General features: G+C 46.3%; 80 protein-coding genes and 1 pseudogene. 68 read left to right on the top strand and 13 right to left on the bottom strand.

Annotated features, from left to right (window positions below; all coding sequences use genetic code 11):
* Positions 1-22: 22 nt before the first annotated feature.
* The gene (locus H065_RS0122310) at positions 23-1228 is read right to left on the bottom strand and encodes an MFS transporter (RefSeq protein WP_017815322.1); all 1206 of its coding nucleotides are present in this window, start codon (positions 1226-1228) and stop codon (positions 23-25) included.
* Positions 1229-1329: 101 nt separating this feature from the next.
* Between H065_RS0122310 and H065_RS0122305 the strand changes: the two genes are divergently transcribed.
* Positions 1330-1872, top strand: coding sequence for an RNA 2'-phosphotransferase (locus H065_RS0122305; protein ID WP_017815321.1), 543 nt, complete (start codon positions 1330-1332; stop codon positions 1870-1872).
* A gap of 97 nt (positions 1873-1969) precedes the next feature.
* On the opposite strand, the gene H065_RS0122300 is transcribed toward H065_RS0122305, so the two are convergent.
* From H065_RS0122300 to hxlA, 3 genes are all read right to left on the bottom strand, one after another.
* Positions 1970-2989: an LLM class flavin-dependent oxidoreductase gene (locus tag H065_RS0122300; protein ID WP_017815320.1), complete on the bottom strand. Its 1020-nt coding sequence runs from the start codon at positions 2987-2989 to the stop codon at positions 1970-1972.
* 349 nt (positions 2990-3338) lie between these two features.
* Positions 3339-3911 (bottom strand): 6-phospho-3-hexuloisomerase, encoded by a 573-nt coding sequence (hxlB, locus tag H065_RS0122295; protein ID WP_017815319.1) that lies wholly within the window; start codon positions 3909-3911, stop codon positions 3339-3341.
* Positions 3912-3915: 4 nt separating this feature from the next.
* A complete protein-coding gene (hxlA, locus tag H065_RS0122290; RefSeq protein WP_017815318.1) occupies positions 3916-4548 on the bottom strand; it encodes a 3-hexulose-6-phosphate synthase in 633 nt (210 codons plus the stop codon).
* A 274-nt stretch (positions 4549-4822) separates the two neighbouring features.
* Here hxlA and hxlR point away from each other — a divergent pair, with 274 nt between their 5' ends.
* Together hxlR and H065_RS0122280 are read left to right on the top strand one after the other, a co-directional pair.
* Positions 4823-5182: a transcriptional activator HxlR gene (gene hxlR, locus H065_RS0122285; protein WP_017815317.1), complete on the top strand. Its 360-nt coding sequence runs from the start codon at positions 4823-4825 to the stop codon at positions 5180-5182.
* A gap of 93 nt (positions 5183-5275) precedes the next feature.
* Positions 5276-5929 carry an SDR family oxidoreductase gene (locus H065_RS0122280; protein ID WP_017815316.1) on the top strand — a complete coding sequence of 218 codons (654 nt, stop codon included), beginning with the start codon at positions 5276-5278 and terminating at the stop codon, positions 5927-5929.
* A 96-nt stretch (positions 5930-6025) separates the two neighbouring features.
* Here H065_RS0122280 and H065_RS0122275 read toward each other — a convergent pair whose 3' ends face one another.
* Together H065_RS0122275 and msrA are read right to left on the bottom strand one after the other, a co-directional pair.
* Positions 6026-6211: a DUF2188 domain-containing protein gene (locus H065_RS0122275; protein WP_017815315.1), complete on the bottom strand. Its 186-nt coding sequence runs from the start codon at positions 6209-6211 to the stop codon at positions 6026-6028.
* Positions 6212-6649: 438 nt separating this feature from the next.
* Positions 6650-7609, bottom strand: a complete 960-nt coding sequence (msrA, locus tag H065_RS0122270; protein WP_017815314.1) for a peptide-methionine (S)-S-oxide reductase MsrA — start codon at positions 7607-7609, stop codon at positions 6650-6652.
* A gap of 491 nt (positions 7610-8100) precedes the next feature.
* On the opposite strand from msrA, the gene H065_RS0122265 reads away from it, so the two are divergent.
* The 4 genes from H065_RS0122265 (at position 8101) to H065_RS0122250 (ending at position 11197) form a co-directional block, all read left to right on the top strand.
* Positions 8101-8793: a TerC family protein gene (locus H065_RS0122265; RefSeq protein ID WP_017815313.1), complete on the top strand. Its 693-nt coding sequence runs from the start codon at positions 8101-8103 to the stop codon at positions 8791-8793.
* A 333-nt stretch (positions 8794-9126) separates the two neighbouring features.
* Positions 9127-10080, top strand: coding sequence for a Gfo/Idh/MocA family protein (locus H065_RS0122260; RefSeq protein ID WP_017815312.1), 954 nt, complete (start codon positions 9127-9129; stop codon positions 10078-10080).
* A gap of 74 nt (positions 10081-10154) precedes the next feature.
* Entirely contained in the window at positions 10155-10508 is a 354-nt protein-coding gene (gene yxiS, locus H065_RS0122255) for a protein YxiS (RefSeq protein WP_017815311.1), read from the top strand.
* Positions 10509-10933: 425 nt separating this feature from the next.
* Complete coding sequence (locus H065_RS0122250; protein WP_017815310.1) at positions 10934-11197, top strand: AbrB/MazE/SpoVT family DNA-binding domain-containing protein; 264 nt, start codon at positions 10934-10936, stop codon at positions 11195-11197.
* A 120-nt stretch (positions 11198-11317) separates the two neighbouring features.
* Here H065_RS0122250 and H065_RS0122245 read toward each other — a convergent pair whose 3' ends face one another.
* A complete protein-coding gene (locus H065_RS0122245) occupies positions 11318-12142 on the bottom strand; it encodes an AraC family transcriptional regulator (RefSeq protein WP_017815309.1) in 825 nt (274 codons plus the stop codon).
* 218 nt (positions 12143-12360) lie between these two features.
* Here H065_RS0122245 and H065_RS0122240 point away from each other — a divergent pair, with 218 nt between their 5' ends.
* From H065_RS0122240 to H065_RS0122210, 7 genes are all read left to right on the top strand, one after another.
* Positions 12361-13443, top strand: a complete 1083-nt coding sequence (locus tag H065_RS0122240; RefSeq protein WP_017815308.1) for a Gfo/Idh/MocA family protein — start codon at positions 12361-12363, stop codon at positions 13441-13443.
* 127 nt (positions 13444-13570) lie between these two features.
* Positions 13571-14338 carry a sugar phosphate isomerase/epimerase family protein gene (locus H065_RS0122235; protein WP_017815307.1) on the top strand — a complete coding sequence of 256 codons (768 nt, stop codon included), beginning with the start codon at positions 13571-13573 and terminating at the stop codon, positions 14336-14338.
* Positions 14331-15419, top strand: a complete 1089-nt coding sequence (locus H065_RS0122230) for a Gfo/Idh/MocA family protein (protein WP_017815306.1) — start codon at positions 14331-14333, stop codon at positions 15417-15419. Before H065_RS0122235 ends, H065_RS0122230 begins: the two co-directional genes overlap by 8 nt.
* A gap of 179 nt (positions 15420-15598) precedes the next feature.
* Entirely contained in the window at positions 15599-16567 is a 969-nt protein-coding gene (locus tag H065_RS0122225; protein ID WP_017815305.1) for a sugar phosphate isomerase/epimerase family protein, read from the top strand.
* Between the two features lie 21 nt (positions 16568-16588).
* Positions 16589-17320: a ThuA domain-containing protein gene (locus tag H065_RS0122220; protein WP_017815304.1), complete on the top strand. Its 732-nt coding sequence runs from the start codon at positions 16589-16591 to the stop codon at positions 17318-17320.
* Positions 17321-17673: 353 nt separating this feature from the next.
* The gene (locus tag H065_RS0122215) at positions 17674-18372 is read left to right on the top strand and encodes a uracil-DNA glycosylase (protein WP_017815303.1); all 699 of its coding nucleotides are present in this window, start codon (positions 17674-17676) and stop codon (positions 18370-18372) included.
* A 146-nt stretch (positions 18373-18518) separates the two neighbouring features.
* Entirely contained in the window at positions 18519-18836 is a 318-nt protein-coding gene (locus tag H065_RS0122210) for a winged helix-turn-helix transcriptional regulator (protein ID WP_017815302.1), read from the top strand.
* 148 nt (positions 18837-18984) lie between these two features.
* Here H065_RS0122210 and H065_RS0122205 read toward each other — a convergent pair whose 3' ends face one another.
* The gene (locus H065_RS0122205) at positions 18985-19713 is read right to left on the bottom strand and encodes a Crp/Fnr family transcriptional regulator (protein ID WP_017815301.1); all 729 of its coding nucleotides are present in this window, start codon (positions 19711-19713) and stop codon (positions 18985-18987) included.
* A gap of 333 nt (positions 19714-20046) precedes the next feature.
* On the opposite strand from H065_RS0122205, the gene adhE reads away from it, so the two are divergent.
* The 10 genes and pseudogenes from adhE to H065_RS0122150 all read left to right on the top strand — a co-directional run bounded on the left by adhE (position 20047) and on the right by H065_RS0122150 (position 37633).
* Positions 20047-22659, top strand: coding sequence for a bifunctional acetaldehyde-CoA/alcohol dehydrogenase (gene adhE / locus H065_RS0122200; protein WP_017815300.1), 2613 nt, complete (start codon positions 20047-20049; stop codon positions 22657-22659).
* A gap of 1170 nt (positions 22660-23829) precedes the next feature.
* The gene (pflB, locus tag H065_RS0122195) at positions 23830-26097 is read left to right on the top strand and encodes a formate C-acetyltransferase (protein WP_017815299.1); all 2268 of its coding nucleotides are present in this window, start codon (positions 23830-23832) and stop codon (positions 26095-26097) included.
* A gap of 308 nt (positions 26098-26405) precedes the next feature.
* Positions 26406-27143, top strand: coding sequence for a pyruvate formate-lyase-activating protein (gene pflA / locus H065_RS0122190; RefSeq protein ID WP_026136392.1), 738 nt, complete (start codon positions 26406-26408; stop codon positions 27141-27143).
* Between the two features lie 305 nt (positions 27144-27448).
* Positions 27449-29071 (top strand): glycoside hydrolase family 3 N-terminal domain-containing protein, encoded by a 1623-nt coding sequence (locus tag H065_RS0122180; RefSeq protein WP_017815296.1) that lies wholly within the window; start codon positions 27449-27451, stop codon positions 29069-29071.
* A gap of 251 nt (positions 29072-29322) precedes the next feature.
* Positions 29323-31557 (top strand): stalk domain-containing protein, encoded by a 2235-nt coding sequence (locus H065_RS0122175; RefSeq protein ID WP_017815295.1) that lies wholly within the window; start codon positions 29323-29325, stop codon positions 31555-31557.
* Positions 31558-31847: 290 nt separating this feature from the next.
* Positions 31848-32279, top strand: a pseudogene (locus H065_RS26620) (Fur family transcriptional regulator); the annotation flags it as partial.
* A 110-nt stretch (positions 32280-32389) separates the two neighbouring features.
* Positions 32390-32710, top strand: coding sequence for a membrane protein insertion efficiency factor YidD (gene yidD, locus H065_RS0122165; RefSeq protein WP_017815293.1), 321 nt, complete (start codon positions 32390-32392; stop codon positions 32708-32710).
* Positions 32711-33140: 430 nt separating this feature from the next.
* Positions 33141-35174: a methionine--tRNA ligase gene (gene metG / locus H065_RS0122160; protein WP_017815292.1), complete on the top strand. Its 2034-nt coding sequence runs from the start codon at positions 33141-33143 to the stop codon at positions 35172-35174.
* 220 nt (positions 35175-35394) lie between these two features.
* Positions 35395-35820 (top strand): transcriptional regulator MntR, encoded by a 426-nt coding sequence (gene mntR, locus H065_RS0122155; protein ID WP_017815291.1) that lies wholly within the window; start codon positions 35395-35397, stop codon positions 35818-35820.
* A gap of 181 nt (positions 35821-36001) precedes the next feature.
* Entirely contained in the window at positions 36002-37633 is a 1632-nt protein-coding gene (locus H065_RS0122150; protein ID WP_017815290.1) for a family 10 glycosylhydrolase, read from the top strand.
* Between the two features lie 150 nt (positions 37634-37783).
* Here the strand turns inward: H065_RS0122150 and H065_RS0122145 are convergent, their stop codons facing one another.
* On the bottom strand, positions 37784-38179 hold the full coding sequence (locus tag H065_RS0122145; protein ID WP_152425972.1) for a hypothetical protein: 396 nt from the start codon (positions 38177-38179) through the stop codon (positions 37784-37786).
* Positions 38180-38184: 5 nt separating this feature from the next.
* On the bottom strand, positions 38185-39177 hold the full coding sequence (locus tag H065_RS0122140) for a DUF1385 domain-containing protein (RefSeq protein WP_017815288.1): 993 nt from the start codon (positions 39175-39177) through the stop codon (positions 38185-38187).
* 277 nt (positions 39178-39454) lie between these two features.
* On the opposite strand from H065_RS0122140, the gene H065_RS0122130 reads away from it, so the two are divergent.
* From H065_RS0122130 to H065_RS28385, 20 genes are all read left to right on the top strand, one after another.
* The gene (locus tag H065_RS0122130) at positions 39455-40531 is read left to right on the top strand and encodes a M24 family metallopeptidase (protein ID WP_017815287.1); all 1077 of its coding nucleotides are present in this window, start codon (positions 39455-39457) and stop codon (positions 40529-40531) included.
* A 295-nt stretch (positions 40532-40826) separates the two neighbouring features.
* Entirely contained in the window at positions 40827-41384 is a 558-nt protein-coding gene (gene efp, locus H065_RS0122125) for an elongation factor P (protein ID WP_017815286.1), read from the top strand.
* Positions 41385-41638: 254 nt separating this feature from the next.
* Entirely contained in the window at positions 41639-42892 is a 1254-nt protein-coding gene (locus H065_RS0122120) for an aspartate kinase (RefSeq protein WP_026136390.1), read from the top strand.
* Positions 42893-43076: 184 nt separating this feature from the next.
* Positions 43077-43559 carry an acetyl-CoA carboxylase biotin carboxyl carrier protein gene (accB, locus tag H065_RS0122115; protein ID WP_017815284.1) on the top strand — a complete coding sequence of 161 codons (483 nt, stop codon included), beginning with the start codon at positions 43077-43079 and terminating at the stop codon, positions 43557-43559.
* Positions 43560-43600: 41 nt separating this feature from the next.
* On the top strand, positions 43601-44944 hold the full coding sequence (accC, locus tag H065_RS0122110) for an acetyl-CoA carboxylase biotin carboxylase subunit (protein ID WP_017815283.1): 1344 nt from the start codon (positions 43601-43603) through the stop codon (positions 44942-44944).
* A gap of 62 nt (positions 44945-45006) precedes the next feature.
* A complete protein-coding gene (locus H065_RS0122105; protein WP_017815282.1) occupies positions 45007-45414 on the top strand; it encodes an Asp23/Gls24 family envelope stress response protein in 408 nt (135 codons plus the stop codon).
* An 82-nt stretch (positions 45415-45496) separates the two neighbouring features.
* Entirely contained in the window at positions 45497-46036 is a 540-nt protein-coding gene (amaP, locus tag H065_RS0122100) for an alkaline shock response membrane anchor protein AmaP (protein ID WP_017815281.1), read from the top strand.
* Positions 46037-46051: 15 nt separating this feature from the next.
* A complete protein-coding gene (locus tag H065_RS0122095; RefSeq protein ID WP_017815280.1) occupies positions 46052-46285 on the top strand; it encodes a DUF2273 domain-containing protein in 234 nt (77 codons plus the stop codon).
* A 264-nt stretch (positions 46286-46549) separates the two neighbouring features.
* A complete protein-coding gene (nusB, locus tag H065_RS0122090) occupies positions 46550-47002 on the top strand; it encodes a transcription antitermination factor NusB (protein WP_017815279.1) in 453 nt (150 codons plus the stop codon).
* 132 nt (positions 47003-47134) lie between these two features.
* The gene (folD, locus tag H065_RS0122085; protein WP_017815278.1) at positions 47135-47992 is read left to right on the top strand and encodes a bifunctional methylenetetrahydrofolate dehydrogenase/methenyltetrahydrofolate cyclohydrolase FolD; all 858 of its coding nucleotides are present in this window, start codon (positions 47135-47137) and stop codon (positions 47990-47992) included.
* A gap of 13 nt (positions 47993-48005) precedes the next feature.
* Positions 48006-49391, top strand: coding sequence for an exodeoxyribonuclease VII large subunit (gene xseA, locus H065_RS0122080; protein WP_017815277.1), 1386 nt, complete (start codon positions 48006-48008; stop codon positions 49389-49391).
* Positions 49360-49620, top strand: coding sequence for an exodeoxyribonuclease VII small subunit (xseB, locus tag H065_RS0122075; protein WP_017815276.1), 261 nt, complete (start codon positions 49360-49362; stop codon positions 49618-49620). The genes xseA and xseB overlap by 32 nt, the downstream gene beginning before the upstream one ends.
* A gap of 43 nt (positions 49621-49663) precedes the next feature.
* Positions 49664-50515, top strand: coding sequence for a polyprenyl synthetase family protein (locus H065_RS0122070; protein WP_193746798.1), 852 nt, complete (start codon positions 49664-49666; stop codon positions 50513-50515).
* Between the two features lie 187 nt (positions 50516-50702).
* Positions 50703-52604 carry a 1-deoxy-D-xylulose-5-phosphate synthase gene (gene dxs / locus H065_RS26615; RefSeq protein ID WP_036630601.1) on the top strand — a complete coding sequence of 634 codons (1902 nt, stop codon included), beginning with the start codon at positions 50703-50705 and terminating at the stop codon, positions 52602-52604.
* 334 nt (positions 52605-52938) lie between these two features.
* Positions 52939-53799: a TlyA family RNA methyltransferase gene (locus tag H065_RS0122060; protein ID WP_017815273.1), complete on the top strand. Its 861-nt coding sequence runs from the start codon at positions 52939-52941 to the stop codon at positions 53797-53799.
* Positions 53800-54296: 497 nt separating this feature from the next.
* Positions 54297-54746, top strand: coding sequence for a transcriptional regulator AhrC/ArgR (ahrC, locus tag H065_RS0122055; RefSeq protein WP_017815272.1), 450 nt, complete (start codon positions 54297-54299; stop codon positions 54744-54746).
* 121 nt (positions 54747-54867) lie between these two features.
* Positions 54868-56607, top strand: a complete 1740-nt coding sequence (gene recN / locus H065_RS0122050) for a DNA repair protein RecN (RefSeq protein WP_017815271.1) — start codon at positions 54868-54870, stop codon at positions 56605-56607.
* Positions 56608-56945: 338 nt separating this feature from the next.
* Entirely contained in the window at positions 56946-57770 is an 825-nt protein-coding gene (gene spo0A, locus H065_RS0122045) for a sporulation transcription factor Spo0A (protein WP_017815270.1), read from the top strand.
* Positions 57771-58193: 423 nt separating this feature from the next.
* A complete protein-coding gene (locus H065_RS0122040) occupies positions 58194-59021 on the top strand; it encodes a pentapeptide repeat-containing protein (RefSeq protein WP_238558016.1) in 828 nt (275 codons plus the stop codon).
* Between the two features lie 700 nt (positions 59022-59721).
* Positions 59722-60195 (top strand): hypothetical protein, encoded by a 474-nt coding sequence (locus tag H065_RS28385; protein ID WP_017815267.1) that lies wholly within the window; start codon positions 59722-59724, stop codon positions 60193-60195.
* On the opposite strand, the gene H065_RS0122020 is transcribed toward H065_RS28385, so the two are convergent.
* Together H065_RS0122020 and H065_RS0122015 are read right to left on the bottom strand one after the other, a co-directional pair.
* A complete protein-coding gene (locus H065_RS0122020) occupies positions 60149-61015 on the bottom strand; it encodes an AraC family transcriptional regulator (protein WP_017815266.1) in 867 nt (288 codons plus the stop codon). The two genes, H065_RS28385 and H065_RS0122020, sit on opposite strands and share 47 nt — an antisense overlap.
* 346 nt (positions 61016-61361) lie before the next feature.
* A complete protein-coding gene (locus H065_RS0122015) occupies positions 61362-61829 on the bottom strand; it encodes a hypothetical protein (RefSeq protein WP_152425971.1) in 468 nt (155 codons plus the stop codon).
* Positions 61830-62617: 788 nt separating this feature from the next.
* Between H065_RS0122015 and H065_RS26605 the strand changes: the two genes are divergently transcribed.
* The 17 genes from H065_RS26605 (at position 62618) to lipB (ending at position 82397) form a co-directional block, all read left to right on the top strand.
* Complete coding sequence (locus tag H065_RS26605) at positions 62618-63082, top strand: hypothetical protein (RefSeq protein WP_017815264.1); 465 nt, start codon at positions 62618-62620, stop codon at positions 63080-63082.
* Positions 63083-63447: 365 nt separating this feature from the next.
* Complete coding sequence (locus H065_RS0122005) at positions 63448-63933, top strand: hypothetical protein (protein ID WP_017815263.1); 486 nt, start codon at positions 63448-63450, stop codon at positions 63931-63933.
* A 359-nt stretch (positions 63934-64292) separates the two neighbouring features.
* Positions 64293-64832 (top strand): VanZ family protein, encoded by a 540-nt coding sequence (locus H065_RS0122000; protein WP_017815262.1) that lies wholly within the window; start codon positions 64293-64295, stop codon positions 64830-64832.
* A gap of 172 nt (positions 64833-65004) precedes the next feature.
* Complete coding sequence (locus tag H065_RS27230; RefSeq protein ID WP_017815261.1) at positions 65005-67611, top strand: heparinase II/III family protein; 2607 nt, start codon at positions 65005-65007, stop codon at positions 67609-67611.
* A gap of 298 nt (positions 67612-67909) precedes the next feature.
* On the top strand, positions 67910-68848 hold the full coding sequence (locus H065_RS0121990) for a carbohydrate ABC transporter permease (RefSeq protein ID WP_017815260.1): 939 nt from the start codon (positions 67910-67912) through the stop codon (positions 68846-68848).
* A 27-nt stretch (positions 68849-68875) separates the two neighbouring features.
* Positions 68876-69760 (top strand): carbohydrate ABC transporter permease, encoded by an 885-nt coding sequence (locus H065_RS0121985; protein WP_017815259.1) that lies wholly within the window; start codon positions 68876-68878, stop codon positions 69758-69760.
* A gap of 59 nt (positions 69761-69819) precedes the next feature.
* Entirely contained in the window at positions 69820-71127 is a 1308-nt protein-coding gene (locus H065_RS0121980; protein ID WP_017815258.1) for an ABC transporter substrate-binding protein, read from the top strand.
* 68 nt (positions 71128-71195) lie between these two features.
* Entirely contained in the window at positions 71196-73097 is a 1902-nt protein-coding gene (locus H065_RS0121975; protein WP_017815257.1) for a cache domain-containing sensor histidine kinase, read from the top strand.
* A gap of 102 nt (positions 73098-73199) precedes the next feature.
* A complete protein-coding gene (locus tag H065_RS0121970; protein ID WP_017815256.1) occupies positions 73200-74342 on the top strand; it encodes a response regulator in 1143 nt (380 codons plus the stop codon).
* A gap of 48 nt (positions 74343-74390) precedes the next feature.
* Complete coding sequence (locus H065_RS0121965) at positions 74391-74810, top strand: helix-turn-helix transcriptional regulator (protein ID WP_017815255.1); 420 nt, start codon at positions 74391-74393, stop codon at positions 74808-74810.
* A gap of 246 nt (positions 74811-75056) precedes the next feature.
* Positions 75057-75272, top strand: coding sequence for a hypothetical protein (locus tag H065_RS26595; protein WP_017815253.1), 216 nt, complete (start codon positions 75057-75059; stop codon positions 75270-75272).
* Between the two features lie 142 nt (positions 75273-75414).
* Complete coding sequence (locus tag H065_RS0121950) at positions 75415-76206, top strand: class I SAM-dependent methyltransferase (protein ID WP_017815252.1); 792 nt, start codon at positions 75415-75417, stop codon at positions 76204-76206.
* A 49-nt stretch (positions 76207-76255) separates the two neighbouring features.
* Entirely contained in the window at positions 76256-77674 is a 1419-nt protein-coding gene (gene lpdA, locus H065_RS0121945; protein WP_017815251.1) for a dihydrolipoyl dehydrogenase, read from the top strand.
* A 345-nt stretch (positions 77675-78019) separates the two neighbouring features.
* Positions 78020-79048 carry a thiamine pyrophosphate-dependent dehydrogenase E1 component subunit alpha gene (locus H065_RS0121940; protein ID WP_017815250.1) on the top strand — a complete coding sequence of 343 codons (1029 nt, stop codon included), beginning with the start codon at positions 78020-78022 and terminating at the stop codon, positions 79046-79048.
* On the top strand, positions 79048-80031 hold the full coding sequence (locus tag H065_RS0121935) for an alpha-ketoacid dehydrogenase subunit beta (protein ID WP_017815249.1): 984 nt from the start codon (positions 79048-79050) through the stop codon (positions 80029-80031). The genes H065_RS0121940 and H065_RS0121935 overlap by 1 nt, the downstream gene beginning before the upstream one ends.
* Before the next feature lie 83 nt (positions 80032-80114).
* Entirely contained in the window at positions 80115-81494 is a 1380-nt protein-coding gene (locus H065_RS0121930) for a dihydrolipoamide acetyltransferase family protein (protein ID WP_017815248.1), read from the top strand.
* Positions 81495-81686: 192 nt separating this feature from the next.
* Entirely contained in the window at positions 81687-82397 is a 711-nt protein-coding gene (lipB, locus tag H065_RS0121925) for a lipoyl(octanoyl) transferase LipB (RefSeq protein ID WP_017815247.1), read from the top strand.
* Here the strand turns inward: lipB and prli42 are convergent.
* A complete protein-coding gene (prli42, locus tag H065_RS27515) occupies positions 82374-82469 on the bottom strand; it encodes a stressosome-associated protein Prli42 (protein WP_017815246.1) in 96 nt (31 codons plus the stop codon). The two genes, lipB and prli42, sit on opposite strands and share 24 nt — an antisense overlap.
* Positions 82470-82635: 166 nt before the next feature.
* Here prli42 and H065_RS0121915 point away from each other — a divergent pair, with 166 nt between their 5' ends.
* The 7 genes from H065_RS0121915 to H065_RS0121885 all read left to right on the top strand — a co-directional run bounded on the left by H065_RS0121915 (position 82636) and on the right by H065_RS0121885 (position 89705).
* Positions 82636-83763, top strand: a complete 1128-nt coding sequence (locus H065_RS0121915; protein ID WP_017815245.1) for a M20/M25/M40 family metallo-hydrolase — start codon at positions 82636-82638, stop codon at positions 83761-83763.
* A 320-nt stretch (positions 83764-84083) separates the two neighbouring features.
* Positions 84084-84650, top strand: a complete 567-nt coding sequence (locus H065_RS0121910) for an NUDIX domain-containing protein (RefSeq protein ID WP_017815244.1) — start codon at positions 84084-84086, stop codon at positions 84648-84650.
* Entirely contained in the window at positions 84647-85831 is a 1185-nt protein-coding gene (locus tag H065_RS0121905; protein WP_017815243.1) for an endonuclease Q family protein, read from the top strand. Before H065_RS0121910 ends, H065_RS0121905 begins: the two co-directional genes overlap by 4 nt.
* A gap of 280 nt (positions 85832-86111) precedes the next feature.
* Positions 86112-86585, top strand: coding sequence for a ferric iron uptake transcriptional regulator (gene fur, locus H065_RS0121900; RefSeq protein WP_017815242.1), 474 nt, complete (start codon positions 86112-86114; stop codon positions 86583-86585).
* 134 nt (positions 86586-86719) lie between these two features.
* Positions 86720-87619, top strand: coding sequence for a site-specific tyrosine recombinase XerD (gene xerD / locus H065_RS0121895; RefSeq protein WP_017815241.1), 900 nt, complete (start codon positions 86720-86722; stop codon positions 87617-87619).
* A gap of 28 nt (positions 87620-87647) precedes the next feature.
* On the top strand, positions 87648-88841 hold the full coding sequence (gene deoB / locus H065_RS0121890; protein ID WP_017815240.1) for a phosphopentomutase: 1194 nt from the start codon (positions 87648-87650) through the stop codon (positions 88839-88841).
* Between the two features lie 39 nt (positions 88842-88880).
* Positions 88881-89705, top strand: coding sequence for a purine-nucleoside phosphorylase (locus tag H065_RS0121885; protein WP_017815239.1), 825 nt, complete (start codon positions 88881-88883; stop codon positions 89703-89705).
* Positions 89706-89828: the final 123 nt, after the last annotated feature.

Genomic DNA, 89828 nt, shown 5'->3' with positions numbered 1-89828 from the left:
CCTTTACAAAGGGTACAGTTTACTATGCCGAATGTCTTTTCTTTTTTTCAACCATATAGTAACTGAGTATAGCTCCACACATTCCGACAGCAGCAATGATACCACCAACCAGTGGAACATAGACGAGTCCTGCATGGGTAATAACAACACCACCCAGAAAAGCACCTGTCGCATTACCCAGATTCAGTGCGGAGTGGCTCGAGGTAGCAGCAAGCCGGGGAGCTTCATGAGCCAGATTCATAATACGCAGCTGTATACCTGGCATAATACCAAAAGCAGCTGCCCCCCATAAAAAGATAAATACAAGAGCAAGCCATGGAAGATGCAGCACACCCGATAGAATCATCAGCATCAAAGCCAAAATGGCAAAAATGGTAATAATGGAAGGCATCAGCTTCCAGTCAGCCAGCCTGCCGCCAACGATATTGCCAAGCGTTACACCGATTCCGTACATAACAAGTATCCAGGTAACACTGCTTTCCTGGAAGCCCGATACATCTGTAAGCATTGGAGTAATATAGGTAAATACCGTAAACATACTGCAGCAGCCAAATGCGCCGGTCAGCAGAATGAGCAGCACCTGAGGCTGCAGCAGACTCCGTACTTCTTTGGACAGACTCGGTTGTGCCGTCTGTTCAATACGCGGAATCAGGAACAGAATCCCTACCAGTGAAATAACGCCCATTACAGTAATTGCGCCAAAGGAAGCACGCCAGCCCAGATGCTGACCAATCAGTGTACCAAACGGAACACCGATAATATTGGCAATCGTCAGCCCGGCGAGCACCATCGAGACCGCTCCTGCCCGTTTGTCCGGTCGTACAAGGCGAGCTGCTATCAGTGATCCCGTACCGAGAAACGTACCATGAGCCAAAGCGGTAACCAGTCGTGATCCCATTAACAGACCATAACTTGGGGCAAGAGCAGCGACCAGATTACCAACAATAAAGATAGCCATGAGCAGACAAAGCAGCTGCTTTTGAGCAATGCGATTGGTAGCAATGGTGAGGATGGGAGCGCCTACGGCTACGCCGAGTGCATAACCGGTAATCAGTTGTCCTGCCTGTGGGATGGTTACGCCCAGATCATTGGCGACATTAGGAAGTAGCCCCATAATAACAAATTCAGTCATTCCGATTGCGAATGCGCCTGCGGTCAGGCAGAATAGCGCAGCGGGGAAACGATCATTTTGTGGAGTCGTTTGTTGCGGTGATACTGTATTTTGCATGATTTCTCTCCTATTTCAAAAAATATCTATATGTATGATATATTCATACTAACATTTCAAATTGCAAATGAACATGATTTGCCCGGAAAGGAGCAGGAACAATGTTGGAACTACAGCAGGAAAAACAGCTCAGCAAATGGATCAGCCTGATTCTGCGGCACTCGCCGGAACAGTACGGAATTGTACTGGATGAAGATGCCGCCTGTCCAATTAATGAACTGGTACAAGTGATCTGTCAGGAGCGCAAATGGAGCTTTGTCACCGATGAGCATATTCGTTATGTGGTGGCCCGTTCGGACAAGCAGCGCTTCGAGATTATGGGTGACCGGATTCGCGCACGATATGGACATAGCCGCCCGGCTATTCATTATGAAGCTTCTGTACCGCCTGATGTGCTGTATCATGGTACGTCGATACAAGCATGGACGATTATTGAAAAAGAAGGACTGCGTCCAATGGGTAGAAGATATGTACATTTATCCGAGAAGACCGACTTCGCCGAATTGGCCGGAAAACGAAAAGGCAAGCTGGTTCTGCTGAAAATCAATACGGCAGCAGCGGTAGATCATATTATGTTTTATAATGCAGGTCATGGGGTCTGGCTGTGTGATCACATACCAGCAGAATGTATCAGTATGTTATAAAAAGAAAAGCAGCGCTGGATCAATCAGCGTCTGCTTTTTTTTATGGATACTCCTGTATGGATAGCACAAATTGTCAATCAGAGTAGATGCTGCCGGATTAGTTTTGACCCAATTGAAAAGCTTCAGCCAGCAGACGATAAGAGCGAATACGTGCTTCATTATCATGAATAGCCGATACGATCAGCAGCTCATCTGTCTGATAATCAGCAGCAAAACGAAGCAGTTTCTCGCGAACCTGATCTGGTGTACCCACTACGCGGAAGCGGCGGGTATCTTCGATATGTGATTTTTCGGTACGGGTGTACGGATATTCTGCTGCCGTCTTGGCAGAAGGCAGATAGGGCATAGGACGATTCTCGCGCAGCATCAGGAAGTAAAGATCATTACTGCGCATATGATACTCGGCTTCTTCTTCAGTATCTGCACAAGAGACGGTAATCGCTGCCAGTGACTTGGGCGCGGAAGCCATAACAGACGGCTGGAAATTCTCTTTGTAATGTGCAACGGCTTCTTCACCGCCAGCCGTACCAAAAAACTGGGCAAATGCATAGGAAGCACCGGTCATCGCTGCCAATTCTGCTGTACCGCCACTTGATCCAAGCAACCACAGTTCCGGAATCGTGGAAATACTCGGTTCAGCAATCAATCCGGCAAAACGGTGATCCGAAGGTGTAGCATCATTCAGATAACCGATTAGATCGACAATCTGCTGTGGATAACGGTCTGAGCTGTGCATAGAAGGGAATTTGCCTTCCTGCAGCGCACGTGTAGCAAGCGGCATACCGCCGGGTGCGCGTCCAACACCCAGATCGATCCGATTAGGATAGAGTGCTTCGAGCAGACGGAAATTCTCGGCGACTTTGTAGGCGCTGTAATGAGGCAGCATAATCCCCCCGGAGCCGACACGAATACGCTTGGTCTGGGAAGCCACATGAGCGATCATAATCTCCGGACTGGAATGAGCCAGGCTGGGAGAAGCATGATGCTCCGACATCCAGAAACGGGAATACCCCAATTCATCTGCCGCCTGGGCAAGTTGGAGTGTATTGGAAAGGGCATTGGTAGCGTTATGTCCTTCATTAATATGAGACTGGTCAAGCACGCCTAACTTCAACATGAATGTTCACCTCGATTTGTATTTGGACCATGCTACTGGAATGGAAATTCTAATAAAAGACAGCCAGCAGCATGGTTGCGAGCAGGTCATATGATTACATCAAACTCGATGTTTCGTAACTTTTTAATACTATGTTACTTTAATAGCGTAACTAATAGTATAGTGCATTTAAATGAAAAATACAAAGTGTGTCTCTAATTATTATTTGTCGATGATATGATTCTGAAGCTTGTCCTCTATACCGAATAGATTATAAAAAAAGCCAGCTATCCCATTCAGCGGGAAGCTGGCTTTTTTATCTATCTTTCTGGATAAAGACCATTTAGAACAAAATATCTGTACAGATAATCTATTCCAGATTGGCGTGGTTGGTAAACATCGCTGCCGAGTCACCGCCACGTTTTTCCATCAGACGCAGCATAATACCATCGAACAACAACAGTACAGTCTGCTCAAACAGCGACCCCATCGGCTGCACTGTCTCATAACTTCCCTGATCCGCCGGATCTTTGGGGGAGCCAGGTACCTGTACAACCAGATCAGCCAATTTACCGATCGAGGAATCGGGGAAAATAGTAACTGCAGCGAGCTGCACATTTTCTTTGCCGGCTTTTTGAGCCATAATATGAAGTCCCTGTGTCTCACCCGAACCGGAAGCGATGATCAATAGATCACCTTTACCTGCTCGCGGAGTCACGGTCTCGCCAACTACATAAGCATCGAGTCCCAGCTGCATGAGACGCATCGCCAGAGCTTTGGCCATCAAGCCTGAACGTCCGGCACCTGCAGTGAATATTTTGCGGGCATTCAGAATCTGCTCTGTCAGCTGTTCCACCTGATCGGCCGGAATGGCTGACAGTGTACCCTGCAGCTCCTGAATAATCCGTTCAAAATGCCCGGAAATGCCAGTCAGTGTACTCATCTAATTACGCCTGAGCGATCAGTTCGCGGATCTGGGAAGCTGCTGCCGCTTTGTCATCCTGGCTGGTGATGCCACCGCCAACGATAACCAGATCAGGGTTGGCTTTGATTACTTCCGGCATAGTTGCCAGTTTGATACCGCCAGCTACTGCTGTTTTTGCTGTTTTAACAACGCTTTTGATTGTTGCCAGATCTTCGAAAGGATTCTGTCCGGCAGCTTGACCATCATAGCCAGTGTGTACGCAGATATAGTCTACGCCCAGCTCGTCCAGTTCTTTGGCACGACTAGCGATATCTTTAACGTTGATCATATCAACCAGTACTTTACGTCCCTGTTTTTTGGCTTCATCTACACAGCCTTTGATTGTCAGGTCGTTACTTGCGCCCAGTACAGTAATAATGTCAGCACCAGCTTCAGATGCTTTCATGATTTCATAACCACCGGCATCCATGATTTTCAGGTCAGCCAGTACTTTCAGATTAGGGAAAGCTTCTTTCATAGCTTTGACTGCATGCAGTCCTTCGTTAATAACGATTGGTGTACCGATTTCTACGATATCGATAAAAGGTTCCACTTCCTTAACAAGTGCGATACCTTCCGGGATATTTACAAGATCCAAAGCGAGTTGAAGTTCCATAAGATCAAATTCCTCCTGTAAGATGCCATATTGGCATGAATTAGTATAGTAGTGCGATGCGAACAATAGGAATTAAATGCAGAGCACACTTGTGTGATTTTCTGTCTGTACCTGTTGCGTTCGCTGTAGTGCTAGTATAAAGTAAAATACATGACTTTTGTAAGTACGCACTTTTTTTTTACATAGTGTCTAAAAGTATACTATGGAGAATGAAAGCAGTTGGAACGATATAAAGAGTAGCTGTATATCCCAGAATCCATGGAGGAATGAATAAATGCGTGAGCGTATTTTTAACTGTGAAAAAGAACTGACCTTATCGGTCATTGGCGGCAAATGGAAAATGCTGATTCTGTGGCATCTTGGCAAAACAGGAACCAAACGTTTTGGTGAATTGAAGTCGCTCATACCTGGTATTACTCAGCGGATGCTGGTCAGCCAGCTGCGTGAACTGGAAGAAGATCTGATCGTTCACCGTGAAGTCTATCCGGTTGTGCCTCCCAAAGTAGAATATTCCCTGACCGAAGTTGGAGAGAGCCTGATGCCGATTCTGGATGCGATGTACAATTGGGGCAAAAACTATATGGAAGTAGCTGAAATTGCACCGGTAGAGATCAAACCGGTATCCTGGAATTAAACGGAAAATAGACCGAATTACAAATAAAAGTGTAAGAACCCCTTGTTTACGGTTATAGATACAGAGAGCCAGATGAACAAGGAGGATACTATAATGAATATTGCAGTTATCGGAGCTAATGGACAGATCGGCAAAATCCTAACACAAAAGCTGGTTGATACCGGTGAACATCAGGTCACGGCAGTGATCCGCAAGCCGGAACAGGCAGCTACATTTGAACAAATGGGTGCCAAAACCGCGATTGGCAATCTGGAAGGCACTGTAGATGAACTGGCGAAGGTTATTAATGGCGCAGATGCCGTTGTATTTGCTGCCGGGTCAGGTGGCAGCACCGGAGATGACAAGACATTGCTGATTGATCTGGATGGAGCAGTGAAAAGTATGGAAGCTGCTGAGCAGTCAGGCACCAAACGCTTTGTACTCATCAGCGCAATGTTCGCTTATGATCGCAGCAAATGGTCAGAATCGATCAAGCCATACTATGTTGCCAAGCATTATGCTGATCGGATGCTGGAAGCCAGTTCGCTGGATTACACGATTATCCGTCCAGGTGGCCTGTTGAATGATCCGGGTACCGGTCAGATCGAAATCGGGGAGCAGCTGAGCGAAGGCGGCAGTATTCCACGTGAAGATGTGGCAGAAGTTATAGCTCATGTACTGGATCAACAGCATACGTATCGCAAAGGGTATGATGTTATTTCAGGCAAGCAGTCTATTGCTCAGGCTGTACAATCGCTAGCCAACTAATGACTGAATATCATAGATGCTTGACGATATAAGGTATACAGAATGATTAGCAAAAAACCGGGTGCTCCAGGCACCCGGTTTTTTGCTATGATTTTATTATTTGTTTTTCCCTTCAGGATGGTTGGCATCCCATTCTTCTGCTTTGGATGTACCGATTGCGATTGCACGTCCTTCATCATATCCTTCATCCAGCAACGCATTAGCAATCTCGACGGCTTTCTCACGTACACGTTCATCCAGATTTTTCATAGAGGTAGGGTAATCTTTTTTGGTCCATGGCATAAGTATCGCTCCTTTGATAGATCATGATAGGGTAACTCGTACAGATGATCTGTAGGCACACTTTGTCGCAGGTCTCTGTATACCATGTACCCTTACAGACCGAGCGGCGAAACGTAGATTGGCTCTGGGCCATAGATGTCTGCAAAGTGGAGAATGTTCAAAGTTCAAACGAAAGATGCAATCCCGGAAATGCATTAAGGAATCAAAGCGATCGTGAACAGACAGTATATGAAACAACCATAAGTAGAGTATCCCTACACAAAAAAAGAACCACTCCTGCCGTATAAGGTGAAGGAGTGGTTCCTGTAGTCACATTAGTAATATCAAGTAATTTCTACATAATATCTGAATATACAATGAAGCCGTGTTACTCTGAGCCTTGCTTTATATGATCATGTAAACAATCATTTATCATCTGCAAGGTATCGGCCAGCACTGTTACTGGAACAGTACGTTGTACTCGCCATAACCTTCTTCTTCCAGCTGCTCTCTCGGTACAAAGCGCAGAGCCGCTGAGTTAATGCAGTAGCGCAGTCCATTTGGACCCGGCCCGTCATCGAAAACATGACCGAGATGGGAGTCGGCTTCACGGCTGCGTACTTCGGTACGAACCATAAAGTGACTGGCGTCCATATTTTCTTTTACGTGATAATCGCGGATCGGACGGGTGAAGCTTGGCCAGCCGCAGCCGGAATCGTATTTGTCTGTCGAACTGAACAGCGGCTCACCGGATACGATATCCACGTAGATACCATCTCCATGATGATCCCAGAATTCATTATGAAAAGCAGGCTCGGTACCATTTTGCTGGGTAACCTTGTACTGCATCTCGCTCAGACGATTTTTGAGATCGGATTTGTCAATCCGGTTGGACCAGTGTTGCTCAATAAAAGCATCCCGTCCGGAACCTTTACGGTAACGTTTGTAATGACCGGTATTCTTCTTGTGATAATCCTGATGGTAAGTCTCGGCTTCATAAAAAGTCTGCGCAGGTGTAATCTCGGTTACGATCGGCTTGTCAAAGCGGCCGCTGGCCTGCAGTTCCTGCTTGGATGCTTCAGCCAGTTCACGCTGATGCTCATTATGATAGAAAATGCCCGTGCGATACGAAGAACCGCGGTCGTAGAATTGTCCACCTGCATCTGTTGGGTCAATTTGCTGCCAGAACAGTTCCAGTAGTTTCTCGTATGGGAAAATAGCCGGATCAAACACGATCTGTACAGCTTCTGCATGACCGGTTGTTTCTTTGCATACTTCTTCATAGGTCGGGTTCTCGGTATGTCCACCTGTATAACCGGAACGAATACTAATGATACCTGGCAATTCTTCAAAAGGAGTTACCATGCACCAGAAACATCCACCTGCAAAAGTTGCTTTTTCGTATTGGGATTCACTCATTATATGATTCACTCCATTCTTGAGAGATAGGTAAAAATAAGATGGTTTGACGTATAAAATTTAATTTGTGAATGGTTCAATAAAATTTTATACAATTATAATTATAAACCATTTACTATAATAAAACCAAAAATCACTTACTTTAAATCAAAATGATCAAAATTAATAATATGGTAGAACATATATATTCAATATCGTTATAGCCAATATGATGACATTGTTGTATAATCATGTTATTGTTCTGAGATAGTTTCCAAAGGGGAGTAGCTTCCTACGATAAAGCCGTCATTACGGGATTAAGTCCCCGGCTTTATTGGCAGCAGATTATAACGCTGTTAGCGAGACCTTTGCCTAATTATGTAATTGGGTGAGGTCTTTTTTGATGCTTGCATCGCCATCACCCAATTACGGTGGTGGCGTTTTTTGATGTCTGGAATCTGCCTTAAGACTTTAATTCCGGCTGAAGCCGAAAGCAAAAGGGGATTGAATGTATGGAGTTATTTACAGTGGAGTTCTGGATAGCCCTGGCGTCGATTATTATGATTGACCTTGTACTCGCTGGTGACAATGCAATTGTTATCGGGATGGCTGCTCGTAATATTCCCAAGGAAAATCAGAAAAAGGTAATTATCTGGGGAACGGTCGGCGCGTTTGTTATTCGGGCAATTGCCACCTTGCTGGTTGTGTATTTGCTGAATATTACCGGTCTACGTCTGATTGGTGGGCTCGCATTGGTGTACATCGCCTACAAACTGCTGGTCGAGGAGAAAGAAGAAGATAATATCTCGGCGAGCAGCCAGATGTGGGCGGCAATCCGTACTATTATTATCGCAGATGCTATGATGGGACTGGATAATGTATTGGCAGTTGCCGGTGCAGCACATGGCGACTTCCCACTGGTAGTTGTAGGTTTGGCGATCTCTATTCCGATTATGGTCTGGTGCAGTACGTTGATCCTCAAGCTGATTGAGCGTTTTCCATGGATCATTGCGCTCGGATCTGCTATTCTGGCCTGGACGGCAGCCAAAATGATTATCGAAGAACCGCTGATCAAGGCATATTTTGAAAATGGCTTTATCAAATACGGATTTGAACTGATTGTTATTGTTCTGGTTGTTCTGATCGGGCTTAAAGTTAAGAAAAAAAATGCCGATGCCAAAGCAGCCAAAGAAATTACTTTGTAAGTAGCGTTTACGGTTTTGATCTCATTATAATTTACAATAAAGAGTTGGTTAAACAAGTCGCTGATTGAATGATACTGATTTTGATGATTTATTGCCTTCGAGTACTGTACCATCCAGTATTGGCACATAGATCAGAAAAGATCCTGTCTTTATTCAGCGGCTTTTTGCTGCGCGATTTTATTTGTGTACTATTTGTATATCAAAAATAGGAATGAACTTAAACAGCAGAGACTGGCACGCTTCCTGCATCTTATGTTTATATAGAAGAGAAGACTCGGCAGTATACACGTTAATATGGATACCTCATTTCAGATAGAAGGAGAATGTACCCTAATGATAAGTGAAAGCCAAGTAGAACATCGTCAACGAGTGGCTCTGATCGGAATCGGTGGAATTGCGCAAAAAGTATATCTCCCGCTATTATCCAGTCATCCACAGGTAGAACTGGTCGGTGTAGTCAGTCGTTCGGAAGCTACCGTGCATCAGACCATGCAGACCTATCGTCTGGCAAAAGGAAGTATTCGCTCAGAAGATATTGCAGATTGGGATGTAGATGCAGTATTCGTACATAGCCCGACACCAACGCATTATGATATCGTTACCAAATGTCTGGAGCAGGGACTGCCGGTCTATGTAGACAAGCCTTTGTCTTATTCAATGGAAGAATCACGCCGAATGGCCGCATTAGCAGAGGAACGTGGATTGCTGCTGGCAGTCGGCTTCAATCGCAGGTTTGCTCCACTGTATACCCAAGCACGATCCTGGCTTGAGGCAGCAGGGGGCTGGGAACTCTGTGAATCTGTCAAACATCGTACCTCCATGCAGAACTCTTCTGCACGCGAGACAGTATATGATGATCTGATTCATATGCTGGATCTGCTGCTGTGGCTGGGTAACGATGATTATGAGTTGCTGTCGAATCAGCTAAATCAGCAGGGAAATGGCGCAATGCTGCATGCATCCGGTATGCTCTCTCTCGGCGCTCAGCGTTATGCAAGTTACAGCATGGCACGCAGCGCCGGAACCGATTTGGAGAAATTATCGCTGCATGGCAGTGGACGTTCGGCAGAAGTAATCAATATGGAGAGCCTTTATCTATATGAAAAAGGTCAATTGCCGCAGTCCGGTAGTTTTGGGAGTTGGGATACCATTTTGCAGCGGCGTGGTTTTGCAGGTGTAGTAGACCATTTCCTGAATCATCTTCAGACTCCCGGGGATTGCAGTATTCGGGCGGATCAGGTGCTGAAGACACATATGCTGGCTCAGCAGTTGACAGCCGGATTATAATATTCAAGTTAGGATAGACTGGATAAGCTGAATAAATATTATCTACAGCATTATTAAGTGAAGGAGGTACTTCAATGGATGATTATGAATTTATGACGCGGGAAGAGCAAATGAAGAAGCGTGAAGAGCAGGTGCTGGAGAGTTATCGTCAGGATGAAGACATGATGATTCTTGTATTCACCCAGTGGTGTGTAAATAATGGATTTGATGCCAAAGATCTGTACCAGCGCGCGTATCCGGATCAAGTGGATAATCCGCGTCTGGAACAGGGGATTCGGCTGACCGTACCCAAAGAAGAAGCAGGCGATATTCCAAATGACACCCTATTTGGTGTGTTATCTGTATACGGCAATGAGGATTTGGCTTTTGTGATTAGCGAGGCACTCGAAGATCAGGAAGCTATCCGCAGAAGACAAAACGAAGAGTAGATGTTTTTTTAACACTGTTATATAGCAGCTTTTGTTAATTGAAGATGATACGATTTCGTTTTGACAAAAAATCATGCACCGTGCGTATTCTTGATAGCTGTATAATAAATATTCATACAATCAGAATAACCCGGCGAGTCGATTCACATCGTGAACATGGCTGCTGGGATTTTTTGTATATCCACTGAATACAGAAGACATAAATAACCACAAATTTCGGAAATGCATAAATTCAAGCTTTGTACACTATACTTTTATCATGATTGGATATCCATACTAATTTATTTAAAAATTTATTATTTAAAAAATTATATATAATTGCGAATAACAACTTGGCAACCGATTAGGGATGTGGTTTAATGATAAATATTACGAATAAAAAAATGTAGATAAATGTAGAATGTTGATATTGGAGGAGAAACAAGATGATGAAAGCTACCGGTATTGTAAGAAAAGTGGATGAATTGGGAAGAGTGGTTATTCCGATCGAATTGCGTCGTATTATGAATATTGATGTAAAAGATGGATTGGAGATTTTTGTGGATAGTGACCGTATTATTTTGAGAAAATACGAGCCTTCCTGCATTTTTACAGGAGAAACCGAAGATCTGGTGTATTTCAAAGGCAAACTGATCAGCCGTAATATTATTAATGAACTGACCGAACTGCATGCTGCCAAAAAGAACTAAGTTAAAAAACCATACGTTTTGATATCGGATAGCATAGATGTCATCTATATAATAAAGAGGGGCTGCAGCTGGCAGCCCTTTTTTTAATTTAATAAGCATATAGGGGATTCATGTGTATGTTTACGTAATGTGCTCCCGTTTGGAAATGCGGAATTCCTTGGGTGACATTCCAAATTTGGAACGGAATACACGGTGAAAATAAGTATAGTTGGCGAATCCTGACGATTCTGCTACTTCTTCGAGTGGCATAGGGCTAAACATGATGCGCTCCTGAGCCATATTTAGCCTGACTTCCAGCGCGTACTGCATGATCGTCGTATCAAAAGCTTCTTTGAACAGATGGACGGCTCTCGACACACTGATACCAATATGCAGCGCAATATCCTCTAATTTAAAGGTAGACGAGGCATTTTCTTCAATGTAATTTTTGATCTGATATGCCAGATAAGTTTTGGGTCCGCCAGTAGGTTGCTCTGATAAATAGCGGTCTACAGACATGCAAAGAATTTTCATATAATGAGAGAGAATCTCGGGATACGGATTGTCCATCCGTCGTTTCTCCATAGAAATCTGGCGCATCAGATCCATAATATTATCCGTCAGCGGAATCTTGACTCGTGCAGGACGCTTGCGCTGCTGCCACCATTCATCTGCCCATTCTCCGCCGAAAAAGATATGGTAATCGCCACTTTCTACAATTGATTTGCCTGTAGAAGCGGGTGTGTAATCAATTCGCAGTTCATAAGGCTGATCTGGAGCATAGATATGAAGATCGCCTACTTCTACATTTACCAGTTGACCATTTTGACGCAGTTGGCAGCTGCCTTCGGTTTGAAAGCGAAACAGATAGTTCTGTATTCCCTGAGGCTCGTGCATATGAAAAGGTTTCCGGTGAAAGGAATATCCGGCTGTGAATACTTTACATTCTTTTCCATGTCCATCCATTAAATGATCCTCATTTCAGCAACAAATTTAAATTTTGACCAAATAGTTCATGTTTCGATCATATTATTCATTTTAATTGATGCCGTTTAGTAATACTATGGTAACGAGCTTAAAAACACCATCTTTTCGATGTGATACACAAACGGACAATGGTATGGATAAGTCCAAGTATACATAAGGGTTTATCATACATTGCGCAAAACAGAGGAGGATTACCTGTGAAGCGAATGAAAGCCGGATTAGTCGGATGCGGTAACATAAGTGCTATTTATTTCAAAAATCTCAAATCCAGTCCGGTTGTCGAAATTGTGGCATGCGCTGACATGGTGATTGAAAAAGCCAAAGAGCGGGCTGAAGAGTTTGGTATTGTAAACGTCTTCACTCCAGAAGAATTGATGCAGCAGGAAGATATCGAATTGATTATTAACCTGACCATTCCTGCAGCACATGCGAGTGTAAATCAGGCAGCGCTGGCTGCAGGCAAGCATGTATATGCCGAGAAACCATTCGCTGTATCGCTTGACGATGGGCGGCGTACACTGGAGAAAGCCAAGGAAGCAGGCAAGCGGGTGGGCAGTGCACCGGATACTTTTCTTGGAGCCGGTATTGAGACTGCACGTCATGCAATTGAAAGTGGTCTGATCGGACGTCCGATTGCAGCTTCTGCCTTTATGATGGGAGCAGGCCCGGAATCATGGCACCCGGACCCGGAATTCTTTTACGCCCAGGGTGGCGGACCGATGTTCGACATGGGACCTTATTATTTGACAGCGCTCGCAAGCCTGCTTGGTTCAATGACAAGAGTTAGCTCTTCTGCGGGAATTCAGATGCCGGATCGTGTCGTACACAGCGGGCCAAAAGCGGGTACACCGATTCGTGTACAGACGCCAACACATCTGGCAGGAACCGTTGATTTTGAAAATGGTGCAATTGCTACGATGGTAACAAGTTTTGATATTCCAGGAGGCTCGCAGCTGCCGCGTATGGAGATTTATGGTACCGCGGGAACACTGGATATTCCGGATCCCAACTTTTTTGATGGAGATGTTCGTCTGAGACGAGCAGGTTCGGACGAATACGAAACGTTGCCGCCGGTATTTGAACCGGTCAATAATGATCGTGGTAAAGGGGTTAATGAGATGGTACAGGCGATTCAAGAGAATCGTCCGCATCGTGCGAGCGGTGAACTGGCCTATCATGTACTTGAAGTGATGCATGCCTTCCAGCGTTCTTCTCTTGAAGGCAAACATGTAATCATTCAGAGTCGTGCAGGTTATCGTCAGGGTAGCAGCGATCAGTAAGTTACTGCTGCACATTCATTGATCACCAGGCTTGAAGGTTACGAATACGATTTATAACGACAACCAGATATCACATCATTAGCTGTAATTTATGAGTACAAACTACCCTACAGGAGTGATTGAAGCTATGTTAAAAGTCGGATTGCAATTATACACAGTACGCGAAGATCTGGAACGCGATTTTGAAGGAACTATTGAAAAAGTAGCTGCTCTGGGCTATCAGGGTGTAGAATTTGCTGGATACTATGGCAGAACAGCAGAACAGGTCAAAGCACTGCTGGACAAACACAATCTGGAAGTTGTAGGTGCGCATACGCCGTACGTGGATTTGCTGGAAGATGCACAGTCCCTGATTGATTTTAACAAAGCTATCGGAAATCGTTATATTATTGTTCCTTATCTGGCAGAGGAGCAGCGTAGCAACTGGCCGGAGATTTTCGAAAATCTGCGTAAACTGGGTGAAATTTGCAATAAAAATGATGTGGTATTGCTGTATCACAATCATGATTTTGAATTTACTGAAAAAATTGGCGGACGTACCGTACTTGATGCCATGTACGAAGAGATTCCTGCCGACCTGATTCAGGTAGAGCTGGACAGTGCATGGGTAGAATACAGCGGTCATGACGCGGTTGAATATATTAATAAATATGCGGGTAGACTGCCGATCGTGCACTGGAAAGACTTCAAGCGTACCGATGATGGTATCCAAATGATGGAACTGGGTGAAGGCGAAGCGCCTGTAGCACGTATTGGAGATGCAGCAGATAAAGCAGGAGCAGAATGGATCGTAGTGGAGCAGGATAACAGCCTGCAGGCACCTATGCAAAGTATTGAACAAAGCATGAACTGGGTGAAAAGCTATGGCGCCAAGGGAGGCGTCGTGAATGTCTGATCGTGCACTCAATATTGGTATTATCGGCTGCGGAGGGATTGCCCAGAACAAGCATCTGCCGAGCCTGTCCAAGCAGCCACTGGCTAGAATCGTTGCCTTCTGTGACATTGTGGAAGAACGTGCTTCGGAAGCAGCCGAGCAGTACGGTAGCGAAAATGCCAAAGTATATACTGATTACAAGCAGCTTTTGGAAGATGAGAGTATCGATGTTATTCATGTCTGCACACCCAATGATTCTCATGCGGTGATTACAGTAGATGCACTCGAAGCCGGCAAGCATGTGATGTGCGAGAAACCGATGGCCAAGTCAACGGCTGAAGCTCGCACCATGATAGAAGCCGCAGAGCGTACAGGCAAGAAATTGTCCATCGCCTATCAGAATCGTTTCCGTGATGATACTCTTTATCTCAAACAAATGGTCGAGCAAGGTGATCTGGGCGATGTGTATTATGGTAAAGCACTCGCACTTCGCCGCCGTGCAGTTCCTACATGGGGAGTATTCCTTGATGAGGAAAAACAAGGCGGAGGACCACTCATCGATATCGGTACTCATGCACTGGATATGACACTGTGGCTGATGGATAACTACAAACCCAAAAGTGTAATGGGATCAACATTCCATAAGCTGGGTTCCCGTCAAAACGCTGCCAATGCTTTTGGTCCATGGGACCCCGAGCAGTTCAAAGTAGAAGATTCGGCTTTTGGATTTATTACTATGGAAAATGGAGCGGTTATTTCTCTGGAATCCAGTTGGGCAATCAATCTGCGCAAGTTCGCCGAAGCACAGAGCATACTGTGTGGTACGGAGGGCGGAGCCGATATGACAGATGGACTACATATCAACGGCGAGAAAAATAGCCGGCTGTATGACAGCAAAATTGATATGGGCTCCGGCGGAGTAGCTTTTTATTCCGGGGGTTCCGAAAACGAATCAGACCGTGAAGCGAGAATGTGGCTGGAAGCTATTGTAGAAGACAAGGAGCCTCTGGTAAAACCGGAACAGGCTCTGGTCGTGACACAGATTCTCGAAGCGATCTATGAATCGGCTCGTACGGGCAAAGCCGTTTATCTGGAATCCTGAATATAGCAGGAAATATGGATGTTCTAGCCATTTAGGGTAAATTTTATTTAAAAACTTCGCCAAAAAGCAAACTTTTCACCTTTACTTTACGTATTAATAGATATAGAATCTTCGCGGCAGCAAATATTGCATTATATTCACCTTACCACTAAAAACAGTTGAACCAGGAGGATGAACGAATGAAATTAGGCGTATTTATGGTATTGCTTAACAATATGGGCTTCGAGGAGGCGCTGGACTATGTAGCTGCAAAAGGTGTCAAGGCAGTCGAGATCGGTACCGGTGGTAATCCGGGTAACGTACACTGCAACACCGATGAGCTGCTGGCTGATAATGGCAAGCTCAAAGCATTCAAACAGGCGATTGATTCGCGCGGTCTGATCATTAGCGCACTGAGCTGTCATGATAATCCGCTTCATCCGCAAAAAGCGATTGCCAAAGAAGCACATGATTCTTTCATCAAATCCGTACAATTGGCCGAGAAGCTGGAAGTACCGGTCGTTAATACATTTTCCGGATGTCCGGGTGAGAGTGATGATGCCAAATATCCCAACTGGCCTGTAGCACCATGGCCAAATGATTACCGTGAACTGCTGGATTGGCAGTGGAACGAGAAAATTATTCCTTACTGGACAGAGACAGGCAAGTTCGCTGAACAGCACAACGTCAAAGTCGGTCTGGAACTGCATGGTGGATTCTCCGTTCATACACCGGGTACGCTGCTGCGTCTGCGAGAAGCAGCTGGTGAAGTGATTGGAGCCAACCTTGACCCGAGTCATATGTGGTGGCAAGGCATCGATCCGGTAGCCGCAATAAAAATTTTGGGGAAAAATGGCGCAATTCATCACTTTCATGCTAAAGATACGCTTACAGATACCGATAATATGAATATGAACGGTGTAACGGACATGCACTCCTACGCTGAGATGCAAGATCGTGCATGGCAATTCCGCACCGTAGGTTATGGCCACGATGTAAAAACGTGGGCTGATATCGTCAGTGCATTAAGATTAGTTGGATATGACTACGTCGTTAGTATAGAGCATGAAGACGGACTGATGTCCGTAAATGAGGGTTTCACTAAAGCCGTCCATAACTTGCAGCAGGTGATGATCGAAGAAGAACTTGGCGAGATGTGGTGGGTCTAACAACAGGGAGGCAATAATAGTATGATTAACGTAACAGTCTGGAATGAGTTTGTACATGAGCAAATCCGCGACGACGTCAAAGCTGTATACCCGGATGGAATTCACAAAGTACTTGCAGACGGATTGACCAAAGAAGGGTTCGCCTGCCGCACAGCAACACTGGATCAGGATGAGCATGGTCTGACAGAATCCGTTCTGAACTCTACCGATGTTATGCTGTGGTGGGGACACACTGCACACGACCTCGTTGATGATGATATTGCTGAAGCCGTTGTAAGACGTGTTCAGGAAGGCATGGGATTGATCGTGCTGCACTCCGGACACTTCTCCAAACCGTTCAAGCAATTGATGGGTACCAGCTGCGATCTGAAATGGCGTGTCGCAGACGAACAGGAAATTCTGTGGTGTGTTAACCCGAATCATCCGATCTCGCAGGGTGTCAATCCATCGATCACACTGGATAAAGAGGAAATGTACGGCGAGTTCTTCGATGTACCGGCTCCGGATGAGCTGGTATACCTGAGTAACTTTGAAGGTGGCGAAGTATTCCGCAGCGGTTGTACCTACCGTCGTGGTCATGGTAAAATCTTCTACTTCCGCCCAGGCCATGAGACGTATCCTACGTACTACAACCAGGATATTATGCATATCATCTCCAATGCAGTACGCTGGGCACAACCAGCAGAAAATGCCCGTCCTGCATTTGGACGGACTGAGCCAAAACGTACGATCGGTGGTAAAGTACTGGTATAAGTATTTCATAACTATCCAGCCAAAGCATTTTCAGCATAATAGACAGGCTGAATACGTTCTTCGGTCAACCGAAGAGATTTAATCATACTCCAGCAACCTTGTTGATTGTATCCCATTGTACACGATTGCCGGTAAGCCTTGCTTGTATGTTGAAATTCAAACCATAGCAATAACACAGAGTACGTCCGCAGAAGAATAGCGGACGTACTTTTTGCGTAAGCAGATTGCAAAAAATTGGGTAAATAAAATATGTATACAAATTAGCCTTTAACTTGTTAGACGCGATGTTCAACGAAAAAGATTTTTTGCAAAGTGAAATATTATACAAATTATCCGGTAAATGGGGTGTGGATATGTTAAATCACAATGAGTCAGACACGCATATCGGACCTGCACCGCTATCTCCGGAACTGGTTCATGCCTGCCTGGAGAGAGTCAAAGATCTGAGATTGGAAGGATTCCTGACCGGATTTGGTAAATGGCCTGGCAGATTGATGATGGTAGGAGAAGCACCGGGAGCGACAGAAGTGCAGAATGGACGACCTTTTTCCGGTCAGGCAGGCAAGGTGCTGGATGGTTATCTCGATGCACTGGAGATTACAAGAGACGATTTGTACATTACCAGTTCGGTACGCAGCCGTCCGTATAAGGATAAACCCGTCAAAGGAAATCCAGATCGTCTCAGCCGTTCCAATCGAACACCGACCCGGGCAGAAGTACTGGCCTTTGCTCCAATTCTTGATCAGGAAATTACTATTGTACAGCCGGAGATTCTGATTACACTGGGAAATATTGGTCTGCAGCGGCTGCTGGGAGATGGATATACCATTACTGCTGTACATGGACAGCCGATTTACAGCAAGATTCAGCAAGTGGAAAGAGATTATCCCGAGAAAGGATATTTTTGGTCCGAACAAGAATATTGTATTTTTCCTATGTATCATCCGGCGGCTGTGCTGTATAATAGATCATTGACCGATGTTATTGACGGTGATCTCAAGCAGCTGCGTGAACTGATTAGTCAAAAATCGCAGATAGCTGAACATCAGTGATGATCATAATGTTTTCGTTTTCTTATTAGGTAAAATGTGTTAAAATATATATGCTAACTAATTGTAAGCTTACATCGAATTTATATATATACAAAGCTTACGACAACCCATTATTGTGCTATGGACGGATGAAGAGGTGAAAAGACATGGAACAGCATCAATTGGGATTATGCCCTCGCTTTGAGACCGCTTTTTCTTTTCTCGGAAAAAGATGGAATGGTCTGATTATTCAGTCTCTGATGAGCGGACCAAAACGTTTTAAGGATATCTCGAATCTTATTCCGATGATGAGCGATAAAATGCTTTCGGAGCGAATGAAGGATCTGGAGGGAAGCGGTATTTTGACTCGCCAGGTATATCCGGAGACACCGGTACGAATTGAGTATGAACTGACTGACAAAGGTCGGGCGCTTCAACCCGTTATGGAACAAATCCAGAATTGGGCAGAGCAGTGGGTGGATTAATACTTTACACCTCCATCCGGGCCGGCAGACGCTGTCTCAATTAAAAAGCTTTCCGCTTGGTATTTATCAGCGGAAAGCTTTTTTGCATGTACCTTGTTATATAGTTATTCGCGCAATTGGTCAACGCCGGGGAGAGAAGTCGGCGTAATCAGATCCGGCATATTTCTCGTGGGCAGAGTTCACAGTGACATACTTCCTGCAGAGCTTCCATATCATGAATAATGATCATGCCATGCTCATATTCAATCACGTCTTTTTTGCGCAGATCACTGAGCATACGGTTAACACTTTCACGCGTAGCACCGATCATATTGGATAGATCCGTATGGGTGATTTTTTTGTTGATCAGGATCGATCCGTCTTCATTGTAATCTTCGCCGTACGTATTGCTGAGACGAATCAGAGTCGAGCAGAGGGCCCCTGGTTTGCCATACAGCATAAGGTCACGGACTTTGGTCTGGGTTAGGCGATGATGCGTACCCATCCATTTCATAAAGTCGATAGCAAAGTCACAGTGCTGGCAGATAATCATCTCCAGATCTTTATGTTCGATAACTGCCACTTCTGTATCTTCAAGTGTCTCTGCTGTGAATCCGAGCCGCGTACCGGAGAACGGATCAGCCTGTCCGATCATGTCACCAGACTGATACATATATAGAATAAGTTCTTTACCTTCATCGGTTGATTTGGTCAATTTCACACGTCCACTTTTGATAAAGTAGAGCTTGTCGGACAGATCGCCTTCCCAAAATAGGTGCGACCCCGAAGGAATGCTGCGCTCTGTCGCATAAGCCAGCATACGCTCCATATTAATATCCGAAAAACACGATGTGTTTCCTTCGACGTTGTTGTTCATGATCTCTGCAAATTTATTCATGTTCGTCCTCCCCTTCATCTCCCAATTATACGCGAAAATAATCGGATTGCATCATGTTTTAAGGAAAAATTTACTAAATTAAATTGAATTTATATTCCTTTAAATTAATGCTTCTAATAGTATGGTCATCATTGTTTTTAAATTTAAACTTTGTGATTATTTTCACTTATATTATAACGCGAGTTAGTTCAAAATGCAAAAAGAAAAAAGAAGATGATTAAGTTTTTAAAAATAAAAATTGATTGTGAAAAAAATCACATTATGATTTATATCTCTATGCTATGATCAGTGCGTAGACAGAAAGCACCACACATTCTGAGGAGGATGAGAGAAATGGCTGTTAAAAATGATGCCACTCGCACCGTAGAAGTTACTGCACAGGAAGAAATTCAAAAAATGATCGACAAAGCAAACAAAGCACAAGCCGCATTTATGAAAATGAATCAGGAACAAATTGATGAAGTTGTACAGGCCATGGCACTTGCCGGACTGGACAAGCACATGTATCTCGCCAAGCTGGCTGTTGAAGAAACAGGCAGAGGGGTATATGAAGACAAAATCACCAAAAACATCTTTGCGACTGAATATATATATCACAGCATCAAAAACGAAAAAACAGTTGGTATCATTGAAGACAATGCATACGACAACTTCCAGAAAATCGCTGAACCGGTTGGCACAATCATGGGGATCACTCCGGTAACCAACCCGACATCAACTACAATGTTCAAAGCGTTGATCGCTATCAAGACACGTAACCCAATTATCTTCGGTTTCCACCCATCTGCACAACAATGCAGTAAGGAAGCTGCAAGAATCCTGCTCGAAGCAGCTGTCAAACATGGTGCTCCTGCAGATTGTATCCAGTGGATCGATAATCCTTCCATGGATAAAACGAATGCATTGATGAATCATCCTGATGTAGCATTGATTCTGGCTACTGGCGGTGGCGCAATGGTCAAAGCAGCTTATAGCTGCGGTAAACCGGCGCTGGGCGTAGGTCCTGGTAACGTACCTGCCTTTATCGAGAAAAGTGCGGATCTCAAACAGGCTGTAACCGACCTGATCCTGTCCAAATCGTTTGATAATGGTATGATCTGCGCATCCGAACAAGCTGTTATCATCGAAGAGCCCGTATTCGAGCAAGTGAAAAAACTGATGATCGACAATGGCTGCTATTTCCTTAATAAAGAAGAAGTTGGCAAACTGACTGCAGGTGCTATGAATGTAGAGAAATGTGCAGTCAACCCGGCAATCGTCGGTCAACCAGCAACCAAAATCGCTGAAATGAGCGGTATCACTGTTCCGGCAGGAACCAAAATCCTGGTTGCCGAACTGGAAGGCGTAGGCACCAAATATCCATTGTCCGCTGAAAAATTAAGTCCTGTACTGGCTTGTTATAAAGTGAAAAATGCAGAGCAAGGTATCGAGCGTGCTGCACAAGTTGTTGAATTCGGCGGTATGGGTCACTCTTCGGCGATCCATTCCAACAATGATGAAGTCATCCAGAAATTCGCAGATCGTCTGCAAACCGGACGTATCATCGTGAATTCTCCTTCGACACATGGCGCTATTGGCGACATTTACAATACGAACCTGCCTTCCCTGACATTGGGCTGCGGATCGTATGGACGTAACTCGACATCTTCCAATGTAACAGCAGTCAATCTGATTAACGTGAAAAGGGTGGCGCGTCGTACCGTGAATATGCAATGGTTCAAGATTCCTTCCAAAGTATACTTTGAAAAAGGTTCGACTCAATATCTGGCTAAAATGCCAAACATCAGCCGTGTTATCATCGTTACTGACCCAATGATGGTACAACTGGGATATGTAGAAAAAGTAGAGCACTATCTGCGTCAACGTCAGACACCGGTAGCAATCGAAGTATTCTCCGACGTAGAGCCGGATCCATCGACGACTACAGTAGAACGCGGTCGCCAAATGATGGAACGCTTCCAGCCTGACTGCATTATCGCACTGGGCGGCGGATCACCAATGGATGCTGCCAAAGGTATGTGGCTGTTCTATGAATACCCTGATGTAGAATTCGATAACCTGAAACAAAAATTCATGGATATCCGCAAACGGATCTACAAATATCCACATCTGGGACAAAAAGCGCAATTTGTTGCTATCCCTACCACTTCGGGTACAGGTTCGGAAGTAACATCGTTCGCGGTTATTACAGACAAAGAAAAAGGCAACACCAAATATCCTCTGGCAGACTATGAACTGACTCCAGACGTAGCGATTGTAGACCCTGAGTTCGTCTACTCCCTGCCACGTGTAGCTGTAGCAGATACCGGTATGGACGTACTGACTCATGCGATTGAAGCGTATGTATCGAATATGGCTAACGACTACACTGATGGTCTGGCGATCAAAGCGATCCAACTGGTATTCCAATACTTGGAGCAATCCGCACTGCAAGGCGACAAACTGGCTCGTGAGAAAATGCATAATGCTTCGACAATCGCCGGTATGGCCTTTGCAAATGCCTTCCTGGGTATTAACCACAGCTTGGCGCACAAATGGGGCGGACAATATCATACTGCACACGGACGTACCAACGCGATCCTGATGCCGCATGTTATTCGCTACAATGCGAAAAAACCAACCAAATTCGCATCGTTCCCTAAATACTCGCACTTCATCGCTGACGAACGTTACGCTGAAATTGCCCGTATCCTGGGACTGCCAGCACGTACTACCGAAGAAGGTGTAACCAGCCTGATCAATGCTATCCGTGATCTGAACCGCAAACTGGGTATCCCTGAATCGTTCGAAGCATTGGGCTTTGATGCCAAAGACTTCGAAGCACATGTCGATTACCTGGCTGATCGCGCATTTGAAGATCAATGTACAACTGCCAATCCTAAAATGCCGCTGGTGACCGAACTGGCTGATGTATACCGCAACGCTTTCTACGGCAAATTTGAGTAAGACCATAGACCAACGCAAGTTGCTTATAAATAGCAGCAAGCCGCTTATAATTGTATAACGTAGTTTATTGATAATCGGGATTGCTTCCACTTAGCTGCTGTACGCAGAGGGTGGGAGCAATTCTTTTATTATTTCGTCTAGTCGCATATCATTGGGCTGCAACTGCAACTGCAACTGCAACTTTTAATGTTGAACTTATAAATAAATGAATGGATGGGTCTGGTTAATGGGAAGGGGAGGTAGCAAGCGCTCCGGTAAGGGAATTCTCCTTCCGGCCTCCGGTTAAGAATGGATATGTCTGAATCACCGCTTGCAGCGGTACATATCCATTCTTAAATATCGGCTTGAAGGAGAATTCCCTTATCTTCGCTGCGAGTAGTCTAGTTTATGAATAGCTGAATTCATTTGCAGCAGTATATGCATTTTCGTGTTGATTAATTCATACCAGAGAGGGGATGATAGATGGAAATTTAGCATGATGAAAATAAAATGATGTCGCACCGTGCACCTTCTAATGATGCAATAAGCACGGAACGGAAGAAAGGAAATAAGAGCAGTGACGACGTTTAAGCCTGAAGATTCACCTTTTTTCTAACATTTCAGAATCTCCAGGCTTAACAGGAGGAGCAGCTCTTGTTCCTTTCTAGAGTGGTGAATGAGTGCTGCATGAATAGCGAATCAGTAATGAATAATCATTTTAACAAATTGTCTTATCATAAATTAAGCGTTCCAGCCACATTTCTGCAGAGGACAAATCTGTAAAGTATTCATTCCAAAGCAATGGTGCAGCCATAACTCTATCGCTAATTTTCTTCAAAGTGATGTATTATCATTTTGAACACTTCAAACTTGCAGCAACTGTATCTCTATTTCGATACCCGCTGTACTGCTGGTTGGCTGGAGTGGGCAATAAAATGGTGTTCTATAATCTAGAACTTCAGCTGCAGCGTACTAATCTGTTATATATTTAAAATTATGCTGTACCAGTGACAGAAAGTGATAAAAATCATATTTTGTCTCTTTTTTTGTGATATATGTCACATACTCAAACGGGTCTGTCCGTCATAATAAAGACATAGCCGGAGCACACAGTAGCCGGTCCAATGTTTAGTCAAGGTACAGCTACAATATCATTTGTGATTAAATTCACAAATTATGGAGGGATTATCAATGTCGGTAATCGAGAGAAATGTAATGGACCAGTCACAACAGGATGCATGGAGAGGTTTTAACAAAGGGAAATGGACCAACCATGTTGATACTAAAAACTTTATTGATGAGAATATCAATCCTTACCTTGGAAATGAATCATTCCTGGCAGGACCTACTCAAAATACAAATGATCTATGGAAAATCGTATCCCAGCTCTCCAAAGAAGAACGTGAAAGAGGCGGCGTATGGGACGTTGATGTCAACACACCAGGTTCGATCACATCCCATGGTCCTGGTTACTTGGACAAAGAAAAAGAACAAATCGTCGGTGTACAGACAGATGAGCCTTTCAAACGTTCTATTCAACCTTACGGTGGTATTCGGATGGTTATCGATGCTTGTAAAGCTTACGGCTTTGAAGTTCCACAATCCATCGTCGATACATTCACCAATATTCGCAAAACACATAACCAGGGTGTATTCGATGCTTACACTGCAGAGATTCGTGCAGCCCGCAAATCGGGTATCGTAACGGGTCTGCCAGATGCTTATGGCCGCGGTCGTATCATTGGTGACTATCGCCGGGTAGCATTGTACGGTGTGGACTTCCTGATGAAACAAAAACAACAAGAACATGATCAAACTATTGGCGAAGGCATGGATGAAGCAACGATCCGCTTGCGTGAAGAAATCAGCGAGCAGTATCGTGCACTGAATGAACTGAAACAAATGGCAGCAGCTCACGGTATGGACATTTCCAAACCAGCTCAAAATGCCAAAGAAGCTTTCCAATGGCTGTACTTCGGTTACCTCGCTGCTGTCAAAGAACAAAATGGTGCGGCAATGTCTCTTGGACGCGTATCTTCGTTCCTGGATATTTACATCCAGCGTGATCTGCAAGAAGGCACATTAAATGAAGAAACCGCTCAGGAACTGGTTGACCATTTCGTAATGAAACTGCGTATCGTCAAATTCCTGCGTACTCCGGATTACAATGATCTGTTCAGTGGTGATCCAACATGGGTAACCGAGTCGATCGGTGGTATGGCAGTTGATGGTACAACAAGAGTAACGAAGAGCAGCTTCCGCTTCCTGCATACCCTCTACAATCTGGGACCTGCACCGGAACCGAACCTGACTGTTCTCTGGTCCGAAAAACTGCCAGAAGGCTTCAAAAAATATTGTGCCAAAGTATCGATCGAAACCAGCTCCATCCAGTATGAAAATGATGATCTGATGCGTCCAATCTATGGCGATGACTATGGTATTGCTTGCTGCGTATCCGCAATGCGTATCGGTAAACAAATGCAGTTCTTCGGCGCTCGTGCCAACCTGGCCAAAACGCTGCTGTACGCAATCAACGGTGGTAAAGACGAGAAATCCGGCGCTCAAGTAGGCCCTGAATTCCCGGCAATCACTTCCGAATATCTGGACTATGATGAAGTGATCGCACGCTACAAACCAATGATGCAGTGGCTGTCCAAAGTGTACATGGATGCACTGAACATCATTCACTACATGCATGACAAATACAGCTACGAACGTATCGAAATGGCACTGCACGATCGTGATATCCTGCGTACCATGGCTTGCGGTATTGCCGGTCTGTCAGTAGCAGCCGATTCACTGAGTGCTATCAAATATGCCAAAGTTAAACCTATTCGTAACGAACAGGGCATTGCAATAGATTTCGAAATCGAAGGCGAATTCCCTTGCTATGGTAACAATGATGATCGTGTTGACCAGATTGCTGTTGAACTCGTTGAAACATTCATGGGTATGATTCGTCAGCACAAAACGTATCGTGAAGCTGTACCTACTCAATCCGTACTGACCATTACTTCTAACGTTGTATACGGCAAGAAAACAGGTACTACACCAGATGGACGTAAAGCAGGCGAACCATTCGCACCAGGTGCCAACCCAATGCACGGACGTGACAAAAAAGGTGCCTTGGCATCTCTGAGCTCTGTTGCCAAACTGCCATACGAACACAGCTTGGATGGTATTTCCAATACCTTCTCGATCGTGCCAAAAGCACTGGGTAAAGAAGAAGAAATCCGCAAATCTAACCTGGTTGCCATGCTGGATGGATACTTCGGCAGCGATGCGCATCACCTGAACGTCAACGTCTTTGATCGTGAACAGCTGATCGACGCTATGGATCATCCAGAAAACTATCCACAGCTGACAATCCGCGTATCGGGTTACGCTGTTAACTTTATCAAATTGACACGTGAACAACAGCTGGACGTTATCAACCGTACGTTCCACAACGCAATGTAATAAACCGTACAAAATGTAATAAAAAGCATAAACAACTTATCAATAAATTACCGCACCAATGCTTGCCAACTGCAATCTTTTAGAAATTGGCGTTTCTCCCGACATAGAGCGGAGAGTAAATGGAATTGCTCAGACGCCGCCTTTGTGCCAGGATATCGACTGCTTCAGCAGTCATTCCAGATATCCTGACACAACAAGCGGCAGAAGAGCAATCCATTTACTCGAAGCGGTGTCACTCTAGAAACCTCGCTAATTCCTACCTGAATCTGCTTGGCAAATCACACCACAAGGAAAGGGGCTGAATGATCATGGTAACAGGCCGTGTTCACTCGCTGGAAACATTCGGTACTGTCGATGGTCCAGGTATTCGTTTCGTATTATTTATGCAGGGGTGTCTGATGCAATGCCAGTATTGTCATAATCCCGATACCTGGAATCTGGACGGAGGCAAGGTAATGCAGCTGGAAGAAGTGCTGGCTGAGATTGAACCTTACCTCAATTATTACCGCAGTTCTGGCGGTGGACTAACCGTATCGGGCGGTGAACCGACTCTTCAGGCTCCTTTTGTCAAAGCATTGTTCAAAGCGGTAAAAGAACGCTGGAATCTGCATACTACCCTGGATAGTAACGGATACAATGATGGGGAAAAGATTCATGAATTGTTGGACGTGACCGATCTGGTTATGCTGGATCTGAAACATATCAATAATGAAAAGCACAAAAAGCTGACAGGAGTATCCAATGAGCGTACGCTGAAACTGGCACAGTGGTTATCGGATCATGACCGCAAAATGTGGATACGCCATGTGTTTGTACCCGGCATTCATGATGCTGAAGAAGATCTGATTGCGCTGGGCGAATTTATCGGTACCCTAAAAGGTGTAGAAAAATTCGAAATCCTTCCTTATCACCAGATGGGCATTTACAAATGGCAGTCGCTGGGCCGCATCTATCCGCTGGATGGCGTGCCTTCACCGACTGATGAAGAAGTGGAACGTGCCTATCGCCTGATCGAACAAGGTCGCCGCCAGGTAACCTGCGTATAACTTTGTAATTCTCCGATATATGCACAAGATACAGGCACTGTACATGCCGCTGCAATATGGACGTTTTATTGTAAATGATTGGGTCAGAATGCATTCGGGGGGATGCAGGATGAAAATCATAACAGGCATGTGCCGGAAAGAGCTTTTCTGTCCTTTGGGATAGAGAGGTTTTTTCTTGTCTATATCCAATGGAAATACATGATCATTACAGGGGTCAAGCAGGATAAAGAGAGCTTCTTGTTGTCCTCAGAACATGATCGTATACTGAAGGAGCATAACCAGTCCATGATACAGGGAGGATATACATGAATATGTTTCAGTTATCGGATCTGACGCTTGATCAGAAAATCGGACAGTTATTTATAGGTGGTTTCCATGATATTGTGCCGGACGAACAGGTGAAAATATTAATTGAACAGTATGCTATAGGCGGAGTAATCTATTTTCGCCGTAATATAGGTACACCGCAGCAAATTATTCAGTTATCTACCGACCTTCAGCAGATGGCTGCCTCTAGCGAGCTGCCTCCTTTATTCATTTCGATTGATCAGGAGGGTGGCATGGTCAGCCGAATCGATCGGGAAGAGCTTAGTCTCATTCCGGGCAATATGTCGCTTGGCGCAGCAGATCATCCGGAACTGACGGGGCAAGTGGCTGCTATCAGTGCGCGTGAGCTTCGCATGCTGGGGATTAATCTCAATCTCGCTCCCTGTATCGATGTAAATAATAATCCCCGTAATCCGGTTATTGGTGTACGATCTTATTCGGAAAAGCCAGACAAAGTCGCAGAGCATGGAGCGGCAGCTATTACAGCTATGCAGGCAGAACAGGTTGCTGCAACGGCCAAACATTTTCCTGGACATGGCGATACCGATACAGACTCCCATTATGGGCTGGCTTCTGTGCCTTATGACAGGAGCAGGCTGGAGAGTGTAGAACTGCTTCCTTTTCAGCGTGCTATTGAAGCTGGAGTAGATTTGATCATGTCTGCTCATGTTATCTTCCCGGCGTTCGAACCGGAACAGATCCCAGCGACTTTATCCCCGTCAGTATTGACCGGACTACTACGTGAGCAGATGGGGTTCCAGGGGCTGATTATTACCGACTGTTTGGAAATGCATGCTATTGCCAAGCATTTTCCTATTCCTGAAGCAGCAGTGCGATCCCTGCAGGCAGGTGCCGATCTCCTGTTAGTTAGTCATACACTGACCGATCAGGTGGCTGCTATTGAAGCGGTTCGTGCAGCGGTAGCCGAAGGGAGACTGACCGAAGAACGCATTGATGAGTCCGTTCAGCGAATTTTATCACTTAAGGCAAGAAGGGAAATGAATCAGCCTATTCGGAAAGATGCTGACCAGGCAATTCGCCTGCATACCTCTGAATCGGAAAAGGTGCTTCGTGAAGCTTCCTTACGCAGTATCACCGTTGTCAAAGATAATGGACAGCTGCCGCTGTCGATCAAGCAGCAGGGTCTGGTCATTTGGCTACAGGTGACCCGGGAGACCGAAGTGGATGAACCTGCTGGTCATCAGACAAGTCTGGCTGAGGCACTTCGTGCATACCATATAGTGACAGATGAGATGGTTGTAGATGCCGAACTGGAAAATGCGCAGATTGAACAGGTGATGCGTCGTGCACAGACAGCAGACTTTATCCTGATGGCAACCTATACGTCAGCCGGTGAGCTTCCGGCAGGGCAAGCCCGACTTACTGCGGCACTTGCAGCATTACCCGATCTTCCGGTCATCGTAATATCGGTACGCAATCCATACGATATGAATCACCTGCCCGAAGTGGATACGTATATCTGTTGTTATGAAAATCGTAAATACACCATCGAAGCACTCGCAGCTGTTTTAACAGGAAACCAGCCTTCCACTGGCAAACTGCCAGTCAGCCTGAATGAATATTATCCTGCCGAAGTATAAACAAGTCATCGTGCTTAACATAAATAGTACAGTTGGATGGGGATATACATTCCCATCCATTTTGACTAATACTTGTCGTAGCTGTCAGCCTATTTGTGTCTAAAATGTGAATGGCGAAAAAAGCGGCAAGCTTTCCTCAAGAACAGAGAAACTTTTTACAAAGTGCTGCGTCTTAATAATGTGTCATTTCGGGGGGATTCTATTTTTATAGATTTAAATTACAGTAGATTGCTACAAGAAGGAGTCGAATAATGAAATTCAAGAAGAGTTTTCTAGTGGCTGTACTCGCCTCTACACAAATCGTTGCTGCATTCCCTGCCAGTCAGGCATTTGCGGCAGAAGGCGATACAGACACGGGTATTGTACAGGACGTGTACGATAATGCCCCAAATACCTATACCGTTCCATCCATCAATCCTACTACAGATACTACCGGGACTGATGATCAGACAGGAGTAGACGACGGCACTACAGATGAGGCTACTTCACCTGCAGATCCAGCGACTACACCAGCTGTACCCGCTACACCAACGCCCACTGCACCTACTACACCAGCTGCGCCTACTACAAGCCAGCCATCTGTAGTAACAGATGTATACTCTGCAGGGCCTAACAAATTGATCTTCATGATGAATTCCAATCAGATTTACCGTGATGGTAAATTGTATTATTCCAACCAGCCGATGACGGTTAAAAATGGAGTATCCTATGTATCTGTGCGTGCACTGGTAGAGCGTGTTGGACTGACGCTTACATATGATTCCAAGACCAAAGAAACCGTTATGAAAAAAGACGGTAAAGAGCTGCGTTTCACAACAGACAGTAAGTATTACACAGTAGATGGTGTACGTACACTGATGAAAGGCCCTTCTTACCAACAGAAAAGTGTATTCATGGTACCGCTGACTTCCATCACGGCTGCACTGAATATTCCATATACAGTACAGGGCAAAATGGTGATCATGGATCTGCAGGTAAAACCTACGGCTTCCTTTACGGTATCGCCTACTGCGATCTATGCTACACAGACAACTGTACAGTACACCACCAAATCAACAACATCTGATGGTGGTCCGGTTGCCGATGAGCGCTGGACAGGCCGCGAAGATATTTTCGCTGAAGCAGGAGCTCATGTGGTTACGTATCAGGTGATGGATTCTACCGGACAATGGAGTGATCCATACACGGTAACGATCAATGTACTTCCTCCGAACCAACCACCGGTAGCCATGTTCACAACAAACAGCGAATCGTACCGTATGGGTGAAGTCATCAACTATACAGATATGAGTACAGATGATGAGAATGCTATCGATGCAACCAAAACACAGTGGGTCAACAAGGAACTGGCTTTCTTTACACCAGGACCGCAGACGATTACGCTGACAGTAACCGATAAACACGGTGCTACAGGAACTTATAGCAAGACAATTAACATTACCAATGACACACTCTACACAGCAGAGCAGTTCTATCCGCTGTTTACACCGATTGGTGACTCTTTCAATATTAATGGTGCCGAGATTCCAACATGGCAGACGATGACGTCCGAAGTGACTTCGGAGCCAGTACGTTTGATCCGCAGTAACAGCCCGGAGAGAACATTGTCCGAAGGTATTGTTTATCAAGAGACGGCTACCGGCCCAACACGTCTGATGGTTCACCATCTGAACGAAACCGGCAAACGCGTTAAGATGTACGTTATTGCAACCAATACCAATGCTACACCTGCAACCCTGAATATTCAGGATGTAGGTTTCGGTGGTCCTAACCCTTATGCAACTGCTGCGGGTAAAGTTTCCATTGACCGTTATTACAAATCTCTTCAATCCGGTGCGGATGCACAAACGGTAGTGATTCAGCCGGGACAAAGTCAAATCATTTTCAATCAGCTGAATGCAACGACTATCAAACCGGATAATGTTATCTCCCTGTATGGTGATCTGGTAAGTGACGCTGCAGTTCAATATACAGTTATGATGGTTGATGAAAATGCAGATCCAATCGCTTCCATGGCTACCTTGCCTAAACTGGATCGCGATGGTATCCATAACCGTGGTACGTATGATAATGCAACACGCATTATGCATGTACCTGGCCTGATCGGTAATTCCAATGTACGTATTCCACTGGGCGACAACAATAGCGATCCTAACCTCACAGGTACAGATCCATTGTCCATGACCGAAGCATCCAATGCAGGTAACTTTGGTGTACTGTACAAAATCAAGCTGGATATGGTAGCACCAAACACACTGATTTCCTTTAATGCCCGTGGTGGTCGTTACTCCGGTTACATTTTTGTGAATGGTGTCAGCACAGCGATTAAAAACAACGGTGCAGCTACTTCCGCCAACGATAATGTAGTTATCTATCGTACCGGAGCACTGGATACAGAATCTGTAGAGATCTGGTTCACAGCAGCACCGGGCAGTAACTTGCCAGTTAACTTGCTGTTTAATCAGCTGCCAGCCAAAAAGCAGTAATCCATACAAAGAAGTAATGATTACATGTTGTTCCAACCGAAATGAAAATGCAGCTGCATAGCTGCCTAATATTGAAGCCGGAGTCTGCCATGCAGCTCCGGTTTTTATTTATTCATACCGGGTTGCGCTAAATCAGAATCACCTTTAGAATCAGACTGATGAACCAAAAATATTGTATGCAGAACTCGGCATTATTCTTTTTTTGGTGTATAATAGTTATTATTACGAATAAAATACAAACAATGGTTAAAAATAGAAATGAGCTAGAGCCATGACAGGAGGAGCGACTCATGCTGTCTACTGAGGAAATTATTAATATTATGTCAAAACAGGGACTGCGGATTACTGATCAACGCCGTACGCTGGCCAAACTGTTCGCGGAAGCGCCGGGTTATCTGACAGCCAAAGATGTCTATGAATATATGGGACAAAAATACAGCGGACTCAGCTTTGATACCGTGTACCGTAATCTGCGGGTCATGCAGGAACTTGGCGTGCTGGAGCAGATCGTATTCGAAGATGGTGTCAAATTCAAGAGCCACTGCAGTCAGGATCATCATCACCATCATATGATTTGTTTGCAGTGCGAGAAAACGTACCCGATCGCTTTTTGTCCGATGGATATGACGGATATGCCCGAGCAATTTGAAGTTATCCGCCACAAGTTCGAAGTATTTGGTTATTGCAAAGACTGCCGGATGCAGCTGGGCAATCTGCCGGCAGATGAGCAGTCGACTGCCAGCAAGGGCGGAGATGGCAAAGAAGGACCGGCGTTACATCTGAAAACCAGTGTACCGGCTGATCAGACCGAGTATGCGGCAGGCAGAAGCCAGTGAATAAGCCGCAGAAATGGAGCCGCCGAGCTGTGCAGGTGCCAATCCATATTTATCGCAAATTCATTTCTCCACTCAAGCCACCGAGCTGCCGATTCTATCCGACCTGCTCCCAGTATGCTCTGGAAGCGATTGAAGTTCATGGAGTGTTCAAAGGCAGTCTAATGGCAGCAATACGTATCGGGAAATGTCATCCGTTTCATCCGGGAGGTATCGATCCGGTACCACCTGCCAAAGAGCGCAGAGATCCTACATCGGGTCATGCAGCCGCTTCTTCATCCGAAGAGCCTGGGCTCATGCAAAGCCGTCGTAATGCTTGACAGCTTCCCAAATAATTAGGTATATTCAATTACACAAGTCACATATACGTTTCCAGTGAATGGATAAGTATACGGGTTAGGCCCAGTACAGAGAGCCGGAGCAGCTGTGAACCGGTCTGGGAGCCGCTGTAGAAGATGGTCCGGGAGGAACTGGAGTCGAGCGCATAACACTCGCTGAGGGTGTGATACGTAAGGCTGCAGCGTGAGCCAGCGTTAATGGCCGGCCTGCAAGGGCCGCTGAGCCTGCTGATGCAAATGAGCAGGGAAGTTGGGTGGTAACACGTGAGTATAAGCTCTCGTCCCATTAGGGACGGGGGCTTTTTGTTGTGCGCTCAGCCTCAGCATCCTGTCGAATATATTGTATTGTACCGGCTTATCTACCGTTATACCGACTGCTGTGTTCGTTGATTCTAACCAAGGAGGAATAATAATGTCTGACAACAAAACGTTCTATATTACAACACCAATCTATTATCCAAGTGACAAGCTTCATATCGGTCACGCTTATACAACTGTAGCCGGTGATGCTATGGCTCGTTACAAGCGTATGAGAGGGTATGAGGTACGTTATCTGACCGGAACCGATGAACACGGCCAGAAGATCGAGCGCAAAGCCGAAGAGAAAGGACAGACGCCGCAGCAATTTATCGATGGCATCGTAGAAGGGATCAAAAGCCTGTGGAGCAAGCTGGATATTTCCTATGACGATTTTATCCGTACAACCGAAGATCGCCACAAAAAAGTAGTACAGGAAATTTTTGATCGTCTGCTGAAGCAGGGCGACATTTACAAAGGAGAATACGAAGGCTGGTACAGTATTCCGGATGAAACCTATTATACCGAGACCCAGCTGGTCGACGTCGTGCGTAATGACAAAGGCGAAGTAATCGGCGGGAAAAGCCCCGATAGCGGTCATCCGGTTGAACTGGTCAAAGAAGAATCCTATTTCTTCCGTATGAGCAAATATGCGGATCGTCTGCTGCAATACTATCAGGATCATCCTGACTTTATTCAGCCGGAGTCCCGCAAGAACGAAATGATCAACAACTTTATCAAACCGGGTCTGGAAGATCTGGCTGTATCCCGTACTACCTTTGACTGGGGTGTCAAAGTAAAAGACGATCCGAAGCATGTTGTCTACGTCTGGATCGATGCATTGTCCAACTACATTACAGCGCTGGGTTATGGTACGGAAAATCCGGAGCTGTTCAACAAGTTCTGGCCGGCTGATATTCACCTGGTCGGCAAAGAGATCGTGCGTTTCCATACCATCTACTGGCCGATCATGCTGATGGCACTGGATATCCCCCTGCCTAAAAAAGTATTCGGTCACGGCTGGCTGCTGATGAAAGACGGCAAAATGTCCAAGTCCAAAGGCAATGTAGTCGATCCGGTAACGCTGATTGATCGCTACGGCCTGGATGCGCTGCGTTATTACCTGTTGCGTGAAGTGCCTTTTGGTTCAGATGGTACCTTTACACCGGAGAGCTTTGTAGATCGTGTCAATTCCGATCTGGCCAATGATCTGGGCAACCTGCTTAACCGTTCGGTTGCGATGATCGATAAATACTGCGGTAGCGTGATTCCTGCTTATGCCGGTCGTGTACTCGAAGTAGACGGACTGCTCGAAGATACGGTTCAACAGACAATCGACAAAGTCGAACAGGCGATGGAGAAGCTGGAATTCTCGGTAGCACTGACAGCGATCAGTCAGCTGATCAGCCGTACCAATAAATACATCGACGAAACCCAGCCATGGGTACTGGCCAAAGATGAAGCTAATCGTGCCCAGCTGGATTCGGTGATGTATCATTTGGCAGAGTCCCTGCGGATTATTTCCGTCCTGCTGCAGCCGTTCCTGACACGTGCACCGAAGCAGATCAGCGAACAAATTGGCGCAACGGCTGAAGAGCTGAACACGTGGGACAGCATCCGTACGTACGGACAGATTCCTGCAGGTACCGGTGTAGTAAAAGGCGACCCGATATTCCCTAGACTCGATGCCAAAGAAGAAGTGGCATATATTGTCGAAGCTATGGGCGGCGTACTCAAAGCAGCCGAAGATACAAGCAATCAGGCAGCTACAGAGCAGCAGACCGTCACAACACCAGTACCAGCTGCTGAGCCAATCGAAGAAAAGGCAGAAATCAGTATTGATGACTTTGCCAAAGTGGAACTGCGTGTAGCTCAGGTCATTTCTGCTGAACCGGTAAAAAAAGCGGATAAACTGCTGAAACTGCAGCTTGATCTGGGTACAGAGCAGCGCCAGGTGGTATCCGGTATTGCCAAATTCTACACTCCGGAAGAGCTGGTAGGTCGTAAAGTGATTTGCGTAACCAACCTCAAACCGGTCAAATTGCGCGGTGAAGAATCACGCGGTATGATCCTGGCAGCTTCCCATGGAGATCAGCTGACACTGGCTACAGTGCCGGACGGCATGCCTAATGGAGCAGTTGTAAAGTAAAATCGGCAGGCGTATGAGCCGGCTGTCATCATAACCGGAGAACCTTCAATGCATGGTCTTTGCGGCATCATTGAAGGTTCTTTTTATGGTGAAAAACGCTGTTAAAACTTGCCAAGCTGTCTACATTCCATGTATGATTATTGAATGAATTATGTGCCTGATACGTATACTACGGCACTCGTATCACAAATAAGAAAGTGTATGCCAAAGGGGGAGCAAGATGCCAACGCCCAGTATGGAAGACTATTTGGAGCGCATCTACAAGCTGATTGATCAGAAGGGATATGCGCGTGTATCGGACATTGCGGAGGGACTGGAAGTTCATCCTTCATCCGTAACGAAGATGATCCAGAAGCTGGATAAGGATGAATATCTGATTTATGAGAAATACCGCGGACTGGTACTGACCAGCAAAGGAAAAAAGATGGGCAAGCGTCTCGTAGACCGCCATCAGTTGCTGGAAGATTTTCTGGGTATTATCGGTGTGAATCCCGATTATATATATAAGGACGTTGAAGGCATCGAGCATCATTTGAGCTGGGATTCGATCACCCAGATCGAGACACTGGTCGAATATTTCCGCCGCGATCCGGAGCGTGTAGCCGAACTGCAAAGACTGCAAAATGAGCTAATTAGCGATTCATAGGGCAGACATCTGTCGATTATCTGGCAGATGTCTTTTATTTTGTCCGCAACTTTTGAAGAATGAACAGGTCTAATTAAATGAAGTGATTACAAGTGATTTAGCCCTAATATGAAAAGTAGTCGTAAAGAAGCCAACAGCCAAGCCAATTCAAGCATGTAAAAGATTTACTGGAGGTACATGGATGAAAATTTATCGGTATTTATCATTATTTCTCGCTATTGTCGTTGTCTTTCCATTGGTGAGCAGTACATTGTACGCCGCCGACACCAACATCAAAATCGTACTGGATGGCAAAGCTATTCAGGGAGACGCTGCTCCGTATATTACCAGTGATACCAATGTCACTATGGTACCGCTGCGCCTGATCAGTGAAAATATGGGTGCCGAGATTGCATGGGATCAGACAAGCAGTACAGTTACCATTACTCATGGTAACGACAAGCTGGTTCTTACAGCCGGACAACCTACAGCTACAGTAAATAGCAAGTCGGTTGCACTGGATACATCGGTGCAGATCAAGAACGGCCGTGTAATGGTGCCGCTGCGCTTTATCGGTGAAGGGCTCGGTCTTGGCGTTAACTGGAATCAGTCTACGCAGACAGTAACGCTGACAACTGGAGGTGGTTCAGGTTCCAGTACAGGCAGTGCTGATGGAAAAGGAAGTACACTGAATGCTTCACCGTCTACCAAACCGACAGGCAACGGCACAACAGCATCCAAAGAGCTGCGCGGAGCGTGGATCTCTACCGTGTTTAATCTGGACTGGCCAAGCAGCTCCAACGCAGCCAAACAAAAGCAGGAGTTTTCCAAACAGCTGGATGATCTGCAATCCATGGGTATGAATGCGGTTTTCGTACAGGTACGTCCTTCGGGAGATGCATTGTATCAATCGGCAACGATGCCATGGTCCAAGTTCCTGACCGGCACCCAGGGCAAAAATCCTGGTTATGATCCACTGGAATACATGGTATCCGAAGCGCATAAGCGCGGTATGGAAATCCATGCCTGGTTCAATCCTTTCCGGGCAACGACCGATTCCAAGACAGCCACACTGGCTTCCAATCATGTCGTGCGTCAACATCCGGACTGGGTGATTTATTTTGACGGCAAGTATTATATCAATCCGGGTATTCCGGCAGCCCGTCAATCCATCATCGATACCGTAATGGAAGTCGTGAATAACTATGATGTAGATGGTGTCCATATGGATGACTATTTCTACCCATCATCCGAGACGTCTTCCAAGAAATTTAACGATGACAAGGCTTATACTGCTTACAAAGGCAACTCTACAAGCAAAAGTGAATGGAGACGCAACAATATCAACAGTTTTGTCCGTGATCTGGGCAAATCCATTCATGCGTCCAAGCCATCTGTACGTTTCGGGATTAGCCCGTTCGGCGTATGGCGTAACAAATCCAATGATATTACCGGTTCCGATACCAAGGCGGGTGTAACTGCATATGACAGCATGTACGCTGATACACGCACATGGATCAAAAACGGCTGGATCGATTATATCGCTCCGCAAGTATACTGGAGCTTCTCTTTACCGGCAGCTCATTATGATAAGGTAGTAGACTGGTGGGCCAATGAGACCAAGAATACGGGAGTCGATCTGTATATCGGTCAAGCCATTTACAAAATCAACACACCGGAAATTGGCTGGAATACATCCAACGAGATCATTAATCAAATGAAATATAATGAGAAATATAGTAATATCAAAGGCAGTATCTTCTTCAGCTACAAGGACCTGAAAAAGAATCCACTGGATATTGTCAGCAAGCTTAAATCCTATTGGAATCTGTAATAGTAATGAATATTCACCAAGCGATCCGTGTCATAAGCGCAAGATAATCATTATAAACATTAAAAAAACGCCCCCTGCGTATGAGCAGGGGGCGTTTTTGGTAGGAAAGATGCTGTGCAAATATCATTTCCAAGTGTATAAAAAGTTTGTTTAATGAAATTTCGGTACATCCTCATCATCTTTGCCTTTGTTGCCCTGGATGACCTGGAATGGGTAATTCTTTTTGGGTTTGCCGGATGGAGATGGAGTGCTTTTGGCAAATGGAGCAGATTTACTCGATGTTTTATACTGGCTTTGCTGTGATTTGAGTTTTGCCATTGTACGTGCAGAAGGCTTTATTTTTGGCTGTTTGCTCATACCGACAGTAGTTCTGGAAGAACGAAGCAGCATAAACGCAATTGCCAAAATAACTACTGTTACAATCAATCCGCCCCAGTTAAAAGTGGCAGGCATGAATATCATCCGATATATCGATGAAGCGAGTCCAATCACAGCCAGCAGTATCATCACGACAAAAATAATCAATTGAGTAGGTGACCTTCTCATTTTTATCATCCTTTCACAGGGTCAGGAGAAACTTCGGGAACTGCAGATGATGCAGACGCATGAGCCAGCTGCGCATCCAGTTCACGCATCCGATTAAAGGAAGCAATCGATACTTCCAGCTGATCCAGCGTAGGCTCTTTGGTTGTCAGCAGCTGCAGCCAAAGACCTGGATAACCGAGATAGCGAAGCACTGGAATATCACGCAAATTATTCGTAAACTTCAAAAATTCAAAGGATACACCAATAACAAGAGGAAGCAAGATAATACGCTGCAGGATTCGTTCAGCAAGTCCATCCCAGGGGAACAAGGAATAAATAATGACGCCGATAATGACCGTCAGAATAATAAAGCTGCTGCCGCAGCGGTAATGCAGACGGCTGAATCTTTGTACGCTTTCTGGTGTTAATTCAGCTTTATTCTCAAAAGCGGTAATAACTTTGTGTTCGGCTCCATGATATTGGAACAGTCGCTTGATCAGTGGTGTCTGGGAAATCCCCCATAGATAGACCAACAGCAGTATGATTTTAATAACCCCTTCTAGCACAGTATGCAAAAACAGGTTATGGAACAGGTTTTTGAACAGTAGACCTTCGAGCATAGCGGGTACGATTGTAAAGATCAGCTTGCCGACGATCAGAGACAACACACCGACTACGGCTACACCCAGAACCATGCTGAGACTTCTTTTGGATTCTTCTTTTTGTTTCTGCTGGGCATATTCTTCGGGGTCCATCTGATCCTCGGAATAGGCATCTGCAGCATAGTTAAGATGCTTGGAGCCTTTGGCGCTGGAATCAATCAGACTGATAATACCGCGCAGAAGTGGAATGCGGCGGAGTGTACGAACCCAGGATTTATCCTGTCTGGGAACTTCCAGGTAGGTGATCTCACCATCTTTGCGTCTTACGGCGGTTACGTTGACGTGCTTTCCGCCAAACATGACGCCTTCGATTACAGCCTGGCCGCCATAGCTAACTGGAGTGGATTGTTTTGGCAAATCGTGTCACCCTTCCATTATTCTTCATCATCCAGGAAGATGATGGTTTCGCTTATTCTATTGCCGGATTCAAAAAAAGTTTGCCGGCTAAGCATTTCTTGTACTACAGACATGCTTGATACTCATATTGTAGCGGATTTTACTTACCATTACCAGAATATGCAGAGTAGGGTCAAAAAGTGAATTATTTAACTGACTATTCTCAAAAATGCGCAGGGTATGGTAAAATAATCTCTGGCTATTTGCAAGACAGAACGGAGCGAAGGGGAGAGGTTCAATGAGTACAGTACGTTTAAATAAATTGCGTCAGGCCATGAAGGAACGCCAGCTTGAAGCGATGTTCATCACAAGCAGTGTTAACCGCAGATATTTGACTGGATTTACCGGTTCGGCAGGCTATGTTATCGTAACGGCAGAACAGGCTTATTTATTAACCGATTTCCGTTATATGACCCAAGCGCCTGAACAGGCCAAAGCGTTCACCGTGGTCGAGCATGCTCCAAACGTAGTGGATACGATCAAAGAACTGCTTTCCAAATGGGGTGTAGGATCGATCGGTTTTGAACAGGATCAGGTCCCTTACAGCAGGTATGCCGCTTACAAGCAGCATCTGGCTCCAGTGGAACTCGTACCGGTCTCCGGTATGCTTGAGGGCATCCGTAACTTCAAGGATGCAGAAGAAATTGCCATTATCGAACAGGCGACTGCAATTGCCGATCGTACGTATGACCATATTCTGAGCTATATCAAGCCAGGAGTTACCGAGAAGGAACTGGAATTGGAAATGGAATTTTTCATGCGCCGTCAGGGAGCATCTGGTCCGTCATTCGAGACCATCGTCGCTTCGGGCGTACGTTCTGCTCTGCCGCATGGAGTAGCCAGTGACAAGCCGATCGGTCATGATGAATTTATTACGTTTGATTTTGGTGCTATCTATAATGGATACGTATCTGATCTCACACGTACGGTATTCGTCGGTACACCGTCGGACAAACACCGTGAAATTTACAATGTTGTACTGGAATCCCAGCTGCATACCTTGCAGCATCTGAAACCGGGAATGAGTGGCAAGGAAGCGGATGCATTATCACGTGATATTATCACGGCACATGGTTATGGAGACGCCTATGGTCACAGCGCCGGCCATGGTATCGGTCTGGAAGTACACGAAGAGCCACGTCTGTCCAAGCTCAGTGATACCGTGCTGCAGCCGGGTATGGTGGTTACCGTGGAGCCGGGCATTTACCTACCTGGATTCGGCGGTGTACGTATTGAGGATGATGTACTGATTACCGAAGATGGAATTCGTATTCTGACGCATTCCAGCAAAGAATTTACGATTTTACCGGTCTAAGCAGCTTCTTCCTGCACTTAGCAGGATCAGGAGCAATGTTTGCCGAATAAAATAAACTGGGATTGCTTCGATTGGACAGGCTGAACCATTACGTTTGTAAAAACGCTAACAGGATACCTCCCGAACGTTCGCTGATCACAGAGTTTAACCCTTTAAACAGAATATCCTGTAGATTATGGGGTATAGTACAATATATAGGCAGTCTGCCGGACAGCTCTTCAGGGAACTGTTCGGCTTTATAGATAGGCGTATATTGTATCAAACTTGGCTTTACCATATATGAGGAGGCGTTATTTTGATTTCAGTTAACGATTTTAAAACAGGTTTGACCGTAGAGGTAGAAGGCAACATCTACTCCGTTATTGAGTTCCAGCACGTAAAACCGGGTAAAGGTGCTGCATTCGTGCGCTCCAAGCTGAAAAACCTGCGTAACGGTAACATTGTTGAGCGCACATTCCGTGCAGGTGAGACTATTGCCCGTGCACAGATCGAAAACCGTGGCGTACAGTATCTGTATGCAAGCGGCAGCGAGCATGTATTCATGGACAATGAAACCTACGACCAGTTCGAGCTGAACGAAAGTCAGCTGGAATGGGAACTGAAATTCCTGAAAGAAAACATGACAGTTAACATCGTTAGCTACCAGGGCGAGATTCTTGGAATCAACCTACCAACATCTGTTGAGCTGGAAGTAACCGAGACAGAGCCGGGTATCAAAGGTAATACAGCTACTGGTGCTACGAAGAGTGCAACGATGGAAACCGGCCATATGGTTCAGGTTCCTCTGTTCATCAACCAGGGCGACAGACTGATCATCGATACACGCGAAGGTAAATACGTATCCCGCGCGTAATGATCTGCAAACAGGCGACTTCGCCATAATAGTGAAAGGCTGTTCCTTTATCCTTATGCAGGGTAAAAGGGACAGCTTTTTCTCTATAGATAAGAAATGCCTTGAAATTTGCGGTAGTACTTAGCGCGTTGTCGTATTATACTGATAAAGAATTAGTATTTTCATGCAAAAAAATGCATGTTATGCTGGATACGCTGTTCAATCCGGGCTGCGGCCTTGCTGTATGCCTGTATCAAGTAGGGAGTGAAGAGGTCTTGGCTTTGTACGTGATGAAGTTCGGCGGGAGCTCCGTCGGGGATATTGAGCGCATGCAACGTGTAGCAAAGCGCATTATTGAAAAGCAGGATGAAGGTCATCAATGTGTTGTAGTCGTCTCGGCAATGGGAGACACGACAGATGATCTGATTGACCAGGCACGACTACTGAATCCGAATCCGCCTGCGCGCGAAATGGATATGCTGATGACAGTCGGCGAGCAGATTTCTATTGCAATGCTGTCCATGGCGATTCACCAGCAAGGACGCGAAGCCGTATCCTTTACCGGTTGGCAGGCAGGTTTTGAGACCGAAGCGGACCATGGACGTGCACGGATCGTAGATATTCGTCCGGCCAAAGTACAACAGGCACTGGATGCAGGCAAAATCGTTATCGTTGCCGGTTTTCAGGGAACAACGGCAGATGGTGAGATTACTACATTCGGACGTGGTGGCTCCGATACGACAGCTGTTGCACTGGCAGCAGCGATTCAGGCGGATACATGCGAGATTTATACGGATGTTGACGGTATCTATTCCACAGATCCGCGTATCGTCAAATGTGCACGCAAACTGAATGAAATCTCTTATGACGAAATGCTGGAACTGGCTAACCTTGGCGCTGCTGTACTGCATCCGCGCGCAGTGGAATATGCCAAGCACAACAATGTACGTCTCGTTGTACGCTCCAGCTTTAACTATAATGAAGGAACCGTGGTGAAGGAGGAAGCAAGCATGGAACAGGGAGCAGTAGTCAGTGGGATCGCTTACGATAAAAACGTGGCGCGGATTACAATCAGAGGGGTTAACGACCTGCCTGGTGTACTCGCCAAAATGTTCGGTGAGCTGGCATCCGCCAAAATCGACGTTGATATTATCGTGCAAAGTGGTGTCATGAATGGCAAAGCAGACTTTTCCTTTACCGTCAGTCTCGAAGATCGTCTGGGCGCGCTGAATGTGATCGAGAATATTGGCGGTGAGCTTCCTTATGATGAAGTGACTTCCGAAGTGGATCTGGTCAAAGTATCTATTGTAGGCGCAGGTATGGTCAGCCATCCCGGTGTAGCTGCACAGATGTTCAAAGCTATTTCCGATCAGGGAGTCAGCATCAAGATGGTCAGCACCTCCGAAATCAAAGTGTCCTGTGTAATCGAAGCAGGAAGGCTTAATGATGTGGTATCTGCTCTGCATACTGCATATGGTCTGGATACCGAAGAACAGGCATTTGTCGGCGGACCGCAGGATCGTCGCTAATTTCTGGATATAAAGTCAATAATATATAGCGTTATTTATGGCGGGAACATCATTTTAAAGAAGATGTTCCCGCCTTTTTCATGAATATGCTATAATACATAGCGTTATGTGAAATTACCCCTAACTGAGTGTTTTACATTATACTCAGGTTACAGGCAAAGAAGCCAAAGGAGTGAATTAATAGATGTTTAAATTAAACGAAATTAAAGAGCTGATTCAACTGTTGGATGAGACGTCCGTTCAGGAAGTTGAAATCGAAAATGAAGGTTCCCGTCTGGTAATCCGCAAGCCGGGTAAAGCAGAGACTGTCTATGTACAGGCTCCAACTGCTGCACCTGTTATGCAGCAAGCCAGTCAACCAACTGCTGCACCACAAGCAGCACCTACAGCCCCAGCTGCGACGGCAGCACCGGAAGTGGATCCGACTCTACATACCATTGCATCTCCAATGGTCGGAACGTTCTACCGCTCCCCTTCTCCAGAAGCGGGTTCATTTACAGGTGTAGGCGAGAAAGTAACCCACAAATCCGTCGTATGTATCATCGAAGCGATGAAGCTGATGAACGAACTGGAAGCGGAAGTGAACGGAACGATCGTTGAAGTGCTTGCTGAAAACGGACAGCTCGTTGAATACGGACAGCCTCTGTTCCTGGTAAAACCGGAATAATCTGTGCTATTCGTGTATAAGGCCGGAGGAGGAAAAGCAAAATGAAATTTCAAAAAATATTAATCGCGAACCGTGGTGAAATTGCGGTTCGTATTATCCGTGCATGTCGTGAACTCGGCATCTCTACAGTAGCGGTCTATTCCGAAGCAGATCGTGATTCACTGCATGTTCGTCTTGCGGACGAAGCTTATTGCGTAGGACCTACGCTGTCGAAGGACAGTTATCTGAATCTAACCAACCTGATGAGTGTAGCAACACTGACAGAATGTGATGCGGTACACCCGGGGTACGGATTCCTGGCAGAAAACGCGGATTTTGCAGAAATCTGTGAATCCTGCAATATTACCTTTATTGGACCATCTCCCGATGCGATCAACCGTATGGGAGACAAATCCGAAGCGAAACGTACTATGCTGGAAGCAGGCGTACCGGTTATTCCGGGTTCCGACGGTATCGTCGAAGATCTGGATGAAGCGGTAAAAATCGCACGCGGAATCGGTTATCCGGTCATCATCAAGGCAACTGCCGGTGGTGGCGGTAAAGGGATTCGTCTGGCAGAAGATGAAGAGTCACTCGTTAAACAGATTACCAATGCCCAGCAGGAAGCCGAGAAAGCTTTTGGTAACGGCGGCGTATATCTGGAGAAGTATCTGACCGGTATGAAGCACGTTGAAGTGCAGATTATCGCCGACCGTCATGGCAATGCCGTGCATTTGGGTGAGCGCGATTGTTCCGTACAGCGTCGCCGTCAGAAACTGGTCGAAGAAGCACCATGTCCGGTACTGTCTCCGGAGCTGCGTGCCGAAATGGGAGCAGCAGCTGTACGTGCAGCACAGGCGGTTAATTACTCCGGTGCCGGGACGCTTGAATTCCTGCTTGGTCAGGATGGCCAGTTCTACTTTATGGAGATGAATACGCGTATCCAGGTAGAACATCCGGTAACGGAGATGGTCACTGGTGTTGATTTGATTCAGGAAATGATCCATGTGGCTGAAGGCAACCCGCTTTCCTTTACCCAGGAAGAAGTAAAAATCAACGGCTGGTCGATCGAATGCCGTGTGAATGCGGAAGACCCGGAGCGCAACTTTATGCCAAGTCCCGGCAAAATCGGATTCTACCTGCCGCCAGGTGGTCCAGGTGTACGTGTCGATAGTGGCGCATATCCAGGTTATACGATCTCCCCTTATTATGATTCGATGATCGCCAAGCTGATCGTATGGGCACCAACACGTGAAGAAGCGATTGCCAAAATGAAGCGTGCACTGGATGAATTCGCGATTGAAGGTATTCATACAACAATCCCGTTCCATATGCGTCTGCTGAGCCATGAGACGTTTGTGCGCGGTGATTTTGATATCAAGTTCCTCGAAGAAAACGAGGTATAATCCGGTTTGTCAACCAAACAGGGACGTGTTATATTTAGTTTATCTGGCAGGAGGTGTATAAAATGAGTACATTACCGACTGAATTCGAACGGACCGATATTGGAGAAATCCAGATTGCACCGGAAGTTATCGAAGTGATCGCCGGACTGGCTACGATTGAAGTGAACGGTGTAGCCGGAATGAGCGGTGGCTTTGCCGGTGGGATTGCTGAGCTGCTCGGACGCAAAAATCTGTCCCGTGGCGTAAAAGTGGAAGTTGGACAACGTGAAGCAGCTGTAGACGTATCTGTTATTATCAAATACGGACACCGTCTGCCTGAAGTGGCGGCTGAAATCCAGCGCAACGTCAAACGTTCAATCGAGACCATGACCGGACTGAATGTCGTAGAAGTAAACGTACAGATCCATGATGTTCATCTCGAGACAGTAGAGCGAATTGAAGAGACTGAGTTTACACAACGTGTGAAATAAATGAGCAGCATCAATCTGCTCAATACTGAACCCCCGACGTCACTGTCAGGGGTTTACTATAATGTAAGGAGGTCGCACATTCTTGGCTAAAATCATGGATCGGCTGTTATTGTTTATTTACAGCCTGAGTATTGGAATTTTATCTGTGCTGGCGATCCTGCTGCTAAGCGGACAGGTGCCGATGGAGCTTGATTACCGGAATGAGCAGACCCTTTATATTACCGTCATTGCGGTGGCGGTTATCCTGTTCCTGCTGAGTATTCGCTTTTTCTATGTATCGATTCGTACCGAGCGTGGTCATCTGAATGCTGTTCATCAGCGTACGGAATTCGGTGATATACAGATCTCGCTGGAGACGATTGAGAATATGGCGCTCAAAGCAGCAGAGCGTACACGTGGAGTTCGTGATGTCAAAACACGCGTACGTGTGGTAGAATCAGGTCTTGAGATTATGATCCGGGCGATTGTGGATGGAGAGCATTCCATACCAGGTCTATCGGAAGAAATGCAGAAAAGTATTCAAAAACAGATCGAGGATATTACCGGTATTCCGGTCTCGTCTGTTGCTGTATATATTGCCAATATCGTTCAGTCCCCTGCCTTCAAAAGCAGAGTGGAGTAGAAGGGAGTTCTCCTGATGATGTGGAAAGCGATCTGGGACACTCACGGTGGACGAATCCTTGGCGTACTGGCCGGTATCGGCTGCGGCATACTGTATCTGATCATTGGCTTTTGGGATATGTTGTTCTTTGCATTGTTAGTGTTCATAGGTTATATCGTCGGCCGTAACCGGGATCTCCGGTTGGGTCCAACCATTCCCTGGCAACGGATCAGCGAATGGCTGGCAGACCGCTGGCGTCCATTTCGTTGAACCCTGTCATACATCATTCCCGGATTGCAATCCTATTTATAGCAGGCATTACCGGGAATGCTGAATGGCAGGTTTTTTTGTTGGTATGGACAGATTCTACGTTTATATAACACAGGAAAACAACCGGTGTTCTTTTTCGTGAAGACAGCGGATTTGATAAACCGGCAGGTGCTGGCCACCTGACCGTGAAAAATACAAGGTGAGCGTTCCGTAATGGATATTGCATTAGATCCATACACGCAATCACCAGGAGGATAATTAGTAATGAAAAGAAGATTAGCGCGGGAAATTACCGTACAAAGCCTGTACCAGATGGAAATGAACGAGGTAAAAGCAGAAGAAGCAATTATGATTCTGCTGGAAGAAGCAGCCGCCGATAACGAATCCGAAGTCGAGCTTAGTGATGAAGCCCAGCTCAAAACGTATGTACTCGATGTCGTTAACGGGATCTGGGAGAACAAGGAAGCGATTGACCAGCTGTTGGTAGATTATTTGCAGAACTGGCAGGTAAGCCGTCTGTCCCGTGTAGATCGTCAGATCCTGCGTCTGGCTGTCTATGAGATGGTATTTACCGATGGTGTTCCAGCCAAAGTTGCTGTCAACGAAGCAATTGAACTGTCCAAGCATTTTGGAACCGAAGAATCCGGCAAGTTTGTTAACGGTGTACTCGGCAAAATGATTCATGACCTGGACAAATTGAAATCCCAAAAAGGCTGATAAACCGCAGCTAACGAATAGCATCCGCACCCTAGAATAGCCCACTGCATGAAAATCAATGATGGTAAGCTTAACCCTTATGCGTTACCCTATCAAAAATTAATTTTCTGAACAGATAAAGGAGCGATTATCATGGCAGCAACAATCATTAGCGGTAAACAGATTTCCGAGGAGATTCGTCAAGATATCAAACAGGAAGTGGACAAAATGAAAGCAGAAGGCTTCCAGCCAGGTCTGGCGGTTGTCCTTGTCGGTGATGATCCGGCTTCACATGTTTATGTACGCAATAAAGAAAAGGCCTGCCATGATCTGGGCTACTATTCCGAAGTACATCGTTTGTCGGCAGAGACTTCCCAGGAAGAACTGCTGGAGATGATTCACAAGCTGAATAATCAGGATAATATTCACGGGATTCTCGTACAGCTGCCGCTACCGAAGCAGATTGAGGAGAAAGCAATTATCAACGCTATTTCTCCCGAAAAAGATGTGGATGGATTCCATCCGATCAATGTAGGGAATCTGGTCATCGGCGATGACAGTCTGCTGCCATGTACACCGGCTGGCGTGATCGAGATGATCAAGCGTACCGGTATCGAAATGTCCGGCAAGCATGCCGTAGTCATTGGCCGCAGCAATATCGTCGGCAAACCGGTCTCCCTGCTGCTGCAACGTGAGAATGCGACAGTAACGATGTGTCATTCCCGTACGACCAATATGAAAGAAATTGCCCGTCAAGCAGACATCCTCGTGGTAGCGATCGGTCGTGCCAATTTTGTGGATGCCAGCTATATTAAGCCGGGTGCAGTAGTCATTGATGTGGGCATGAACCGTCTGGACACTGGCAAGCTTGCCGGTGACGTCGATTTCGAAAGTGCCAAAGAAGTATCCGGTCCGATTACTCCGGTGCCGGGTGGCGTAGGACCGATGACGATTACCATGCTGATGAAGAACACGCTGGTAGCTGCCAGACGTGCCCACGGTTTGAACTGAGAAAGGGGATCTTATGCAGCAACAGCAGCGTATATACTCCATCAAGGAGATTAACAAATATATCCGGATGAAAATGGAGTCCGATTCGCTGCTCTCCGAAGTATGGCTGAGAGGCGAAATATCGAACTTCACTCACCATTCCAGCGGACATATGTATTTTACCCTTAAAGACGAAAGCAGCCGTATCAAATCGATTATGTTTGCTTCGTACAATCAACGTCTTCCTTTTATTCCAAAAGAAGGCGCGCGCGTGATCGCCAAAGGCTATATCTCGGTATACGAACGGGATGGTCAATATCAGTTCTATGCTACCCAGATGCAGCCTGATGGTATTGGCAGTCTGTATCTCGCGTATGAACAGCTCAAGCAAAAGCTTGAACATGAAGGTTTATTTGATTCTGCACGTAAGCGTCCGCTACCACAGTATCCACGTACGATTGGTATCATTACTTCGCCAACCGGCGCGGCAGTACGGGATATTTTGACTACCATTCGCAGACGCTATCCCGTCGTGAAGATTGTAGTCTATCCGGTACTTGTACAGGGTAAGGGAGCTGCACCATCCGTAGTCAAAGCCATTCGCAATCTAAACCGGATCGGTGAAGCCGATGTGCTGATTGTCGGTCGCGGTGGGGGTTCACTGGAAGAGCTATGGGCATTTAACGAAGAAATGGTGGCTCGTGCGATTGCGGAGTCCCGGATTCCAGTCATTTCGGCTGTGGGTCATGAGACCGATTTTACAATTGCCGATTTTGCTGCCGATCTTCGTGCTGCCACTCCTACGGCAGCCGCTGAACTGGCGGTACCGAATATTATCGAACTGCGCGCTCAGGTGCAGCAGATGCGTCGTCAGCTCAGACAGGGATTACTGCGTCTGTCCCAGCGTCAACGTGACCGGTTGAATCGTCTCAAGCGCTCACCGGCTTTGCTACATCCGCAGCGTCAGCTGGTGCAGCATATGACCCGTCTGGATATGCTGGAGCGTCGTCTGACGAGCAGTCTGCAGCGCCGTGCTCATATCCAGCGTGATCGTCTTGGGCGTTCCAATCAGCGATTGGCCAGACATAATCCACAGGAACAGCTGATTTATGCACGCAGACGTACGGATACCGCACGTCGTCAGCTGGAACTTCGTATGCAGCAGATTTTACGGCAAAAACAACAAAAACTCGGCTTCGGCCTCAAACAGCTGGATGCTCTGAGCCCCCTCAAGGTTATGGCCCGGGGATACAGCCTTGTATACGATGAACAGCAGGAACAGCTCGTCAAGTCTGTCAATCAGGTGACGACCGGTGAGATGATCACCGTCAAGCTGGAAGACGGACAATTGAATTGTCAGGTACAACATATCGAGGAGGCGGACAACAATGGCAAAGGCAGCAAAGGAACAGGAGCTTAATTTTGAACAGGCGATGGACCGGCTGGAAGAGATCGTCTCCGAACTGGAACATGGCGATGTTCCGCTGGAAAAAGCAATCGATCTTTTTCAACAGGGAATGAAGCTGTCTCAGGTATGCGGATCCAAGCTGGAAGAAGTGGAACGCAAAATTGAAATGATCGTGGAGGAAGACGGAGAACTGCGCAAAAAGCCTTTTGACAGCGCAGAAAGCGGTGAACCGATTGAGTAACCGTCCGGAACTGAAGCAATATATTCAGGATATTTCTACCTATATGGAATCACATCTGCAAAATGCCCTGCCTACGAGCTGGCAGGTGCCTGATACACTGCAGCAATCCATGCTGTACTCGCTTATGGCAGGAGGCAAACGCCTACGTCCTGTATTTGTCATTGCAGCGGCAGAAGCGCTTGGAGGCAGCAGGGAAGCTGCTGCTCCGGTTGCCTGTGCAGTAGAAATGGTGCATACGTACTCACTCGTTCATGACGATTTGCCTGCTATGGATAATGATGATTATCGGCGCGGCAAATTGACCAACCACAAAGTGTACGGTGAAGCGATGGCTATTCTGGCAGGAGATGCACTGCTAACGCATGCTTTTCATAGCGCAGCAGGAGCTCTTCAAACAGGTGTCCCTGCAGAAGCTGTCGTAGCCATCATCAGCGATCTGGCAGAGTATGCAGGACCGCGTGGTATGGTGGGTGGTCAGGTGGCAGATATGCAGGGCGAGCAGGGAATGACCGAACTGTCTCAGCTGCAGTACATTCATCTGCATAAGACAGCAGATTTGTTCATGTTTTCCCTGACATCTGGAGCACGTACAGCGGGAGCCACGGAATCACAATTGGCTGCACTGCGCCAATTCGGTTCGGATATCGGCCTTGCTTTTCAGATTCAGGATGACATTCTGGATGTGATTGGCGACGAAGCCAAACTGGGCAAAAAAACGCAAAGTGACAGCAAGCTGCAAAAAGTCACCTATCCATATTTCATCGGTCTGGAAGAATCGCAGCGGGAAGTAGCCCGTCTGACAGCGAGTGCCAAGACATCGCTGCAGCAGGCCGGACTGCAGGATTCGAGCCGACTGGAGGAAATTGCTGACTATCTGGTGCAACGTGATCATTAAAGGTTACGTATAGCCATGAAGGTTCGTCTATTCTAGAGATAAGCGACACTTAGTGCCGCAAAAGTGACAAGATTTCGAAATAAGTCATGCTTGTGGTATAGTGAATAGTAATAATATATCGAAGAATAGCTGAATAAAATCAATTTGGATGTACATTAATGTGTCCAAAGGAAAGCGGGGAAATGGTGTGCTGCTTCCACAGATTCATCAACCAAGTGATCTTAAAGATCTGACAACAGAACAATTAACCGTACTGGCAGGAGAGATTCGTCAGTTTCTGATTGAAAAATTATCGGCAACCGGCGGACATCTGGCCTCCAACCTCGGGGTCGTGGAGCTTACCCTGGCACTGCATTATTTGTATGACAGTCCCAAAGACAAGTTTATTTTTGACGTAGGACATCAAGCGTACGTGCACAAAGTACTTACTGGACGCATGGATCGTTTTGATACCCTGCGTAAATACAAAGGATTATGTGGCTTTGTCAAACGAAATGAAAGCGAACACGATGTGTGGGAAGCTGGTCACAGCAGCACGTCGCTGTCTGCTGCCATGGGTATGGCACTTGCACGTGATTTCAAAAAAGAAAACAACAAAGTCGTTGCCGTAATCGGTGACGGCGCGCTGACTGGCGGTATGGCTTTTGAAGCATTGAACCATATCGGTCATGAGCAGCGCAAACTGACCGTGGTACTGAACGATAACGAAATGTCCATCGCACCGAATGTAGGCGCCATGCACAAATATCTGGGCAAAATCCGCTCGGATAAAGGATATCTTCGTGCCAAGGATGAAGTTGAGCAGTTGATCAAAAAAATCCCGGCGATTGGCGGTAAAATTGCCAAAACGGCAGAAAAGCTCAAGGATACGCTGAAATATGCAATGGTATCGGGTGTACTGTTCGAAGAGCTGGGCTTTACCTACTTTGGGCCGGTAGACGGACATGATATGCCCAAATTGCTGGAAACATTCCGTCAGGCAGACAATGTGGATGGTCCTGTACTGATCCATATTGTGACGATCAAGGGTAAAGGTTATCTGCCGGCTGAAGCGGATTCATACAAATGGCATGGAATCACGCCATACAAAATCGAATCCGGTCAGGTTGTCAAAGCTGCGGGTCATCCAATGTATACCGAAGTATTTGGTCAGACACTGATCGAACTTGCGGAGCAGGATGAGCGTATTGTAGCTGTTACACCTGCAATGCCTGGTGGATCGGGATTATTCCCGTTTGCCAAGCGTTTCCCGGATCGGATGATTGATGTAGGTATCGCGGAACAGCACGCAGCAACAATGTGTGCGGCTCTGGCCATGGAAGGCATGAAGCCGGTCTATGCGGTATATTCTACCTTTATGCAGCGTGCATACGATCAGATCGTTCATGATATTTGTCGTCATAATGCAAATGTAATGTTTGCGATCGACCGGGCCGGCTTTGTCGGAGCGGACGGAGAGACTCATCAGGGGGTATATGATATCGCCTTTATGCGCCATATTCCGAATATCGTGATTATGATGCCAAAAGATGAGAATGAACTGCGTCACATGATGAAGACGGCGCTTGATTATAATGAAGGCCCTATTGCTTACCGTTATCCACGTATTAACGGTCTTGGTGTAGCAATGGATCAACAGCTCGTTCCAATCCCGATCGGTACCTGGGAAAAAGTCCGTGAAGGCGATAATTATGCGATTCTCGCTTCTGGACCGATGGTACAGATGGGCATGGAAGTTGCCGAAGAACTCAAGCGTGATGGCATGAACGTGGCTGTAATCAATGCCCGTTTCATGAAGCCGCTGGATGAGCAAATGCTGCTGGAATTGGCGGACAAAGGTACACGCATGCTGGTTGTCGAAGAAGTATCCCAGGCAGGAAGCATGGGTAGTGCTGTACTGGAATTCTATGCTGCCAAAGGGCTGCATGATGTGACAGTAGGTCTGATGGGTATACCTGATGAATTTATCGAACATGGCAGCATCAAGGATCAGCAGTGTGAAGCAGGCCTGACACCGGAAAATATTGCCGCATCTCTGCGCGCACTGGCTCCCGGCAAAGCCTGGACGTTCCAGAAAAATTCCGTATAATTTACTGGTACCTGGAATACCTGGAATACCTGGAATACAACGGTGATATCGCAGGAACAAACTTTTTGTATCAAAAATTGTTCTGCATAACTACCGACAGTAACAAGTAAAATCGATAGTAACGAAGCGGGAGGGCATCTTTCCGCTTCGTTTGCTGTTTGAGCGGATGAATGAATTTTTATATTATTTTCACTGTATGCTCTAACGTTAATGTCGGGTGTGGCAGTACAATAGATGAGAGCTGCATAAGCATCTCATAGCAACTTGGCGTTCTAATTAGATAACATCGATCCCCACGTATTTATTATTAAAATGAAGGTAGGAGTTACTTACCATGGCAAGTGATAAAGAGCGGGTTGACGTACTACTCGTAGAGCAGGGCTATTATGAAAGCCGTGAAAAGGCCAAAGCAGCCGTTATGGCTGGTCTGGTCTATGCCGGCACCGAACGTTTGGAAAAGCCGGGAATGAAGATTGGCCGCGATACAGCGCTGAATGTTAAAGGCGCTATACATCCATATGTAAGTCGCGGTGGTCTGAAGCTGGAAAAGGCACTTAAGCATTTCGGGATTGATATGACCGGTCGGACGATGCTGGATATTGGTTCATCTACTGGAGGATTCACAGATTGTGCGCTGCAAAATGGTGCAGAATATGTCTATGCGATTGATGTAGGTTACAACCAGCTGGACTGGTCGCTGCGTAATCACCCTCAGGTCTGTGTAATGGAGCGAACTAATTTTCGCTATATGACGCCTGATCAGCTGGAAGGTCCCGTGCCGAACTTTGCCAGTATTGATGTATCCTTTATCTCGCTTCGTCTGATGCTGCCTCCGCTGAAGGAATTGCTGGACAAGCCAGCGGATATCGCAGCGCTGATCAAACCTCAGTTCGAGGCAGGACGGGAGAAAGTAGGCAAAACCGGCGTTGTACGCGATCCCAAAGTTCATCAGGAAGTACTGCTGAATGTATTATCTTTTGCCCGGGAAATGGGATATGTATTAAAAGATCTTACATTCTCGCCGATTACAGGGGGAGAGGGTAATATCGAGTTCCTCGCTCATTGGTATCTGCCATCCGGTGAGGGAGATGATACGATCGAGCAGCTGGATATACTGGATATTGAGCAATTGGCTGCCAAGACAGCCGCAGAAGCCTCACATACCTTTAGAGGTGGAGCAGCCAAACACCAGTAAAAGTGGATTTAGAGCAGCCATACAGAGGCAGTACGGCTTATAACAAGATTTATAAAATAAAGTTAAAATGACAGTGAGCCGACACAGAAAAAGCTTGCTGCTAAGCTTCACGCTGGCAGCAGGCTTCTTGTGCTGGAGACTGGAGCAGCTGGAAGACAGGAGATAACGTTGTAAAAAATTTAACGATTAAAGTTTTATTTGGCTATTGATTTACGAACAGATATTCCTATATAATGAGAACGAACGTTCCGCCCAATAACCATTTTGCTACAGGGTTGGACCTTACCGTTCTGGATGTTACAATAGGATAATGTGCGAAGCTGGATTGAATGTCGTTAAATGGACTACAATATTTTCCATTTATACAAAGGATTATACCTGATCCATAGCGAATAATTATAGGTCTGATTGCATAAGATAAACCTATTATTCACAGGTATTTACGACAATAATCACTTGCATGCTAACTATAGAGCATACCATTAACGGAGGTCTGTATGAAGGGACAGCGACATATCAAAATTAGAGAAATTATTACACACCAGGATATCGAGACACAGGACGATCTGGTTGAAGCATTGCGCCAAGCGGGCTTCCAGGTTACCCAGGCTACCGTATCCAGGGATATCAAAGAACTATTGCTAATCAAAATTCCGACGGATGACGGAAGATATAAATATTCTTTACCAACGGATCAACGCTATAACCCCGTGCAAAAGCTTAAACGTGCACTGGTGGACAATTTCCTGCAAATTGATTTTACGACCAATCTGGTAGTTATGAGATGTCTGCCCGGTACAGCCAACTCCATTGCGTCCCTGATCGACAGCATGGAATGGTCACAGATTATGGGTACCATTTCCGGTGATGATACGATGCTGATCATTTGCCGTACCGAAGAAGACAGCCAGAAAGTAATCGAGCAGATTATGGGATTCATCTCCTAGTTACAGAATCTACTTGATCCATGCGTCGTGTTCAATGCAGCCAGTCTGCGATTTGCCGGAAGTATAGTCTGTGGTGAAAAGCGTTGCTCCCTAGTCTTGTACACGAAGAGGAGTGAGCTCCATGCTGGTCATGCTGAGCATTAAAAACCTGGCTGTTATTGAAGAAATCGACGTTTACTTTCATAAAGGATTCCATGTACTGAGCGGTGAGACCGGTGCTGGTAAATCCATCATTATCGATGCGCTCGGTCTTATTGCAGGCGGAAGAGGCTCAGCGGATCTGGTTCGTTACGGATGCGACAAAGCAGAGATGGAAGCGCTGTTCGAACTGCGCGCGACCCATCCGGTATGGGATACCTTATCCCGTCTCGGTATTCAGGGAACAGCAGAGGAGCATCTGGTTATTCGCCGTGAAGTAACGGTAAATGGCAAAAGCACCGGACGCATTAACGGGCAGCTCGTCAATCTGTCGATGCTGCGTGAAGTAGGCGAACAGCTGGTTAACATCCACGGCCAGCATGAGCACCAGTCTCTGATGAAGCCGGAACGTCATCTGGGATTGCTGGATACATTCGGCGATGTCAAGATCGGTCCGGTCAAAATGAAATATCATGAGCAATACAATGCCTATATCAAGGTCGAACGCGAATTGCGTGATCTGCAGGAAACCAGTCAAAAAACGTATCAGATGATGGATCTGTATCGCTTCCAGCTCGAAGAGATCTCTTCTGCGAATCTGCAGCCGGGTGAAGATGAAGAGCTGCAGGAAGAGCGTCTGCGCCTTGCACATAGCGAGAAAATGATGGATTCCGTATCAGGTAGCTATCATAATCTGAATGGTGATGGCAGCATGGGCGCACTTAGCGTAGCATTGTCCCGTCTGGGCGATGTATCCCGCTATGACTCCAAGAATCTCGATCCTATTGTAGAGCAGCTGCAATCAGCCTATTATCAGCTGGAAGATGCTGTATACCAGCTGCGCAGTTACCAGGAGAATATTGAATTCAATCCGGGACGTCTTGAAGAAGTGGAATCCCGTCTGAATCTGATTTCCGGACTACGCCGCAAATACGGAGAGAATGTAGAACAGATTCTCGAGTATTATGAGAAAATCCAGCATGAGACAGATTTGCTGGAAAATAAGGATGAGCGTCTGCTTGAGCTTACCGACAAACGTGATAAGCTGCGCACCAAGCTGCTGGAGACTGGCGAGAAGCTGAGCAAACTGCGCCGCGAATGTGGACGGGAACTTGCCGAACAAGTAGAGGCAGAGCTGAAGGATCTGCAGATGCAGCGTACTTCACTGCGTGTCAATATTGATTATATTGAAGATGCGAATGGTGCATGCTGGAATGGCCGTAATATTCGCATTACCCGCCAGGGTATCGATACAGCAGAATTCCTGATTTCACCGAATCCAGGTGAACCGCTTCGTCCACTCGGCAAAATTGCTTCCGGTGGTGAGCTGTCACGTATCATGTTGGCACTCAAAAGTATCTTTGCCCGTCATGATCAGGTACCTGTACTTGTATTCGATGAAGTGGATACTGGGGTTAGTGGCCGGGCAGCACAGTCGATTGCCGAGAAGCTGTTCAAGTTGTCTTCGGAATGCCAGGTATTCTCGATCACTCACCTTCCACAGGTCGCTTGTATGGCAGATCATCAATATCTGATTGAGAAGCAGATTGTTGGGGATCGTACAGCTACCCGTGTTGTATCCTTGCATGAAGATGGCCGGGTCGATGAATTGGCACGTATGCTGGGTGGCGTGGAGATTACCGAGAAAACGAATCATCATGCTCACGAGATGCTCAAATTGGCAGAAGCACGCAAAGATGATTCTTCCTATGCCGTGCATTAAGTTGCAATTGATGGATCTACCGACTGTAATCTAGGTTGTGATTACTTAGCGGGATCTGCTCATTTCTGTATACAACCATAATCATCACGAGGAGAGCTCAAAAGAAGCTCTCCTTTTTTATAGCCGATACATAAATACCATGTATTATTTGAAAAAATGGCAAAAAAACCCGATTTTTGTTTTCGACAGAAGGGATTATAATAAAAATGTCGAAACTATATAAAGTAAGGTGAAAAATCAACTAGACGATTGAATATTGTCGTATGGATATGAGTAATATGAGCAAGATTTCAAGAAATAATAACTATTTTAACCAATGACCCAAGGGGGAATTTTTGATGTCTACTATTCGAGTACTACTGGCTGATGATAACCGCGAATTTACCAATATGCTGGCTGAATATATTTCCAATCAAGAAGATATGGAAGTAGCAGGGGTCGCTTTTAACGGAGAAGAAGTATTGAAGACGATCGAGCAGCTGCCTGAACTGCCGGATATACTCATTTTGGATATTATTATGCCACATCTGGATGGATTGGGTGTACTGGAACGTCTGCGTGATATGAACCTGAATCCAACGCCAAAAGTAATTATGCTGACGGCATTTGGTCAAGAGAATATTACACAACGTGCAGTGCAGTTGGGCGCTTCTTATTACATTCTGAAGCCGTTTGATATGGAAGTACTGGTCAGTCGGGTGCGTCAATTGGTTGGTATACCGGTGACAGCAGGCGGTGGCACTATGCAGCCTTCAGGCACGAACAATACAATTAACAAATCATCGCTCTCTTCACCACCAAAAAGCCGTAATCTGGATGCCAGTATTACAGCCATCATCCACGAGATCGGTGTACCGGCTCATATTAAAGGATACCAGTATCTGCGCGAAGCGATTACAATGGTATATAACAATATTGAGATTCTGGGTTCGATTACCAAAACACTATATCCGGCAATCGCTGATAAATTCAAAACGACACCATCTCGTGTAGAGCGAGCGATTCGCCATGCGATTGAAGTCGCTTGGACCAGAGGGAATATTGACAGCATCAGCCATCTGTTTGGCTATACCATCAATATCAGCAAATCCAAGCCAACTAATAGCGAATTTATTGCGATGGTAGCCGACAAGCTGCGTATTGAAAATAAAGTGTCCAACTAACTCATCGATTTTCAAAAATATATCTGCACTTATCGAATCTATAACAAGATCAACAAACAAAACAATAATCAACTAATTAGATCCTGGCAAAAGCATTCATCTTTAATAGGTGAACGCTTTTATGGTGTCATACACAGTGTATATGCTCGAAAGAGGGTATCATTACTAAGTTATAGATAGCAGCATTTCTTCGATAGTACAGTATTATTTTTCACGAATATACTGTTCATTCTAGCAAGTCTTTTTAATCAAAAGCTTATTTATCTTGTTTATAAAGTAATTCATTTTCTCACGTGCACAATGTACGGTAATAAGGAGGAACCATTGTTGTCTAGATCCCACAATCCATCTAGCGGGAAATCAACTTCTCATGTGAATTCCAAGCAAGCGCAGATACAAAATTTCGCAAAACAACCCATTTCCTTGAGAGAGCATTTACGGGCCGATTGCGAGCAATGTGTAGGGCTATGCTGCACGGCACTGGCTTTTAGTGCTTCGGCTGATTTTAATATGGACAAGCCTGCCGGACAGCCATGCCATCATTTACAGGAAGATTATCGCTGTGGCATTCACAACGAACTGCGTAATAAAGGATTCCGTGGTTGTACGGTCTATGACTGTTTTGGTGCAGGTCAGCAAATTGCGCGTTATACATTTGATGGGAAGTCCTGGCGGCAGCAAGAAACAGCGCAGAAGATGTTTGAAGTCTTTCCAATTATGCTGCATCTACATGAACTGATCTGGTATCTGGAGCAGCTTGTTACAATGGACGCGGCTGCAGCCTATCATACAGCAGCATCTGAATTGTCCAGAGAGCTGCTATCATTGACATATCTGGATCCTGCGAAGTTGCTGAAGCTTAATCGAGGCGAGCTTCATATGCGTGTAAATGTACTGCTGACAGAAGGCAGTGAACAAGTACGTTCTAAGGCGCGACGTCTATATCTTACAGCAGATAAGCAGCCGCGTAATTATGAACGTGGAGTTGATCTGATTGGCAAAAATCTGCGTGCTGCTAATATGGTCGGTACTAATCTGCGGGGAGCATACCTAATTGCTGCTGATCTGAGAAAGGCGGATTTACGTGGAGCCGATCTGATTGGAGCAGATCTAAGAGATGCTGATATACGCGATACTAATCTGAGCGAAACTTTATTCCTGACGCAATCCCAGATCAATGCTGCGATAGGCAGTGAAAGTACTATTTTGCCAGATGCACTGCTCCGTCCTGCTCACTGGCAGGTGAAATAACATGAATGAGCATCAGCATACTGCTTTGATATTGATTTCTTATGACTGATTTATAATTGTTAAAATTACAGATGATACAGATAGATTGAAAAATGGTCTATAATTCATTACAATTTAACAGTATCGCAGAATCGGCAGATATTAGCGCGATCCACCGTATAAAGGAAAGACAGAGAAAATAAATATCACCATAGGCTACAGACCCTGGTAGTTGATGTGAATAACAGATAGATTCTGTCATATTTCTCTGTAGTATACAAGCCTATCAAACAAGAATGAATGGAGGAGACAATATGGAAAAGATGAATGCTTGGGTATTCGTTATCGCTACATATGTAGTAGCCGTTGGTGTGTTTTTCGGCACATGGAAAATTAGCGATCTGCTGTTCTTCCAGTAAGTCGGCATAAAAGTTAACTTGGCTCTGCTGAATGATCATTTGTTTCGTGATCGACTATTTCCATCTTTCTGTACATATTGGACAATAGACAGACGGCAGGAAAAATAAAGGGCTATCCGTTATCTACGGAAAGCCCTTTATTTTGTAATTTGCTAAACGGTTATATTATTCAGTACATCCAGTTACCACCATGCCTGGAGATTCGATTTTATCTCATACATATAAACAGAAATCAGATTAGAATAAAGAAAATATTTTTCGCCGTCAGAATAAACCCTCCACAACAGCTTCCGGAATAACATTTGCTCAGCATTTCAGCATTTCAGCATTTCAGCATTTCAGCATTTCAGCATTTCAGCATTTCAGCATTTCAGCATTTCAGCATTTCAGCATTTCAGCATTTCAGCATTTCAGCATTTCAGCATTTCAGCATTTCAGCATTTCAGCATTTCAGCATTTCAGCATTTCAGCATTTCAGCATTTCAGCATTTCAGCATTTCAGCATTTCAGCATTTCAGCATTTCAGCATTTCAGCATTTCAGCATTTCAGCATTTCAGCATTTCAGCATTTCAGCATTTCAGCATTTCAGCATTTCAGCATTTCAGCATTTCAGCATTTCAGCATTTCAGCATTTCAGCATTTCAGCATTTCAGCATTTCAGCATTTCAGCATTTCAGCATTTCAGCATTTCAGCATTTCAGCATTTCAGCATTTCAGCATTTCAGCATTTATGTCCATTCTTTGCGATAAGCAAGTGGTGTACAATCCACTCTAGCTTTGAACAAATTAATAAAATGCGACACATTGTAAATGCCGACTGCGCTGGCAATCTGCTGAATACTTTTATTCGAATAACGCAGCATATTTTTTGCAGCATTGATTCGGATATTAATTAGGTATTCAATTGGCGGTAATCCGATATACTGTTTGAAATCTCGACTGAGTTGAAACTTGTTCGTGTTGTATTTTTGGGCCAGATCGTCGAGAGTGATTGGATCTGTATAATGATTTTCCAGAAACTGCTGTAAATCCAGAATAGAAGCAGGGATTGCATTATTTTTCTCCCCGATATGAATCGAAGTCAGTACAACCTCAGTAAGCAGCTGGACAATGAGCTGGGAGCTTATTAGCTCTGTTTTATTATTCCGAGGAATCTGGACATGGAGCAGTTGGCGCATCAATTCAGGAATGCTTGAGGATTCGGCTGGATGACAAACAGGAATCTGTCTTTGGCAGAATTGTTCATAATATCCATCCAATGTTGATCCCTGCACATGCACCCACAGAAACTCCCAATCGTCTTCTTCCATTGCTTCATAACGCTGGTACTCCATACAATTAATAAAAAACAGGTCGCCCTGACCAACTACATGCTGCTGCCCTTGATAATGCAATCTGCCACGTCCGGAGAGTGTGTGCAGAATTAAGTAAGAGTGCAGACGATCCCGCTCCGTGAAGTAAGGAAAGGTTGTCTTGAAGCGACCGATCTCCTGTACAAAAAAGTAAGTCGCTTGTGCAGTTGAAGACGGAGTAAGAATCAGACGGGTAGAATCGTCTGCCTCTATATATGAAGCTTTTTCCTGTTCGCTCATCATCAAATCGTCCTCCTGCATAGATCACATATATAGAGAAATGAATCTTAACTATGAATAGCCAGGGATGAATTACATTTAAATTGTAAGCGTTATCTTATAAATTGGCAATTACTTCATGTGTAAAGATGTAGGTATTTTTGCACAGTATGTATAGGCTACGAGCAACAAGTACCTGAAAAGAGATTCAAAAGAACAAAACAAGTAACAGGACGGTTTCTCCAAAATACAATTATAAATAGAAAGAAACGATTCGACAAAAAAGCCGCTGTCCCTTTTTCAACATAGAAAAGCCCCCTTATCCGGCCGGAAAGGAGGCAGCATACTAAAAGAAAATAGCTGAAGCGTCTTACTGTGTAATAGGTTGAGCAGTGGTCGATTTTCCATCCCATCCATTATAGTAAACCACTTCGGTAGCGATCGATCCGATTGAACCTGTCATGGATGCTACCATACGAAAAGTGCCCCAATCCGACGTCCAAATAGAAAACTGGCGATATCCTACAGGTTGGTCGAAAATTGTGACTTCAATTGGCTCCCATTTGCCTTTATCATAGTTATACTTTTCTGTAGAGAAAATCATATGTTCACCAGGATCCATATCATATCGAATATCTATACTGCTCGTATCGGGTGTATTCCATGAATAACTGTAAAAAACATTTTGATCCGGAGTAAACAGATGGGAGTCCGAATAGAAGCTGCCACCCATAGGTGATACTTGATCTGGAGCAGCTGCCTGAACAGACGTAGAACCAACAATCAACATACCTGTTAGACCCAGACAGATCATGAACATCCTCATACACTTTTTCATTATTCTTTCCTCCGTATCCTTAGAGAATATTAAAACAGGATGAATCAAACGCAAGAGATATATGCAGTCACCGGAATATTCGGTACAGCAACCCTCCAATCGTATGAAGTACCCATCCCGGAAGAGGAAAGATAATATGTATTGGGTCATAATGGGAATTTACCATATAATTCTTATGACTGCTATGGTCAAGAGAACTAAATCCATATAGTAAGGATGATAAAAGACAAAGTAAAAAGGCCACCCGCAGGTGGCCTTTCTAACCCAGATGGCGCTATTTAACTTTGACCGCATCCCGCGCCGCCGGAATTCTGATAATTAAACCAGAACCTCGGTTTGGGTAAAGGACGCGTTCAACATATGACTATTGATGTTGACGCACCTCCTTTCTGTATGAACTTATTTTAGCATAGGTTTACATAAACTTCTAGTACTATTTGCAAAAAAAGATAAAAATAAACTCTGTTGCGTGTGTAATGACATATGAAACATATCAGAAATACATCAAATTCATGATTATTTATTAAAGAGCTGAATTAATAGGTGAAATTTTGCCGAATTCCTGTATAATGCCTAATAAACACAGTCAAATTATACGGAATCTGTGAATTTATTAAATAAGCAGATGACAATCGATCATCTTCATTATAAAGTGTATCTACCGGTAATCACAAATGTCTCACTATCAAAAGTTTAAACGCATTAACTTGATAATTGCTATTACTCTGGTAAGATAGGTTTTGCACAGCGTTTGACTTTATATATGCTTATTTATAAAGGAATATTTTATGAAATTAGAAATCGAATTGATTCCCGATTCAACAATGATGATCAATCTTCGACAGCAGTTGAGCTCCTATCGTTGGCGCCAGCTGTCCAGACATATTCAGGAGCGAGATCAATATACATGTCAGATCTGCAGACGTGTCAAGGGTGAACAGATCGACAAACTTCATTGTCATGAAGTATGGGCTTTTGATGAAGAATATGGTATCCAGTATCTGATCGGTCTGCAATCTCTATGCTTTAAGTGTCATATGATAAAGCACATTGGTTTTGCAGAAATGAATGGCTGGATTGAGAAGTACCAACTGATCGAGCATTTTTGCTGGGTAAACCAAGTGGCAGCTGCCGATTATGCTATTCACTTTCATGAAGCGGTACAATTATGGATAGCTCGCAACCGGATCGACTGGCTCGTTGATCTTGGCGATTATACCGCTTATGAGATGCCTAAGCGGGGAGTAGAATAAATTCGGATAATGTGAGCCTGGCTATTATGATTACATAGTCTCCTGCCTATGACTTGTTTATACATGCATTATAAAAAAACAAAGACACTGCAAAGGTAAGCGTGTAATTTAACACATCCGATATGTATACCATCTTTATTATAAATTGAACTCATATTAATCAAAACGCTGATGATTACGCGGTCCTGTCGCTGCTGAATTTCCAGAACCTACACAAAACTGGATAGCTTGACCGGAAGCCGGATATTCGTAGTAAAATCAAAGCTGATTGCGAATTGCATAACATGGAATTTTAGTTAAATTCACGCTTTGATTAAAACGATATTTTGTAGTACATTAGCTGTTGAAGAAAGAGGAGGTTTCTAATGTACTCAAGCAAACAGAGTGACGCTCTACACATCATGACCTACACCCTGAATAGTGGTATCAAGGGCACTGTGCCTTTATCTAACCAACAAATTGAAGAATGGCTTGAAAGTTACAGAACCAATACCCGTTTCATCACCAGTATCGGCAAGGAATTTTTCGGTTTGAATCCGGAACTGGTCGCTGATTTTAAAGTACAGAATCAATTTTCCGATTATCAGCGTGTGCTGGTGCCCAATCAGCCGGAAGAGGCTGTAGACCATCTAAGCTCCGCGTATAAACAAAATGAGATTCTGATTAAAGTGGACTGCAAATGCGGAACTGCTTATACAACGGATTCGCCATTTATGCGTACCAAATGGTACTGCACCAAATGCAAGGAGATTGTTTTCCTCGATCCGAAAAAAGGCAAAGTCGAGACCTCACGCGGAGAAGCATTTTATATGACCAACAAATACTTCGTTGAGCGTGGTCCGATCGAATAACAAATACAGTCTGTAGACAGCGTGCTTCCTGTAACTCATACGGGGATATAGCTGGAAACAGACTGTTTGTGTGTCGTCCAAGGATGCATAACAATAAAAAATAATATATAAACCCAAATATGTCTTTTCGTAAATACAACTTGTTGTAAAGACATGCTGTGCATCCAAATAAAGACTTGCGGAAAGCCGTAACAGTCAACAGGAAAATAGCAGGCAAGAAGAGCATCGCAAATAGCTTTGTTCCTGGTCTGGAGCGGGATTTGCCGGTCATGCATGAACTGCAGTTCGCAGTATGTTATAATACGGGGCATGTGTCCGGGCAAATGTTCGGACTCAAGTTACCGAAAGGAGGATGCGATATGCGTTCATCAATGCCGTCATACCGTTCTCGTTCACTGCCGGTAGTCCGTTTGACGATCTGGATTGTACTGACCTTGTTATGGATGGGACTGATTTTCAGTGTATCCAACCAGCCGTATCAGCAGCAGGATATCAAGCCGCTATTGTCGGACTGGATCGCGGAACCGTCGCTTGAAGCGTTTACGCCATCACTTGAATTTACATATGGAGGGTATACGGTCAGCGGTCAACATCCTTATGATTTCTGGGAATTTTTTATTCGTAAAGCAGGTCATGTGAGTGAATTTGCACTGCTGACTTTTTTGTTGATTCGTGTATTTTCCCTGTTGACCGATGCTCGTTATGCTCCTCTGTTATGGGCTGGGCTTGTAGCTTATGCGTACGCAATGACAGATGAGTGGCATCAGAAATGGATTGCCGGTCGTACCGGTCATTTCTCGGATACGCTGATTGATGCTATCGGCATTGTGCTGATGGTTGTCATTTATATGCTGATACGGCGCCGCCGCTCCCGCAGCAGAGGCCTTCATTTTGGCTAAGTCAGAAAATGTACCTATCCAGATGTAGGAATAAGATACGATAGAATAAAAGGAGGACAGGTGCATCAAGCCTGTCCTTTTTTGTATGAAGATACTGTACATCCATATATGAAAGCGTTATTTTAATTACGGGTGATAACGTCTGCCGTGGAGCAGAGAAGGGTGGGAACAGATGGGTTATGATTCGAAAAGTACAGCGCAAAAACCGCATTGGTGGCATGTGAAGGATATAGGAGAGCGTCTTCGATATACAGCCGGAAAGCCCGAGTACGAACAGTGGTGGCAGGATATTCGCGATTATGCAGAGCTGGCGGTATCAGAACCACTGCCTGTTTTGACGTTTGAAGCTTTCCGGGAGTTTGGCGATACGGGCGGACGTGAACAGTATGAACGGATTTATTTTGACAGACGGGGCCGGATTGGAGCGCTGGCGATGATGGTGTTGCTTGATTCATCCAGTGCACAAAATGGACGAACCGTACAGGAATGGGCACAGGGTGAACACTCCTTATCTGATAATAATAGGAAGCAACAAAGAAAAAGAGAAGATTCCTTATTACACAAGAACGGGAGAGAAGAAGTATCTCCATCTCCTGTATATATACATACACTTGAAGAAGCGCTATGGGATCTGTGCGGAGAATACACATGGTGTCTGAATGCGCATCTGCCTGCAGAAAGTCCTTATCCGGTATGGGAGGAGATTGATCTGTTCGCTGCCGAGACAGCAGGTATGCTCGCCGAGCTGACTGTGCTGCTGAATGGCAAAGTAGATCATCGCATTATCCAGCGTATGCGTGATGAGGTACAGCGCCGGGTATTGCTACCTGCAGCTGATCCATCCCGTACTTTTGGCTGGGAGACAGCCGAGCATAACTGGTCTGCCGTATGCGGAGCAGGGTGCGGGATAGCGGCGTTACTGCTGCTGGAACAACCAGCGCAGACACAAGTACTGGAACGGATGACGAGAGCCGCAGCCCATTTCCTGAATGGATATGGAGAAGATGGAGGGTGTGCCGAAGGACTGGGCTACTGGGTCTATGGATTTGGTTACTATACGTACTTTATGGATATGCTGTCAGCGGCGGGATTGGATAAACAACAGACAATGAATGATCCGAAAATAAAAGCGATCGCGGCTTTTCCCGAATATATGCATCTGTCTGCCGGAAAGTTTGTTAATTTCTCGGATAGTGGAGAAGAAGAGATTCTTCCTCCGGGACTGTTGTCACGCTTGACGGAGCTAACTGGCAAGCCGTACTCCCTGCCTTTTGTTATGCCTACGCTTCGGGAAGATCCATGCCGTCGCTGGGGGCATCTGCTGCGGAATATATTATGGGCGGAACCTCGCTTTTTTGCAGTACCCAGCGCCATAGATACAGATCGAAGTATGTCTGAAGCTGCAAAAGTTACAGCTTGGGACGAAGCTCAGACAGAGACGGTATGTCATGGGTCTGGCGGAGAAATACCAGGGGCAGACGCTCAGGAGGATCATGAGCACGGAGGGCTGTTCAATCATTACTGGCACGATTTGTGCTGGCTGGTTAGCCGGGCAGAACTTCATATGCAGACAGAATATAACCTGACCAGTAGAGAAACAGCGGATACAGGGGACAAAGCAGCATTCACCACTATAGAGGCTCATATATCGGAATTGGCGGTATCAACTACAGAGACTCACATATCGGAATCGGCAGTATCCACTACAGCGGGCTATCCATCCGAATCGACGGATCATGAGAAAGCTATGTATATCGCCCAGTCTTCACTAATGAGCCACAAGTTCACAGCTGCTTTGGCTACCAAAGGTGGACATAATGACGAGCCGCATAATCACAATGATCTGGGCAGCTTTATTGTACATGCAGGTGGGGAGAATATTTTTTGTGATTTGGGAGCAGGGATGTATACACAGTCCTATTTTGCCCCGGGTCGCGAACAGATTCTGAATATCTCATCTGCCGGACATTCACTTCCGCAGATTAATGGCTGCGAACAGTATTCAGGACGCGCAGCAGCGGCGATTGTGGAACATGTCCAGACTGGCGATCATGAGGTGAAATTTGGACTGGATCTGACAGCGGCTTATCCCGCAGCTGCAGGCTTAAAAAGAATGAACCGGAATTTCCACTGGAAAATAAACGATAATAAACAGGAAATTAATTTGTATCTGCAGGATCATTTCCAGTTTGCTCAACTATCATCAGAATCCTCCCGAGATGATATGTCGATATACAAGGAAACAGAATATCATACTCAGAATCTGTCGAGACCGATAACAGAAAATACTACTCCAAATACAAAAGCTGCAAAAATGATGACTATGAATGATGCAGAAGAGTTAATAGATATGAAAAATACTATCGATCCAACGGATACGAAATCGACTACAACTACAACGTATACAACAGGTAAAGCTAATCCTCTAGCTAATGAATTGCAAGCTGGAGAAGAGAGGTTAGTATCGCAGTTCAATAATACGGAAGAAAATATAAAACGGACGGCTGTTAATCAGGTTATCGAGCGTCTGATCAGTCATGTACGACCGGTTGTGCATGCTCATGAATTGATCTGGACAGGAAAATGGGCCGAGATCAGACTGCAGATTCCGGAGGAGCAATATAATGTTGAGGTAGAGACAATTGACCATTATGATCATGATGGTCGTCCGATAGTAGTGTATCGTACTTCGCTAACTGTCAGAAAGAAATGGATGATAGAGCTGCCGATGCAGGAACTGCATTGCAATCTGGAATTTGCTATTCGGCCGCTTCTGTAATCAGCGATCTATATGTGGTAGAACAGCCTGCCAGCAGAGGTGTACAGATAATCTGAATCCAAAGAAGCCGCATGACCTTTTAACCAAAGGATCATGCGGCTTTTGGTATGTAATTGCATATATAATCGGAAATTTTTTCTTTTACAGAATGAAAAAGTAAAATCTGTCTTCAAATGAGTCATATTTGTGTCTTATGAGATGCAATTCTGCCCGTTACAATAACAACAGGAATACAAGTTGGACGCCGTCGCAGTCCGCGGCTGCAGCAGCGTCCCTTTCGCCAGGAGGTGTTGGTCTAATGGATCGTTCTACATCCGCTTCATCCTCGTCCAGGCTCAGTCGCTCCAGATCATGGTGGTCCATGACTGCCAAAGAGACGCTGGCCGGATATCTGTTTGCTGCTCCCATGCTGCTCGGATTGACGGTATTTATTCTGATCCCGATGATTTCGCTGTTTTTTATCAGTTTGACCAAGTGGAATTTTATTCAGGGACTCAGTGGAGTAGAGATGGTAGGTTTGGATAATTTCAGGCATTTATTTCAGGATAAGACCTTTTTTGTATCGATGTTCAATAATCTGAAACTGCTGCTTGCTGTACCGGTCGCTTTGTTCCTGTCACTGGTTATTGCGATCGTGGTCGATGAACTGGTGTATTTCAAAGGATTTTTCAAAATTATTTACTTTATGCCCTATATCTCCAGTATCGTGGCAGTTGCCATTGTTTTTCAGATTTTGTTCCATCCTTCCCAGGGGCCGATTAATGGATTTCTGATGTCGCTGGGGATCGAGAATCCACCCAAATGGCTGGCTGACCCGACGTATGCACTGCCTTCCATTATGCTGATTATTATATGGACCTCGATCGGATTTAATATGATTGTGTATCTGGCAGGTCTGCAGGCTATTCCCAAAGATCTGTACGAAGCAGCCGAAATCGATGGTGCCTCCAAATGGCGGCAGTTCGCAGCCATTACGGTGCCGATGCTCTCGCCGACTACCTTTTTCCTGTTGATTACAGGTGTTATCTATTCGTTCAAAACATTCGATCTGATCGCTGTACTGACTCAGGGTGGTCCTGCCAAATCAACGAATGTAATGGTCTACGAGATTTACGATCAGGCTTTTGTTAATTTGAAAATGGGTTATGCGGCGGCAGAGTCGGTATTTCTGTTTGCTGTTATTCTGCTCATTACTGTTCTGCAATTCTGGGGACAGAAAAAATGGGTCAATTATTGATACCAATTGGAGAAGAGGGGTATTCCTATGGATCAACCGCTGAAACCGGCCCTGCCTGCACACAGCTCCAAACCATCTTCCGGTTCATCGGTTACTTTGACGAGAATTATTGTAACCGCTATCATGCTTGTAGTTGGTATATTGTTTCTGCTCCCATTTATATGGATGCTATCAGCTTCGTTCAAGACTGAAGCCGATGTGTTCCAGTATCCGGTGCAGTGGATTCCGCATACATGGAATGCGATTGAAAATTACCGTACGGTCTGGTTTGGTGACCCGCCATTTATTTTGTATTACTGGAACTCGATCAAAGTATCGGTTATGACGATTCTGCTCTCTGTTGCTGCTTCGGCGATGGCAGCTTATGCCTTTTCCAAAATTAAATTTCCCGGTAGAGATACATTATTTGTAATTGTACTGCTGACGTTTATGATTCCCGGACAGGCGCTGCTTGTTCCACAGTTTATTATGTATCGAAGTCTGGGGTTGTTCGATACCCATATCGGACTGGTGCTGCTCGAATCGTTCAGTGCCCTCGGTACCTTTATGCTCAGACAGGCCTTTATGTCGATTCATACCGAGTTTATTGAATCGGCGAAAATAGATGGTGCTGGTCATGCACGGATCTTTATGCAGATTGCATTGCCACTTGTGCAGCCGTTTATTGCGACTTATGCCATCCTGCGGTTTATATGGACCTGGAATGATTATCAGGCACCGCTCATCTTTCTTCGTTCGCCGGAGCTGTTCACGGTGCAGCTGGGGATCAACCGGTTTGCGGATGCAACAGGAGAATATTATTCCCTGATTATGGCAGGTACCTGCTCGGCGATCTTGCCGCTGCTGATTGTCTTCCTGGTCGCACAAAAGCATGTCATTGGAGGAATTGCTCTGGGCGGAGTGAAAGGCTGAACAGGATTGCTGGAATTGGAAAATGGATTGTATAGTACCTAATGCCGAGGAGGATTATAATGAAGATAAAAATGATAGGTATACTGGGGTTGTGTCTTATGCTGCTGTTGGCAGGCTGCGGTTCTTCGCAGAAGGCAGCGACCACAGCTGACGGGAAGAAAAGTATTACCTTTTATACCTGGTATACCAAGGATCAGTTCAAGTGGGATCAGGTATATGCTGCCTGGCAAAAGAAGCATCCCGATATTGAAGTGAATTATGTGGGCTTGTCCGAAAAAGGCGATACCGAGGAATATATCAAAAAGCTTGATCTGGCCGCCGGGTCGGGTGAAAATATGGATATCATTATGGTGAATAATTCACTCACGTATGCCCAGCGTGTTGATATGGGAATGTTCGCTCCGCTGACTGATCTGATCGACTTTAAATATGATGACGAATACCTGGCGGATTTTGCGGTAGATGATGTGCGTTATGCGCTGCCAGGCAAGCGGTCGATTATCTATGTACTGCTGAACAAGGACCGTTTGGACAAAGCAGGGCTGAAAGTACCTCAGGACTGGACATGGGATGAATTCCGCGAGTATGCCAAAAAGCTGACTGCGCCGGATGGTAGCTACCATGGAGTATATTTCCATACATGGGCTTCCCAGACGCTGCTAAAACTGTTCAATCAGCCGGAGAATAATAGCTACCTCAAAGCCGATGGAACGTCCAATATGGATGATCCCAATCTGCGCGCTTCCTTCCAGCTGCGTTATGATGCCGAACATACCGATCATTCGGCCGTACCGTATAGCGATGCCATTTCCCAGAAACTGAATTATCGTGACCAATTCCTGAGCGGCTCTGCCAGTATGCTGGTTATGGGCAGCTGGATGAATTCCACGATTGCAGGAACAGCCGAGTCGGCTCCTGACTTCAAGGTAGCGGTAGCTCCATATCCCAAAAACAAGGCCGATGACAAAACCATTTATACGAGTAATGATTATGACTACTACGGTATCGGCGCCGGATCGGACAAGCAGGACCTGTCCTACCAATTTATTCGCTGGATGACTACCGAGGGTATTCAGGCTCAGGGAACCGATATTTCTTCCTGGAAACAAGCGGATGTGAGCAAAGCGCTCGAAAGTATCGTTAACAATGGTACGCATCCGGAGAATGTCGATCTGCCATCACTGACACATACTTTTGAAGTGAGCAAAGGCATTAACAAGCCGCCTGCCGTACCGTATCTGTCCGAGATCGAATCGGAGGTTAATGCAGAGTTTGAGAAGTACATTTTGCAAAAACAGGATCTCGATACGACAATCACCAATGCCGGAACAATTGTGCAGCAGATTATAGACGCCAATAAGAGCTAGATGAATTCATGATTGCAGCAGTATTTGCCGTATTCGATACACACTATTACTGAAATGAGGCGGACCGTATGAAACGATGGCGCAGCATCCTGCCTACTTCACTCCGTGGGAAGCTCATCGTCTCTGCGGTCTGTTGTCTGCTGCTTACGATTGGAGCAGGCACTCTATTATCCAGCTGGATGACCAAAGGCATGATGAAAGAAACCGTCGAGCAAAATGCCGGCGATTCGCTGGATGCCGCCAATCTGTATTTAACCGATCAGATCAATCGGCTGATCTACATCTCCAATTATCTATATCTGGATAATGAGCTGAATCTGTCGCTGAAATACCAGCAGAGTGGTTTCTATGTCGGACAGACACGGGCTTCGGATATTATGCGCAAGCTGGACAATCTATCCTATGCCGGTGAGCGGGTATATATCTCGGTCTGGAACGGCGATGGAACGATGATGTACAGCAATTTTCAGTCGGATCAATATCAGGTTAAAGGGCTCGATATGAGCAGCCTTGTTCATAGTGAACAATTTACACCCGGCGGACGGCTGAATTTCTGGCTGCATCCGTCCTATTTGCAAATGACCGATCAGAGTAAACCTGCCTATATGCTGTCGGTCGCCCGCAGTCTGCGTCTGCTATCCGGTCAGGTATATGGCTATGTGGTTGTCAGTATGGATGAACAGCGACTCAGAGAAGTGCTGAATCAATACCGTTCCACGATACAAATGATGGTAGTAGGACCTGACAACAAGATTATCTCTCATCCCGATGAGACGAAAATTGGACAGCCATTTGACAAAAGTTCGCTGGCAGACAGGGATATGCTGGAAGTGGAGCGGAACATGTCCGTTTCCGGTTGGCGTCTGGAAGGGCTGGTACCCTACGGAGTGGCTGCACAGAAGATTAACCGGATCTACCAGGTGACCTCCACCGTGCAAATGGTTGTAGTGCTGCTGTTTTTGCTGCTGTTGATGTTGGGTATTGCCCGCATGACCAAACCAATCGCCAAGCTGGCCCGGGTCGTTCGCAAGATTGACAACAATCATCTGCATATTCGCTCCGGCATACGAGGAGACGATGAAGCCGGATTGCTGGGGCAGTCGCTTGACGAAATGCTGGATCGGGTGGAACGTATGATTGTTCAGGTGAAGCAGGAGCAGGGCGAACGGCGCAGGGCGGAACTCGAGATGCTGCAGGCACAGATCAATCCGCATTTTCTGTTCAACATTCTGGGAGCTATTCGAATGGATCTGCTGCTTCAGGGCTCAGAGGAAGCTGCCCGGCTGCTTGGCTCGCTGTCTTCGCTGCTGCGGATGACAGTGAATCGTGGCAATGAAATGATTACACTGCGAGAAGAACTGGAGACGGTACAGCACTACATATGTCTGGTTGATTTCCAGCGGGAGGTCCGGGTGCATCTGGACTTGGAATTGGAACCGGCTGTCATGGAAAAGCTGCTGCCAAGATTTATAATTCAGCCGCTTGTTGAGAACGCTTACCAGCATGGATTATCCAAGTATGGAGGAATCCTCTGGATACAAGGCTGGATCGAACAGGATTGCCTGTGGCTCAGTATTCGCGACAGTGGAGAAGGCATGACTATGGAACGTCTGCATCAGGTACGTCAGCAGATCATTAAGCTTGCCGACGAGGATAATACGGATGGAAATAAAAGTATTACTTATGAAGAGAAGCCAACCGGTAAAGAGATCACACAGCATATGTCCGCAGAGTCAACATCTGCAAGCACAGGAGCGTCAGCTTCAGATACATCCTCCAGTCTACCCGGTGTATCAGGAATTGGACTACGCAATGTCATTCGCCGTTTGTACATGATTTATGGAGCAGACGTAGAGGTTCGCATAGACAGCCATCCTGGAGAAGGTACAGAGATTGTGCTTGGACTGCCTTTGAATACAGGAAATCGCCGTAGTGGTGATGTCTCCATGACCAATAATGTGTTTGAATGATCGTACGATATCCTATTTTCCTGAACATTGAAAATAGATTGCGCAGCCACGCCGATGATGAAAGAGATCGCCGGAATATCAGAACGCAGGAGGGTGAGTGAAATGCACACTATCATTTTGGTGGACGATAATATGCCTGTACTCAACTATCTCTCCCATTCGATTCACTGGGAACAGCTCGGCTTGTTGTTGAAAGGAAGTTTCAGCAGTTCCGAGGAAGCGCTTACTTATGTGGAAGAACATCCGGTAGATATACTGGTTACCGATATCGGTATGCCGGGTATGAACGGTATTGAACTGATTCAGCGTATTCAGACCATGTTACCCCGTCTGCAGTCGGTGATCATTTCCTGTCATGGCGAATTCCTGTATGCCCAGCAGGCGGTTAAACTCGGTGTACGAGATTATCTGCTCAAGGAAAATCTGACTGCGGAACAGCTGATCTCTGTGCTCCAGGGGATATGCCAGCGGCTGGATGAGGAACAACAGGAATCACAGGAACGTCAGCGCTTGCAGGAAGAGCATCGTCGTCATCGCCTTCTGCTAAAGCGCAAATTTACGAACGAGTTATTGTCCGGCAGTGCGAAGGATGAGCGTTATGGTATTCAGCGGCTGCAGCATTTTGGATTGGATGTGCAGGGCAGTCAGCTGCTGCCTGTCTATTACAGTGTAACTGCCAATGCAGAGCGCAAACAGTGTTTTCATGATATGGATCTGTTTGCATTTACCGTGGAAAATATTGTGGAAGAAGTAGCCGAGAGTTCCGGTATGGCTATTCATCTGAGCAAAAGCACTAACGAAGGCTATATCTGGTTCGCACTACCACAGCATTTCGCCCTGGAGCAGGAAAACAGTATGCAGGATGTCATGTACCGAATTATTCACAGTGTACGCAAATTTGCCAAAGCACAGATTGTAGTGGTAGCAGGCAGTCCGACTCCACATTTTCTGCAGGCAGTACGGCAGGTCATTCAGCTACAGGATCAGTGCGAGCGTTATTTTTATTTGCCTCCCTCGGTGATCTATCGCTTTCCGGTAACGGTGGCATTTGAGCAGGAAAGTGAATTGTTTGCCGACTATGCGGCGGCTGCGGAAGCACTGGCAGATGCGCTGCGCTCCGATGAGCAGATGGACAGCTGGATTCACCAGTGGATACAGAAAATAGCCAGGGAGCATTATCATCCGGAGACGGTAAAAACATTTATGCTCAAGCTTGCGATTGACTGGCAACTCAAACAGCAGTAGCTGTACCAACAGCCATTTGCCGTACCGATCGAGCAGCTGCATCGTCAGATGGCGGCGATCCGTCACCAGTGTGAACTGGAGGAATGGATGCATACTACATTTCGTGCACTGGCGGCGTTGTGTGCGGACTGGACCGGACAGCCGGGCTGTCGTCCGGAGATTCACGAAGCGCGTCAATATGTGGAACAGCATATGCATCGGCTCGTTCGGCTGGAAGAGGTAGCGGAAAATCTGCACCTGAATCCAAGCTATTTCAGCCGATTATTCAAGCGGGAGACCGGAGAGACTTTTATCGAATATGCGACACGCACCAAAATGCAGCGGGCCCGCGAATGGATTACTTCCGGTCACGGCACGGTTGAAGAAGTATCCCGGATGCTGGGTTATCAGTATAAAAGTTATTTCCTTAAGCTGTACAAATTGTATACAGGTCATACACCTGTCAAAAGCAAAGGAGAGAAGTTATGAATAGTGCTGCATCCGGAACAGCGTCATCTCCATGGAGCGATCATTTATAAAGAGTTTATTTTCAAAACTGATCCGCCAGCCGTATTGACGACTCTCTGCCAAAATGGACTATAATAGAACAGACGTAAGAAGGTTAACGACGACGAGCCGGGCACATTGTGCCTGGTTTATCGCGTTTATGGATACAAATCATCAGCTGTCCTGCAGGCTAAAGAACAGCAGGTTGACAGAAAGGAGCAAGATCATATGAACAAAGAAGAGCATCAGGAATGGGTTCAGCAGACAGAAGCATTGCTGCGGCAGGAGAGATTAAGCCCCGAAGATGCAGAAGCTGTACAGAAGCTGCTCGATATTGTAAATGAACTGACCGCCGAGAACAAGCGTCTGCGTACAGCGCTTGTTAAAGCCAATTCCAATAAACCCCGTATGTCCAGCCGTCTCAAAGACGCATTGTACGAATAAAGGTGGTATGTCTGATTTGCGTACCCTCACTGACAGACATAGAGAACCGTACAAAGTTATGTTAGAATAAATCTGCATTTCCGTTATAATCGGATAGGCATCACTATTTGGCAGCAATCGAGCCGAGAGGAGAACAGACGAGATGAGCGGTTATCAGACAGATTCAACCTACACAGAAAACACCGCAGCAGCCAGTCGGAGCGGCTATATCAGCCCCAAGGCAGCAGCTTATCTGGCAAGCAAACGCACACAGGGATTATCGCTGGAACGCATTGTGTTCCTGGGTAGAACTTTCGAGGAATACATGTCCATTCTTGGACTGGAAGAAGATCGACTACAAGGACAACGCATTTTGGACTGCCCGGCAGGTGCATGCTCTTTTGCAGCCGAAGCTTCGCAGTACGGAGCAGACGTTACCGCTGTTGATCTGGCGTACCATTTTGGTAATGAAGAATTGTATAACAAAGGTCAGCAGGATATCGGGCATATGATTCAGGCTATAACAGAAGCCAGTGATCAGTACGACTGGTCTACACTGGGCAGTATTCAGGAACTGGAGAAGCTGCGCATCCGGGCGCTAGAGCAAAGCACACAGGATCGCAAGCTGCATCCCAAACGATACATACCGGCAGTACTGCCGGATCTGCCATTTGCTAATGAGACCTTTGATCTGACCGTGTCTGCACACTTTTTGTTTTTGTATGCGGATCGTCTGGACGAAGAATTCCATATCCGTTGTCTGCAGGAGCTGATGCGGGTGACCCGTACCGAAATCCGGATTTTTCCGCTGGTCAATCTGCAGAGTGAACGGGTTGCTTTTGTGGAAAAAGCCGTTGCAGCAGCAGGCCAGGGCAGCTGGGAGATGCAGGAGATTGCTACGGATTACACATTTCAAAAGGGTGCTAACACGCTGCTTGTCTTGAAGCGTGTATAATATAGAACAGCTGTTTAGACCATTCAGGAAAAGAGAGTGAATATTCATTATGACGATTAATTGTGATATCGCGATACTGGGCGGAGGAACCGGTGGCTATGTAGCTGCGATCCGCGCGGCTCAACTGGGCAAGGATGTAGTCATTATCGAGCAGGATAAACTGGGCGGTACCTGTCTGCATCGCGGCTGTATTCCAAGCAAAAGCCTGCTGCGTAGCGCCGAAGTATACGCACTGATGCAAGACAGCGAACAGTATGGAGTAGCAGCAGAACAGGTCTCGCTGCAATTTGACCGTGTACAGTCCCGCAAACAGGGAATCGTAGATCAGCTGCACAAGGGTGTAGAGTATCTGATGCGCAAAAATAAAATCCGGGTAGTACAGGGGCAGGGACGCGTAATCGGTCCTTCGATTTTCTCCCCGCAGAGCGGCGCGGTAGCCGTAGAGCTGGAAGACGGGGAGATGGAGACCGTCGTATCGAAAAATCTGATTATTGCTACAGGTTCTCGTCCGCGTTCACTACCGGGTCTTGAAGCGGATGGACAGCTTATTCTGAGCAGCGACCATGCTCTGCAAATGGATCAGCTGCCAGCTTCCATACTGATCGTTGGCGGCGGCGTAATCGGTATGGAATGGGCTTCGATGCTGAATGATTTTGGCGTACAGGTTACAGTGGTGGAAGCAGCATCGCAGATTCTGCCGCTGGAAGATGAAGAAGTGTCACGCGAGCTGCGCAAACTGATGGAAAAGCGCGGGATTACCATTTACACAGGAGCCGCCCTGCAGCTGGATTCATATCAGCCGGGTGAACAGGAGTTCACGATTCAGATGGTGCACCAGGAACAGACAGTAGCAATTACGGCTTCCCGGATGCTGCTCTCGGTCGGACGTCAGGCCAATGTAGAGACGATTGGTCTTGCGAATACGGATATCCGGGTCGAGAATGGATTTATCCGGGTAAATGAAAATATGCAAACCAGCGAATCGCATATTTATGCAATTGGCGATGTGATCGGCGGTCTGCAACTGGCTCATGCTGCCAGTCATGAAGGGATCACCGCGGTCAATCATATTTGCGGACAGGAGACACATTATAATCCCGAGCAGGTATCCCGCTGCGTATATACTCGTCCCGAAGTGGCGAGCGTCGGTATTACGGAGAAAGAAGCAACTGCCCGCGGTGTCGATGTCAAAGTCGGCAAGTTTCCTTTTCAGGCGATCGGCAAAGCGCTGGTATACGGGGAAAGTGATGGCTTTGTCAAAGTCGTGGCTGATCGTAATACCAATGATCTGCTCGGCGTACAGATCATCGGGCCACAGGCAACCGATCTGATCAGCGAAGCGGCTCTGGCTCAATTCCTTAATGCCACCCCATGGGAAATCGGACAAACTGTTCATGCGCATCCGACCCTCGCCGAGATTATGGGCGAAGCGATGCTGGCCGTGGATGGCAAAGCCATTGGCATGTAAAAGTGAATAATCATGAAGAGATGGACTTCCAATCGTCAGACTGGAGAAATCCATCTTTTCTTTTTGCTGCAGATGTGATTATAATAGGGTTAGGCTCAAGTCTTAGTACCAGGTTTTAAGACAAGCAGATATGAGCAGTATATGCATTTACAAAATGCTGTTCATGATGCACCGTACAGGAGGCGACAGAGGATACAGACGGACAGACGTTTTCGCTGTGAATTTGCGCAATGACTGTGCGGGCGTGTAACCTTTATAGTGTAGGTTGTACAATATTGTCATGCTGGTAACCAGCCAAGAGGGAGAACCTTGTTCTCTCCGTCATTTATGAAGGAGGTACCTGTAATGAAAGCAGAAGGTACTATTGACCAACAAACACGGCACGGGAAGCTCGGCTTGTCCGATGCCCAGGCTATTGAAATTTATCGATATATGATGATGGCGCGCAAGTTTGACGAGCGTTCTCTGCTCCTGCAGCGCGCCGGTAAAATTAATTTCCACGTTTCCGGGGTAGGCCAGGAAGCGGCTCAGGTCGGTGCAGCTTTTGCACTGGATCGGGAAAAGGATTATTTCCTGCCGTATTACCGTGACTACGGATTTGTGCTGTCTGTCGGCATGACTGCGCGCGATCTGATGCTGTCGGCATTTGCCAAAGCGGAAGATCCAAACAGCGGCGGACGTCAGATGCCAGGTCACTTTGGCAGCAAGCGCCTGCGTATTGTGACAGGCTCCAGTCCGGTAACGACGCAGGTTCCGCATGCTGTCGGCGTAGCACTGGCTGCAAAGATGAAAGGCGAGGAACTGGTATCATTCGTGACTTTTGGTGAAGGGTCCAGCAACCAGGGAGATTTCCATGAAGGCTGTAACTTTGCCGGCGTACATAAATTGCCGGTGATCATTATGTGTGAGAATAACCAGTATGCTATTTCCGTACCGATTCACAAGCAGCTCAGCGGCAAGATCAGCGATCGTGCACTGGGTTACGGCTTCCCGGGGATCCGGGTAGATGGTAATGATGTGCTGGAAGTCTATGCGGCTGTCAAAGAAGCACGCGAGCGTGCGATTAGAGGAGAAGGCCCAACGCTGATCGAAGCGATGGTCTATCGTCTGTCTCCGCATTCCACTTCGGATAATGATCTGGCTTACCGGACCAAGGAAGAAGTCGACGCCAACTGGGAAAAGGATGGCGTGCCAAAATACAAGCAGTACCTGATCGACTCCGGCATCTGGACCGAAGAGCAGGATCAACAGCTGCAAAAAGAATGTACCGAGATTATGAAAGAAGCGACGGAATATGCGGACACAGCTCCTTATCCGAGCGCGGATGACCTGCTGAAGCACGTATTTGCAGGGGACGGGGAGGATGTTCAGTAATGGCAATGATGGAATATATCGATGCGATTCGTCTGGCGATGAAAGAAGAAATGGCGCTGGACGAGAATGTGTTTGTACTCGGTGAAGATGTAGGCGTCAAAGGCGGCGTTTTTACAACAACCAAGGGACTGCAGGAAGTCTACGGAGAAGACCGGGTTATGGACACACCGCTGTCCGAATCCGCAATTGCAGGGGTAGCGATTGGTGCAGCCATGTACGGTATGAAGCCGATTGCCGAGATGCAGTATTCGGACTTTATGCTGCCGGCAACCAACCAGATTATTAGTGAAGCTGCCAAAATCCGCTATCGTTCCAATAATGACTGGACTTGCCCGATCGTTGTACGTGCGCCTATTGGCGGCGGTATCTTCGGCGGACTGTATCATTCCCAGTGCATGGAATCTGTGTTCTTCGGAACAGCGGGACTGAAAATTGTAGCTCCTTATTCGGCTTATGATGCCAAAGGACTGCTGAAAGCTGCTGTTCGTGATCCGGATCCTGTACTCTTTTTTGAGAATAAAAAATGCTATAAACTGATTAAGGGCGATGTGCCTGAAGACGATTATGTGGTACCTATCGGTAAAGCCAATCTGCTGCGTGAAGGCGATGATATTACCGTAATCAGCTACAGTCTGCCGCTGCATTTCATTATGCAGGCTGCCGAGGAACTGGAACAAGAAGGCATTACAAGTCATGTACTGGATCTGCGTACGATTCAGCCGCTGGATCGCCAGGCGATTATTGATGCTGCACGCCGCACCGGCAAAGTACTGATCGTACATGAAGACAATCTGACCGGCGGTGTAGGCGGTGAAGTAGCTGCTATTATCGCGGAAGAGTGCCTGTTCGATCTGGATGCACCGATTCGTCGTCTGGCTGGCCCGGATTCACCGGCTATGCCAATCAACCCGCCGCAGGAAAAAGCGTATATGCTCAACAAGGATAAAGTGAAAGCAGCGATGCACGATCTGGCGCTTTTCTAGAATATAGTCTAATCCGATCTATCAAAATAGCTGCCGTCATTACCGGTTCTACCGGAACACGGCAGCTTTTAGGAGTGAATATCATGTCCCAAAAAGGAAATCCGACCGATGTGGTAATGCCGCAGCTCGCAGAGTCGCTGGTATCCGCTACCATCGCCAAATGGCTCAAACAGCCAGGGGAGACGGTTGAACAATATGAACCCATCTGTGAAGTAATCACGGATAAAGTCAATGCAGAGATTCCGTCCGTACTGGAAGGTGTAATGGGCGAACTGCTCGCTGTCGAAGGACAGGAAGTCGCAGTCGGCGAAGTGATCTGTCAGATCTACACTGAAGCGGGTTCTACAGAAAGTGCACCGTCTGCTCCAGCACAGACGCAGCCTGCTGTATCAGCTTCGGCTCCCGCATCAGCACCGCAGCGTCAATCCCAGCCAGCTGCCGGCGCATCTGGTGCCATGGCGGGCCGTTATTCACCAGCTGTACAATCCCTGGCTTCCGAGCATGGACTTAATCTGTCCCTGATTCAGGGTACAGGTGCAGGTGGTCGTATTACGCGCCGCGACGTACTGCAAGCACTGGAAAATGGCACAGCTCAAGCATCGGCACCAGCTGCTCAGCAGAATGCGCCATCTACTCCTGCTGCACAGTCATCCGCAAATGCTGCTTCGACTACGGACTATGCGGTTCGCAATTCCGGTATGCATCTGAGCGAGACACCGGCTATTCCCAAAATTGTACTGGAACAAGCCGAGACAGCACCAGCACGTGGCGAGCATCTAATCGATGTAACGCCGCTGCGTAACAGTATTGCTCGCAATATGCGCCAGAGCGTGTCCGAGATTCCTCATGCATGGACGATGATCGAAGTAGACGTAACTAATCTGGTCATGCTGCGCAACAAACTCAAAGAAGAATTCAAGCGCAGTGAAGGCATTACACTGACTTACCTGCCTTTCCTGATCAAAGCAGTTGTAAATGCGATCAAGGATTATCCGATTATGAACTCGGTCTGGGCAGTAGACAAAATTATCGTGAAGCGCGATATCAATGTCTCGCTGGCTGTCGGTACTGAAGACTCTGTAATGACACCGGTTATTCAGCGTGCCGATCAGAAGAATATCGCCGGTCTGGCACATGAGATTGAGGATCTCGCGCGTCGTACACGCGAAGGCAAGCTCAAGCTGGATGATATGCAGGGTGGTACATTCACCGTCAATAATACAGGTTCCTTTGGATCGGTATTATCGTATCCGATTATCAACTATCCGCAGGCAGCGATTCTGACTTTTGAATCGATTGTGAAACGTCCGGTAGTGATCAATGATATGATTGGTGTCCGGTCGATGGTGAATCTGTGTCTGTCACTGGATCATCGTATTCTGGATGGGGTTATCTGTGGACGATTCCTTCAACGTGTGAAAGACAATCTGGAAAGCTATAATCTGGAGACCAAGTTGTATTAAGCTCCGGTTTGCGTTACATTGAAATAAAGCAGGCAGCAGGTTGCTGCCTGCCCTTTTGAATGAAATGAACTTATGAATAGGCATAACAGGTAGGTAAAGGTTGACAAACGTAACGGTTTTGTCGACCTTTTGCTTATCTTCCGGGTAAAATCGGAATAGGTCTGAATCATCAGGGAAGGATGTGCTTTGTTGATGGGGAAATCAATTGAAGTATCCTATACGCCGCTGATGGAATATGCAGCAGCGTGGGACAAACAAAAGGAAATTGTACGCGGCATTGACGATGGGCAGCAGGGAGAACAGCTGCTGATGCTTCAGCATCCGCCTACGTATACGATTGGTTCACAGCGTCATCCCGAGCATCTGCTATGGAGTGAAGAAGAACTGAGAGCGCGTGGTATTGCATTGTTTCAGATTGACCGCGGAGGAGATATTACATATCACGGGCCGGGACAGCTGGTCGGTTATCCGATTCTGCTGCTGGATGCGGCCAAAGGCATCGATCCGCATCGGTATTTGCGTACATTGGAGCAGGTTATTATCGATTATCTGGCAGATCAGGGCATCGTCGCTGGACGCAAAGAAGAATACACAGGCGTATGGATCGGTGATCTCAAGATCGCTGCCATTGGTATCAAGTTCAATAAATGCCGCAGCCGCAAAGGATTTATCACGAGTCATGGATTTGCTTTTAATATCGCTTCGGGCATTCAGCAGGCAGGGTTCACGGGGATTATTCCATGCGGAATCGAGCAGTACGGAGTGACTTCACTGGAGGATATTACCGGCCGCTCGTATACAGTGGAGCAGGTGGCACAGGATATTGTGCCGCATTTTATGCGTCATTTTGAGTATGAGCAGCCGGAGCATGAAGTGATCTTACAGAAGCGGCTGAATGATTGAGAACAGCACCGATCCGACAATAGCGATCAACATCACATAAATAAAAATACGAAACCATTTTTTCTGTTGCATTTTTCATGACTCCTTTGTCTATCCCTCGGCAGACGGTCAGGGATCGGTAAAATAAATAATCTTTTTTATCATACCGATTGAACGTACGTTTTGCAAAGCCTCGGAACAGATAATCATAAGGATCACGTGAAATTAATGTGACAACCATCCAAAGGAGCGAATCATTGTGGTATCCGAAAGCAGATTAATTGAAGAATTTATGGAACTTGTACAAATTGACAGTGAGACCAAACAAGAGCGTATTATTGCGGATCGTCTGACCGAGAAGCTGCTTGCACTGGGCTTTACAGTAATCGAGGATGAATCGTCCCTGCGTACTGGACATGGAGCAGGTAATCTGATTGCGACATTGCCATCGAATACGGATACACCGATCCCGAAGATTTTCTTTACTTCCCATATGGATACGGTGAAGCCGGGTAATGGCATCAAGCCGGTAATGGATAATGAAGGATGGATTACAAGCGAAGGTGATACCATTCTGGGAGCAGATGACAAAGCAGGCGTAGCCGCCCTGTTCGAGATGATTCGCGTCTTGCAGGAACAGAATATTCCGCATGGACAGATTCAGCTGGTGATTACAGCAGGTGAGGAATCCGGACTGATGGGCGCACGTGCGATGGACCCAGGTCTACTGGATGCGGACTTTGGCTATGCGCTGGATTCCAATGGAGCTGTTGGGACGATTGCTGTCGCTGCACCCACACAGGCACGTGTAGTGATGGAGATCTACGGTAAGTCTGCTCATGCAGGTGTGAATCCTGAAGATGGAATCAGTGCTATTCAGGTAGCCGGTAAAGCGATTTCCCGTATGAAACTGGGCCGGATCGATCATGAGACAACTGCCAATATCGGCAAATTTGAAGGTGGCGGCGCGACCAATGTAGTATGCGATTATGCCCGACTCGAAGCGGAAGCACGTAGCCTTGTACACGAGAAGGTAGAAGTGCAGCTGGCAGCGATGAAGGAATCGCTGGAGAATACATGTGCTGACTTTGGTGCGACTGCCAAGTTCCAGAGTGTAATTGTCTATCCGGGATTCAAATTTACGGAAGAAGATGCGGTTGTTCAGCTGGCGCAGCGTGCTGCAGCCAATCTGGGATTGCCCAATGATATTTTCCATACTGGTGGCGGCAGTGATGCCAATATTTTCAATGGTATGGGTGTACCAACAGCCAATCTGGCAGTAGGATACGAAGAGATTCATACGACCAGCGAGCGTATTCATCGGAATGAACTGATCAATGCAGCCCGTCTGGTGATCGAAATTGTAAAGGAAACAGCGCGTCAATAATTTCTGTTCGTTACGAGCAGTAGTTTTTCATTATGAAGTGATTTATTTGATCTATCTGATCTATTTTTTTAGAACTTGTCTGCGTCTAGTCGTTGATGTTCTTCAGATTCGACAAGATTTCAGTACAGATCCAATAGTAAAATCAAGAAGGAATTATCATCGATCTGTCTAAAAAAGCATAAACATGTGTAAAGAGTAAGAGTTGCATCTTTTATCATTTCTACCCGACTGCAATCAACCTTATCGAAACGGCCTGTTGGTACAGGCATCATCGCTATCGACAGTCCGTTTACTTTTACCAATGCCATGGAGGGAACATAATGACTCAAAATAAAAATAAACAACTGGATGAGATTACATTATCTACGGAATCCATTTACAAAGGCAAAATCATCTCCGTACAGGTCGATACGGTAAAGCTGCCCAACGGCGAGGAAAGCAAGCGTGAAGTGGTTCGCCACTCCGGTGCAGTCGCTGTACTGGCTATTCACAATGATCGCATGATTGTGGTAGAACAGTTCCGTCAGCCGCTGGGACGCACTCAGGTAGAGATTCCTGCAGGCAAGCTCGACCCGGGTGAGAAGCCGGAAGATGCGATTAATCGTGAACTGAAGGAAGAGACCGGCTATACCGCGAAAAGCATGAAGCTGCTGTTTTCCTTCTATACTTCGCCAGGTTTTGCCGATGAGATTATTCATCTCTATCTGGCAGATGAATTAACAGCAGGGGATGCCGAGCTGGATGAAGATGAATTCCTGGAAGTCACCGAGATTACGCTGGAAGAAGCATTTGCCCAGATCCGTGAAGGACGCATGAGCGATGCCAAGACCATTATGGCTGTGCAGGCTTGGCAGCTGCTGAAATTGGGAGCCCAGCCGGGACAATGAGTTCTTTGCAGCGTGTATACGCCGATCTCCATATCCATATCGGGCGAAGTGAGGACGGACAGCCGGTCAAGATCAGCGGCAGCCGTAACCTGACTTTTGCCAATATTGCCAAAGAATCTTCCCAGCGTAAAGGAATTGGATTGGTCGGTATTATTGATTGTCATTCACCAGGTGTACAGCAGGATATCCGCAATTATATGGCTTCCGGCGAGATGGTGGAATCTTCCGGCGGAGGAATTGTATACGGAGATACGACGATTCTGCTCGGATCGGAGATCGAGATTCGGGAGCCGGGATATCAGGAAGCACATGTGCTTGTCTATTTCCGCGATCTGGAGCGAATGAGTGATTTTAGCCAGTGGATGGGCGGCTATATGAAAAATCTGCAGCTCAGCTCTCAGCGTCTCTACGTCTCATACCGGGAGCTGCAGCATCAGGTCAAGCAGCGGGACGGACTGTTTATCCCTGCCCATATGTTCACTCCGTATAAAGGCATCTATGGCAGTGTAACGCCAAGGATGAGCGATGTGCTGGATATGGACAGCATCGATGGAGGGGAGCTGGGTCTGAGTGCAGACACGACAATGGCCGGTTATCTCAGCGAGCTGGATCGCTACCCGCTGTTGACCAACTCGGATGCCCATTCACTCGGCAAGATTGGTCGCGAATACAATGTATTCCGGATGCAGGAAGCGAATTTCGATGAGTTCCGTAATGTGCTCCAGGGCTTCGAAGGACGGGGAATCGAAGCCAATTACGGCCTGGACCCGAGACTGGGCAAATATCATCGTACCTACTGTACCAACTGTGAGCATATTATTCATGAAGCGGAGCCGGCACTGGAACGCTGCCCTTATTGCGGCAGTACTCGCCTAACGATCGGTGTGCTGGATCGGATTCTCGGTATTGCCGATCGTACAGAGCCGCAGCCGCCATCAAATCGCCCGCCATATCGTTATCAGGTACCCTTGGCGTTTATTCCCGGTCTGGGCCCTGCCAAAATGAATAGACTGCTGGAAGCATTCGGTACAGAGATGAGTATTTTGCATAATACATCCCGTGAAGAACTGGATGCTGTAGTAGGAGCCGAGATTGCTGCTTATATCGAGCTTGCACGCACCGGACAACTGACGCTTAGCGCCGGAGGTGGAGGAACCTACGGCAAGGTAGTCACCGGATAATAAGTATATAAACAAGCAAAAGAAATGCCGCAGCATCTGCCATTTGTTCGCAGAGACGCTGCGGCATTGCCTTTTTGTATAGGGTGTAATGTCGATAGCTGTAGTCCGGCAATCAACATCGTACATTCTCCGGCACAGCAGGAAATTAAGCCGATTTTGCCCGGAGGCAACATCACTGTACAAGTACACTAAAAAGTTTGACTTTGTCTTGGAACTCACCCTATAATAATTGGAGTGAGCATTTAAGCGATGCAGTGATTTCCACAGGGGGAGGGCAAAAATGGAAGCACGGATCGATAAAATTAAACATCAGTTACAATCCAAAGGTTACAAATTAACACCCCAGCGGGAAGCCACTGTCCGAGTGCTCCTTGAGAACGAAGAAGACCATCTGAGTGCCGAGGACGTATTCATGCTGGTGAAGCAAAAGGCTCCCGAAATCGGTCTGGCCACCGTTTACCGTACCCTCGAGCTTCTGAGTGAACTGCATGTCGTGGAGAAAATCAACTTCGGCGACGGTGTCGCACGGTATGACCTGCGTACCGATACAAGCAAGCATCATCATCATCATCTGATTTGCGTGCAATGCGGAAGTATGGACGAGATCCGCGAAGACTGGTTGGGACCGCTCGAGGAGAGACTGGATAAGGAATTTGATTTCTCGGTTCTGGACCACCGACTCGATTTTTATGGGGTATGTTATCGCTGCAAGGACAAAGAGCAGCAGGATGGCAACCAGAATAATCCCGAATAATGAATTGAATAACTGAATTGGATACCAGAGACTCTCGCCCGATGTTTGGCTGTTCGGGAGAGAGTCTTTTTGCGTAACCGTCTAGCTTCTGACAGACGATATCATCAAATGACTGCAAAGGAGGCTGATTTCCAGTGAGTGATTATTTGGAGCGATTTATCCGTTATCTGACCGAAGAGAAGGGACTGTCCCGGAATACGCTGGAATCGTACCAGCGGGACCTGAATCAGTTTCTGGAGTTCGCCGGACAGCGTCATCTGACAGAACCGGATCAGATCCGCAAAACACATATTGCCCTGTTCCTGGGAGAAATGCGCCAGATCGGCAGAGCGTCATCCACGATTACACGGATGACGGTTTCATTGCGTTCGTTTTGCCAGTACCTCGTTCGTGAAGGGGTTATTCAGCAGGACCCGTCTATACATATGGAAGCACCCAAAGCAGAGAAACGTCTGCCGCATGTCATGACCGTCGAAGAAATGGAGCGTCTACTGGATGCTCCCGAAGCCTATACATCGCAGGGAAGACGCGATCGTGCAATGCTGGAGCTGTTATACGCTACAGGCATCCGCGTATCCGAGCTGATCTCGGTCAATGTAGAGGATGTACGGCTCGACTTAAGATTCCTTCGCTGCGCAAGCAGTTCTGGCAAAGAACGGATCATTCCGATTACCGGTGTCACCGTCAAGCGTGTAGGTGAATATATAGAAGAAGGACGTCCGCAGCTTATCCGGAACCATCCGGAAGAACAGGCGCTCTTCGTGAATCAGCTCGGCACAAGGCTGACCCGCCAGGGCTTCTGGAAAATTATCAAAAAGTATGCCCGGGAAGCCGGAATTGAGACCGATATTACTCCACATACGCTGCGGCATTCCTTTGCTGCACATCTACTGGAAAATGGAGCCGATCTGCGTTCGGTACAGGAAATGCTCGGTCATGCCGACATCTCTACGACCCAGATTTATACTCAGGTATCCAGAAAGAATATGAAGGATGTGTATGAAGCTCATCATCCGCGTGCCAATGCGACCTGATTCATCTACCGAATAGGAGGCATGAGTCATGACAGGAATCGAACAACAGCGTTTTGAACGAATCTGCGTAATTATACTGGATAGTGTAGGTATTGGGGAACTGCCTGATGCCGGCAAATTTGGAGATAAAGGTGCCCACACGCTCGGACATATTATGGAGCAGGTGCCTGGAATACAGCTGCCTCATCTGCAGCGTCTGGGACTGGCCAATATCACGGATCTTCCGCCACTTGAAGCTGTAACCCAGACCCAGGGCTATTATGGCAAAATGATAGAAACTTCGGTTGGCAAGGATACGATGACCGGACACTGGGAACTGATGGGTCTGAATATCGGAACCGCGTTCAATACATACCCGAACGGGTTTCCGCAGGATCTGATCACACAGTTTGAGAAAAGAACCGGCCGTCGGGTACTTGGTAACAAGCCGGCTTCCGGTACGGATATACTGGATGAATACGGCGAAGAACAGATGAAAACGGGTTCATGGATTGTGTATACCTCAGCGGACAGTGTATTTCAGATTGCTGCCCATGAAGATATTATTCCATTGGAGGAGCTATACAGTGCCTGCCAGATTGCCCGTGAGTTGACGCTGGAGCCGGAACATTCGGTAGGTCGCGTCATCGCCCGTCCTTATAAGGGTGAGCCGGGACAGTTTGTCCGTACGCCGAATCGTCATGATTATGCAGTCAGTCCGCCGGAACCTACGGTGCTGAACGCACTGGAGAATGCAGGTCATGATGTAATTGCCGTAGGCAAAATCAACGATATTTTCACCGGTGAGGGTATTACCTCTTCCTATCCAACCAAAAGCAACGAACACGGCGTAGAGTTGACGCTGGAGCAGTTAAAGCAGGAATTCAAAGGTCTGCTGTTTACCAATCTGGTCGATTTTGATTCCTTGTATGGACATCGCCGCGATCCGCAAGGATATGCGCAGGCGCTGGAAGCGTTCGATCGTTCGCTGCCTGAACTGATGGAGCAGATCGGCGAGCGGGATTTGCTGATCATTACAGCCGATCATGGTAATGATCCTGTTCATGCAGGCACCGATCATACCCGGGAGTATGTGCCACTGCTGATCTACAGTCCATCACTGACATCGCCTGGTAATTTGGGAGTCCGAGCAACATTCAGTGATCTCGGTGCGACAATTGCAGACAATTTCAGTGCAGGCAAGATTATGCATGGCGAGAGTTTTTTGAATCTTTTGAAATAAAAGATACAGGTTTGTTATTTGAAAGGGGAAATTAGCAAGATGACAACAATTAACCAGGAAATGATTAAAGAAGCAGCAGCTTATATTCGCAGTCAAAGTGATTTGACTCCGGAAGTGGGATTGATTCTCGGCTCCGGTCTGGGTGTACTCGCAGATCTGGTTGAAGAAGGCGTATCGATTGCTTATAACAGTATTCCGCATTTCCCGGTGTCTACGGTAGAAGGACATGATGGCGAACTGCTGCTGGGCAAAGTGCAAGGCCGTCCGGTCGTAATGATGAAAGGACGTTTCCACATGTACGAAGGCTATGGTCCGGAAGTGACAGCTTTCCCTGTACGTGTCATGAAGGAACTGGGTGTATCCAGCCTGCTCGTAACCAATGCAGCCGGCGGTGTAAATACAGCGTATGAGCCGGGTGATCTGATGGTATTAAGTGATCATCTGAACATGACCGGTCGTAATCCGCTGATCGGACCGAATGATTCCGCACTGGGTGTACGTTTCCCGGATATGTCCGAAGCCTATAGCCGTCGTCTGCGTCAGATTTTCAAAGATACAGCAGCACAGCAGGGTCTGAAAGTACAGGAAGGTGTCTATGCAGGACTGCTTGGTCCTACGTATGAGACGCCTGCAGAGATCGTAATGCTGCGTACGCTGGGCGCCGATGCTGTCGGAATGTCTACGGTATCCGAGACGATCGTAGCGCGTCATGCAGGTATTGAAGTACTAGGAATCTCCTGCATTACCAATATGGCAGCAGGTATCCTCGATCAGCCTCTCTCTCATGATGAAGTTATGGAGACTGCTGATCGTGTACGTGATCAGTTTCTGAAGCTGGTACTGGCTGTTATTCCACAAATGTAATAGTTGGCAAGGGCAGACGGGCAGAGCTTGTACAGATTACTCATTGGGTAACGCCATCTGAATCTTATGCTATCTAAAAGTATAAAAAGAGCCTGTGGATGATAAACTGTACCCTACAAGATG

The sequence above is a fragment of the Paenibacillus shenyangensis genome (assembly GCF_000346635.1).
Lineage (GTDB): Bacteria > Bacillota > Bacilli > Paenibacillales > Paenibacillaceae > Saccharibacillus > Saccharibacillus dauci.
Note: the sequence above shows the minus strand (reverse complement) of the source record. Positions and strands in the feature narration are given on the sequence as shown.

Coding starts and splice junctions, on each gene's coding strand:
- H065_RS0122225 (WP_017815305.1), top strand. CDS start 15,599: ATGAAATTAGGCGTATTTATGGTATTGCTTAACAATATGGGCTTCGAG.
- metG (WP_017815292.1), top strand. CDS start 33,141: ATGTCTGACAACAAAACGTTCTATATTACAACACCAATCTATTATCCA.
- H065_RS0121980 (WP_017815258.1), top strand. CDS start 69,820: ATGAAGATAAAAATGATAGGTATACTGGGGTTGTGTCTTATGCTGCTG.
- folD (WP_017815278.1), top strand. CDS start 47,135: ATGGCAGCAACAATCATTAGCGGTAAACAGATTTCCGAGGAGATTCGT.
- H065_RS0121950 (WP_017815252.1), top strand. CDS start 75,415: ATGAGCGGTTATCAGACAGATTCAACCTACACAGAAAACACCGCAGCA.
- H065_RS27230 (WP_017815261.1), top strand. CDS start 65,005: ATGGGTTATGATTCGAAAAGTACAGCGCAAAAACCGCATTGGTGGCAT.
- lpdA (WP_017815251.1), top strand. CDS start 76,256: ATGACGATTAATTGTGATATCGCGATACTGGGCGGAGGAACCGGTGGC.
- H065_RS0121940 (WP_017815250.1), top strand. CDS start 78,020: ATGAAAGCAGAAGGTACTATTGACCAACAAACACGGCACGGGAAGCTC.
- H065_RS0122205 (WP_017815301.1), bottom strand. CDS start 19,713: ATGAATAAATTTGCAGAGATCATGAACAACAACGTCGAAGGAAACACA.
- H065_RS0122275 (WP_017815315.1), bottom strand. CDS start 6,211: ATGCCATGGACCAAAAAAGATTACCCTACCTCTATGAAAAATCTGGAT.
- H065_RS0121910 (WP_017815244.1), top strand. CDS start 84,084: ATGACTCAAAATAAAAATAAACAACTGGATGAGATTACATTATCTACG.
- H065_RS0122310 (WP_017815322.1), bottom strand. CDS start 1,228: ATGCAAAATACAGTATCACCGCAACAAACGACTCCACAAAATGATCGT.
- pflB (WP_017815299.1), top strand. CDS start 23,830: ATGTCGGTAATCGAGAGAAATGTAATGGACCAGTCACAACAGGATGCA.
- H065_RS0121935 (WP_017815249.1), top strand. CDS start 79,048: ATGGCAATGATGGAATATATCGATGCGATTCGTCTGGCGATGAAAGAA.
- H065_RS0122215 (WP_017815303.1), top strand. CDS start 17,674: ATGTTAAATCACAATGAGTCAGACACGCATATCGGACCTGCACCGCTA.
- xseB (WP_017815276.1), top strand. CDS start 49,360: ATGGCAAAGGCAGCAAAGGAACAGGAGCTTAATTTTGAACAGGCGATG.
- H065_RS26595 (WP_017815253.1), top strand. CDS start 75,057: ATGAACAAAGAAGAGCATCAGGAATGGGTTCAGCAGACAGAAGCATTG.
- H065_RS0122070 (WP_193746798.1), top strand. CDS start 49,664: ATGGAATCACATCTGCAAAATGCCCTGCCTACGAGCTGGCAGGTGCCT.
- H065_RS0122260 (WP_017815312.1), top strand. CDS start 9,127: ATGATAAGTGAAAGCCAAGTAGAACATCGTCAACGAGTGGCTCTGATC.
- H065_RS0122280 (WP_017815316.1), top strand. CDS start 5,276: ATGAATATTGCAGTTATCGGAGCTAATGGACAGATCGGCAAAATCCTA.
- H065_RS0122245 (WP_017815309.1), bottom strand. CDS start 12,142: ATGGATGGACATGGAAAAGAATGTAAAGTATTCACAGCCGGATATTCC.
- hxlA (WP_017815318.1), bottom strand. CDS start 4,548: ATGGAACTTCAACTCGCTTTGGATCTTGTAAATATCCCGGAAGGTATC.
- msrA (WP_017815314.1), bottom strand. CDS start 7,609: ATGAGTGAATCCCAATACGAAAAAGCAACTTTTGCAGGTGGATGTTTC.
- fur (WP_017815242.1), top strand. CDS start 86,112: ATGGAAGCACGGATCGATAAAATTAAACATCAGTTACAATCCAAAGGT.
- pflA (WP_026136392.1), top strand. CDS start 26,406: ATGGTAACAGGCCGTGTTCACTCGCTGGAAACATTCGGTACTGTCGAT.
- xseA (WP_017815277.1), top strand. CDS start 48,006: ATGCAGCAACAGCAGCGTATATACTCCATCAAGGAGATTAACAAATAT.
- H065_RS0122305 (WP_017815321.1), top strand. CDS start 1,330: ATGTTGGAACTACAGCAGGAAAAACAGCTCAGCAAATGGATCAGCCTG.
- adhE (WP_017815300.1), top strand. CDS start 20,047: ATGGCTGTTAAAAATGATGCCACTCGCACCGTAGAAGTTACTGCACAG.
- H065_RS0121965 (WP_017815255.1), top strand. CDS start 74,391: ATGGCGGCGATCCGTCACCAGTGTGAACTGGAGGAATGGATGCATACT.
- H065_RS0121985 (WP_017815259.1), top strand. CDS start 68,876: ATGGATCAACCGCTGAAACCGGCCCTGCCTGCACACAGCTCCAAACCA.
- H065_RS0122175 (WP_017815295.1), top strand. CDS start 29,323: ATGAAATTCAAGAAGAGTTTTCTAGTGGCTGTACTCGCCTCTACACAA.
- H065_RS0122020 (WP_017815266.1), bottom strand. CDS start 61,015: ATGATGAGCGAACAGGAAAAAGCTTCATATATAGAGGCAGACGATTCT.
- H065_RS0122130 (WP_017815287.1), top strand. CDS start 39,455: ATGAGTACAGTACGTTTAAATAAATTGCGTCAGGCCATGAAGGAACGC.
- hxlR (WP_017815317.1), top strand. CDS start 4,823: ATGCGTGAGCGTATTTTTAACTGTGAAAAAGAACTGACCTTATCGGTC.
- H065_RS0121990 (WP_017815260.1), top strand. CDS start 67,910: ATGGATCGTTCTACATCCGCTTCATCCTCGTCCAGGCTCAGTCGCTCC.
- spo0A (WP_017815270.1), top strand. CDS start 56,946: ATGTCTACTATTCGAGTACTACTGGCTGATGATAACCGCGAATTTACC.
- lipB (WP_017815247.1), top strand. CDS start 81,687: ATGGGGAAATCAATTGAAGTATCCTATACGCCGCTGATGGAATATGCA.
- H065_RS0121905 (WP_017815243.1), top strand. CDS start 84,647: ATGAGTTCTTTGCAGCGTGTATACGCCGATCTCCATATCCATATCGGG.
- recN (WP_017815271.1), top strand. CDS start 54,868: ATGCTGGTCATGCTGAGCATTAAAAACCTGGCTGTTATTGAAGAAATC.
- accB (WP_017815284.1), top strand. CDS start 43,077: ATGTTTAAATTAAACGAAATTAAAGAGCTGATTCAACTGTTGGATGAG.
- H065_RS0122265 (WP_017815313.1), top strand. CDS start 8,101: ATGGAGTTATTTACAGTGGAGTTCTGGATAGCCCTGGCGTCGATTATT.
- H065_RS0122095 (WP_017815280.1), top strand. CDS start 46,052: ATGATGTGGAAAGCGATCTGGGACACTCACGGTGGACGAATCCTTGGC.
- H065_RS0121970 (WP_017815256.1), top strand. CDS start 73,200: ATGCACACTATCATTTTGGTGGACGATAATATGCCTGTACTCAACTAT.
- nusB (WP_017815279.1), top strand. CDS start 46,550: ATGAAAAGAAGATTAGCGCGGGAAATTACCGTACAAAGCCTGTACCAG.
- H065_RS0122150 (WP_017815290.1), top strand. CDS start 36,002: ATGAAAATTTATCGGTATTTATCATTATTTCTCGCTATTGTCGTTGTC.
- accC (WP_017815283.1), top strand. CDS start 43,601: ATGAAATTTCAAAAAATATTAATCGCGAACCGTGGTGAAATTGCGGTT.
- mntR (WP_017815291.1), top strand. CDS start 35,395: ATGCCAACGCCCAGTATGGAAGACTATTTGGAGCGCATCTACAAGCTG.
- H065_RS0122250 (WP_017815310.1), top strand. CDS start 10,934: ATGATGAAAGCTACCGGTATTGTAAGAAAAGTGGATGAATTGGGAAGA.
- H065_RS0122180 (WP_017815296.1), top strand. CDS start 27,449: ATGAATATGTTTCAGTTATCGGATCTGACGCTTGATCAGAAAATCGGA.
- ahrC (WP_017815272.1), top strand. CDS start 54,297: ATGAAGGGACAGCGACATATCAAAATTAGAGAAATTATTACACACCAG.
- hxlB (WP_017815319.1), bottom strand. CDS start 3,911: ATGAGTACACTGACTGGCATTTCCGGGCATTTTGAACGGATTATTCAG.
- H065_RS0122060 (WP_017815273.1), top strand. CDS start 52,939: ATGGCAAGTGATAAAGAGCGGGTTGACGTACTACTCGTAGAGCAGGGC.
- H065_RS0121885 (WP_017815239.1), top strand. CDS start 88,881: ATGACAACAATTAACCAGGAAATGATTAAAGAAGCAGCAGCTTATATT.
- prli42 (WP_017815246.1), bottom strand. CDS start 82,469: ATGCAACAGAAAAAATGGTTTCGTATTTTTATTTATGTGATGTTGATC.
- H065_RS0122145 (WP_152425972.1), bottom strand. CDS start 38,179: ATGAGAAGGTCACCTACTCAATTGATTATTTTTGTCGTGATGATACTG.
- H065_RS0121930 (WP_017815248.1), top strand. CDS start 80,115: ATGTCCCAAAAAGGAAATCCGACCGATGTGGTAATGCCGCAGCTCGCA.
- H065_RS0122235 (WP_017815307.1), top strand. CDS start 13,571: ATGTTAAAAGTCGGATTGCAATTATACACAGTACGCGAAGATCTGGAA.
- H065_RS0122220 (WP_017815304.1), top strand. CDS start 16,589: ATGATTAACGTAACAGTCTGGAATGAGTTTGTACATGAGCAAATCCGC.
- H065_RS0122000 (WP_017815262.1), top strand. CDS start 64,293: ATGCGTTCATCAATGCCGTCATACCGTTCTCGTTCACTGCCGGTAGTC.
- H065_RS0122210 (WP_017815302.1), top strand. CDS start 18,519: ATGGAACAGCATCAATTGGGATTATGCCCTCGCTTTGAGACCGCTTTT.
- H065_RS0122005 (WP_017815263.1), top strand. CDS start 63,448: ATGTACTCAAGCAAACAGAGTGACGCTCTACACATCATGACCTACACC.
- H065_RS0122230 (WP_017815306.1), top strand. CDS start 14,331: ATGTCTGATCGTGCACTCAATATTGGTATTATCGGCTGCGGAGGGATT.
- H065_RS0122105 (WP_017815282.1), top strand. CDS start 45,007: ATGAGTACATTACCGACTGAATTCGAACGGACCGATATTGGAGAAATC.
- H065_RS0122015 (WP_152425971.1), bottom strand. CDS start 61,829: ATGAAAAAGTGTATGAGGATGTTCATGATCTGTCTGGGTCTAACAGGT.
- H065_RS0121975 (WP_017815257.1), top strand. CDS start 71,196: ATGAAACGATGGCGCAGCATCCTGCCTACTTCACTCCGTGGGAAGCTC.
- H065_RS26605 (WP_017815264.1), top strand. CDS start 62,618: ATGAAATTAGAAATCGAATTGATTCCCGATTCAACAATGATGATCAAT.
- H065_RS0122300 (WP_017815320.1), bottom strand. CDS start 2,989: ATGTTGAAGTTAGGCGTGCTTGACCAGTCTCATATTAATGAAGGACAT.
- deoB (WP_017815240.1), top strand. CDS start 87,648: ATGACAGGAATCGAACAACAGCGTTTTGAACGAATCTGCGTAATTATA.
- yxiS (WP_017815311.1), top strand. CDS start 10,155: ATGGATGATTATGAATTTATGACGCGGGAAGAGCAAATGAAGAAGCGT.